This window comes from Cohnella zeiphila, from assembly GCF_014212055.1.
Lineage (GTDB): Bacteria > Bacillota > Bacilli > Paenibacillales > Paenibacillaceae > Cohnella > Cohnella zeiphila.
Window position 1 is genome coordinate 1 of sequence record NZ_JACJVO010000050.1, and the last position, 92,287, is coordinate 92,287.

The 92,287-nt window shown below is 60.9% G+C and carries 96 protein-coding genes; 90 read left to right on the forward strand and 6 right to left on the reverse strand.

The genetic code is table 11. The annotated features are described in order from the left end of the window. Nucleotides 1-123 precede the first annotated feature (123 nt). From H7C18_RS31500 to H7C18_RS31540, 9 genes are all read left to right on the forward strand, one after another. Nucleotides 124-1,374, forward strand: coding sequence for a hypothetical protein (locus H7C18_RS31500; protein ID WP_185133101.1), 1,251 nt, complete (start codon nt 124-126; stop codon nt 1,372-1,374). 161 nt (nt 1,375-1,535) lie between these two features. After that, entirely contained in the window at nt 1,536-1,712 is a 177-nt protein-coding gene (locus H7C18_RS31505) for an IDEAL domain-containing protein (protein ID WP_185133102.1), read from the forward strand. Between the two features lie 309 nt (nt 1,713-2,021). Then, a complete protein-coding gene (locus tag H7C18_RS31510; RefSeq protein WP_185133103.1) occupies nt 2,022-2,984 on the forward strand; it encodes an alpha/beta fold hydrolase in 963 nt (320 codons plus the stop codon). Nucleotides 2,985-3,081: 97 nt separating this feature from the next. Further along, the gene (locus tag H7C18_RS31515) at nt 3,082-3,513 is read left to right on the forward strand and encodes a DUF2487 family protein (protein WP_185133104.1); all 432 of its coding nucleotides are present in this window, start codon (nt 3,082-3,084) and stop codon (nt 3,511-3,513) included. A 237-nt stretch (nt 3,514-3,750) separates the two neighbouring features. Further along, nucleotides 3,751-4,284, forward strand: a complete 534-nt coding sequence (locus tag H7C18_RS31520; protein WP_185133105.1) for a QcrA and Rieske domain-containing protein — start codon at nt 3,751-3,753, stop codon at nt 4,282-4,284. 17 nt (nt 4,285-4,301) lie between these two features. Further along, entirely contained in the window at nt 4,302-4,973 is a 672-nt protein-coding gene (gene qcrB / locus H7C18_RS31525; protein WP_185133106.1) for a menaquinol-cytochrome c reductase cytochrome b subunit, read from the forward strand. Nucleotides 4,974-4,994: 21 nt separating this feature from the next. After that, complete coding sequence (locus tag H7C18_RS31530) at nt 4,995-5,885, forward strand: menaquinol-cytochrome c reductase cytochrome b/c subunit (RefSeq protein ID WP_185133107.1); 891 nt, start codon at nt 4,995-4,997, stop codon at nt 5,883-5,885. Nucleotides 5,886-6,050: 165 nt separating this feature from the next. Continuing rightward, nucleotides 6,051-6,719 carry a DUF1405 domain-containing protein gene (locus tag H7C18_RS31535; protein ID WP_185133108.1) on the forward strand — a complete coding sequence of 223 codons (669 nt, stop codon included), beginning with the start codon at nt 6,051-6,053 and terminating at the stop codon, nt 6,717-6,719. A 52-nt stretch (nt 6,720-6,771) separates the two neighbouring features. Continuing rightward, the gene (locus tag H7C18_RS31540; protein WP_185133109.1) at nt 6,772-7,632 is read left to right on the forward strand and encodes a sporulation protein YpjB; all 861 of its coding nucleotides are present in this window, start codon (nt 6,772-6,774) and stop codon (nt 7,630-7,632) included. Between the two features lie 2 nt (nt 7,633-7,634). Here the strand turns inward: H7C18_RS31540 and H7C18_RS31545 are convergent, their stop codons facing one another. Further along, nucleotides 7,635-8,504, reverse strand: coding sequence for a YitT family protein (locus tag H7C18_RS31545; protein WP_185133110.1), 870 nt, complete (start codon nt 8,502-8,504; stop codon nt 7,635-7,637). A gap of 116 nt (nt 8,505-8,620) precedes the next feature. Here H7C18_RS31545 and H7C18_RS31550 point away from each other — a divergent pair, with 116 nt between their 5' ends. From H7C18_RS31550 to pduL, 54 genes are all read left to right on the forward strand, one after another. Then, nucleotides 8,621-8,989, forward strand: coding sequence for a nucleotide pyrophosphohydrolase (locus H7C18_RS31550; protein ID WP_185133111.1), 369 nt, complete (start codon nt 8,621-8,623; stop codon nt 8,987-8,989). 46 nt (nt 8,990-9,035) lie between these two features. Continuing rightward, nucleotides 9,036-9,584: a tetratricopeptide repeat protein gene (locus H7C18_RS31555; protein ID WP_185133112.1), complete on the forward strand. Its 549-nt coding sequence runs from the start codon at nt 9,036-9,038 to the stop codon at nt 9,582-9,584. A 7-nt stretch (nt 9,585-9,591) separates the two neighbouring features. Next, nucleotides 9,592-10,395, forward strand: a complete 804-nt coding sequence (gene dapB / locus H7C18_RS31560) for a 4-hydroxy-tetrahydrodipicolinate reductase (protein WP_185133113.1) — start codon at nt 9,592-9,594, stop codon at nt 10,393-10,395. A 30-nt stretch (nt 10,396-10,425) separates the two neighbouring features. Further along, entirely contained in the window at nt 10,426-10,848 is a 423-nt protein-coding gene (gene mgsA, locus H7C18_RS31565; protein WP_185133114.1) for a methylglyoxal synthase, read from the forward strand. Continuing rightward, nucleotides 10,845-11,555 carry a bacillithiol biosynthesis deacetylase BshB1 gene (bshB1, locus tag H7C18_RS31570; RefSeq protein ID WP_185133115.1) on the forward strand — a complete coding sequence of 237 codons (711 nt, stop codon included), beginning with the start codon at nt 10,845-10,847 and terminating at the stop codon, nt 11,553-11,555. The genes mgsA and bshB1 overlap by 4 nt, the downstream gene beginning before the upstream one ends. 74 nt (nt 11,556-11,629) lie before the next feature. Continuing rightward, on the forward strand, nt 11,630-12,793 hold the full coding sequence (bshA, locus tag H7C18_RS31575; RefSeq protein ID WP_185133116.1) for an N-acetyl-alpha-D-glucosaminyl L-malate synthase BshA: 1,164 nt from the start codon (nt 11,630-11,632) through the stop codon (nt 12,791-12,793). A gap of 46 nt (nt 12,794-12,839) precedes the next feature. Then, the gene (locus tag H7C18_RS31580; protein WP_238358098.1) at nt 12,840-14,147 is read left to right on the forward strand and encodes a CCA tRNA nucleotidyltransferase; all 1,308 of its coding nucleotides are present in this window, start codon (nt 12,840-12,842) and stop codon (nt 14,145-14,147) included. Between the two features lie 46 nt (nt 14,148-14,193). After that, a complete protein-coding gene (locus tag H7C18_RS31585) occupies nt 14,194-15,165 on the forward strand; it encodes a biotin--[acetyl-CoA-carboxylase] ligase (protein ID WP_185133117.1) in 972 nt (323 codons plus the stop codon). Nucleotides 15,166-15,489: 324 nt separating this feature from the next. After that, nucleotides 15,490-16,353, forward strand: a complete 864-nt coding sequence (panB, locus tag H7C18_RS31590) for a 3-methyl-2-oxobutanoate hydroxymethyltransferase (RefSeq protein WP_185133118.1) — start codon at nt 15,490-15,492, stop codon at nt 16,351-16,353. After that, a complete protein-coding gene (gene panC, locus H7C18_RS31595; RefSeq protein ID WP_185133119.1) occupies nt 16,350-17,252 on the forward strand; it encodes a pantoate--beta-alanine ligase in 903 nt (300 codons plus the stop codon). Before panB ends, panC begins: the two co-directional genes overlap by 4 nt. A gap of 16 nt (nt 17,253-17,268) precedes the next feature. Then, nucleotides 17,269-17,652, forward strand: coding sequence for an aspartate 1-decarboxylase (panD, locus tag H7C18_RS31600; protein WP_185133120.1), 384 nt, complete (start codon nt 17,269-17,271; stop codon nt 17,650-17,652). A gap of 67 nt (nt 17,653-17,719) precedes the next feature. Next, nucleotides 17,720-18,370 carry a tetratricopeptide repeat protein gene (locus tag H7C18_RS31605; protein WP_185133121.1) on the forward strand — a complete coding sequence of 217 codons (651 nt, stop codon included), beginning with the start codon at nt 17,720-17,722 and terminating at the stop codon, nt 18,368-18,370. A 61-nt stretch (nt 18,371-18,431) separates the two neighbouring features. Next, on the forward strand, nt 18,432-21,344 hold the full coding sequence (dinG, locus tag H7C18_RS31610) for an ATP-dependent DNA helicase DinG (protein ID WP_185133122.1): 2,913 nt from the start codon (nt 18,432-18,434) through the stop codon (nt 21,342-21,344). Further along, entirely contained in the window at nt 21,341-22,000 is a 660-nt protein-coding gene (locus tag H7C18_RS31615) for a redox-sensing transcriptional repressor Rex (RefSeq protein ID WP_185133123.1), read from the forward strand. Before dinG ends, H7C18_RS31615 begins: the two co-directional genes overlap by 4 nt. After that, nucleotides 21,997-23,304, forward strand: coding sequence for an amidohydrolase (locus H7C18_RS31620; protein WP_185133124.1), 1,308 nt, complete (start codon nt 21,997-21,999; stop codon nt 23,302-23,304). The genes H7C18_RS31615 and H7C18_RS31620 overlap by 4 nt, the downstream gene beginning before the upstream one ends. Continuing rightward, complete coding sequence (locus H7C18_RS31625) at nt 23,301-23,831, forward strand: cell wall elongation regulator TseB-like domain-containing protein (RefSeq protein ID WP_185133125.1); 531 nt, start codon at nt 23,301-23,303, stop codon at nt 23,829-23,831. Before H7C18_RS31620 ends, H7C18_RS31625 begins: the two co-directional genes overlap by 4 nt. Nucleotides 23,832-24,047: 216 nt before the next feature. Further along, entirely contained in the window at nt 24,048-24,581 is a 534-nt protein-coding gene (locus H7C18_RS31630; RefSeq protein ID WP_185133126.1) for a hypothetical protein, read from the forward strand. Between the two features lies 1 nt (nt 24,582). Beyond that, complete coding sequence (locus tag H7C18_RS31635; RefSeq protein WP_185133188.1) at nt 24,583-26,070, forward strand: AAA family ATPase; 1,488 nt, start codon at nt 24,583-24,585, stop codon at nt 26,068-26,070. 254 nt (nt 26,071-26,324) lie between these two features. Then, nucleotides 26,325-26,888, forward strand: coding sequence for a sigma-70 family RNA polymerase sigma factor (locus H7C18_RS31640; RefSeq protein ID WP_238358099.1), 564 nt, complete (start codon nt 26,325-26,327; stop codon nt 26,886-26,888). After that, entirely contained in the window at nt 26,872-28,170 is a 1,299-nt protein-coding gene (locus tag H7C18_RS31645; RefSeq protein ID WP_185133127.1) for a hypothetical protein, read from the forward strand. Before H7C18_RS31640 ends, H7C18_RS31645 begins: the two co-directional genes overlap by 17 nt. A 641-nt stretch (nt 28,171-28,811) precedes the next feature. Further along, nucleotides 28,812-29,924 carry a histidinol-phosphate transaminase gene (hisC, locus tag H7C18_RS31650; RefSeq protein WP_185133128.1) on the forward strand — a complete coding sequence of 371 codons (1,113 nt, stop codon included), beginning with the start codon at nt 28,812-28,814 and terminating at the stop codon, nt 29,922-29,924. 98 nt (nt 29,925-30,022) lie between these two features. Next, nucleotides 30,023-30,895, forward strand: a complete 873-nt coding sequence (locus tag H7C18_RS31655) for a 3-hydroxyacyl-CoA dehydrogenase family protein (RefSeq protein WP_185133129.1) — start codon at nt 30,023-30,025, stop codon at nt 30,893-30,895. Continuing rightward, the gene (locus tag H7C18_RS31660; protein WP_185133130.1) at nt 30,892-32,106 is read left to right on the forward strand and encodes an acetate kinase; all 1,215 of its coding nucleotides are present in this window, start codon (nt 30,892-30,894) and stop codon (nt 32,104-32,106) included. The genes H7C18_RS31655 and H7C18_RS31660 overlap by 4 nt, the downstream gene beginning before the upstream one ends. Nucleotides 32,107-32,141: 35 nt before the next feature. Then, nucleotides 32,142-33,443 (forward strand): asparagine--tRNA ligase, encoded by a 1,302-nt coding sequence (gene asnS / locus H7C18_RS31665; protein WP_185133131.1) that lies wholly within the window; start codon nt 32,142-32,144, stop codon nt 33,441-33,443. Nucleotides 33,444-33,473: 30 nt separating this feature from the next. Further along, a complete protein-coding gene (locus H7C18_RS31670; RefSeq protein WP_238358100.1) occupies nt 33,474-34,190 on the forward strand; it encodes a DnaD domain-containing protein in 717 nt (238 codons plus the stop codon). Nucleotides 34,191-34,354: 164 nt separating this feature from the next. Then, nucleotides 34,355-35,254 carry a dipicolinate synthase subunit DpsA gene (gene dpsA, locus H7C18_RS31675; protein WP_185133132.1) on the forward strand — a complete coding sequence of 300 codons (900 nt, stop codon included), beginning with the start codon at nt 34,355-34,357 and terminating at the stop codon, nt 35,252-35,254. After that, nucleotides 35,251-35,847: a dipicolinate synthase subunit B gene (locus tag H7C18_RS31680; RefSeq protein ID WP_185133133.1), complete on the forward strand. Its 597-nt coding sequence runs from the start codon at nt 35,251-35,253 to the stop codon at nt 35,845-35,847. The genes dpsA and H7C18_RS31680 overlap by 4 nt, the downstream gene beginning before the upstream one ends. 120 nt (nt 35,848-35,967) lie before the next feature. Continuing rightward, nucleotides 35,968-37,188, forward strand: coding sequence for an aspartate kinase (gene dapG, locus H7C18_RS31685; RefSeq protein WP_185133191.1), 1,221 nt, complete (start codon nt 35,968-35,970; stop codon nt 37,186-37,188). Between the two features lie 86 nt (nt 37,189-37,274). Continuing rightward, nucleotides 37,275-38,150 (forward strand): 4-hydroxy-tetrahydrodipicolinate synthase, encoded by an 876-nt coding sequence (dapA, locus tag H7C18_RS31690; protein ID WP_185133134.1) that lies wholly within the window; start codon nt 37,275-37,277, stop codon nt 38,148-38,150. Nucleotides 38,151-38,399: 249 nt separating this feature from the next. Next, entirely contained in the window at nt 38,400-40,079 is a 1,680-nt protein-coding gene (locus H7C18_RS31695; protein WP_185133135.1) for a ribonuclease J, read from the forward strand. A 379-nt stretch (nt 40,080-40,458) separates the two neighbouring features. Beyond that, nucleotides 40,459-41,205, forward strand: coding sequence for a ClpP family protease (locus H7C18_RS31700; protein WP_238358101.1), 747 nt, complete (start codon nt 40,459-40,461; stop codon nt 41,203-41,205). Beyond that, nucleotides 41,202-41,468 carry a YlzJ-like family protein gene (locus H7C18_RS31705; RefSeq protein WP_185133137.1) on the forward strand — a complete coding sequence of 89 codons (267 nt, stop codon included), beginning with the start codon at nt 41,202-41,204 and terminating at the stop codon, nt 41,466-41,468. The genes H7C18_RS31700 and H7C18_RS31705 overlap by 4 nt, the downstream gene beginning before the upstream one ends. Before the next feature lie 21 nt (nt 41,469-41,489). Then, a complete protein-coding gene (locus H7C18_RS31710) occupies nt 41,490-44,186 on the forward strand; it encodes a DNA translocase FtsK (protein WP_185133138.1) in 2,697 nt (898 codons plus the stop codon). A 255-nt stretch (nt 44,187-44,441) separates the two neighbouring features. Further along, on the forward strand, nt 44,442-45,224 hold the full coding sequence (sleB, locus tag H7C18_RS31715; RefSeq protein WP_185133139.1) for a spore cortex-lytic enzyme: 783 nt from the start codon (nt 44,442-44,444) through the stop codon (nt 45,222-45,224). A gap of 88 nt (nt 45,225-45,312) precedes the next feature. Continuing rightward, nucleotides 45,313-46,596 carry an EF-P 5-aminopentanol modification-associated protein YfmF gene (gene yfmF / locus H7C18_RS31720; RefSeq protein ID WP_238358102.1) on the forward strand — a complete coding sequence of 428 codons (1,284 nt, stop codon included), beginning with the start codon at nt 45,313-45,315 and terminating at the stop codon, nt 46,594-46,596. 1 nt (nt 46,597) lies between these two features. Further along, complete coding sequence (gene yfmH, locus H7C18_RS31725; protein ID WP_185133140.1) at nt 46,598-47,890, forward strand: EF-P 5-aminopentanol modification-associated protein YfmH; 1,293 nt, start codon at nt 46,598-46,600, stop codon at nt 47,888-47,890. After that, the gene (ymfI, locus tag H7C18_RS31730) at nt 47,887-48,636 is read left to right on the forward strand and encodes an elongation factor P 5-aminopentanone reductase (RefSeq protein WP_185133141.1); all 750 of its coding nucleotides are present in this window, start codon (nt 47,887-47,889) and stop codon (nt 48,634-48,636) included. Before yfmH ends, ymfI begins: the two co-directional genes overlap by 4 nt. Nucleotides 48,637-48,736: 100 nt before the next feature. Then, complete coding sequence (locus H7C18_RS31735) at nt 48,737-48,988, forward strand: DUF3243 domain-containing protein (RefSeq protein WP_185133142.1); 252 nt, start codon at nt 48,737-48,739, stop codon at nt 48,986-48,988. Nucleotides 48,989-49,232: 244 nt separating this feature from the next. Continuing rightward, a complete protein-coding gene (locus tag H7C18_RS31740) occupies nt 49,233-50,003 on the forward strand; it encodes a DUF3388 domain-containing protein (RefSeq protein WP_185133143.1) in 771 nt (256 codons plus the stop codon). Nucleotides 50,004-50,055: 52 nt separating this feature from the next. After that, nucleotides 50,056-50,913, forward strand: a complete 858-nt coding sequence (locus tag H7C18_RS31745; RefSeq protein ID WP_185133144.1) for a helix-turn-helix domain-containing protein — start codon at nt 50,056-50,058, stop codon at nt 50,911-50,913. A gap of 73 nt (nt 50,914-50,986) precedes the next feature. Further along, complete coding sequence (locus H7C18_RS31750; RefSeq protein ID WP_185133145.1) at nt 50,987-51,148, forward strand: hypothetical protein; 162 nt, start codon at nt 50,987-50,989, stop codon at nt 51,146-51,148. A 151-nt stretch (nt 51,149-51,299) separates the two neighbouring features. Next, complete coding sequence (locus tag H7C18_RS31755) at nt 51,300-51,791, forward strand: YajQ family cyclic di-GMP-binding protein (RefSeq protein ID WP_185133146.1); 492 nt, start codon at nt 51,300-51,302, stop codon at nt 51,789-51,791. A 258-nt stretch (nt 51,792-52,049) separates the two neighbouring features. Next, nucleotides 52,050-52,709 (forward strand): CDP-diacylglycerol--glycerol-3-phosphate 3-phosphatidyltransferase, encoded by a 660-nt coding sequence (pgsA, locus tag H7C18_RS31760; RefSeq protein ID WP_337913987.1) that lies wholly within the window; start codon nt 52,050-52,052, stop codon nt 52,707-52,709. After that, nucleotides 52,706-53,959: a competence/damage-inducible protein A gene (locus H7C18_RS31765; protein WP_185133147.1), complete on the forward strand. Its 1,254-nt coding sequence runs from the start codon at nt 52,706-52,708 to the stop codon at nt 53,957-53,959. The genes pgsA and H7C18_RS31765 overlap by 4 nt, the downstream gene beginning before the upstream one ends. A 521-nt stretch (nt 53,960-54,480) precedes the next feature. Next, nucleotides 54,481-55,545 carry a recombinase RecA gene (recA, locus tag H7C18_RS31770; protein WP_185133148.1) on the forward strand — a complete coding sequence of 355 codons (1,065 nt, stop codon included), beginning with the start codon at nt 54,481-54,483 and terminating at the stop codon, nt 55,543-55,545. Between the two features lie 78 nt (nt 55,546-55,623). After that, on the forward strand, nt 55,624-56,364 hold the full coding sequence (locus H7C18_RS31775) for a regulatory protein RecX (RefSeq protein WP_185133149.1): 741 nt from the start codon (nt 55,624-55,626) through the stop codon (nt 56,362-56,364). Nucleotides 56,365-56,654: 290 nt separating this feature from the next. Beyond that, nucleotides 56,655-58,193, forward strand: a complete 1,539-nt coding sequence (gene rny, locus H7C18_RS31780; RefSeq protein ID WP_185133150.1) for a ribonuclease Y — start codon at nt 56,655-56,657, stop codon at nt 58,191-58,193. A gap of 94 nt (nt 58,194-58,287) precedes the next feature. Beyond that, entirely contained in the window at nt 58,288-59,082 is a 795-nt protein-coding gene (locus H7C18_RS31785; protein WP_185133151.1) for a TIGR00282 family metallophosphoesterase, read from the forward strand. Nucleotides 59,083-59,331: 249 nt separating this feature from the next. Then, nucleotides 59,332-59,592, forward strand: coding sequence for a stage V sporulation protein S (locus tag H7C18_RS31790; RefSeq protein ID WP_006211249.1), 261 nt, complete (start codon nt 59,332-59,334; stop codon nt 59,590-59,592). A gap of 342 nt (nt 59,593-59,934) precedes the next feature. Beyond that, nucleotides 59,935-60,876: a dipeptidase gene (locus H7C18_RS31795; RefSeq protein WP_185133152.1), complete on the forward strand. Its 942-nt coding sequence runs from the start codon at nt 59,935-59,937 to the stop codon at nt 60,874-60,876. 161 nt (nt 60,877-61,037) lie between these two features. Further along, entirely contained in the window at nt 61,038-62,774 is a 1,737-nt protein-coding gene (locus H7C18_RS31800; protein WP_185133153.1) for a 2-oxoacid:acceptor oxidoreductase subunit alpha, read from the forward strand. A 4-nt stretch (nt 62,775-62,778) separates the two neighbouring features. After that, nucleotides 62,779-63,645, forward strand: coding sequence for a 2-oxoacid:ferredoxin oxidoreductase subunit beta (locus H7C18_RS31805; protein WP_185133154.1), 867 nt, complete (start codon nt 62,779-62,781; stop codon nt 63,643-63,645). Between the two features lie 731 nt (nt 63,646-64,376). Next, nucleotides 64,377-64,538, forward strand: a complete 162-nt coding sequence (locus H7C18_RS36150) for a hypothetical protein (RefSeq protein ID WP_185133155.1) — start codon at nt 64,377-64,379, stop codon at nt 64,536-64,538. 154 nt (nt 64,539-64,692) lie between these two features. Continuing rightward, on the forward strand, nt 64,693-65,271 hold the full coding sequence (pduL, locus tag H7C18_RS31815) for a phosphate propanoyltransferase (protein WP_185133156.1): 579 nt from the start codon (nt 64,693-64,695) through the stop codon (nt 65,269-65,271). Between the two features lie 143 nt (nt 65,272-65,414). Here the strand turns inward: pduL and H7C18_RS31820 are convergent, their stop codons facing one another. Next, nucleotides 65,415-66,746: an alpha-L-fucosidase gene (locus tag H7C18_RS31820; protein WP_185133157.1), complete on the reverse strand. Its 1,332-nt coding sequence runs from the start codon at nt 66,744-66,746 to the stop codon at nt 65,415-65,417. Nucleotides 66,747-66,872: 126 nt separating this feature from the next. Between H7C18_RS31820 and H7C18_RS31825 the strand changes: the two genes are divergently transcribed. The 6 genes from H7C18_RS31825 (at nt 66,873) to H7C18_RS31850 (ending at nt 69,970) form a co-directional block, all read left to right on the forward strand. Continuing rightward, the gene (locus tag H7C18_RS31825) at nt 66,873-67,706 is read left to right on the forward strand and encodes an AraC family transcriptional regulator (protein ID WP_185133158.1); all 834 of its coding nucleotides are present in this window, start codon (nt 66,873-66,875) and stop codon (nt 67,704-67,706) included. Nucleotides 67,707-67,825: 119 nt separating this feature from the next. Further along, entirely contained in the window at nt 67,826-68,215 is a 390-nt protein-coding gene (locus H7C18_RS31830; protein ID WP_185133159.1) for a RidA family protein, read from the forward strand. A 20-nt stretch (nt 68,216-68,235) separates the two neighbouring features. Further along, nucleotides 68,236-68,496, forward strand: coding sequence for a hypothetical protein (locus tag H7C18_RS31835; protein WP_185133160.1), 261 nt, complete (start codon nt 68,236-68,238; stop codon nt 68,494-68,496). A gap of 6 nt (nt 68,497-68,502) precedes the next feature. Next, the gene (locus H7C18_RS31840; protein ID WP_185133161.1) at nt 68,503-68,955 is read left to right on the forward strand and encodes a GNAT family N-acetyltransferase; all 453 of its coding nucleotides are present in this window, start codon (nt 68,503-68,505) and stop codon (nt 68,953-68,955) included. Nucleotides 68,956-69,103: 148 nt separating this feature from the next. After that, the gene (locus tag H7C18_RS31845) at nt 69,104-69,601 is read left to right on the forward strand and encodes a hypothetical protein (RefSeq protein WP_185133162.1); all 498 of its coding nucleotides are present in this window, start codon (nt 69,104-69,106) and stop codon (nt 69,599-69,601) included. Between the two features lie 45 nt (nt 69,602-69,646). Continuing rightward, nucleotides 69,647-69,970 carry a hypothetical protein gene (locus tag H7C18_RS31850; RefSeq protein ID WP_185133163.1) on the forward strand — a complete coding sequence of 108 codons (324 nt, stop codon included), beginning with the start codon at nt 69,647-69,649 and terminating at the stop codon, nt 69,968-69,970. Between the two features lie 270 nt (nt 69,971-70,240). Here H7C18_RS31850 and yjcZ read toward each other — a convergent pair whose 3' ends face one another. After that, a complete protein-coding gene (gene yjcZ, locus H7C18_RS31855; protein WP_185133164.1) occupies nt 70,241-70,339 on the reverse strand; it encodes a sporulation protein YjcZ in 99 nt (32 codons plus the stop codon). Between the two features lie 175 nt (nt 70,340-70,514). Here yjcZ and H7C18_RS31860 point away from each other — a divergent pair, with 175 nt between their 5' ends. From H7C18_RS31860 to H7C18_RS31880, 5 genes are all read left to right on the forward strand, one after another. Beyond that, nucleotides 70,515-70,715 carry a hypothetical protein gene (locus H7C18_RS31860; RefSeq protein WP_185133165.1) on the forward strand — a complete coding sequence of 67 codons (201 nt, stop codon included), beginning with the start codon at nt 70,515-70,517 and terminating at the stop codon, nt 70,713-70,715. Then, the gene (locus tag H7C18_RS31865; protein ID WP_185133166.1) at nt 70,705-71,964 is read left to right on the forward strand and encodes a DNA polymerase IV; all 1,260 of its coding nucleotides are present in this window, start codon (nt 70,705-70,707) and stop codon (nt 71,962-71,964) included. The genes H7C18_RS31860 and H7C18_RS31865 overlap by 11 nt, the downstream gene beginning before the upstream one ends. Further along, a complete protein-coding gene (locus H7C18_RS31870; protein ID WP_185133167.1) occupies nt 71,961-72,482 on the forward strand; it encodes a YhjD family protein in 522 nt (173 codons plus the stop codon). The genes H7C18_RS31865 and H7C18_RS31870 overlap by 4 nt, the downstream gene beginning before the upstream one ends. 93 nt (nt 72,483-72,575) lie before the next feature. Then, nucleotides 72,576-72,920: a hypothetical protein gene (locus H7C18_RS31875; RefSeq protein WP_185133168.1), complete on the forward strand. Its 345-nt coding sequence runs from the start codon at nt 72,576-72,578 to the stop codon at nt 72,918-72,920. Nucleotides 72,921-73,034: 114 nt separating this feature from the next. Beyond that, nucleotides 73,035-73,241, forward strand: coding sequence for a hypothetical protein (locus H7C18_RS31880; protein WP_185133169.1), 207 nt, complete (start codon nt 73,035-73,037; stop codon nt 73,239-73,241). 19 nt (nt 73,242-73,260) lie between these two features. On the opposite strand, the gene H7C18_RS31885 is transcribed toward H7C18_RS31880, so the two are convergent. Further along, complete coding sequence (locus H7C18_RS31885) at nt 73,261-73,419, reverse strand: hypothetical protein (RefSeq protein ID WP_185133170.1); 159 nt, start codon at nt 73,417-73,419, stop codon at nt 73,261-73,263. Nucleotides 73,420-73,822: 403 nt separating this feature from the next. Here H7C18_RS31885 and rsmD point away from each other — a divergent pair, with 403 nt between their 5' ends. Both rsmD and coaD read left to right on the forward strand, forming a co-directional pair. Beyond that, complete coding sequence (rsmD, locus tag H7C18_RS31890) at nt 73,823-74,395, forward strand: 16S rRNA (guanine(966)-N(2))-methyltransferase RsmD (RefSeq protein WP_185133171.1); 573 nt, start codon at nt 73,823-73,825, stop codon at nt 74,393-74,395. Further along, nucleotides 74,385-74,903 carry a pantetheine-phosphate adenylyltransferase gene (gene coaD, locus H7C18_RS31895; RefSeq protein ID WP_185133172.1) on the forward strand — a complete coding sequence of 173 codons (519 nt, stop codon included), beginning with the start codon at nt 74,385-74,387 and terminating at the stop codon, nt 74,901-74,903. The genes rsmD and coaD overlap by 11 nt, the downstream gene beginning before the upstream one ends. Before the next feature lie 107 nt (nt 74,904-75,010). On the opposite strand, the gene H7C18_RS31900 is transcribed toward coaD, so the two are convergent. Together H7C18_RS31900 and H7C18_RS31905 are read right to left on the reverse strand one after the other, a co-directional pair. After that, on the reverse strand, nt 75,011-76,237 hold the full coding sequence (locus tag H7C18_RS31900; protein WP_185133173.1) for a nucleoside recognition domain-containing protein: 1,227 nt from the start codon (nt 76,235-76,237) through the stop codon (nt 75,011-75,013). 136 nt (nt 76,238-76,373) lie between these two features. Next, nucleotides 76,374-77,609, reverse strand: a complete 1,236-nt coding sequence (locus tag H7C18_RS31905) for a nucleotidyltransferase (protein WP_185133174.1) — start codon at nt 77,607-77,609, stop codon at nt 76,374-76,376. Nucleotides 77,610-77,784: 175 nt separating this feature from the next. Here H7C18_RS31905 and H7C18_RS31910 point away from each other — a divergent pair, with 175 nt between their 5' ends. The 14 genes from H7C18_RS31910 to H7C18_RS31975 all read left to right on the forward strand — a co-directional run. Further along, nucleotides 77,785-78,303 (forward strand): YceD family protein, encoded by a 519-nt coding sequence (locus H7C18_RS31910; protein WP_185133175.1) that lies wholly within the window; start codon nt 77,785-77,787, stop codon nt 78,301-78,303. Nucleotides 78,304-78,426: 123 nt separating this feature from the next. Further along, on the forward strand, nt 78,427-78,600 hold the full coding sequence (rpmF, locus tag H7C18_RS31915; RefSeq protein ID WP_185133176.1) for a 50S ribosomal protein L32: 174 nt from the start codon (nt 78,427-78,429) through the stop codon (nt 78,598-78,600). 108 nt (nt 78,601-78,708) lie between these two features. Then, the gene (gene fapR, locus H7C18_RS31920) at nt 78,709-79,305 is read left to right on the forward strand and encodes a transcription factor FapR (RefSeq protein ID WP_185133193.1); all 597 of its coding nucleotides are present in this window, start codon (nt 78,709-78,711) and stop codon (nt 79,303-79,305) included. After that, on the forward strand, nt 79,289-80,278 hold the full coding sequence (gene plsX / locus H7C18_RS31925) for a phosphate acyltransferase PlsX (RefSeq protein WP_185133177.1): 990 nt from the start codon (nt 79,289-79,291) through the stop codon (nt 80,276-80,278). The genes fapR and plsX overlap by 17 nt, the downstream gene beginning before the upstream one ends. A gap of 10 nt (nt 80,279-80,288) precedes the next feature. Then, entirely contained in the window at nt 80,289-81,275 is a 987-nt protein-coding gene (locus H7C18_RS31930) for a beta-ketoacyl-ACP synthase III (protein ID WP_202887709.1), read from the forward strand. 52 nt (nt 81,276-81,327) lie between these two features. Continuing rightward, nucleotides 81,328-82,257 carry an ACP S-malonyltransferase gene (gene fabD / locus H7C18_RS31935; RefSeq protein WP_185133178.1) on the forward strand — a complete coding sequence of 310 codons (930 nt, stop codon included), beginning with the start codon at nt 81,328-81,330 and terminating at the stop codon, nt 82,255-82,257. A gap of 44 nt (nt 82,258-82,301) precedes the next feature. Beyond that, nucleotides 82,302-83,054, forward strand: a complete 753-nt coding sequence (gene fabG, locus H7C18_RS31940) for a 3-oxoacyl-[acyl-carrier-protein] reductase (RefSeq protein ID WP_185133179.1) — start codon at nt 82,302-82,304, stop codon at nt 83,052-83,054. Nucleotides 83,055-83,140: 86 nt separating this feature from the next. Beyond that, nucleotides 83,141-83,374 carry an acyl carrier protein gene (gene acpP / locus H7C18_RS31945; protein ID WP_185133180.1) on the forward strand — a complete coding sequence of 78 codons (234 nt, stop codon included), beginning with the start codon at nt 83,141-83,143 and terminating at the stop codon, nt 83,372-83,374. A gap of 277 nt (nt 83,375-83,651) precedes the next feature. Then, entirely contained in the window at nt 83,652-84,893 is a 1,242-nt protein-coding gene (gene fabF / locus H7C18_RS31950) for a beta-ketoacyl-ACP synthase II (protein ID WP_185133181.1), read from the forward strand. Between the two features lie 139 nt (nt 84,894-85,032). Further along, the gene (rnc, locus tag H7C18_RS31955; RefSeq protein ID WP_185133182.1) at nt 85,033-85,752 is read left to right on the forward strand and encodes a ribonuclease III; all 720 of its coding nucleotides are present in this window, start codon (nt 85,033-85,035) and stop codon (nt 85,750-85,752) included. A 10-nt stretch (nt 85,753-85,762) separates the two neighbouring features. Then, a complete protein-coding gene (gene smc / locus H7C18_RS31960) occupies nt 85,763-89,332 on the forward strand; it encodes a chromosome segregation protein SMC (RefSeq protein ID WP_185133183.1) in 3,570 nt (1,189 codons plus the stop codon). A 69-nt stretch (nt 89,333-89,401) separates the two neighbouring features. Then, nucleotides 89,402-90,400, forward strand: coding sequence for a signal recognition particle-docking protein FtsY (gene ftsY, locus H7C18_RS31965; protein ID WP_185133184.1), 999 nt, complete (start codon nt 89,402-89,404; stop codon nt 90,398-90,400). 182 nt (nt 90,401-90,582) lie between these two features. Then, the gene (locus H7C18_RS31970) at nt 90,583-91,032 is read left to right on the forward strand and encodes a MarR family winged helix-turn-helix transcriptional regulator (RefSeq protein WP_185133185.1); all 450 of its coding nucleotides are present in this window, start codon (nt 90,583-90,585) and stop codon (nt 91,030-91,032) included. A gap of 35 nt (nt 91,033-91,067) precedes the next feature. Beyond that, nucleotides 91,068-92,287 (forward strand): DHA2 family efflux MFS transporter permease subunit (locus H7C18_RS31975; RefSeq protein ID WP_238358104.1); only part of this gene is annotated, 1,220 nt, incomplete at its 3' end.

Here is a 92,287-nt window from a genome sequence, read left to right on the forward strand (position 1 = left end):
TGTATTAGCTGGTTTTTTTGTCTTTGCGCTTTTACGGTCGCCGGCCGTCGCCGGTCCGACGTTTAAACCGCGGCAAACCGGCCGATACTGGGGATAAAATGTCCGGAAACGGGGAATGCCGGTATGAATCTGGCCGATATGCTCTGCTACGCCGATATCGATCAACTGACCCGAATCGCCGACACCTATCGCTGCGAGTGCAGCAGCCACTCCAAGAACGAGCTGATCCAGACCATTTTGATGACGGTGCAGCGGCGCGACGTGCTCGAGTCCAGGGTCGACGACATGAGCGAGAACGATTTGCGCTTTCTGAATTCGCTGCTCTTCGAGAGAAGGGCGGCCTACAGTCTCGAAGAGCTTACCGCCCGGGCGCAAACGGCTGCGCCCGAAGGGGAAGAGGCGAAAGGGACGGAGGCGCGGACGGAACCGGATAAGCCGAAGGGCCGCAAACGGGCGGCCCGCAAACAGCCTGAGCCGCCGCCGCAGCCGGAAAGCTCCGCCCGCAGCGCCATAGCCAGGTTCAAACGATTCGGCTGGCTGTTCAACGGTTTCTCGCACCAAACACGATTCCTCTACCATGTGCCGGAAGACGTGAAACGAAGGCTGTGCGACGCATTGGACCAGCGCTACCGAATGTTGCTCGATATCCGGGAGGAACCGCCGGTTTACCGGGACGAGAGGGGACTCGCGGCATCGGATCTGAAGGAATTTCTTCGGTTCGTGCAGCGGAACGACGTACCGCTCACGACCGAACAGGCCATGTACAAACGGCAGATTCAGCAAGTGCTCGAGCTGATGTCGGTCTCGGAGCAGCTTCCGGGCAAAAGCGGCTGGCGCTTCGGCTATGGCCGCCGTTTCCGAGATTATCCGGACCGGTTCTCCCTCCTTTACGATTACGGCTGCTACGCCGGATGGATCGCGGAGCTTCCGGAACGGCTGGAGCTGACGGAGGAAGGAGCGAAGAGGGCGGCAGGCGAACGGCCGGTCGATCCGCTGGATCTGTACCGTTTCTGGCTCCGGCTTTACAAAGGCCCGGTTCCGAATCTGATCTCGCTCGTTCACTGGATATCCCGGCTTGCCGGAGAGTGGACGACGGTGTCATCGCTTGGGCAAATCTTGCTTCCGCTGATTCGTCCCTTCTATTATGATACGCCGGAAGACGTGCTGCGAAGCCGGGTGCTCGCGATGATGATGCATCTCGGCCTGCTCTCGTGGGGAGAGACGGCGGAAGGGGAGGCGGTCGTACGGATGACGCCGCAAGGAAGGCAGATGGTTACCGGAAGCGAAGTCGGCTTCGAAGATCGCCTTCCGTGGGCCGACGCGATGGCCGGAGAGCCTTCCGCGGTCTTCGGCGGTTTTCCGCCCGGCTCTTAAGGGCGGCAAAACGCCGACAGATATACCGCTGCTTGAGGAATTCGCTGTTTGGGCAAGGGTACATTGATCGGCATGGGGGGTTAAACGTCCCGAACGGGGCCGACATCGTTGAATATGCTTGTAGAGTGAACCCTTTACGCCGGAATTTGGAGGTGCAACCGATGGACATGAAAGTCGCCTATGAGACGTTGCTGGGGCTGGCGGCGGAAATGGTTCTTGACGAGGCGCTGCGCAAACACCGGACGGAAAAAATATACGAGGCGATCGACGTGGCGCTGGCCGAGGGAGACGCGGACACCTTCCGCCGATTGACCGACGAGCTGAAGACGATCCAGTAGCTGCGGCGGGAAGGCACGGCCGTCAAGGCGGGAAGCGGCAACGCTTCCGCCTTGACGGCTCTTTTTACTGTTTAGGAAATGATGCGAATAAATTTCTGTGGATTACAGGGGGCTCCCCCAAAAGTAATCGGAATTAACTTCAGAGCCTCGCTTCACTTTTGGGGGATTTGTTCTGGCATCTTCCGGGCGGCACCCGAAGGGAATTGCTCGCCAAAAGTCGCGAAAGGGCTTTCGCGGCCGTCCTTTTTGCAGTAGGATGATAGTGAACTCCTACTTAACTAAAGGCGAGAGGGAAAGGAAGGATTGGCCGTGCCGTTGGTGGACATGCCGCTTGAGAAATTGAAAGCTTATCAGGGAATCAGCCCGAAGCCGGACGACTTCGACGCTTACTGGGACCGGGCGATCGCCGAGATGAAGGCGGTTGACCCGCAGATCGAGATGAAGCCGGCCGATTTTCAGGTGCCGTTCGCGGAATGCTACGATTTGACCTTTACGGGCGTGAGGGGAGCGAGAATCTACGCCAAGTACGTCAAACCCAAAAACGTGGCCGAACCGCATCCTGCCGTCGTGCAGTTCCACGGTTATTCGGGTCATTCGGGCGATTGGACGTCGAAGCTCGGCTATGCCGCGCTCGGGTTTTCGGTTTTGGCGATGGACGTCCGCGGACAAGGAGGCAAGTCGGAAGATACCGGCGGCGTTAAGGGCAACACGCTGCGGGGACATATCATTCGCGGCGCGGACGACCATCCCGACAACCTGCTGTTCCGCCATATTTTCCTCGACACTGCGCAGCTGGCCGGCATCGCGATGGAGCTTCCGGAAGTCGATCCGAGCCGGGTCGCCGCGATCGGCGGGTCCCAAGGCGGAGCGCTGACGCTCGCCTGTGCCGCATTGGAGCCGCGCGTCTCCAGGCTCGTGCCTGTCTATCCGTTCCTGAGCGATTACCGCAGAGTATGGGAGATGGACCTGGCCAAGGACGCTTACGAGGAACTTCGCATCTATTTTCGCTTGTTCGATCCGATGCACGAACGGGAAGAGGCGTTTTTCCGCACGCTCGGCTATATCGACGTTCAATTCCTGGCGCCGCGCATCCGGGGGGACGTGCTCATGGGCACCGGCTTGATGGATACGGTCACGCCTCCGTCCACGCAGTTTGCGGCGTACAACAAAATTACGTCCCCCAAGAAGCTGGCCGTTTACCCGGACTACGGGCATGAAGGGCTGCCCGGAATGGACGAGAAGACGATGACATTCCTGAAGGAACTGCTTTAGAATACCGGAAAAACGCGCGTCGACGCCAGGATCCGAAGCGGTTTGTTTGGCGCCGGCTCTCCCGGAACGGGTTCCGGAACCTGAAAGGAAGCTATGGATGAAGTTTAGCGAATTCAATAAGGAAGAAGAATGGGCGGATTTGGCCCCTTATCTTGATACATGCCTGCTCCCCGTCACCGGCCTGACGGGCGAAGAGACGCCTCCGGAAGCGGCGGACAAAGCGGCGGAGGCAGGGAAGTGGCTCCAACCGCTCGAGCTTGCATTCCGGGGCCGGACCGTCACTCTGCCGGCCTATCACTACGCCGACGTCTCGGACGAAGGAGAGAGGGAACGGCTCGTCCGCTATTGCGAGCGTGTCAAGCGATCCGCCTACCGTTATCTGATCGTGGTGACCGGCGAGGCAGGATGGACGGCGCAAACGATACCCCCTGCCGACCTGATTGCCGGGCCGGCGGAAGCGGGCGAAGAACCCGATCCGGAAGCGCTGAAACGGGCGGTCGCCGCCTTGTGGAAAGGGATTCGGGATTAGAGGCGGGGCATGCATAAGATGAGAGGATCGGAGCAAACAATAAGCGGGCAACCGCCACAGGTGAATTGTGACAAATTGATAACATTTTGGCCGGTCGATTTCCGTCGGCCCCCCAAACGGGACTGGCAATTCTTGACGCCCCCATAAGCCTGGGCTATTATTATTTATGTCTTTGTGAACAAAAAGTGAAGAAGTCCGTAAAGGACGCGATATTGGTGGGCAAAGGGGGTTGAACATATGAACCACAACGAGCAGCATGAAACCGCGCACAAGCCTGTCAAGCGCAAAGAGATGACGAGACGGCAATTTTTGTCCTATACGCTGGGCGGCGCGACGGCCTTCATGTCGATGGGAGCCGTTCTGCCGATGCTGCGATTCGCCGTCGATCCGCTTCTCGAGAAGAAGCAAACCGGCGCGTTCGTCAAGGTAATCGAAGAGGGCAAAGTGACCTCGGAGCCTCAGCAGGTGGATTTCAAGGTGCACCAGGTCGACGGCTGGTACGAGAGCGACCCGAAGATGCAAGCTTATATCGCCAAGGGCGACGACGGCAAGGTCTTCGCCTTGTCTCCGATTTGCAAGCATCTGGGCTGCACGATCAGCTGGAGCGGACCGGAGGCGCCGAACTTGTATCACTGCCCGTGCCACGGCGCGAGATATACGAAGGACGGCAAAAATCTGAAGGTGGCGCCGAAGCCGCTGGATGAATACGAAGTGAAGGTCGACAACGGTTGGGTTTACCTCGGACCGCTTGAACCGAACACACGGGTATAAGGAGGGCGTTTCGTCCCATGTTTAAAGGCATGTACAATTGGATCGACGAACGTCTGGACGTTACGCCGATGTGGAGAGATATCGCGGACCACGAGGTGCCCGAGCACGTCAACCCGGCGCATCACTTCTCCGCTTTCGTCTACTGTTTCGGCGGCCTGACGTTTTTCATTACCGTCATCCAGATCCTCTCGGGGATGTTCCTGACGATGTATTACGTGCCCGACATCATCAACGCCTATTACAGCGTTGACTATCTCCAGCACCAGGTAGCGTTCGGCGTCATCGTGCGCGGCATGCACCATTGGGGCGCGAGTCTCGTTATCGTGATGATGTTCTTACATACGCTGCGCGTTTTCTTCACCGGCTCCTACAAGGCGCCGCGCGAGATGAACTGGGTCGTCGGGATGCTCATTTTCTTCGTTATGCTGGGGCTCGGATTTACGGGCTACCTGCTTCCGTGGGACAACAAGGCGTACTTCGCCACGAAGGTCGGCTTGGAGATCGCCGGTTCCGTTCCTTGGATCGGCGGATACATCAAGGAGTTGCTGAACGGAGGATCCATCGTCGGCGCGCAGACGCTTACACGCTTCTTCGCGATCCACGTGTTCTTCCTGCCCGGCGTGCTGCTGACGCTGCTTGCCGCGCACTTCTTCATGATTCGAAAACAGGGCATTTCCGGGCCGCTGTAAGAGAGAGGGGAGTGGCAAGTTTTGGCACACGGACACGGACACAATCCGAATGAGAAAGTCGTCTACGTCGGCGACTCCCGCATTCGCAAACCAAGCAGCGTCAAGCCTGCGCCTCCGGACTATACCTCCTTCCCGGGTAAGTCGGAAGCGTTTATCCCGAACTTCCTGCTGAAAGAATGGATGGCGGGCGTCGTCATGCTGGTCGGCTTTCTCGTCCTGACGATCGCCGAGCCGGCACCGCTCGGATATCCGGCGGATCCGCTCAACTCGTCTTTCATTCCGATGCCGGACTGGTACTTCCTGTTTATTTACCAACTGCTGAAGTACCCGTACACGTCCGACCAGTACATCGTGCTGGGGACGGTGTTGATTCCGGGGATCGCGTTCGGCGCATTGCTGCTCGCACCGTTCCTCGATACCGGCAAGGAGCGCCGCTTCTACAGACGGCCGATCGCGTCTTCGCTGATGTTTCTGTCGCTGATCGCGGCCTGCTACTTGACCTGGGTATCCTGGAATACGTACCAAGGCGAGCTCGAGAAGAACGGCGTCGTGCCGGAACAGATCGAGCGCGCGGAGAAATCGAAGGAATCGATCGAGCAAGGCAAGGGACGGTACATCTATGGGCGCGAGAAGGAAGTCGCGCTCGTCAAGGCGGACGATCCGGCGTTCTCGATCATGCAGAAAGCGCAATGTATCGCGTGCCACGGCACCGAGCTCGAAGGCGGAGCCGGACCGTCTCTGCGCGGCATCGGCGATACGCTGCAGAAGGACCAGATCGTCGATACGATCACGAACGGCCGCAACAACGGCGCGATGCCTTCCTTCAAGGATAAGCTGACATCGGCGGAGATCGACCAAGTCGCCACCTGGCTGTCCGAGCAGAAGGCGGATGCCGCCGGATCCTCGGAATAACCGATACGAAGAAGAGACCTGACCGCTTGCGGCCAGGTCTCTTTCGCCAAACGGAACGCCTGGTCGGCTTGGATGGGCAATTGTCCTCTTAAGGAATCGGCATCGAAGCGTCGCTGCAATCTCGGGGGTTTGTTCACTTATTAAGGAAATGAGGGATTGGACCATATGGATTGGAAGTACTTCGGATCGAGATCGTTCCTGCTGCACCCGATGACGCTAGCCTTGCTTCTTCTGTTCTACGTGCCGGGAACCGTCTACGGTTATATCTGGTATGAAGGTCAGTTGATCGATACGTGGCAGGATCATCCCCACTGGCAGATTCCGTTCGTACCCGACAGTCCGACCGCTTCGCTGTTCTTTACGCTGGCGATCGTTTGGCGCTGGATTCAGCCGGATAAGCCCCGCTCGGCTTGGGCGGCCGGCATTCGGGGCGTCTTGGAGGCGCTGGCCGTCGTTACTTCCATTAAATACGGCATCTGGGCGGGCGCGATCATTTTCATAGGGGCGGCCCAAGGCGACGTTCTCGTCTGGCAGCATTGGATGCTCGTCGTTTCCCATGGCGCGATGGCCATCTGCGCGCTGCTATACGCTCGCTTCTTCTATTTCGGCCCGATGGCTCTGGCCATCGGAGCGGCGTGGACGTTCCTCAACGATTCCATCGATTACGGCTTCGGGGTTTACCCGTACTTGCCGTCCGAGCTCGACGACAATGTGGCCGGCATCGCCTGGTTCACGTTCTCGCTGACGGCCTGCAGCGTGCTGGCCGCCGCGATCGCGCGCCGTTACCCGGTTTCCTCTCGGGCAGCCCGACGATTGATGCCGAAGCCGGACTGATCGGTTCTAAGCTCCCCTTGTCCCACATATTTTGGTGGGGGAGGGGATGTCCATGTCAGTTTCCGAGGGAAAAAGATTTCGGCCTGGACGGATGGGCGGAGCCGTTCTGGCGATCGTGCTGGCGGCGTTGTTCATTTGTGCCGCGACGGCCCGGGCGGCGGCGCCGGCCGCCGGATCCGGCGATGCCGTGAGCGCATTCCGTTCGGCGGCCGATTCGTTATATGACGCATTGACGAAAGGGAACCGGCTGGAAGCAAGCCGGCAGCTGACGGCGGCCGAGAAGGCGTTCCGAGCGCTGCCGATGACGGCGATTCCGACGGCGGAAGGCGTCGAGGCGCTCGCGGGGAGCGTCACGGAAATGAAGCGGGCGTTGGCGTCGCTTCAGCCGGATGATGAGCGGCTGCAGCGGGCGGCCGGCGCGCTGAGACTCGCCGCGGATGTACTGACTCGGCCCGAGGAGCCGTTGTGGCTGCAGTATAAGCCGCTGCTGCTGGAGGATGCCGACAAACTGGACGCCGCCCTGGCGGACAAAGGCAAGGACGGGGCGCCGGGCGGACAAGCACTTGCGGCGCTGGAGCGGATTCAGACGCGGTATGCGCTCATTCGGACGGCCGTGCTGATGACCAGGGAAGAGCCGTCCGCCGTCGTACGGACGGATTCGGTGCTTCGTTACGCGGAGCGGGTGCTCAAGGCCGACCGGCCGGATTCTTCGCTGCTCGGAGGCTTGGCCGAGCCGGTTCGGGAGGCGCTGGCGGGACTGTTCCCGGATAGCGGCGAGCCGCAGACGGCCGTGCCGGCATTGATGCCGCCGACGTGGGGGTTCGCCGCGACGGTCGGATCCTTCATCGTCACGATCCTGTCCTGGGCCGGCTGGCGGCGATACCGTTACGATCGGGCGCACCCGAAGAGATAAGCTCACTCCTCTTTGAACCCTTCTCCAAGCACGTCATGCACGTCGTTGATGACAATAAAAGCCTGTCTGTCGTGCCGACGGACCAGGCTTTTTAATTTGCGGATTTCGTAGCGGCTGACGACGCAGTAAAGCATCATCCGGTTTTCGCCCGAGAAGCCGCCGACGGCGTGCAGCAGCGTCACGCCGCGGTCCAGCTCGCGGGTAATCGCGGCGGAGAGCTCTTCGGGCGAGCGGCAGATGATCGAGAATGCCTTGGCGGCGTAGGCGCCCTCCTGAATGAAGTCGATGACGCGCGAAGAGATGAAGACGCTGACGATCGTATACAGCACTTTCTCTTTCGGGATGAAAAGCAGAGACAGGCCGAGCACGACGACATCCATCGTCAGGATGATCTGGCCGATGCTCCAGCCTCGATGACGATTGACGATGCGGGCGATGATATCGACGCCGCCGGTCGTGCCGCCGGAACGGAAGACGAGCCCAAGTCCGGTGCCGAGCGTTACGCCGGCGTACAGCACGACGAGAATGAAATCCTGCTCCGTCGTAAACGGCCGAATCCAGCCGTGCGAGATCACCCGCTCCCACGCCCATAGAAAAACCGACAGCAGCACCGTTCCGGTGATCGTATACATCATCGACTCCTTGCCAAGCTGGCGCCATCCGACGATGAACAAAGGGATGTTGATCGCCAGCGTCGTCGCGGCCGTCGGCAGATCGGCGGCATATTGAAGGAGAACGGCAATTCCGGTGGCGCCGCCTTCCATCAGCCGGTTGGGGAGAATGAAGTATTCGATGCCGAAGGCGTAAACGGCCGTACCGAGAGCGAGCACCAGCCCCGTCCGGATCGCTTCCTGCGCTTTGTTGCCGTTCATTTTCCCACGCTCCTCGTCGCAATTTTGCATTTGTCTTTACGGGCATCTTAGGCTAACATAGGGTTGATACCGCAGGCGCGGTCCCGCGCCGCCTCTTTATGGAAAGGAAGCTGTGAATGGCAGAATCGAAGATCGCGGGCAAGCCGCTCGAAGAGCGAACGCTCGCTGACATTCAACGAGAGGTCGATGCTTATATTTCCCAATTCAAGGAAGGTTATTTCTCGCCGCTGGCACTGCTTGCCCGTCTGACGGAAGAAGCGGGAGAGCTGGCCCGGGAAGTCAACCACCGCTACGGGGAAAAACCGAAAAAACCGGACGAAGCCGACAATTCGGTCGAGATGGAGCTGGGAGACGTGCTGTTCATCGCCGTCTGCTTCGCGAATTCGCTCGGCATCGACCTGACCGAAGCGTTCGGCCGAGTGATGCATAAGTTCAACACGCGCGACGCCGGCCGGTGGACGAAGAAAAACACCGACCCTGCCTGACTTACATATGCTGTACCATCCGGAACGGAAGGGAGGATGGTCGGTATTGGAAGGGGAAAGCTGCGTTCAAGCCGCATACGAAGCGCTTCTGCAAGGAGATTTCGAAGCCGCGGCGATCTGGTTTGTGCGCGCGGTCGAGGCTGAGCCCGACAATCCTTCCTATTATTTTCGGGGCTCGGTCACCTTGGCGAGGAGCGGCAAGCTGGGTCAGGCGCTTCGGTACGCGAAGCGGGCCGTCGAGCTGGCGCCGGAGGAGACGTCGTACGCGCTTCAGCTCCGCCTGCTTCAGGCGCGCGAGAAGATCGCCGAAGCCGAACGGCTGCTGGCGCTGACGCCGCCCAAGCCGGAGCCCGCCATCGAGCTGCTGGCGGAAGCATTCCGCCTCGATCCGCTGGCGGCGAAGGCCAAGCTTCTGCTCGGCATCGCGCACCGGATGTCCGGCGACGAGCGCAGGGCGAGGGAAGCTCTGCGGGAAGCGCTGGCGCTCAATCCGCAATATGAAGAAGCGAACAAGCTTCTTCGGGAATGGCAAGCCGAACAGCGCTGGCTGTTCGAATGGAAACGCGATCCAACGAATCGAACAAGGGACAGGTGAATGCAGGATGTCGCAGAAAATCTCCGTAGCCGTAGCCGGAGCCACCGGCCGCATGGGCCGGGAAGTCGTGAAAATGGTGCTGGAGGATCCCGAGTTGGCCTTGGCGGCCGCAGTGGCCCGGTCGGCCGAGCCGGCGGACGCCGGGTCGCTTGTGGGCAAGCCGAATACCGGCGTGATTCTATCCGCCGATCTGGAAGAGGCGCTTGCGCGGACGAAGCCCGATGTGCTCGTCGATTTCACGAGCCCGAAGGCGGCCATGCCGAATTCGGAGCTATCGATCCGCTTGGGCGTCCGTCCGGTTGTCGGCACGACGGGGTTTACGCCCGAACAGATCGTCGAATTGGACAAGCAGTGCAAGGAAAAGGGAATCGGCGGCCTGATCGCGCCGAACTTCTCGATCGGCGCCATCCTGATGATGAAATTCGCCGCGACGGCGGCAAAATATATGCCCCACGTAGAGATCATCGAGTATCACGGCGACCAGAAGCTGGACGCGCCGTCCGGCACCTCGATTAAAACGGCGGAATGGATCGCCGAGACGCGCCGGGAGCTGAGGCAGGGCAACCCGGACGAAGAAGAAGTGATCGAAGGGGCGCGGGGCGGTTATTACAACGGATTCCGCATACATAGCGTTCGGCTGCCGGGCGTTTTCGCCCAGCAGGAAGTCGTCTTCGGCGGCCATGGCCAGACGCTGAAAATCCGGCACGATTCCTATGAACGGGCCGGCTACATGCCGGGCGTCAACACCGCGATCAAGAAGGTGATGGCGGCGACGGGAATGGTGTACGGATTCGAGCATTTTCTCGACTAAAGATCGCAGTCACAAGGGAGAGATGACGCCATGATGAAGATCGCGCTTATCGCGCACGACAGAAAAAAAGAAGAGATCGTCAACTTCGCCGTCGCCTATGAACACGTCCTGAAGCCGTATCAGCTATACGCGACGGGGACGACCGGGGCCCGAATCATGGAGAGCACGTCGCTGTCCGTTCACCGGTTCATGTCCGGCCCGCTCGGCGGCGACCAGCAGATCGGCGCGCTCGTCGCCCAGAACGAGCTGGACCTCCTGATCTTCCTGCGCGACCCGCTGATGGCGCAGCCGCATGAGCCGGACATTATCGCCCTGCTGCGCCTCTGCGACGTTCAGGGGATTCCGGTCGCGACGAACGTCGCCACGGCCGAACTGCTTGTCAAATGTCTGGAGCGGGGCGACTTCGCCTGGCGCGAGCTGGTCCACAAGTACAAGCCGGGGATCGAGGAATGAGCGCGCAAGATAAGTTCGATCTCGACCTGCTCGTCTTCGCGGCTCACCCCGACGATGCCGAGATCGGCATGGGCGGCACGATGGCCAAGGCGGTACGAGCCGGGCAGCGGGTCGGCTTGATCGATCTGACGTTCGCCGAGATGTCGTCGAACGGCGACGTCGAGACGCGGCAGCGCGAAGCGCAGGCGGCGACCGGCATTCTCGGCCTGACGGTCCGCGAGAACCTTGGGCTGCCCGACCGCGGCCTGGCCGCCGTTCCGGATCAATCGGACAAGCTGGTGTCGGCCATTCGCCGCTACCGGCCCCGTGTCGTGTTCGCGCCGTATTTCGTCGACCGGCATCCCGATCACGTCCAATGCAGCCGGATGGCCGAAGAGGCTTTTTTTAACGCGAAGCTGCGGAAATACAAGCCGGACGAGCCGGCCTGGACGGCCGAACAGCTTGTTTTCTACTTTATCAACGACGTTCACCCGCCGCAGATCGTCGTCGATGTGACGGACGTTCACGAGAGGAAAATGGACGCGCTTCGGGCGTACCGTTCCCAATTCGAGCCTGCCGGGGATCTGACGGATTGGGTCCAGACGCCGTTGACGCAAGGATATCTGGACAATGTCGCCGCCAGGGACCGGCTGTTCGGCGCTCCGCGCAAGTTCGCTTTCGCCGAAGGGTTCGTGCCCAAGGGGGCTTTCGCGGTTGAACGATTTTAATAGCCGAAGCTTGCGGGTTTCGAACGGAAGGAAGCAAGCTTTTGGGGAATAAGATAGAGAAGGGAGGAGTGCGAATGAACCGACCGCTTAAAATCGGGATCACCTGCTATCCGTCGCTGGGAGGCTCCGGCGTCGTGGCGACGGAACTCGGCAAGCTGCTGGCGGAGAAAGGGCACGAGATTCATTTTATTACCCACAGCATGCCGTTTCGGTTGGGGAAGTTTCATCGCAACGTTTATTATCACGAAGTCGAAGTTTCGGACTATTACGTCTTCCGGTATCCGCCGTACGATCTGTCGCTTGCAAGCAAAATGCACCAGGTCGCCGAGCTGCAGCAGCTCGATCTGCTGCACGTGCACTACGCGGTTCCGCATGCGATCTGCGCCTATCTCGCCAAGCAGATGTCGGGCGACCGGCTGAAAGTGGTGACGACGCTGCACGGCACGGACATCACCGTCCTGGCGCAAGACGAATCGCTGAAGGATATCATTCGGCTCGGCATCCGATCCAGCGACGCGGTAACGGCCGTCAGCGCGGATCTCATCCGCGAGACGTGCGACCTCCTCGATATTCGGGAGCCGATTCATCTGACTTACAATTTCGTCGACAAGCGCGTGTATTATCCGCGGGACTGCTCCGATCTCCGGGGCGACTTTGCGGAACCGCGCGAGAAAGTGCTCATGCATATCTCGAACTTCCGGCCGGTCAAGCGCACATGCGACGTTGTCGAGATATTCGCCAAAGTGAACGCCAAGGTGCCGAGCAAGCTGCTGCTCGTCGGAGAAGGGCCGGACCTGCCGAAGATTCAAGCCAAGATCAACGCGATGGGACTCAGCCACCGGGTTCATTATTTAGGCAAGCAGGACGATGTGGCGCAGGTGATCTCGCTGGCCGACCTGATGCTGCTGCCGTCGGAGAAGGAGAGCTTCGGCCTCGTCGCGCTGGAGGCGATGGCATGCGGCGTGCCGACGATCGGCTCGCTGGCCGGCGGCATTCCCGAACTCGTCGTGAACGGGAGCACGGGCTTCCTGTCGCCGATCGGGGACACGGACAGCATGGCGGCGAGCGCGGTGCGGCTTCTTACGGACGATGCGCTGTACGCGAACTTCCGCGAGGCTTGTCTGATCCGGGCGCGCACGGAGTTTTGCAATGACCGCATCACCGCCCAGTACGAGAAAATCTATTACGATGTCCTGGGAATCGAGCAGGAAGTTCCCGTTCCGCTGTGCGAAGCTTGATTGCGAGAGTTCCGGGAGCGTTTAAGAACCGAAGAAGGTGAAGCGGATGACGGAGCTTGACGGAGAGGCGTTGTGGCGAAAAGGAATGAAACTGATCGCCTCGATAGAAGAGGCCGGGTTCGCGGCGTACCTGGTCGGCGGCTGCGTGCGGGACCGGCTGCTCGGGCGGGCGCTCCGCGACATCGACATCGCCACGTCCGCCTTTCCGGAGCAAGTGACGGCCATCTTCGGCAAAGTCGTCCCGACCGGCTTGAAGCACGGAACGGTGACCGTCCTGGAGGACGGATGCCCGTTCGAAGTGACGACGTTCCGCCGGGAAACGGCATACAGCGACGGAAGGCATCCGGACGAAGTCGCTTTCGTCCCCGATCTCCGTACCGATCTGTCGAGAAGGGATTTCACGTTTAACGCCATGGCCGTCGGCAGCGACGGATGCCTGGTCGATCCCTTCGAGGGCGAGGCGGATTTGCGCCGGCGCGTCGTCCGCTGCGTGGGAGACGCCCGGGAGCGGTTCGGCGAGGACGCGCTGCGCATGCTTCGGGCGATCCGTTTCGCGGCGGAGCTGCGCTTCGAGCTGGACGAAGAGCTGCGCAGCGGTCTGCGGGCGCAGCGCGAGCGCCTCGCGCTGGTCGCCATGGAGCGGATCGGCGCGGAATTGGACAAGATGGCGGGCGGGGCCGATCCGGGCCGCGCCTTCGCTTTGCTTGCCGACAGCGGCTTGACGCGGCATGCGAAGGAAACTGTCGCGGCGGCGCTGCCCGGACGGGCAGAGCTTCCGCCGGACGCACGCTGGAGCGAGCTGGACGACGAGAATGCGCGCTGGGCCGTTCTGCTGCTGGCGGCGGGAATGGATGCGGCAGGTGCAGGGGAGCTTGCGCGGAGTCTGCGTTTTAACGGCAAGCGGGCGGCGAGGCTTGCAGCCGCGCTTCGGGTGGATGGCGATCTGCGGGAAGCCGGATTCTGGGAAGCGACGGACGAGGCCGGGCGGCGGCGAATCTGGATTCGGACGGCGCTCGCCTGCGGGACCGAGGCGGCCGGCTTGTGGCTGCAGGCGATGCGAGCCGCGCCCTCGCTTGCGGCTCGCCGTGCGGCCGGCGGCTGCGCCTATTGGCAGCCGGAGCGGCTGGCGGCCTGGCTGCGCGAGATGCCGGCGGCCTCCGTCTCCGGGCTCGCGGTCCGCGGAGACGAGCTCGTTCGCTTGACCGGACGCAAGCCCGGTCCGTGGGTGGCGGCGGCCTTGGCGTCGCTTCTCGAGCGCGTCGCGCTTGGAGAGCTTCCGAACGAAGCGGGTCCGCTGCTGCAAGCGGCCTCTTCCTTTACGGGCGAACGGGAAGGCGAAGCAGGCAGAATCTAAACAGAGAAGAGGCCGGACCGATCCGCGCCTCGGAAGCAGGTGACTCATGGAATCGCAAGCGTTGTTGTCGTTGTTGGAGGAGCGGAGCGGCGAATTCGTGTCCGGCGAGGAGATCAGCCGGAAGTTCGGCGTCAGCCGGACGGCGATCTGGAAGCATATTCGCAAGCTGGAGGCGGAAGGTTACAAGATCGAAGCGGCAACGCGGAACGGCTATCGGCTGATCGGCCGTCCGTCTCGCTTGTCCGTATCCGAACTGCTGGGCAAGCTGCAGACACGGTCGTTCGGCCGAAAGCTACAGGTGTTGGACGCGGTGCCGTCTACGCAGGATATCGCGCGGCAATTGGCTGAAGAGGGAGCGCCGGAAGGCACGCTCGTCATTGCCGAGCAGCAGACGCAGGGACGGGGCCGGATGGGGCGCGCTTGGGTATCGCCGGCCGGCAAAGGCGTCTGGATGAGCCTGCTGCTTCGTCCCCGCGTGCCGCTGCCGCAGGCTCCGCAGCTGACGCTGCTGGCCGCCGTGGCGCTGAGCCGCGGCATCGGCAAAGAGGCGCCGCTTCCGATCGGCATCAAGTGGCCGAACGACTTGCTGGTGGACGGGCGCAAAATCAGCGGCATCCTGCTGGAATCGGCAGCCGAGGACGAACGGCTGAAGTACGTCGTCGTCGGCATGGGCATCTCCGTCAATCTCGAAGCCGAAGATTTCCCGCCCGAGGTGCTGGAGAAGGCGATCTCGCTGCGAATGGCGTCCGGCAAGCCGCTCGACAGAGCCGAGGTGATCGCTTCGGTGCTGGAAGAGTTCGAGTCTCTGTACGAGCTGTACGGAGAACAAGGCTTCGAGCCGATCCGCGCCCTTTGGGAGGCCAGGTCGGTGACGCTCGGCCGGTCCGTCACGCTCTCGACGCCGCAGGGAACGGTAGAAGGAACGGCCGAAGAATTGGACGGGCTCGGCGGCCTTCGCGTCCGTCAAGCGGACGGAACGCTGCGGACGGTTTACACGGGCGAACTCGGCGGGCGTTGATGAGGGAATAAGAGAGCCGGCGGATCGTCGTGAAAGGCGATGGACGCCGCTGCCAATCGGTGCTATAATGGAGCACGCAAGGCGGTATCGATTCGTCGAATTGCACTTGCGAAGGCTCCTTTTTTTTTTCTTTTACGACGATTGCAAGATCTTAAGACCACAACCGAATACCGTGATGATTCGCGGCGGATTCTGCTCTGAGCCGAAGGGACCGAGACAGAAGGACGTGAAGCGCTCCTGCTGAATGGAAACCTTTTTTTGCTCATGGGCAAAAAGCAAGGTTTTTTCTGTTTTTATCCGCCATTCCGAAGGAGGCGCCAACCGATGAAACAACCGATGACTTTGCCTCGTTTAAAGACGCTTAAGGCGCAAGGCACGCCGATCGCCATGCTGACGGCTTACGATTTCCCGACGGCGCAGCTGGCGGAAGAAGCCGGTGTCGACATTATTCTTGTCGGCGATTCCCTTGGCAATGTCGTCCTTGGATACGATACGACCGTCCCGGTTACGCTGGACGATATGATCCACCACACCCGGGCGGTCGTCCGGGGGGCTCCGGGCACGATGGTGGTGACCGACATGCCGTTCGCCACTTATCGGCTCGGACCGGAAGCGACGCTGCGCAATGCGGCGCGCATCATGCAGGAAGGCGGCGCCCACGCCGTCAAGCTGGAGGGCGGCGCCGAGCTGGCCGAGGAAGTGAAGCGGCTGACGTCCGCCGGCATTCCCGTGCTCGCCCATCTCGGGCTGACGCCGCAGTCGGTGCTTCAGATCGGCGGCTACAAGGTGCAAGGGAAGCAAGAGAAGGAAGCGGAGAAGCTTCTGGAAGACGCCAAAGCGCTGGAGCAAGCCGGAGCCTTCGGCGTCGTGCTCGAATTGGTGACCGAACCGGTCGCCGCGGCCGTAACCCGTTCCGTGCAAATTCCGACGATCGGGATCGGGGCCGGAAGAGGCTGCGACGGGCAAGTGCTCGTGTTTCACGATCTGATCCAATACGGCTCGGGCATCCGGGCGAAGCGGTTCGTCAAAACGTACGCGGATATCGGAGCGACCATCCGGACCGCGATCTCGGAATATGTGGAAGATGTGAAAAAACGGAGCTTTCCGGAGGAGCGGCACGCCTTCGCGGCCGACGAAGGGAAAGCGCCCGAAGCGACCGAACGCTTATATGGAGGCGAAGCCAAATGACCGCTTTGACCCGTACCGGGCCCCGGATCGTCCGCACGATCGCGGACGTCCGCGCCGCCGTGAACGAATACCGCGCGGCGGCGGGCGCCGGAGCGACCGTCGGACTGGTGCCGACGATGGGCTATCTGCATGAAGGCCACGCCAGCTTGATGCGCCGATCCGCCTCCGAGAACGGCTTGACCGTGCTCAGCGTGTTCGTCAACCCGCTGCAATTCGGTCCGAACGAGGACTTTGACCGTTATCCCCGCGACGAAGAACGGGATCGGGCCGTCGCCGCCGAGGCGGGCGCCGATGTGCTGTTCATGCCTTCGGTCGGCGAGATGTATCCGCGCAAGCCGCTGACCTCGGTGCTCGTCAGCGAGGTCACCTCAAGGCTGTGCGGCGCGAGCCGCCCCGGTCACTTCGACGGCGTCGGAACGGTCGTGTCGAAGCTGTTCAACATCGTCGGACCGGACCGCGCTTATTTCGGAATGAAGGACGCCCAGCAGGTTGCCGTCGTGACGCGCATGGCGGAAGACCTGAACGTACCGGTCGAGATCGTTCCCTGTCCGATCGTCCGCGACCCGGACGGGCTGGCGATGAGCTCCCGCAACGTTTATCTGACCGCCGAAGAGCGCGAGCAGGCGCTCGTGCTGTCCCGGACGCTTGCGCAAGTGCCCGGATGGTTGGCCGACGACGCGGGTCTAACGTCCGACTTGCTGAAGCAGCGTATGGAACAGCTCGTCCGCCGAATGCCGCTCGCCGATATCGAATACGCCGAAGTGCTGACGTATCCCGACTTGCTGCCTCCGGGCGAAGCTCCGCTGCGGGAGGCCGCCGCCAAGGAACGGCTGCTTGTCGCGCTGGCCGTCCGCTTCGGGCGAACTCGTCTGATCGACAATATTTTGCTGACTCCCTAAAGAAGAGGTGGTTCCCATGCTGCGCCAAATGATGAAGTCCAAATTGCACCGGGCGACGGTGACGGAAGCGAATTTGCAATATGTCGGAAGCGTCACGATCGACCGGGATTTGATGGACGCGGTCGATCTGCTGCCCGACGAGAAAGTCCAGATCGTGAACAACAACAACGGCGAACGGTTCGAGACATACGTCATTCCCGGTCCGCGCGGATCCGGCGTCATTTGCCTGAACGGCGCGGCGGCGCGTCTCGTCCAGCCGGGCGACATCGTCATTATTATCGGTTACGGCTACGTCACCGATGAGGAAGCGCGGCGCCACGTTCCGAAGGTGGCGATTCTGGACGACCGGAACCGCGTGTCCCGATTGCTGGCGGAAGAGCCGCATTCGACCGTCCTGTAAGGCGTATGAAACCCCCTCCGGCAACGCAGAATGACCATACAGCCGAAAGCGCCAAGGGGGAAACTTCATGATCGATCAATGGTTCGGTGCTTTGAACGACACGCTTGACGATCTTCTCCGCCGTTACCCGACTGCCTCCACCAAAGAAAAAGACGAACTGGAACAACAATGGAACGTGTTAAAAACGATCAGTGATGATATTATTGAAGCATGGCTTCAATTCGAAGACAAAATGGCGCTGTACCGGAACCTCAAGCAGGAGAACGTTCCGAGCTTCAAGGCGCTGGCGGGCGAGGATTTCATGGGTCCTTATTTGAAGGGCCAAGGTTATTTCAAGCTGCATATGTTCGCGGAGGGCGCCGATTGCTTCGAGCGGACGCTCTCCCTGGAACCCGAATTGAACGTGGCTCGGCTGCTGCTCGCCATGTGCCGCATGCATCTCCAGCAATTCGCCGAAGCGCAGCGCCATTTCCAATTGATCGCCGAATGGACGGACGAGCCGAAGCTGAAGGCGATCGCCTTCAACGCGCTCGGCTGCGTGCAGGCGGTATTCGCCAACTTGAAGCAAGCCCAGCTTTATTTTCAGAAAGCGGTGGAAGCCGACCCGGATTTCGAAGATCCGCGCCGGAATTTGGAATCCTGCCGCAACCGCGGTTCGAGCGGCCGGCTCCAGCTTCAATTCGGCAGCGCGGAGCTGTCCGCGATGATGCTGGCCTAAAGCCGAACCGAATCGAAAGCCCGAACGCTTGTTTTCGGGTCGCCAGGAAAGGACGTCAGGCATGAAATTCGCCGTGCTCGATCTGGAGACGACGGGAACGTCGTCCGAACAAGACGAAATCATTCAAGCCGGCCTTGCTTTGATCGACGAGACGGGAGCCGTCACCGACGTGTTCGCGTCTTTCGTCAAGCCGGAGAAGCCGATTCCCGAATGGATCACTCAGCTGACCGGCATCGCCGGCGAGGACGTGGAAGGGGCTCCCGGTCTGGAGGAAATGCTGGCCGGCCTCGTGCCTCGTCTTCAGGATGCGGTGCTGGTCGCTCACAACGTCGGGTTCGATGCCGCTTTTTTGCAGGCCGCCCTGGACCGGTGCGGCTATTTGCCTTTTACGGGCCGAATGCTCGATACGGTGGAGCTGGCGCGTCTCCTGTATCCTTCGATGCCCTCCTATCAGCTTTCTTCGCTGACCCACAGCCTCGGCATCGAGCATGAAAGAGCTCACCGCGCCGACAGCGACGCGCTGGCAACCGCCGAACTGTTCGCCCGCTGCATGGACCGGCTTAGACGTCTTCCGATGCTCACGCTGCAGCGGCTGGCGTACCTGTTCGATCCCGAGCGCAACGATCTGGGCTGGCTCGTTGCCGATACGCTGGCGCAAAGGGAGATGCTCTCGCTACCCGACGAAGAAGAATACCAATATTACCGTCAGTTCGCTTTGAAAGTAACGGACTGGACGGAAGAATCGCCCGACGCGGAGCCGGCGGCGGAGACGGACGGCGAACCCGAACGCGGATTATCGGAGACAGCCTTTCCCGACTTCGTCGGCTCCGTCCGCGAACGGCTGCAGGAACTGCTGCCTTCCTTCGAACCGAGACCGGGACAGGAGATCATGTACGGCGAAGTGCTGGAAGCGCTGAGCGGCGACTCCCACCTGCTCGTCGAGGCGGGAACCGGAACCGGCAAGTCGCTCGGTTATTTGCTTCCCTCCCTCTATTATGGTTTGAAGGAATCGAAAAAAATCGTCGTCAGCACCCATACGATCCAACTGCAGGAGCAGCTTCGCCAGCGGGATTTGCCGCTGCTTCAGCAGGTGATGCAGGTGCCTTTCAAGGCGGCGGTGTTTAAAGGCAGAAGCAATTATTTATGCTTGCGCAAGTTCGAGAGCCAGCTTCAAATGCCCGAGATCGCGCTGAGCCGCGAAGAAGCCGTCACGAGAGGGCAAATGACGGTCTGGCTTTCCGAGACGGAACGCGGGGAAGCGGAGGAGCTCAATCTGGGCAGCCGTTCCCGCGACGAATGGAACGCGGTGGCGAGCGATGCGGATTCCTGCCTGAACCGGCAATGTCCGTGGTTCCGCAAGTGCTTCTACCATCGCGCCCGCCAGGATGCGAACAAAGCGGACTTGATCATCACGAACCATGCCATGGTATTCACCGACATGCGGGCCGAGAACCGGCTGCTGCCTTCCTACGACCGCCTGATCGTGGACGAGGCCCATCATCTCGAAGAGATCGCCAGCCAGCATCTGGGGCAGCGAACCGGGTACTCCTCGCTGATGGGTGCGCTGGTTCGACTCTGGAAAGACGCCCGCACCGGGCAGCTTCCGCGCCTGATGAGCGCATTGGAGAGCTCCGGCGAATCCCAAGCGGCGGCATGGATCGAGAAGCTGGAGGCGGCATCCTCCAAGGTCCACGAGATGCGCGAAGCATGGGATCGCTGGATGGACGGTCTGTTCGCCTTGCTGGCGTCGGAGTCGGCGGCCGACGAGAGCGGCAGCTTGACGCTGCGGCTGAAGCCCGAGCAGCTGCCCGCCGGTTGGGAACCGCTGCAGGTGGACGGCCACAACGCGATTCAACTGCTTAGCGATCTGATTCGTCCGCTCGACAAGCTGCTGCCGGAGATAAGGGAGACGACCGACGAGCTGTCGCTTCAGGCGCTGATTACCGACCTGAACGGCAGCCTGAAGGATCTGACGACGACCCGCTCCGAGCTGCAATCGTTCGTGACGCTCGGCAATCCGGACTTCGTGTATTGGCTCGAAGGCCATACGCAATACCGCAGCCGGTCGGTGTGGATGTTCGGCGTTCCCGCCGACGTCAGCAAGCTGCTCAAGGAAGGCATGTTCGACCGGAAGTCGAGCGTGGTGCTGACTTCGGCCACGCTTACCGTGGACAAGACGTTTCAATACGTCAAGGAACAGCTGGGACTGGACGCCGCCGAAGCGGAAGGGAAGCTGCGAACGGCTCAGCTGCCGTCGCCGTTCAACTATCGCGAGCAGGCGCTGGTGCTCATTCCGCGCGATTTTCCGGGAATCCGGGGCCGGGACGGCGAAGCTCTGTTCGTTCAGGAGCTGACCAAATCACTGGCGAACGTGGCCAAGGAGACGGGCGGCCGAATGCTCGTGCTGTTCACGTCCTACCGAATGCTGAAGCAGGTTTACGCCCCGCTGAAGGAACAGCTGACGACGGAAGGAATCGACGTGATGGGGCAAGGGGTGGACGGCGGAAGCCGCAGCAGGCTGACGCGGCAGTTCATGGAGCGGCCCGCCTCGGTGCTTCTCGGCACGAGCAGCTTCTGGGAAGGGGTCGACCTGCCGGGCGACGCGCTGACTTGCCTGGCCATCGTTCGACTGCCGTTTCAGCCGCCGAACCATCCGGTCGTGGAAGCCAAATCGGAACGGCTGCAGGCGGAGAGAAAAAATCCGTTCATGAAGCTGTCGCTGCCGCAGGCCATCATCCGCTTCAAGCAAGGCTTCGGTCGCCTGGTGCGGACGGCGAGCGACCGCGGAATCGTGATCGTCTACGACACGAGAGTGCTGGAGACGAGCTACGGCAAGCACTTCCTGTATTCGCTGCCGGGACCGAAGATGGAGCATCTGCCGAACGCGCGGCTGGTCGATCGAGTAAGGGAATGGCTTCCCGGCCCCGCCGTGGAGGCCGGACCGATTGCGGAACAAGGGGGGCGGGACGGATGACGAAGCAGCTGAAAATATCGGAGGCGGTCGTGCGCCGGCTTCCGATCTACTTGCGGTATTTGAACGAATTGAGCTTAAGCGAAGTCCAGACCGTATCTTCCCAGGACCTCGGGGAGAAGCTGGACCTCAATCCGGCCCAGATTCGCAAGGATCTTGCTTACTTCGGCGATTTCGGCCGCAAGGGAGTGGGCTACAACGTAAGCTATCTGATCGAGAAAATCCGCCAGATCCTGAAGCTGGACCGGCCGCTGCATGTGGCGCTCGTCGGAACCGGCAACCTGGGCCGCGCGCTTTGCAACTATAATACTTATCTGAAAGACAATATGAAAATCATCGCCGTATTCGACGCGGATCCGTCCAAGGTCGGCCTCGTCATCAACCACCTGACCGTTCAGCCGACTTCCGAGCTGAAGCGGACGGTCGCCGAACGCGATATTTCCGTCGGCATTATCACGGTGCCGGCCGCCGAGGCGCAGAACGTGGCGGACCAATTCATCGGGGCCGGCATCCGGGGCATTCTCAACTTCGCTCCGACGGTGCTTCGCGCGCCGGGGCACGTGCGAATCCATCAGACCGATTTTACGGCCGATTTGTTAAGCTTGGCTTATTATTTGAACAGCGAAGACGAGGAAATGGCGAGGGGAACGGACGGATGAAAAACAGATGGTTGATCGAGAACGGAACGTTCATTACGATGGATCCGCAGCAGCCGGTCGTGGAAGGTTGGCTGGCCGTCGAAAACGACCGGATTGCCGGGCTGGGTACAGGCCAAGCGCCGGATGAGGAGCGGAAGCTCGGGGCAGAACTCGTGGACGGCCGGGGCAAATTGTACCTTCCCGGGCTGATCAATACGCACGGCCATGCGGCGATGTCGCTGCTGCGCGGATTGGCGGACGATCTGAGGCTTCAGGACTGGCTCGAAAATCATATGTGGCCGATGGAAGCGAAATTTACGGGCGATGACGTCTACTGGGGCACGTCGATTGCCGCCGCCGAGATGATCTTGAGCGGGACCACCACCTTTCTCGACATGTACGACCACATGGACCGCGTGGCGGAAGTCGTGGAACAATCCGGCCTGAGAGCGGTGCTGACGCGCGGCGTCATCGGCCTTTGCCCGCCCGACGTGCAGACGGCCAAGCTGAACGATGCGATAGGCTTCGCCAAAAGCTGGCACGGACAGGCCGGCGGCCGCATCCGGGTGATGATGTCTCCCCATGCGCCTTATACGTGTCCGCCCGACTACATCGAACGGATCGTGGCCGCCGCCCGGGAGCTCGGCTTGCCGCTTCATACGCACATGTCCGAGACGGCGGCGGAAGTAGCCCAGAACGTCAAGGACTACGGCGTTCGTCCGGTGGAGCATCTGGACCGTCTCGGCTTGTTCTCCGGCCCCTCGCTCGTTGCCCACGCCGTGCATTTGACCGACGAGGAGATTGCCCTGCTCGCCGAGCGCGGCGTCGCCGTGTCGCATAATCCCGTCAGCAATTTGAAGCTGGCGAGCGGCGTAGCCCGGGTTCCGGAGCTGCTGAAGGCGGGGGTTACCGTCTCGCTCGGCACCGACAGCGCGGCCAGCAACAACAATCTCGACCTGTTCGAGGAGATCCGGCTGGCGGCGCTCCTCCACAAAGGCGTTACGGGAGATCCGACCGCGGTCCCCGCGCCCGAGGCGCTCCGAATGGGAACCGTCTACGGCGCCAAGTCGCTCGGTCTGGAAGGCGAGACGGGCGTCCTTCAGCCGGGTCTCAAAGCGGACCTGATCTCGGTGCGGACGAACAAGCCGCATTTCGTTCCGGCAACCGATTACGTCTCTCATCTCGTTTATGCGGCTTCCGGCGCCGACGTGGCCGACGTCTGGGTGGACGGCAAGCAGCTTCTGCGCGAGCGGCAGCTGCTCACGCTTGACGCCGAACGCATCCGCTTCGAAGCCCAGCGGGCGTTCGACAGGCTGCGGGCATGAGTCTCAGCCGCAGCGAGAACCGGCGCCGGTCGTCCGGAGTCCCGGTCGGGCGATGGATCATCGTCGGCGTTCTGTTCGTGGTGCTCGTCTGCATCTCGTTCGTGCTTTACATCCGATCGGCCGAAGCCGATTACCGGGCGGAAGCGAACCAGGCCATCCGGACGGCCAAGCAGGAAGCCGGTCTGAAGAAGACGGACGAAGCCATCAAGCACGTATGGGACGATACCGTCTGGGTCGTCACCGGCAAAGATGCCGACGGAAACGACATTTTCGTCTGGGAGCTGCCGGACGGTACCGTCACGAAGGAGAAAGCCGCGGACGGGCTCGCCAAGAGCCAAGCCGTCTCTCGCTTCCGCGAGGAGAACGGCAACCTGCAGATCGTCCGCATCATCCCCGGCTGGTTCCAGGGACAGCCGGTGTGGGAGATCCGGTACGAGAGCGATCCGTCGACGGATCGCGAGACGATCGTCTTTTATTCGTTCAAGGACGGCGCCAAGCTCAAAACCTACGATCTTCCGGGCAAATAACGTTATCGCGAACGGCTCCGCCTTTTCTCGACGAGAGGAAAAGGCGGAGCCGTTTCGTGTTGTTCAAGCGCGTCTCGGCCAGCCCGATGATCCGTCCGATGGTCGGACTGCCAACCATTAGATGACGATTTATCTATCAAAATATGATATACTCTCTTTTGTAACCATTTGATATACGAATTCAAATTCGCATACCATAAAGGAGGGCATAACGGCATGAAACTGCGAATCGTGCCTATGGCGGTAACGGCCGCTCTGTCGGCAGCTTTGCTGTTCGGAGGCTGGTATGCCTACGGACATTACGGCGTGGAGAAGCCGCTGGACCGGATCGCACAGGCGGTGCCCGGAGTCGAAACGGCGCAGACGAGCCGCTCGGCGAGCGAAGTGAAGCTTAACGTCAGCCTGTCGCCGGACGCGGATCTCGCTTCGGTTTACCGGCAGATCGAACAGAACGGCGCGCAGTCGATCGGCGGCAAGAAGCTGGAGCTCGCGGTGAACGCTCCGTCCGATCCGACTCTGGAGAAAATGTGGGGACAAGCACTGTTTAACGTGGCCGAGGCGATGGACCATCGGACCTATTCCGGCATTCAGGACGCCATGACGGAACTCGAGCAGAAGCATCCCGGACTGACGACGGCGACCGAAATGGACGACACCAACGTATACGTCACCTTGAAGTACCAAGACGCGGTGAAATACGTCATTCTGCCTCGCGAACCGCAGAAACTGGAGGTGTGGCCGAATGCGTAAGCTGAAGGAATACCGGAAGGAGATCGCGATCGGCTTCATTCCCGTTCTCCTCGCGTTTCTGATCTTCGCCGGTTTTCCCGCGATCCCGCTGCTGCTGGGCGTCTTCCTGGTCGCCGGCCTGCTTCTGTTCGCGAAGTCGCGGGGCGGAGTGGCGGTGTCGGCGGCGGGCCGGAAGCGTCCGTCCCGAGCGCCGCAGGAGCTATCCTTCGAAGATATCGGCGGACAGGAACAAGCCAAGCGCGAATTGACGGAGGCGCTCGAATTTCTCGTCAAGCGCGAACAGCTGTCGAAGCTGGGCATCCGCCCGCTCAAGGGCATTCTGCTGACCGGGCCTCCGGGCACCGGCAAGACGCTGCTGGCCAAAGCGGCGGCGCACTACACGAACTCGATTTTCATCGCCGCTTCGGGCAGCGAATTCGTCGAGATGTACGTCGGCGTCGGCGCGAGCCGCATCCGCGAGCTGTTCCAGGAAGCGCGCCGCCAGGCGGCGCGCCAGAAGAAGGACAGCGCGATCGTCTTCATCGACGAGATCGACGGCATCGGGGGCAAGCGCGACGGCGGACAGCATCGCGAATACGACCAGACGCTGAACCAGCTTCTGACCGAGATGGACGGCATCCAGGGCGACGAGCATCCGCGCGTGCTCCTGATCGCCGCGACCAACCGCAAGGACACGCTCGATCCCGCGCTGCTGCGCCCCGGCCGGTTCGACCGCAACATTCAGGTCGATCTGCCGGACAAGACGGGCCGCGAGCATATCCTGAAGCTGCATGCGCGCAACAAGCCACTGGCGGAAGGAGCTTCGCTGTCGAAGGTGGCCGACGAGACGTTCGGCTTCTCGGGCGCGCAGCTCGAGAGCGTGATGAACGAGGCGGCCATCTACGCGATGCGGGAAGAGTGCGACGAGATTCGCACCGAGCATCTGTCGCGCGCCATCGACAAGGTGATGATGGGCGAGCGGATGGACCGCGAGACGACCCGCGAGGAACGGGAGCGGGTCGCGATCCACGAGCTCGGCCATGCGATCGTCGCCGAGACGGTCCGTCCGGGCAGCGTCGCGCAGGTGTCGCTGACGCCCCGGGGCCAAGCGCTCGGCTATGTCAGGCACAATCCGAGCGAGGATCGTTATTTGTACACCAAGACGGTGCTGGAAGAGCAAATCATGATCGCCCTCGGCGGAGCGATCGCGGAGGAACTGAATTACGGCGGCCGGAGCACCGGTTCCCGCAACGACTTCGAGCAAGCGACGAACATCGTGCGCATGATGATCGAAGCCGGCTTGTCGGGTCTCGGCATCGTCCACCCGCAGGCGCTCACGACGGAGCAGTGGTCGCAGGAGAACGCGAATATCCTGGGCGATCTGACCGAGCGGACGCGCGATCTGCTGGGCGTTCACCTGGAGACGTTCCGCCGCATGCTGGACATCCTGATCCGCGAGGAGACGCTGTCCGGCGAAGAGCTGCGCAAGCAGCTGCAAGCTGTTGCCTGATTCGATTCCATCCGAGCGCTTTCGGGTCTCTCGGGACCCGGAGGCGCTGTTTGCGTTTCGGATTTTTTGACGGAATACCGATCCTTTTGCGCGAAATTTCCCGAAAGTCTTAAGGAATCTTTAAAGGAAATTCGATGCCAATTGTGATAGCATGAGAAGGAGGTTCTTCGAGCCGGAGCTTCGTTTTGGCGAAATTCCGGTTTTTGTTTGAACCGTCTTGGCGGTACGTTCGTCAAATGAAGAGGTGAACGGTTTTGGAATCCGAGGCTAATTTCGATTATTTAAAATATATGACCGATCATGAGGACAAAAAAGCCCTGCTGGGCGAACTGATGACGGTTTACGGCAAAGAAGTTTGGAATTATGCTTATAGTATTACCCGCAAGTGGGATTTGGCGGACGATATCTCGCAAGAGGTATTCATCAAAGTGTACAAGAACCTGCACGGCTTTCGCCGCGACGCCTCGGTCAAAACCTGGCTGCTCACCATTACGCGCAATACCGCGATCGATTTCCAGCGATCCGCCTTTTTGCGGAAGGTGACGTTGACCGACTGGATCGGCGAAACCGGCGAACGCAGATCCGTGGAGCACGACGTGATCGAGAACCAGACGGTGAACGACATGTGGAGCCTCGTTCTGCAGCTGCCGGTCAAATATCGGGAGGTACTCATTCTATACGCTCATAACCAACTATCGCTCAAAGAGATCGCGGACATTCTCGAAGTGACGGAAGGCACGGTCAAGTCGCGAATGTTCCATGCGCGCAAGAAATTACAGAAAATGAAGGAGCGGATGGATCATGGATCCGACCGATAAGGAACTGAAGGAGCAGCTGGCATCGGGCCCCTTCGCCCGGGACGGCTTCGACGATCGGCTTCGCCGCCGCATCGAGATGAACCTCGACCGGCCGGAGCAGCGCCGCTCGGGTTCCCGGAGGCGCCGCAGCCGGGCGGCCGGGGCTCTCGCGGCTGCGGCGGTCCTGGCGCTGATCTTCGCCGTTTGGCAATGGGGGCCGGCCGGGCTGGGCGGCCATGCGGGCGAGCGGGCTTCGAAGCTTAATAATCTGCAGAGCGCGACGGTGCCGGGCCTAACGGAGGCTTACGACGAAACGATCCGTTCCGCCGTTCTCATCGGCCTGCGCAAGGACGTCACCGCTCCGGACGGCCGAACGGTCAGCTCCTATCGGACCGTGCTCGTAGCTCCGCAGAACAACAAGCTGGAGGTCGCGGCGGAAGGCTCCGGCATCGTCATGCCGTACAAGCAGACGTTCTGGAAGATCGAGACGACGGCGGACGACGGCCATTCCGATTCCCAGAGCCTGATCGCCTACCAGGCTTACGGGAGCAAGGCGCTGACCGAGAAGCCGGCTTCCGTCGTGGCGACGCCCAGGCCGAATCTCGTCTCCGAGCGGCTGCTGTTCGTCGGGAACGAATACGTGGCCGTTGCGCAGGACGCCGCGGGAGGCGGCGACGGCGCGGCTCCCGAGTACCTTTATGTGAAGAACATCAAGCAGCTCGCCTCTTCGGCCGGCACCGACTACGATCCGTCGACCGAGCCTCATACGGCGTTCGAAGACGCCGTGGCGGAGCAGCCGGGCAGCTCGACGGCAGCGAAGGCGGAAGATGCTGCGGCAGTCGGCGCTTCCGCGGACGGCGGCAAGACGGAGCAATGGTCCATCGCCCGCAAGACGGGCCGCTGGACTGGCGTCTCCTACGGCGCCGATTCCGTAACGGCGCCGGTAGACTTGAATGCGGAGCGGGAGATTCCGACGGAGCTGCCGGAACGGGTCGCGCCGAACGATTCGCTCCAATGGACCTGGGATCAAATCCGGCAGGTCGAGCCGACCGCCACCGACGCATTCTCGTACAACGACTTGCTGGCGACCGTCGTCGACCGGGAGATCAAGGTGTACGCGTACAAACAGAAGGACGGCCTGTCCCACCCGCTGCCGATCGAGCTGGAGCCGAACGAATCGATCATTATGGTGTTGTGGGCGCTGAACCAGTCGGAGTCGAAAAACTACGCCGACCAATGGAAAAAGAAAGTCGCGGAAATTCTCGACTACAAGCCGCAGGCCTTGCCGTCGGCTAAATCCTGAACCGACTAAGAATCGAACCTGGCTTCCCGCCCTCGTCTATCGCGACGAGGGCTTTTTTCGATTGGAGAGCGCGGAGGTTTGGTTACCGGTGCGCTTGAGGAGCACAGTTAATTTGAAATCAGATTAACTCGAAGTGGGGAGCTGCTCGAGAACCGAAGTTAGTCTGAAAGCAGACGAAATCCACTCGCAATGGCTCGTGAGCGGCGGATTTGGTTTGATAACAGAATAATTCAGCCTTGGGGAGCGCGGGAGGACCGAAATTAGTTTGAAATCAGATTAACTCAGTGGGGGGAGTTGCTTGAAGACCTAAGTTAGTTTGAATTCAGATTAACTCGAGGTGGGGGGCTGCTCGAAAGTTTAGGTTAGTCTGAAATCAGACGAAATCCGCTCGCAAAGGCGCGTGAGCGGCGGATTTGGTCTGAAATCAGATGAACGCAGCCGTGGGGAGTGCGTGAGGACCGAAGATAGTTTGAAATCAGATTAACTTAGAAGCGGGGAGCGGCGTGAGGTCCCGAAATTTTTTGAAACCGGCCGGGCCAAACGAAAAACGGAAAACTTTGTCTTTTCTATTGACTTTAACAAATTAAAGCGTTAATTTATTATCATATTACTATAATAAAGCGAAATAGGAGTTGACCCCCATGGAATCGAACGATCTCCGAGTATCTCCGCGCCGCGTGTTGGCGGACATGACGCCTTATACGGCGGGCAAGCCGATCTGGGAAGTCCAGCGGGAGTACGGGCTGGACCGGGTCGTGAAGCTGGCGTCGAACGAGAACCCGCTCGGCCCGTCGCCGAAGGCGCTGGAAGCGATACAGTCGCTGCTCCCGGACCTCCACCGATACCCCGACGAGCGCGCGTTCGGCCTGCTTCGGGCGCTGTCGGAGCGCTTGCGCCTGCCGGAGGAATGCCTGATCGTCACGAACGGAGGAGACGAGCTGATCACGCTGCTTTCAGAGGCTTATTTGGAACCGGGCGACGAGGTCGTCGTGCCTTCTCCCACGTTCAGCGAATACGCCTTCGGCGCCCGTCTCATGAACGCGACGCCGGTCCCGGTCCCGCTCCGCGAGGGGTATCGCTTTTCTACGGACGATTTGCTCGCCGCCGTAACGGAGCGGACGAAGCTCGTTTATCTGTGCACGCCGAACAACCCGACCGGCACCTATCTGCCCGGGCCGGAGATGCGCAGGCTGCTCGATTCTTTGCCGCGCCGCGTGCTCGTCGTCATCGACTCGGCTTACGCCCACTTCGCGACCGCTCCGGACTATGATGACGGTATGGCATACGTACGGGAAGGCCGGCCGGTCGTCGTGCTGCAGACCTTTTCCAAAATATACGGCTTGGCCGGCATCCGCGTCGGCTACGGCGCGGCGCCGGCGGAGATCGTGCGCTCCCTGCTCCAGGTCAAGGAGCCGTTCAACGTGAACGCGCTCGCCCAAGCCGCCGCCGCTGCGGCGCTCGCCGACGACGCGCATCTGGAAGCGTCGCGCCGGGTCAACGAAGAGGGCCGCAAGCAGCTGTACGACGGGTTGACCGCGCTCGGTATCCCCTATATCGAGAGCATGAGCAATTTCATTCTGGCCGAGCCGGGCGAACGGGCGGCCGGCATGTTCGAGGCGCTTATGGCGAAAGGCGTGATCCTCCGCTCCGGCAAAGGGTGGAATCTCCCGCGCCACGTTCGCATCTCGGTCGGAACCCGCGAGGAGAATAAGCTGCTTCTCTCCGAGCTCGCCGCGTTCATGAAATCCTCTTAATTTCGCCATCGATTCGTCCGTTTCAAGGGCGAGAACGGTTGTGGTAAGATGAGAGGGACAACGGTGACGATCGCATTCAGACGGTGGGGGGAAGGCGGATGTTTCGCAAGATTGGAGTTGTGGGAGCGGGCACGATGGGGCAAGGAATCGCCGAGATGCTCGCAGCGAAAGGGCTGGACGTCCATCTGACGGAGAAGACGCCGGAGAAGCTGCAGCGGGGCGTGGAAGCGATCGAGCTGAGCCTGGACCGGCAGATCGAACGATGGGCGATCACGCAGGCGGAGAAGAAGCTGATCCAGAACCGCATTCATCCCGAGCCCTCTCTGGAGCATTTGTCTTCATGCGAGCTGGTGATCGAGACGATCAGCGAGGAGCTGGACAGCAAGCTGGCCGTCTTCGGGCAGCTTGGGGCGATTTTGCCGGAGACGACGATCATCGCGAGCAATACGTCCACGCTCAGCTTGACCGAGCTGGCCGGCGCGGCCCGGAGGCCGGAGCGGGTCATCGGCATGCACTTCGTGTATCCCGCGATCCGCATCGACGTCGTCGAGATTATCCGCGGCCTGCAAACCTCGGAGGAGACGTTCCGGGATACGAAGGAGTTCGTCGAGCAGGTGCTCGGCAAAAAAGGCGTCATGGTATTCGAGTCGCCCGGATTCGTCACGACGCGGCTCAGCTGCCTGCTGATCAACGAGGCGCTGCATCTGCTCGAGGAAGGGGTGGCGTCCGCCGAGGACATCGATTCGTCGATGCGCGTCGGCTACCGGTTCCAGCACGGCCCGCTCGAGATGGCGGACCGGTTCGGTCTCGATTCGGTGCTGGCCGCGCTGGAGCGGATGTTCCGCGAATACGGCGAGCTTAAGTACCGGCCTTCGATTCTGCTGAAGAAAAAAGTGCGGGCCGGGCAGCTCGGCGCCAAGACGGGCGTCGGATTTTTCTCGTACGACAAGGACGGTGACCGGATCGGATGAACGTACTCGTGATCAATGCGGGAAGCTCCTCGCTCAAGTACCAGCTGTACGACATGACGAACGAGACGGTGCTCGCCAAGGGGCGGGTCGAACGGATCGGCATGGAATCGTCCATTCTGACCCATGAAGTCGAAGGGGAGCCGGATGTCCGGGAAGTGAGCGAGATCCTGGAGCATACGGCCGCCGTACGAAAAGTGCTCGACATGCTGACCCATCCGAAGTTCGGCGTTCTCCGGGCGATCGGCGACATTCAGGCGGTCGGCCATCGCGTCGTGCACGGTGGCGAGTCGTTTCACGAATCGGTGCTGATCGACGCCGACGTGAAGGCGGAAATCCGCCGTCTGTTCGACCTGGCTCCGCTGCACAATCCGGCGCACATGATGGGAATCCTGGCCGTGGAAGCGAATCTGCCGGACGTTCCGCAGGCGGTCGTGTTCGACACCGCGTTCCATCAGACGATGCCGCCGGCTTCCTACTTGTACGCGATTCCGACGGTGCTGTACCGCAAGCACAAGATCCGGCGCTACGGGTTTCACGGAACGAGCCACGATTACGTGAGCAAGCAGGCGGCCGCCTTCCTCGGAAAAGCGCCGGAAGCGCTGAAGATCGTCAGCTGCCATATCGGCAACGGCGCGAGCTGCGCGGCCATCCTGCACGGCAAGTCGTACGACACGAGCATGGGCATGACGCCGCTCGAAGGGCTGATGATGGGAACGCGCAGCGGCGATCTCGATCCCGCGATCGTTCCGTTCGCGATGAACAAGGAAGAGCTGACGCTTAGCGAAGTGAATTCGATGCTGAACAAGCACAGCGGACTGCTCGCGATCTCCGGCCTCAGCAGCGACATGCGCGAAGTGGTGCAGGCGATGGAGGAAGGCAGCGAGCCGGCGAAGCTTGCGTTCGAGATGTACGCCTACCGCATCCGCAAATATATCGGCGCATACGCGGCGGCCATGAACGGCATCGATGTGCTGCTGTTCACCGCAGGCGTGGGCGAAAATTCCGTTCCGCTGCGCAAGCGCGTCTGCGAAGGGCTGACGTTCCTGGGGCTCGAACTGGACGATGCCCGCAACGAAGTACGGAGCGGCGAGACGCGGCGGGTCTCCGCCGACGGATCGCAGGTCGACGTTCTGGTCGTGCCGACGAACGAAGAGCTGCTGATCGCCCGCGATACCTACCGTTTGGCGATCGGCCCGAAGGGCAAGAGGTAACAGAACGGGATACAGGAACGAAAGGGGAAAAGGCCATGACGGCAAGCGTCCAAACGACGATTTCGGAAGCGGGCTCCCATGTGGGCCGGCAGGTCCGCATCGGCTGCTGGCTGACGCGGAGACGCTCCAGCGGCAAGATCCAATTTCTCCAGCTGCGGGACGGTACGGGGTTTATTCAGGCGGTGCTTGTCAAGGAGGAGACGCCGGCCGACGCGTGGCAGGCCGCTTCCGAGCTGACGCAGGAAAGCTCGCTTTACGTTACCGGCGTCGTCCGCGAGGAGCCTCGCAGCCCATCAGGCTACGAATTGGCCGCGACCGGCATCGAGGTCATCCAGATCGCGCAGGATTACCCGATTACGCCGAAGGAGCACGGCGTCGACTTCCTGATGGACCACCGCCATCTGTGGCTTCGCGCGCCGCGGCAGCGCGCCATTCTGCGCATTCGGGCCGAGATCGTGTCGGCGATCCAGCATTTTTTCGACGAACGGGGCTTTACGCAGGTCGATCCGCCGATCCTGACGCCATCATCCGCCGAAGGGACGACGAATCTGTTCCATACGAAATATTTCGACGAGGACGCCTACCTCACCCAGAGCGGTCAGCTGTATATGGAAGCGGCGGCGATGGCGCTCGGAAAAGTTTATTCGTTCGGGCCGACGTTCCGGGCGGAGAAATCCAAGACCCGGCGGCATCTGATCGAATTCTGGATGATCGAGCCGGAGATGGCGTTCGTCGATCACGAACAAAATTTGCGCGTTCAGGAGCAGTTCGTCTCCTTCGTCGTCTCGCGGGTGCTGGACCGGTGCCGGCAGGAGCTGGAGACGCTTGGGCGGGACACGTCGGCGCTGGAGCGGGTGCAGGCTCCGTTTCCGCGGATCACGTACGACGAAGCGCTCGAACTGTTGAAGGAAGACGACATGGCGCTGCCGTGGGGCGAGGATTTCGGCGCTCCGCACGAGACGGCGATCGCCCGGCGGTTCGACCGGCCGGTGTTCATTACTCACTACCCGGCTTCGTTCAAGGCTTTCTATATGAAGCCGGACCCGAACCGGCCGGAGGTCGTGCTGTGCGCGGACCTTATCGCTCCGGAAGGGTACGGCGAGATCATCGGCGGCTCGCAGCGGATCGACGACCCGGCGCTGCTCGAAGCCCGCTTCGCCGAGCACGGGCTGGCGCCGGAAGCGTATGGTTGGTACCTGGATCTGCGCAAATACGGCACGGTGCCGCATTCCGGCTTCGGTCTCGGGCTGGAGCGTACGGTCGCCTGGATTTGCGGCCTGGACCACGTGCGGGAGACGATTCCGTTCCCGCGCATGCTTTACCGGCTGTACCCGTAAGGTTCGGCCGGAAGGGGAGGAGAAAATAGGATGCTCGATCGCAACGCGCTCGCGCGGGGGCTTGCGGAAGCTTATATGGACGGAGCGGTCAGTCTGCCGTACGCCCTGCTGCGCAGTTACCGCGCGCTGAAGCTGACCGATACGGAATGCATGATCGTCATCCAGCTGCTGGCGTTCCGTCAGCTGGAGCAGAACGAATTCCCGACGATGGAACAGCTCCAGCAGCGGCTCGGCGCATCGCAGACGGCGGTCGGGCAGGCGATGCAGAAGCTTGTCAAGCACGGCTTCGTCGGCATTGACGAAGTGTACGACCCGGCAACGGGCGTTCAATCGGAACGGTACAACCTGACCGGCCTGTTCCGGAAGATCGCCGCGCTGCTGGCGGCCGAGGAGCTGCCGCTGCGCGGCGGCGCGGCGGATCTCGGCGCCGAAGGCCCGGACGATACGGCCTCCTTGCGGAAGCCGCTTCGCCCGGCCTCGGACGAAGCGGCGCCGACGAACCTGCTGACCGTATTCGAGCAGGAGTTCGGCCGGCCGCTTACGCCGATGGAGTGCGAGACGATCACGGGCTGGCTGGATTCGGACGGCTATGCCGAAGAGCTTGTGCTGTTCGCGCTCAAGGAGTCCGTATTCGCGGGCAAGCTGCATTTTCGCTATATCGATCGCATTCTGCTGGAATGGAGCCGCAACCGCGTCGGCAGCGTCGAAGACGCACGCGCGCACGTTCAGAAGTTCCGCAGCCGCTGACGGCGCGGATTCCGGACCGCCGGGGAACGAATTCCCCGGCGGTTTTTCGCGTCCGGATTTTCCGGCGGCGAGGCGCCTCCTTCCCGCCTTTCCGTCCACGCACCGGACGCTAGGCGGCTGCATAAGATGTGCTAGGCTGCTCGCAGCAGAAGGGAGGGATTGTCATGCTCACCGGCGTGCAAGTCGTGCTCGCAGGGGGAGACGCAAGGCAGCTAGAAGTGATCCGCCGGCTCACGGAGCTGGACGCGGCGGTCGTCGTCGCGGGATTCGACCGGCTCGATACGCCGCTGCCCGGCGTTGTGAGGACGGAATGGTCGCCCGAAGCGCTCATCAAAGCGGATGCGCTGGTGCTTCCGCCGGTCGGAACGGAGGACGACGGCAGCATCTCGGCCGTCTTCACGGAGAAAGACATGAAGCTGTCCGACGAGCATCTGGCGGCGCTGCCGAAGACGAGCAGGATTTATTGCGGCATGGCCAAACCTTATCTGCGCCGCTTGTGCGAGAAACATCGGATCGGACTGGTTGAGCTGTTCGAACGGGACGACGTTGCGATCTACAACTCCATCCCGACGGCGGAAGGCGCCGTGATGATGGCCATTCAAAATACCGACATCACGATTCACGGCTCCACCTGCATGGTGCTCGGACTCGGCAGAACCGGTCTCACGCTGGCGCGGACGCTTCAGGGATTGGGAGCGACGGTCAAGGCCGGCGTGCGTCGGGAGGAGTCGTTCGCACGGGCTTACGAGATGGGGTTCGAGCCTTTCTACATGCCGGATTTGGCGCGTCAGACGGGGAATATCGACTTGCTTTTTAATACAATTCCTAATATGATAGTCACAGCGCAAGTGATCGCCGGACTCCCCCTGCGCGCCGTTATTATCGACCTGGCTTCGAAGCCGGGCGGAACCGATTTTCGCTTCGCCGAGAAGCGCGGAATCAAGGCTCTGCTCGCTCCCGGACTCCCGGGAATCGTCGCTCCGAAGACCGCCGGTCGGATTATCGCCAACGGCCTCATCCAGATGATTCTGGAAGACGGGCGACAACGGGGGAATGCGACATGAATTGGCAAGGAACGACGGTCGGCTACGCTTTGACCGGTTCTCACTGCACGCTGGCGGAAGTGATGCCCCAGATCAAGAGATTCGTCGATGCCGGGGCGAACGTCGTGCCGATCGTGAGTCAAACGATCATGACGACGGATACGCGGTTTGGAACGAGCGAGCATTGGCAGGAGCAGCTTCGCGAGCTGACCGGCAACGAGCTGATCAGCACGATTCCGGAAGCCGAACCGCTCGGCCCCTCGAAGAAGCTCGACGTGCTGGCGATCTCGCCGTGCACGGGCAATACGACGAGCCGGCTTGCCAACGCGATCACCGACAGTCCGGTATTGATGGCGGCCAAGGCGCAGATGCGCAACGGCCGGCCGATCGTGCTGGCCATCTCGACCAACGACGGCCTCGGGCTGAACGCCGCCAATATCGCCAAGTTGCTGGTGGCGAAGAACATTTACTTCGTTCCGTTCGGCCAGGATAATCCCGAAGCGAAGCCGAATTCGCTCGTGGCGAGAATGGACCTGGTCATGGAGACGTGCGAGGCCGCATTGCAAGGCAAACAGCTTCAGCCCATGCTGATTGAACGATTTTTATACGCCTGACGGGATTTGTTTTCTTTATTTTACGATGCAGCATTTTACATCGGATTCATCGCACCCGGGATCGGACCCCCGACGCCTTGTCGTTCATCCGCTTTTCATCAAGGATGAAGGAAGGAACGAATCATGATCACGGTGCAGAAGTTTGGAGGGACGTCGCTGTCCGACGAACGAGGTCGGCGGCACGTCCTCCGTCATATTTCGCGCGAACGCGCGACCGGCGCCGGTCTCGTCGTGGTCGTCTCGGCCATGGGCCGGCGCGGCGAGCCTTATGCGACCGATACGCTGCTGGACTGGATCGACCGCAACGGCCGATCCCTTCCGGATCGCGAGAAGGACATGCTTCTCAGCTGCGGAGAACTGATCTCCGCGGCGACGCTGTGCAGCTTGCTGAATCGCGAAGGCATTCCGAGCGTGGCCTTGACCGGCGGCCAGGCGGGCATCGTCACCGACGGCCGTTTCGGTTCGGCTCGCATCGCGAAGGTGAATCCCGCCAAGATCGCCGAGCATCTCGCCGACGACAAAGTCGTGATCGTAGCCGGGTTCCAGGGCATGACCGAGGACGGGGAGATCACGACGCTCGGGCGAGGCGGAAGCGATACGTCGGCCGCCGCGCTCGGCGCGGCGCTGGAAGCTTCCGTCGTCGACATCTACACCGACGTCGAAGGCATTCTGACGGCCGATCCCCGGCTGGTCGGCGAAGCGCGGCCGCTGGCGGTCGTCAGCTACGAAGAGATTTGCAACATGGCCTACAACGGAGCCAAGGTCATTCATCCGCGCGCCGTGGAGATCGCCATGCGGGCCGGGGTGCCGATCCGGGTGCGTTCCACGTTCTCGGATAGCGAAGGCACTTTGGTGACCCGCGCGGACCTTGCCCGCGAGAAAAGCGGCTGGATGGACCGCGCCGTCACCGGTCTCGCCCACGTCGGCGGGGTAACCCAGCTGGCGGTCGGCACGCCGGAGGGGCCGTCGGACCTGCAATTACGAGTCTTTCGGGCCATGGCGATAAACGGCATCAGCGTCGACTTCATCAACGTGACGCCGGCCGGCATTCTGTATACGGTCGGCGAACCCGACGCGGACCTGGCGATCGCGCTTCTGCGCGAGATGGGCTTCGAGCCCCGTTCCCGGGCCGGATGCGCCAAAGTGGCGGTCATCGGCGGCGGAATGAACGGAGAGCCCGGCGTTATGGCCCGAATCGTGGAAGCGTTGACGGAGAGCAACATCCCCATTTTGCAATCGGCAGACTCCAACGCCACCATCTGGGTGCTGGTGTCTGAAGAAGATATGGCGCCCGCCATGCGGGCTCTTCATTCTGCGTTCAGCTTGCACCTGACTCCCTGAACGGGGAGGACGGCGCAAGCGGACGCCCCGGTCCTTGCGGACCGGCGCAACGCCCTTTCGCGCACATTTCGGAGGAGGAAACGAAGATGAGTTTTGGTCGCTTGATTACGGCGATGGTCACCCCGTTCAACGAGCAGCTGGAGATCGACTGGGAAGTAACGGGCCGGCTTGTCGATTACCTGATCGAGGAGCAGAAATCGGACAGCCTCGTCGTTAGCGGCACGACCGGGGAATCCCCCACGCTGACGGACGACGAGAAGGAAGCCCTGTTCCGCTTCACCGTCCAACGCGCCGCCGGCCGCTGCAAGATTATCGCCGGCACGGGAAGCAACGACACCGCTCATTCGATCCATCTGACGCGGATCGCGGAGCAGGCCGGCGTCGACGGCATTCTGCTCGTCACCCCTTATTACAACAAGCCGAACCAGGAAGGAATGTACCGCCACTTCAAGGCGATCGCCGAATCGACTTCTCTTCCGGTTATCCTCTATAACGTGCCCGGACGCACCGGAGTCAACCTTTCGGCCGCCACTACGCTGCGGCTCGCCGAGCTGCCCAACGTGGCGGCCACGAAGGAATGCTCCACGCTCGACCAGATGACGGAGATCATTAAGGATGCGCCGGAAGGCTTTCTGCTGTACTGCGGCGACGATGCCGTCAATCTGCCCGTGCTCTCGATCGGGGGCTACGGACTGATCAGCGTGGCCAGCCACGTGATCGGAGCCGAGATGAAGGAGCTGATCGCGGCTGCGCTGGAGGGTCGAAGAGAGGATGCGGTCCGGCTCAACAACCGCTGCTTCCCGGTATTCAAAGGCTTGTTCCAATGTCCGCATCCGGTGCCGAATCCCGTCGCCGTCAAATATGCCCTTACCCTGAAGGGGCTTCCCGTCGGCGACGTCCGCCCGCCGCTCGCGGGACCGTCGGAAGAGGAAGCGGCATTTATCCGCAAACTGCTCGGCTAAAGGCGCTTCTTAAGAGTCGGAAGCTTCCGCTCCGTAAAGCCGATGCCTGACGCAGGCATCGGTTTTGTCGTATAAGGAGACGCTATAGGGGAAAAGGATCTGGCTGAAAGCCGCGGCGCGCCAGGTTGAATTCGGTCTTTTGCTTCATGTATAATGAAGTGGAGTGATTGGGTGCGGCTAAAATTTCATTGCAACTTGACAATTCCATAGGAGCGGGATCGTCGGATCCAAATGTAGGAGGTACTAGACTTGTCCAAAAAGAACAACCAAGACAAATTACTCATTTTCGCACTGGGTGGCGTCGGCGAGATCGGCAAAAACATGTACGTCATCCAATACGGGAACGACATCGTCGTCGTGGATTCCGGTTTGAAATTCCCGGAAGAGGAAATGCTCGGCATCGACGTCGTCATTCCCGACATCACGTACTTGCTCGAGAATCGCGACAAAGTACGGGGCATTCTGATCACGCACGGTCACGAGGACCACATCGGCGGATTGCCTTACGTGCTTAAGCAGCTGAACGTACCTGTCTACGCGACGAGACTGACGCTCGGCCTGATCGAGAACAAACTGAAGGAAGCGGGCCTGCTCGGCGAGACGAAGCGGATTCTGATCAACGCCGACTCGGAAGTTCAGATGGGCTCGATCCGGGCGAGCTTTTTCCGTACGAACCATAGTATTCCGGATTCGGTCGGGGTCTGCCTGGACACGCCGGAAGGCGCCGTGGTCCATACGGGGGACTTCAAATTCGACCATACTCCGGTCAACGATCAGTTCGCGGATCTGCAGCGGATCGCCGAGATCGGCAAGCGCGGCGTGCTTGCGCTGCTGTCGGACAGCACCAATGCCGAACGTCCCGGTTTTACGCCTTCGGAGAGCAATATCGGCAAGGAATTGGTCGATATTTTCCGCAGCGCGCGCCAGCGCGTCGTCATCGCGACGTTCGCGTCGAACGTGCACCGGATTCAGCAGATCATCGACGCGGCCGCGGAGACGCGCCGCAAGATGACGGTCATCGGCCGCAGCATGGTCAATATCGTCAGCATCGCCTCGGAGCTCGGCTATCTTCACATTCCGGAAGGAATGCTGATCGAGCCTGAAGAGGTAAACAAGCTGCCGGCGGACCGCGTCGTCATTCTGTCCACGGGCAGCCAGGGCGAACCGATGTCCGCGCTGACGCGGATGGCCCGGTCGACCCATCGCAAGGTGGACATTCTTCCCGGAGACACCGTCGTCATCTCGGCGACGCCGATTCCGGGGAACGAGCGGTATGTCGGACGCACGGTCGACGAACTGATGCGGCTCGGCGCTTACGTCATCTACGGACCGGGTTCGGTCACCGGGGTGCACGTATCCGGCCACGGCAGCCAGGAAGAGCTGAAGCTGATGCTGAACCTGGTACGGCCGAAGTTCTTCCTGCCGATTCACGGCGAGTACCGGATGCTTCGCCATCATGCAATGCTGGCCGAGGCGGTAGGGATCGACAAGGAGAACATCTTCCTGCTGGACAACGGCGACACGGTCGAGTTCCAGAACGGCACCGCGCGCAAGGCGGGCAAGCTCCCGGCGGGCAACGTGCTGATCGACGGACTCGGCGTCGGCGACGTCGGCAACATCGTGCTGCGCGATCGCAAGCTGCTGTCGCAGGACGGCATTCTGGTGGTCGTGGTTACGCTGAGCAAACAGGACGGAACCATCATGTCCGGTCCGGACATCATCTCCCGGGGCTTCGTGTACGTTCGCGAATCCGAGGGGCTGCTGGAAGAAGCGAACCGGATCGTGTCGGGCACGCTGCAGAAGCTGATGAGCGAGAACGTCAACGAATGGGCTTCGCTCAAGACGAACGTCAAAGATGCGCTCGGCCGGTTCTTATTCGAACAAACCAGAAGAAGACCGATGATCCTGCCGATCATTATGGAAGTATAATCGCAAGACAAGCATCAGCAACATCCCACACTCACAAGCCATGAATGCCGCCTCTCTTCTTCACGGAAGAGCGGGCGGCTTTTTCGTTGTTTAGGAAATGATGCGATTAAACTTCCTGTGGATAACCGGGGACTCCCCCAAAAGGAATCGGAATTAACTTCAGAGCATCACTTCACTTTTGGGGGATTCTTATCGGGGGTTCCCCAAAAGTAATCGGATTTAACTTCAGAGCATCGCTTCACTTTTGGGGGAATTGTTCTGTTCTCAGGAAGCTTTTTCCGGCCTTCGCTGACGTCGTCGCGGAATGGCGGGACGAACGGACGCCCATACTATGTCAATCCCCGCCGCCCTTGCGGCGGAAGCGAGGAGGGCGAACCGCTTGAACGAAACACCCAAGCCTCAGATCCAGCCGGAGCCGGCGCCGCCGGTGGATGACGAGCGCAAATCCGCCGTAACCGACAACATCGTCCAACTGGGACAGGCGGCGGTTCCCGCCGCCGAATCGAACATCTTCTGCCTGACGATCATCGGACAGGTGGAAGGACATATGATGCTGCCGCCGCAGAACAAAACGACCAAATACGAGCACGTCATCCCGCAGCTGGTCGCGGCCGAGCAAAATCCGAAGGTCGAAGGCTTGCTCCTCGTGCTCAACACGGTGGGCGGCGATGTCGAAGCGGGTCTTGCGATCGCGGAGATGGTCGCATCGCTGTCGAAACCCAAAGTGGCGGTCGTGCTCGGCGGCGGCCATTCGATCGGAGTGCCGATCGCGGTGTCGGCCGATTACACGTTTATCGCCGAGACCGCGACGATGACCATTCATCCGATCCGGCTCAACGGGCTGATCATCGGCGTTCCGCAAACGTTCGAATATTTGGAGAAAATGCAGGAGAGGGTCGTCCGCTTCGTCACCGGCCACTCCAATATTAGCGAGGCATTGTTCAAGGATCTGATGTTCCGGACGGGCGAGCTGACGCGGGATATCGGCACGAACGTCATCGGCATGGAAGCGGTCCGGCACGGCTTGATCGATGCCGTCGGCGGCATTGGCGAAGCGATTCGGGAACTCAATCGCCGGATCGCGGAGAAGAAGGCCGAACGCCCCGAAGGGGTGGGAGCCGTATGACGCTGTATACCTGCATGCCTCTCGAGCTGGTGCTGGACGGCATGCATGAGGGGCCCGGGCCGCTCGTGGAGGTGGGACGGGAAGGACTGACGATGCTGGTGGCGCCGACGGCGCCCGGCGTCGGACGTATCGTCCGTTTGCTCGTCGCGCCTCTTGAGTACTATCTGAAGCCGGAGTACGCACCTGGTTCTATCGTCTTATACGGCGGCGCCGGCCTGGAGGAGAAGACGGCGCCGCCGCAGTTAGAGCCGCCCCTCATGTAAACCCGGTTCGACTATGGTATAATGTTGAACCGGGAGGTGGCAAACTTGGCCAAACGGAAACGCAAGAAGGCCTCGTTGGGAGCAAGCCTGAAATTCGAAATTTACGGCATCCTGTTGATCACGCTCTCGGTCATTGCGATATACGGCGAAGCGGCGGGCGGAAGGTCGCTGTCCAAGCTGTTCGGATATCTGCTCGGCAATTTTTATTTCCTGCTGCCGATCGGCGGCATCTGGCTCGGGTTGCATGCGATGATCAAGAGATCCTGGCCGCGAGGCTGGACGTCGCGAAGAAGCGGCTTCGTTCTGATCGGATGCGGTCTGACGCTATGGAGCGCCATGGGCTTCATCGACGGCCGTCTCGATCCGCTGAACGCGGTCACGCCTTCGACCATCTTTTCGCAAACGCTTCATCAATTGTATGAGCAAATCTGGGGCGGACCGGTCGAAGCGGAGTTCAGCATTCACGACAAGGACATCGGCGGCGGCCTGCTCGGAGCGCTGCAATATTCGCTGCTGTTCTGGCTGTTCGGGTACGCCGGTTCCCGATTCGTACTGATCATCGAATTCGCGATCGCGCTGATGCTGGTGACGAACCGATCTTACGTCGATATGGTCAGAGCCCTTAGATTGGGTCTAAAGCGTTTCGGCTCGGTCTTCTTCTCCCGCCTGACGACGGGGCGCAAGCAAATCGCGGCCAAGGCGGTTCCGGTCAAAGGCAAAGGAGCCTCCCGCGCGAAGGCGGTTCCGGCGCCGGTGCTGGACGACGACCCCGAGGAGGAAGCGCCGCTCGCGCCGGCCGCGCGCAAGAAACCGGTTTTTTTCCAGCTGTTCCACGGCAAGCCGGAGTCGGACCGTGAAGATCGCGGGGCCCCCGATTGGGAAGAGGACGGGGAGCCGATTCTGTATCCGGCCGCGGAAGGGCCGAAAGTACATATCCATTCCTCGGGGAAGAAAGACCGGGCTGCGGAACCGGTCAGCAGCCTGTTCGGCCAGCGACATGAAGCGCCTGCGCCGGTGGCGGAAGAGCCTCCGGCGTCGCCCTCCTGGCCGGAGGAAGAGGGCCGCGAGGCGTCCTTTGCCTCGTTCGGAGAGCCGCCCGAGGAGGAAGAGTGGGCCGGGGCGGATGAGATGCAGGACGGCGAATGGGACGACGACGAGCCGCATGAAGGAGCGGAGCCGGCAGAAGGCGCGGAGCCGGGGACGCCCGCGGCGGAAGCGGAAAGCTCCGGCGAAGCGGGCGAAGGCGCCCGCCTGGCCAAGCCGGCAGCGAAGCCGAGGCGGCCTTACCGGATGCCGCCGCTTCACCTGCTCGGCAAGCCCCAGGGGGCCGGCCGCGGCGGCTCGGCGGCGGACAACCGCGAGACGGCCCGCAAGCTGGAGGCGACGTTGGAGAGCTTCGGCGTGCGCGCGAAAGTGCTGGACGTCGCCAGAGGCCCGGCGGTGACACGGTACGAGCTGCAGCCGGATACCGGCGTGAAGGTGAGCCGGATCGTGAGCCTGACCGACGATATCGCGCTCGCGCTGGCGGCGAAGGATATCCGGATGGAGGCGCCGATTCCGGGCAAGTCGGCGATCGGGATCGAGGTGCCGAACTCCGAAGTGAGCGTCGTAACGCTTCGGGAAGTGCTGGAGACGCAAGCGTTCCAAGAAGCGCAGTCCAGGCTGTCGATCGCGTTCGGCCGAGACATCTCCGGCCAGCCGATCGTCGGCAACCTGGCGCGCATGCCGCACCTTCTCGTCGCCGGGGCGACCGGTTCGGGCAAGTCGGTATGCATCAACGGCATTATCGCCAGCATCCTGTACAAAGCCAAGCCGGACGAAGTGAAGTTTCTGATGATCGACCCGAAGATGGTCGAGCTTAACGTCTATAACGGCATTCCGCACCTGCTCGCTCCCGTCGTGACCGACCCTCGCCGCGCCGCTCTGGCGCTGAAGAAGGTCGTTGTGGAAATGGAGAAGCGGTACGAGAAATTTTCCAAGTCGGGCACGCGCAACATCGAAGGTTACAACACGTTGATGCTGAGCGGCGACAACCCCGACGCCGTGCTTCCTTATTACGTCGTCATCGTGGACGAGCTGGCGGACCTGATGATGGTAGCGGCGGGAGACGTCGAAGACGCGATTATGCGGCTGGCGCAGATGGCCCGGGCGGCCGGCATTCATCTGATCATCGCCACGCAGCGCCCGTCGGTCGACGTCATCACCGGCGTGATCAAGGCGAACATTCCCAGCCGGATCGCCTTCGGCGTCTCGTCCCAGGTCGATTCGCGCACGATTCTCGACATGGTCGGCGCCGAGAAGCTGCTCGGCCGCGGCGATATGCTCTTCCTGCCGATGGGCTCCTCCAAGCCGATCCGGGTTCAGGGCGCGTTCCTGTCCGACAACGAAGTGGAGGCGGTCGTCTCCCACGTGCGGGGACAGGCGGAGGCGAGCTACGACGAGGAACTCGTGCCGGAAGTCGGCGAAGAGGCGGAATCCGAGAGCGACGAAATTCTCGACGAACTGTTCGACCAAGCCGTCGGCATCGTCCTGGAAGCGAAGCAGGCTTCGGTGTCGCTGCTTCAGCGCCGCATGAGGATCGGCTATACCCGTGCCGCGCGGCTTATCGACTCGATGGAAGCAAGGGGAATCGTCGGCCCCTACGAAGGAAGCAAGCCGCGCGAAGTGTTGATGACGCTGGAGCAGTTTCAGACGGGCGGGAACCGGATCTCTTCCTAGGGACCCGGGCCGGGCACGGCCATCCAACGGAAATCATGAGCAGACGACCGCTCCTCGGAGCGGTTTTTTTGCTGTTTCGGGAGCAAACGCCGAGCCGTTCGCCGTCAAACCGCAGCCTTCCCGAACCCGTACCGCGCCGAGTTCGCCGCTTCCCGCACGGATGCGAATAAGTCAGCCAATCCTTCCTCATACTAACATCCATCAATGTGGCCGTTACGGCCAGCCAAAAATGACTGGGAAAGGCGTGACTCGTCCGTGAGATATCGTCTGGTAATCCTTGCGGTTTGTTTGGTAATGGGAGTGTTGGGGCTCTATACGCTGGGGCATTCCAACCATGCGAAATCGACCTTCAGCGAAGCGATCATTCAGCAAGGCGCGTCCGGCCAAGATGTGTATGAGCTTCAAGGCCGGCTCAAGGCGCTCGGATATTACAACGGGAAAGTGGACGGCAGCTTCGGGGCCGACACGCTGAACTCGGTCAAGTGGTTCCAGTGGAAGTTCGGCATGAAGGCGGACGGCGTCGTCGGCGCCAAAACGAAGCTGATGCTCTGGAAAGCGACGAAGGATTGGAGACCGACGGCCGAGGAGGCTCCCTCCAACAATACGGCCGGCACGACCGGGGGCGGCACTTCCGGCGGCGGCGCGGGTACCGCGGATCTTCCCGCATCGAATCATGCCGGCATCTCGGCCAACGACATGAAGCTGATGGCCAACGCGGTTTACGGCGAATCGCGGGGCGAGCCCTATGAAGGACAAGTCGCGGTGGCGGCGGTCATTCTGAACCGGGTCAAGTCGTCCGAGTTTCCGAATACCGTCTCCGGCGTCATCTTCCAGCCCGGAGCGTTTACCGCCGTGGCCGACGGCCAGATCTGGCTGACGCCGAACGCGACGGCGGCCAAGGCGGTCAAGGATGCGCTGAGCGGTTGGGACCCGAGCGAAGGCTGCCTCTACTACTTCAATCCGGAGACCGCCACTTCGAAATGGATCTGGTCGCGGCCCCAGTACAAGACGATCGGAAAGCATATTTTCTGCCGGTAAAATATTTATTGCGTTTTGATTTGCTTCGGGCATGGCCATCGGGTAGAATGGGGCTGAATTGGAAAAGAAATCTAAGGGGTTTGATGCCTTGAAAACAGAACAATTCGAGCGCGGATCCGTTGGGCGGATGCGCGTCCACGTGCTTCCGACGGAGCGTTTTAAAACGTATGCCCTGTCTCTGTTCATCGGTATCCCGCTCTCCGAATCCCGGGTGACGCCTGTCGCGCTCACCCCGTTCGTGCTTCGGCGGGGAACGGCCTCCTACCCGGAGACGATCTCTTTCCGCGAGCGGCTCGACCACCTGTACGGAGCCGGCTTCGGCTTCGATCTTTACAAGCGCGGCGATTATCAGATCGTCCAGATGCGGCTCGACATCATCAACGACCGTTTCGTTTCTTCCGATGAATCTCTGCTTAAGGAAGCGATCCGCTTCCTCGGCGAAGCGCTGACCGCTCCCGCGCTGGAGGACGGTCATTTCCGGACCCGCTACGTCGAAGCGGAGAAAACGACGGTCGAACGCCGGATCGAGGCGATCGTCAACGACAAGATCCGGTACGCCGCCGAGCGGTGCGTGGCGGAGATGTGCAAGGACGAACCGTATCGCCTGCTGGCGCTCGGCCGGAAGGAAGATCTGCCGGGGCTGGATGCGGCAAAGCTTCACAAGCAATATGAGGAATGGCTCGGAAGCGCCGTTCTCGATCTTTATGTCTCCGGCGACACGTCGCTCGCCGAGGTCGTTCCGCTGGTCGAGAACGCCTTCCGGCTGCCGGCGGGCTCCCCGGACCGTTACGCCCCTCCGGAACTCAGGAAGCCCCGTTCGGAGCCGCAGACGGTGGTAGAGCGGCTGGAAGTCGGCCAAGGCAAGCTGAACATGGGCTTGCGCACGGCATCGACCTACGGCGACGCCCATTACCCCGCGCTGCTCGTGTACAACGGTATACTCGGCGCGTTCCCGCACTCCAAGCTGTTCATCAACGTTCGCGAGAAGGCGAGCCTTGCTTACTATGCTTCTTCCCGTCTTGACGGCCACAAGGGTCTGCTGACGATCCAGTCGGGCATCGAGATCGAAAATTTCGAGCGCGCGCTCGGCATCATCCGAGAGCAGCTTGCCGCCATCCAGGCGGGCCAGATCTCCGTAGAAGAGATGGAGCGCACGAAGGCGATGCTGGCCAACCAGCTCCGGGAGCTGCAGGATTCCGCCTACGAGCGGATCTCGTTCGATTTCAACAACGTGCTGTCCGCGACGGAGCGCACGGGCGAGAGTCTGCTGGCCGAAGTCGAAGCGGTAACGCCCGAGCAGGTGACCGAAGCGGCGCGCGGCGTGGGGCTCGACACGATCTATTTCCTGCGGGACCGGAAGGGGGAGGGGTAAGATGACGGTTCGGAATTATCCGAAGCTGCAGGAGACGCTGCTCGTGGCGAAGCTTGACAACGGCCTGGAAGTGTTCATCCTGCCGAAGCCGGGCTTTACGAAGACTTACGCCACGTTTACGACGCGTTACGGCTCCGTCGACAACCGCTTCCGGGCCGCGGGCCATGAAGAGCGGCGCGTCCCCGACGGCATCGCCCATTTTCTCGAGCACAAGATGTTCGAAGAGCCGGAAGGAGACGTATTCGCCCGGTTTGCTTCGCAAGGCGCTTCCGCCAACGCGTTTACGAGCTTCGACCGCACGGTCTATCTGTTCTCGGCGACCGGAGCGGTGGAAGCGAACGTGGACACGCTGCTCGATTTCGTCCAGAACCCTTACTTCACCGACGAGAACGTGGAGAAGGAGAAGGGCATCATCGTGCAGGAGATCAACATGTACCGGGACAATGCGGACTGGCGCGTCTACTTCGGCTTGATCGAGGCGCTGTACCGGAACCACCCTGTGCACATCGACATCGCGGGAACGCCGGATTCGGTCCGTTCGATCACGAAGGAGATGCTGTACGACTGCTATCGCACGTTCTACCATCCGTCGAATATGACGCTGTTTATCGTCGGCGGAGTCGATGCCGATGCGATGCTGGAGAGAATCAAGGCGAACCAGGCGCGCAAAACGTTCGAGCCGGCCGGACCGATCGAGCGTTTCTTCCCGGAAGAGTCGGCCGAAGTCCGTACGCCCCGGAAGGAAGCGACGCTGCCGGTTTCGCTTCCGAAATGCATCTTCGGCTATAAAGAAGAGCCGGGCCCGCAATCCGGCGATGCCGCGATTCGCCGCGAGCTGACGACCAAGCTGATGCTCGATGCGCTGCTCGGCGCGAGCTCGCCGTTGTACCAGGAGCTGTACGACGACAATCTCATCTCCGACAGCTTCGGCCACGAGTACAACACCGGTCCCGGCTACGCTTTCTCCGCCATCGGCGGCGACACCCGCGATCCGGACGCGCTGCTCGCCAAGGTCGGGCAGGCGTTCGCCCAGGCGGCGGAGCGGGGAATCGAAGAAGCGGTATTCGAGCGTACCCGTCGCAAGCGGATCGGCGCTTACCTGCGGATGCTCAACAGTCCGGAGGCGATCGCCGGGGAGTATACCCGTTACTATCTCAAGGGCGGCGACCTGTTCAAGGTCGTGGAGCTGTATGAGAGCATGACCGTGGGCGAGATCAACGAGCGGCTGCGCGAGCACGCCGATCCGTCGCGTCTGGCCGTTTCCATCGTCCGCGGGGGAGAAGGTTCGGCTTGAGCCGGAACGGGCGGCCGGTCGCGCTCGTGACCGGGGCCTCGGGCGGCATCGGCGCGGCGGTAGCCCGCCGGCTGGCGAAAGACGGAGCCGATCTGATCGTCCATTACGGTTCCTCGCGGGAGCGGGCGGAAGAGACGGCTTCCGCCTGCCTTCTCGCAGGTTCGGCCCGCGCCGAAGCCGTGCGGGCCGATCTGCGTTCCGGCGGGGACTTGGAGGCGCTTAAGGCGGAGCTGGAAGTTAGGGGGCTGACGCCGAACGTCGTCGTCCACTGCGCCGGCTTTACCCGCTATGAGCTGCTGCAGGACACTCCCGAAGAAGCGTGGGACGAGCTGTTTCAGGTTCATCTCAAGTCGGCGTACCGGCTGGCCAGACTGTTCGGACCGGCCATGAGCTGGAATCGCTGGGGGCGGATCGTGCATTTGTCCAGCGTATGGGGGCTTGTCGGCGCGGCGGGGGAGGTAGCTTATGCCGCCGCCAAAGGAGGCTTGAACAGCTTTACCAAGGGGCTGGCCAAGGAGATGGCTTCTGCCGGCGTGACGGTCAATGCGGTCGCGCCCGGCGCGGTGGATACGGACATGCTGAGCGAGCTGGGCGACGACGAGCGGCGGGAACTGATCGCCGATATTCCGCTCGGCCGTTTCGCGAAGCCGGAGGAAGTGGCGGAACTGGTCGCTTTTCTGGCGTCGGACCGGGCCGGTTACATAACGGGACAGGTGCTTGCGCTGACGGGCGGATGGCAAGCGTAGAAGGTTGGCGCCTTGAAACTTTGGACGAATACCGAAGGGGCGCTTCGGATATATTATCGGTTGTAGCACCAATCCAACATGGCAGGAGGCTGCTCAATCGATGTCGACCGTGCTGAACAATTTCGAATCGTGGAAGCATTTCTTGGGAGACCGGGTGGACGCCGCGAAACAAATGGGGATCAACGAAGAGGCCATCTCCAAGCTGGCTTTTGAGATCGGAGATTTTCTGAGCAACAAAGTCGATCCGAAGAACGAAGAGCAGCGCATCCTGAAGGATCTCTGGGACGTCGGCGACGAATCGGAACGTCAAACGATGGCTCGCCTGATGGTCAAGCTGGCGGATCGTCATTAATTTTTTATCAGAAACGAACCGAGCGTCATTTTGAATCGTCATAAACCATAAGACGAGCGTTCCTATGCGAACGGCTCCGCCCAAGACGGTGCGGGGCCGTTTGGGCATGAGAAGCTTTTCTGGGACTTTGGGAGGAATCTTCCCGAAACTTTTGCAGGAGTTTGACGAGTTTTGTAGAATGGATTAAAGGGCCGATGAATCGTTAGGCGACGCATCGAATTGCTGCCCCCAAGAGGTGCCGGGAATGGAAAAAAAGCAATGGTACATGGAATACAAAATTCATAAAAACCGCCCCGGCTTGCTGGGAGATCTGGCTTCTCTGCTCGGGATGCTGGAAGTGAACATCATTACGATCAACGGGGTCGAGGACCGGACGCGCGGACTGCTGCTGCAGACCGACGACGACGAGAAGATCGAACTGCTCGGAAAGATGCTATCCAAAGTCGAGAACATCTCCTTGATTACGCTTCGTCCCCCCAGGCTGACCGATATTCTGGCGATTCGCCACGGGACTTACATCGAACGGGATTCCTCCGACGGCAAGACGTTTCGTTTCACGCGGGACGAACTCGGTTTGCTGGTCGATTTTTTGGGTGAATTGTTTAAAAAAGAAGGGAACCAGACGATCGGCCTACGGGGCATGCCGCGGGTCGGCAAGACGGAATCGATCATCGCGGGCAGCGTATGCGCCAACAAGCGCTGGGCGTTCGTCTCTTCGACGCTGCTGAGGCAGACGGTCCGCAGCCAGCTTTCGGAAGAAGAGATGAATCCGAACAACGTCTTCATTATCGACGGCATCGTCAGCACGATCCGGTCCAACGAGAAGCATTACGGCTTGCTGCAGGACATTATGGCGATGCCTTCGACGAAGGTGATCGAGCATCCCGATATTTTCGTTCGGGAATCGGAGTTCGATTACGACTTGTTCGATTGCATCATCGAACTCCGCAATACGCCGGAGGAAGAAATTACATACGAGAATTTCACGACGGCCGGGTTGGACGACGGCTTCTAATGCAAGCTAAGCTTACCGCCCTCATAAACGATCAGATACGGAGGTGAGACTGATGTCGGATTTGGGACTCTTGCTTCGCAAGGCCAGGGAACAGAAAGGCTATTCTCTGGATGATGTCCAGGAAGCGACCAAGATCCGAAAAAGATATTTGGAAGCGATCGAGCAGGGCGATTATAAAGTGCTGCCCGGCTCTTTCTACGTGCGTGCCTTCGTGAAAACGTATGCGGAAACGGTCGGTCTCGACGCCGAAGAGGTGCTCCGTCTCTACCATAAGGAGCTGCCTCGCCCGGCGACGCCGGAGACGGTGACGCAGGAGGCGATGATCAAGCCGCGAAGCCGCAGCGTGCAGCATAGCGACCGGTGGGGCAAGCTGGTCGTCAATCTGGTACTGTGGATGTTCGTGGTGCTGATCGTCGTCGTCATCTATATTTATTTCGAAAAAAATACCGGCTCGAAGGCCAAACAGTCGGATCAGGACACGCAAATTACGAACGAGACCGCCACGCCTTCCGTTACGCCTTCGTCATCTCCGTCGGCGTCGGTCACTCCTCCGCCGGTCGAGTCCAGCACGCCGCCGCCGGCGACGGTCACCCTGACGGTCACGAAGACCTCGGGCAACACGACGACCTACGACTTATCGCCGGCCGGGACACACGAACTGCAGATCGTATCGCCGAACAGTTGGGTCGGAGTGAAGCAGGACAGCAGTTCCGGTAAGTATCTTATTAACAAGACGCCCTCGGACGAAACACCAATCGTGGTTCAAATCGACGGCCCGTTCTACGTTAACATCGCCCATGCCAAGACCGCGACTATTACGATCGACGGAACGCCGGTCGACGACGGAGACGTGAGCGGGTCGAAGAAGTTCCAGTTCAATCCGACGGACGGTTCTTCGCCTACGCCGTAACGGAATAACGGGCCATCGCCATGGAGACAATGAGGAGGCTTTCTCATTTTTCCGTTTGGTGGAGGGGATGGCCATGGCGACAAGCTGGATCGTTGCGGCAATCGGCATCGTTGTCACGCTGTTCGGCTGGTATTTGACGCCGACCGCCTGGGGGTACGGGATTCTCGGATTCGGGCTGGCGTGGATCGTACTCGGCATTCTGGATATGTTCCGGGCTCCGACTCGCGCGCGTTGACAATCGATACGGGTACGGGAAGCCCTCTGCCGGAGGGCTTCCGTTTTTTTCGCAGGCTGCGAAATGGCTCGAAGTCATGGTTTGGCTTGGCGGGCGCCTCTGTTATAATAGAAGAAAATCATGGCGATACCGGAAAGGAAGACCTTGAATCATGGCATCCGAATATTCGTTCGACATCGTCTCCAAAGTGGATATGCAGGAAGTGAATAATGCGGTAACCCAGGCGCTCAAGGAGATCGAGACGCGCTTCGACTTCAAAGGCAGCAAGAGCAGCATCAAGCTGGAAGGAGAGACGCTCGTCGTCGGATCGGACGATGAATACAAGCTGAAGAACGTGCTCGACATTCTTCAGACCAAGCTGATCAAGCGCGGCGTCCCGATTCTGAATCTCGATTACGGCAAAGTGGAGCCGGCGTCCGGGCAAACGGTCCGGCAGCAGATCAAGATGAAGCAAGGAATCGACCAGGAAGCGGCCAAGAAGATCAATATCCTCATCCGCGATTCCAAGCTGAAAGTCAAAAGCCAGATCCAAGGAGACCAACTGCGCGTGACCGGCAAGAGCAAGGATGACCTTCAGGCCGTCATGCAGCTGCTTCGCGGCGCGGATCTGAAGCTGGAGTTGCAATTCATCAATTACCGGTAAGAAGCCGCTTCCGGAATGTCGGGCGGCAAGCCGAAAAAAGCCTGAATTTCCGGCCGATTGCGGCATTTTGACACGTCTTTGGGCTTCGTTTATACTGATTTCAGTTAAAAGCGGAAAGTCCCGGGGACTTGGGTGGGGGAAGACAGCGATGGATCAGATGCAACGGGCAGCGAGCAAGCGCCGCCCGGCGACTTACGAAGTTTTCTCGTCCGACGGCGCACGTTTGGACGGCAGCGAGCGGAACAAGGAGGGAATTTCGTGAACTTGGCCAATCGCATTACGCTGGCCCGGATTTTTCTCGTTCCGATCGTGGCGTTTTTTCTGCTGGTGAAGCTGGATGTCGGTCCGCTTACGCTGGGAAGCTACACGCTGTCTTACAATCAGATTTTCGCGCTGCTGCTGTTCATTATCGCCGCCAGCACCGACGGCTTGGACGGGTATATCGCGCGCAAGCGGAAGATCGTTACGAATCTGGGCAAGCTGCTGGATCCATTGGCGGATAAGCTGCTCGTGGCGGCCGTCCTGATCTCGCTCGTCGAGATGGGCAAGCTGGACGCCTGGGTCGCCATCGTCATTATCAGCCGGGAATGGGCGGTGACGGGCCTCCGGCAGATCGCGCTGCTGGAAGGCGTCGTGCTCGCCGCCAGCAAATGGGGCAAGTGGAAAACGGCGATACAGATCGCGATGATCGTCGTGCTGCTGCTCAACAACTTGCCCTTCGAGTACATTCACGTGCCGGTCGACGTCGTGGTCGTATGGGCGGCTGCGCTCATCACGGTGTACTCGGGCATCGATTATTTCGTGAAGAACAAGTCTTTGTTTGTCAACGCCGCTCAGCCTTCGAATCCTACGAATCCTACGAACCCTTCGAATTCTTCGCCGAAACCGGTGGCCAAAGAGGTGCGTCGCAACGTATGAGAGCGGAGATTATCGCGGTCGGGACGGAGCTTCTGCTCGGCCAAATCGTCAACACCAACGCCCAGTTTCTGTCGCAAGCCCTGGCAGAGCTGGGCATTGACGTTTATTATCAGACCGTCGTGGGAGACAACGAATCGCGCATTCGCCAAGCGATCGAGACGGCGCGAGGCCGGGCGGAGCTGCTCGTGTTCACGGGCGGGCTCGGGCCGACGCTGGACGATCTGACCCGCGACGCGCTGGCCGCTTATCTGGGCCGCGAGCAGCGGATCCACGAGCCTACGATGCGCAAGATCGAGGAGCGTTTCGGCGGCCGCGGGGCGACCTTTGTCGAGAGCAACCGCAGGCAAGCGCTGCTGATCGACGGGGCGGAGCCGCTGCGCAACGACGCCGGGCTCGCCGTCGGCAACGCCTTGTCCGCGGACGGGACGCATTACTTGCTCCTGCCCGGTCCGCCGCGCGAGATGCGCCCGATGTTCCTAAGCGACGGCTCGGCGTGGCTGCGGGGGCTGATGGGCCCGGCGGCGTCGCTTCATTCGGTTATGCTCCGGTTCAGCGGGATCGGCGAATCGGCGTTGGAGGATCTGCTGATCGACCTGATCCGCGAACAGACCGATCCGACCATCGCTCCTTATGCGAAGGAAGGCGAAGTCGCGATCCGGGTGTCGACGAAGGCGGCCGGAGCGGAAGAGGCGGCTCGGCGGCTGGAGCCTGCGCTGCAAGCGATTCGGGCCCGGGCGGAGCGGTACCTGTACGCCGAGGAGGATATTCCGCTCGAGGAAGCCGTCATCCGCCAATTGGCGCAGAAGCGTCTGACGCTGGCGCTGGCCGAGAGCTGCACGGGCGGCATGATCGCGACCGCGTTGACGGCCGTGCCGGGCAGCGCGGACGTTTTTCTCGGCGGCGTCGTCAGTTATTGCAACGCGGTAAAGAAAAGGCTGCTCGGCGTGCCGCCCGAGCTGCTGGAGGGCCCCGGCGCGCCCGGCGCCGTCAGCGCGGAGACGGCGGCGGTGATGGCCGAAGGCGCGCGGGCGGCGGCGGATGCCGACCTCGCGCTGTCGGTTACCGGCGTGGCGGGGCCCGCCGGTTCGGAAGGCAAGCCGGTCGGCCTCGTGTACGTCGGCCTCGCGGAACGCGGCAAGCCCGCGCGGACGGACAAGCTGGAGCTCTCCGGGGACCGCGAGGGCATTCGCATTCGCGCCACGAAGCGGTCGCTTCACCTGCTCTGGCTGAGCCTGACCGGGCGCGGCTGAGCCCTGAGTGCCTCCCCCGACAGGCGCTTGCCGCGGGAAGAGGCGGCAGCGGCGGGTTAACGTCAGCATCGCCGCGCTCCATATACCGAATTCCGGTGGATGTGGGTAATCTGATTACTTTCTTTCGAGTAATACGCCGGATTTCTGCCGATGTGGGTAATCTGATTACCTTCTTTCGAACAATATGCCGGATTTCTGCCGATGTGGGTAATCTGATTGCTTCTTTCGCGCAATATGCCGGATTAATGCCGATATAGGCCTCCCTCAAACGGCAATAACCGGATATTCCCGGCGATTATGTGACAAAAATTCGTCTTTTCCGACGAAATCCATAAAAAGGCTTGAACAAATGTCAGCGTTATGTTAAAGTTTCCTATGAAAGTTGCGGAAGAACCGTAGCGAAGATTACTTTGCTGCGGTTTTTTTACGGAAATAAATCGAACGAATGTTCGCAAAAAGCTTGGCAAACGAAGCAAAAGAAGGTATGATTACACTATCAAATGATAAGGGATGTGGGTGTGTTGTCCGATCGTCGCGCCGCATTGGAGATGGCACTGCGCCAAATTGAGAAGCAGTTCGGCAAAGGTTCGATCATGAAGTTAGGGGAGAGCGCTCAGCTGCAGGTCGAGACTAGCTCGAGCGGCGCCCTTGCCTTGGATATCGCGCTTGGAATCGGCGGATTCCCGCGCGGACGGATTATCGAAGTTTATGGACCGGAATCTTCGGGTAAGACGACGGTCGCCCTGCATGCGATCGCGGAGGTGCAGCGTGCCGGCGGACAAGCTGCCTTCATCGACGCCGAACACGCGCTCGATCCGGTGTACGCCCGCAACCTGGGCGTCAATATCGACGAGCTGCTGCTCAGCCAGCCGGATACCGGCGAGCAGGCGCTCGAGATCGCGGAAGCGCTCGTCCGCAGCGGAGCGGTCGACATTGTCGTCGTAGACTCGGTAGCGGCTCTGGTGCCGAAGGCGGAGATCGAGGGGGATATGGGAGATTCCTTCGTCGGCCTTCAGGCCCGGCTTATGTCGCAGGCGATGCGGAAGCTGTCGGGAGCGATCAGCAAATCCAAAGCCATCGCGATCTTCATCAATCAGTTGCGGGAGAAAGTCGGCGTCATGTTCGGCAATCCCGAGACGACCCCGGGCGGCCGCGCGCTCAAATTCTATGCCAGCGTCCGTCTCGACGTGCGCCGCATCGAGTCCATCAAGCAGGGCAACGACGTCGTCGGCAACCGGACTCGCATCAAGGTCGTGAAGAACAAGGTGGCGCCCCCGTTCAAGCAGGCGGAAGTCGACATCATGTACGGACAAGGGATTTCGAAAGAAGGCAGCATCATCGATATCGGCACCGAGCTGGATATTGTCCAGAAGAGCGGCGCCTGGTTTTCTTTCAATAGCGAGCGGCTCGGTCAAGGCCGGGAGAACGCGAAGCAGTTCCTGAAGGACCATCCGGAATTGTCGGATCAGATCGAGCGGCAGATCCGCGAGGCGACGCTCAGCGTGGATGCAATCAACCGTTCGGCCTCGGCGGCGTCGGTATCGGACGACGATGAAGACGACAGCGAATTCGCCGAGATGGAATAATCGAATCGAAGAGAGCGGACAAGAGGGCATCTGCGCCGTGCGGATGCCCTCTTGGTCGTAGGAAGGAGCGACGTTGAGATGGAGAAGGAGGAGCATGACGGGCTTGCGTTCGTGCCGGGCGCTGCCGTCGTGACGGCAGTAGAGCCGGACCCGAGACGCAAAGGCATGTACCGCGTCTCCGTCCTTGCCCCTGGCGGCGGAGAGCCGGTACTGCTGTCGGTGCACGAAGATACGCTGGTCGGCTGGCGGCTGCTGAAGGGACGGAGCCTCTCGGGCGACGAATGGAGCGGGCTGCGCAAGTCGGAGGAGACGGAGCAGGCATACCGGTCGGCGCTCGCGATGCTGGACCGCAAAGCCCGCACCCGGAAGGAGTTGGAGCGGGCGCTGAAGCGCAAAGAGCATTCGGCTGAAGCAATTGCCGCTTGTTTGGATAGACTAATAGCCCATCGTCTGTTGGACGATGCGGCGTTCGCCCAGCGCTTCGCGGAACAGAAAGTATCCGCCCAGAGCAAGGGAAGGCGGCTGGTGCGGCAGGAACTGCTGCAGCGGGGCGTGGCCAAGAGCGACGTGGAGCAGGCGATCTCCTCGCTGGACGGGGAAGCGGAACGGGAGTCGGCCTTGGCGCTGGCCCGGAAGCGCTGGCCGTCGGTCAAAGGGGCGAGCCGCCGAGAACGTCTGTACAAGCTGGCCGCGATGCTGCAGCGACGTGGATTCCCGGGCGGGCTGGCGATGGAAGCGGCGCGGCGCGCGGCCGATGACGAGGCGGAGCAGGCGGAAGAGACGGAATGGAGCGAAACGGAAGAGGGTTGGGATACATAGCGGCATTGGCCGGAGACGCGGGGGCGGTGGTCGGGTGCTCCTAAAAGGAAGCTTCGGCGGGCAAGTAACCGCTTTTGCGGTTGCTTGACAATCCATTTTCATAAAAGATACAATGAATTTGTATTCCATTACCCTTTTCCGAACCCTTTTTCCTTCCAAAAAACGATTCGGAAACCTTTTTTTCGACTTTTTGACCGACAGACGAAATGAAACGGTTTGAAAAACCGGCCAACAATTTCATAAGTATCCCAAGCGGAGCCTTGGTGATGCAACGAGGAGGTGAAGACCAAATGGTTTGGATTTGGGTCTTGATCGTCATCGTTGTTGGCGCGCTGTTCTTTGGGATCGGTTATGTGGTGCGCAAAACCATTGCGGAAGCCAAAATTTCCAGTGCCGAGCAAGCGGCCCTTCAGATTATCGAGAACGCCAAGAAGGAAGCCGACGCTGCCCGCAAGGAGACGGTGCTGGAAGCCAAAGACGAGGTGCACAAGCTCCGCAACGAAGCCGAACGCGACATCCGCGAGCGGCGAAACGAAATTCAACGCCAAGAACGTCGTTTGGTGCAGAAGGAAGAATCGCTGGATCGCAAGATGGAAGCTTTGGAGCGCAAAGAGGAGCAGGTCGCCAACAAGGAGAAACGAATCGAAGGCATTCAAGAGCAGATCGAATCGCTTTATAAGCAGCAAATCAGCGAGTTGGAGAGAATCTCCAACCTGACGATGGAAGACGCGAAGCAGCTTATCCTGACCACGGTGGAGCAGGAAGTTCGCCACGAGTCGGCCCAGCTGATCAAGGATATCGAACAGCAGGCGAAGGAAGAGGCAGACAAGCGCGCGAGAGATATCATCTCCCTGGCGATACAGCGCTGCGCCGCGGATCATGTGGCGGAGACGACGGTATCGGTCGTATCGCTTCCGAACGAAGAGATGAAGGGACGGATCATCGGCCGCGAAGGCCGCAACATCCGCGCGCTGGAGACGTTGACGGGGATCGACCTGATCATCGACGACACGCCGGAAGCGGTGATCCTGTCCGGCTTCGATCCGATTCGCCGCGAGATCGCGCGTACCGCGCTGGAGAAACTGGTGGCGGACGGACGCATCCATCCGGCCCGAATCGAAGAGATGGTCGAGAAGTCCCGCAAGGAAGTGGACGAGAGAATCCGGGAATACGGGGAGCAGGCGACGTTCGAAGTGGGCGTGCACGGCATCCATCCGGACCTGATCAAAATTCTCGGACGTTTGAAATTCCGGACGAGCTACGGCCAAAACGTGCTGAAGCACTCGATGGAAGTGGCGTATTTGACGGGACTGATGGCGGCGGAGCTCGGAGAAGACGTTTCTCTCGCCAAACGCGCCGGCTTGCTGCATGATATCGGCAAGGCGCTCGACCACGAAGTGGAAGGTTCGCACGTCGAGATCGGCGTTGAATTGGCGAAGAAATACAAGGAGCATCCGGTTGTCATCAACAGCATCGCGTCGCACCACGGAGACGTGGAAGCGACGTCGGTCATCGCGATGCTCGTCGGAGCGGCGGACGCGCTCAGCGCGGCCCGACCGGGAGCCCGTCGCGAGACGCTCGAGACGTACATCAAGCGTCTCGAGAAGCTGGAGGAGATCTCCGAATCGTTCGAAGGCGTCGAGAAGTCGTACGCCATCCAGGCCGGACGCGAAGTTCGGGTCATGGTTCAGCCCGAGAAGATCGACGACGCGGAGGCGTTCCGCCTTGCCCGCGACATCACGAAGAAGATCGAAGGCGAGCTGGACTACCCGGGTCATATCAAAGTCACGGTCATCCGCGAGACCCGCGCGGTGGAGTACGCGAAATAACAAACGGGAAGGCTTCAGAAGTGGTTGCGGAGCAAGCTCGCAGCCGCTTCTTCCCTTTTTTTAAGGGAGCTTCGGATCGGAAAGGAGCGCTCGGATGAAAGTAGTGTTTATCGGGGATATCGTCGGCAACGTGGGCCGGGATGCGGTGAAGCGGCTGCTTCCTTGGCTGAAGGATAAATACCAGCCCCATATCGTCATCGCCAACGGCGAGAACGCTGCCGGAGGACGGGGCATCAACGCGGCGATTACGCGCGAGCTGTTCGAATGGGGCGTGCACGGCATCACGATGGGCAACCACACGTGGGATAATCGGGACATCTTCGAGTTTATTGACAGCGAGCCTCGGATGGTAAGGCCTGCGAACTTGCCGCCCGGAACGCCGGGAACGGGCAGCGCGGTCATCAAGGTCGGGAACAAGGAACTGGCGATCGTCAATCTGATCGGCCGCACGTTCCTGCCGCCCGCCGATTGCCCGTTCCGGACGGCGGACGACCTCTTGGACGAGCTGCGGCGCAAGCATAAATGCATTCTGGTCGATTTTCACGCGGAGGCGACGAGCGAGAAAATCGCCATGGGCTGGCATCTGGACGGAAAAGCTTCGCTCGTGGTCGGCACCCATACGCACGTGCAGACCAACGACGAACGGATTTTGCCGGAAGGGACCGCCTACGTGACCGACGCGGGAATGACCGGCCCTCGCGATGGCGTGCTCGGCATGGATCGGACGACGGTCATCCGGAAGTTCATCACCGGCTTGCCCGCGCGCTTCCAAGTGGCGGAGACCAAATGGATTCTGAGCGGCGTGTTCGTCGACATCGACGAAGCAACCGGCAAGGCGGTCAAAGTTCAGACGATCCGGGTCGACGAGGACTCCTGGATTCCCAGTTGAAGCTTCGCGGTTAATCCCCGACGCAGCGCGCCCGAACGAGGGCGGCTGCGTTTTCCCATTCTGAGGAATGTTTTCCATCCTTTCGGTCCCGAATATCCCGCCAGAGCGGTCCGCTATCGCAGAATTCAGAATTTTTCGCATTTTAACGTGTCACGGCCGTTGATACGGCAGGAATTATTGGCCTTCTCACCGAATAAATATCCCTTAGTGGACCCAACCTTTGATCCCTGAGCCGAGGAGGAAATGGTCATGGAAGTTTTAAAGGTATCCGCAAAGTCCAATCCAAATTCTGTCGCAGGCGCTTTGGCAGGCGTGCTTCGCGAACGCGGGGGAGCGGAACTGCAAGCGATCGGGGCAGGAGCGCTCAACCAGGCGATCAAGGCAGTCGCAATCGCACGCGGGTTCGTGGCTCCCAGCGGGGTGGATCTGATTTGCATCCCGGCTTTTACGGATATCGTAATCGACGGAGAAGACAGAACGGCGATCAAGCTCATCGTAGAGCCCAGATAATCGATCGGCCATCGGCCGTCCAGCCTGTTCACGAAGAATCGGATCCGGGAGATCTCGCTTAGACCTTCTTCCCCGGAGGATTCGGCGGACAGGTTTTTTGTTGTTCGGCGGTTTAATACGGGGGGTCAATAAATTCGGGGGCTCCCCCAAAAGTAATCGGAATAAACTTCGAAGCTTTACGTCACTTTTGGGGGTTTGATATCGGGGGCTCCCCCAAAAGGAATCGGAATAAACTTCGAAGCTTTACGTCACTTTTGGGGGTTTGATATCGGGGGCTCCCCCAAAAGGAATGGGAATAAACTTCACGTCACTTTTAGGGGACCAAATTAAGGAGGAATGCTCATGTTGCCGGTAGCGGACTTGCACTGCGACGTGCTGTGCAAAATGGCAAGAAATCCGGACCTCGCGCTGGAAGCAAGCGAGGAAACAAGCGAGCTCGACGTGACGAAGGCGAGGCTTGCGGCGGGCGGAGTCGGATTGCAGGTATTCGCCATCTACATTCCGGCGGAGCTGCCGATGCGGCCGGAGACCGCGCTGCGGGAAGCGGAACTGTTCTGGTCGAAGGTCGCCGCCGTGCCCGGCATGCGCCCGGTCCGCCGGGCCGCCGATCTGGAAGAAGCGGCTCGGAACGGTCAGACGGCGGCGCTGCTCTCGCTGGAGGGAGTGGACAGCCTGCAGGGCCAGTGGTGGGCGCTGCAGCTGCTGCACCGACTCGGCGTCCGGCTGCTCGGCATTGCTTGGAACAACGCCAACTGGGCGTGCGACGGCGCGACGGAACCGAGGGGAGCAGGCCTCACCCGCGACGGCAGGCGCCTCGTTCGGGAGTGCGAGAACCTGGGCATTCTGATCGACGTATCTCATCTCTCCGAGCGGGGCTTCTGGGACGTGGCCGAACTGGCCGGCCGCCCGTTCTTCGCTTCCCATTCCAACGCCAGGGCCATCCGGGACCACCCCCGCAACTTGACGGACGATCAGCTCAAAGCGATTCTGGCCGTGGACGGGCTGGTCGGGATCACGTTCGTCCCGTGGTTTCTGACCGACCGGGAGCCGGCGACCATCGACGACGTGCTGCGGCACGTCGAGCATGTCTGCGAGCTCGGCGGGGAGAACCATCTGGCGTTCGGCTCGGACTTCGACGGCATCGACCGGTACGTGAACGGGCTGGCGCATCCCGGCCAGTATCCGGCGCTGGCCGAGGCGCTGCTCGCCCGGTATCCGGAGCCGCTCGTCAGCGGATTTCTGGGAGGCAATGCCAGACGGTTTCTATCTCGAAATTTGCGGTAAACGATGGCGGCGAAAGCTTGATTCATACCGGGATCGCAACGGTTCCATCAGAAAGAGCTATTATTCCTTTTGGACGGAAAAGCTTGCATTTTACACTACGCAATCATAGAATTTATTTGACAATACGTCATTGAACTCGCGTTCAAGAGGAGATGGACACTGTGATCAGTCAATTGTCTTGGAAAATTGGCGGGCAGCAGGGCGAGGGCGTGGAAAGTACGGATCGTATTTTCTCCACGGCGCTCAACCGGCTGGGGTACTATTTGTACGGCTACCGTCATTTTTCCTCGCGCATCAAAGGCGGGCATACGAATAACAAGATCAGAATCAGCACGAAGCCGATTCGTGCGATCTCGGACGATCTGGATATTCTGGTCGCTTTCGATCAGGAAAGCATCGACCTGAACGCCGGCGAGCTGCGTGCCGGAGGCGTCGTGGTGGCGGACGCGAAATTTTCGCCCACGATTCCGGAGGGCATCGAAGCTCGACTGTTCGCGGTACCGATTACAGCGATCGCCGAGGAGCTCGGCACCTCCCTTATGAAAAATATGGTGGCTTCGGGCGCGTCCTGGGCACTGCTGGGCCTTCCGCTCGAAGTATTCAATAAAGCGGTGGAAGAGGAGTTCGGGCGCAAGGGCCCGGCCGTCGTCGAGAAGAACGTCCAGGCGGTCAAGCGCGGCGCGGAGTTCGTGCTGGAGCAGGCCGGCGGACCGCTGGAGCAATTCAAGCTGGAATCGGCGGACGGCAAGCAGAAGCTGTTCATGATCGGCAACGAAGCGCTCGGCCTTGGCGCCATCGCCGCAGGCTGCCGTCTCATGTCCGCTTATCCGATTACGCCGGCTTCGGAGATTATGGAATATCTGATCAAGAAGCTTCCCAAGTTCGGCGGCACCGTCGTGCAGACGGAAGACGAGATCGCGGCGGCGACGATGGCGATCGGCGCCAACTATGCGGGCGTACGCACGATGACGGCTTCGGCAGGTCCGGGCTTGTCTCTCATGATGGAGTCGATCGGCCTGTCCGGAATGACCGAGACTCCGCTCGTCATCGTCGACACGCAGCGCGGCGGCCCGTCGACCGGCCTGCCGACGAAGCAGGAGCAGTCCGACATCAACGCGCTCATTTACGGAACGCACGGCGAGATTCCAAAGGTGGTGCTTGCGCCGAGCACGATCGAAGAATGCTTTTACGATATGGTTGAAGCGTTTAACGTGGCCGAAGTGTACCAAGTTCCGGTCATCGTCGCGACCGATCTTCAATTGTCGCTCGGCAAGCAATCGTGCGAGCCGCTCGACTACGGCCGCATCCGGATCGAACGCGGCAAGCTGCAGACGGGCGAACTGCCGGAACGGGAGCCGAACAAGCTGTTCCCGCGTTATGAGTTTTCCGAAGACGGCATCTCCCCGCGCGTGCTGCCGGGGGCGATGAACGGCATTCACCATGTGACGGGCGTCGAGCACGATCAGGAGGGCAAGCCGTCGGAGAGCGCGGACAACCGCCGGAAAATGATGGAGAAACGCATGGGCAAGCTGGATTCGCTGCGGATCACCGACGCCGTCAAAGCGGACGCTCCGCACGAAGCGCCGGATCTCGTCGTCGTGGCGATGGGTTCGACCGGCGGCACGGTCGACGAAGCGCGGCTTCGCCTCGCTCAAGAAGGCATGGCGATCAACCACGTGACCGTGCGTCAGCTGCACCCGTTCCCGTCCGATCTGCTGGAGCCGCATCTGCGCAAGGCAAAGAAGGTGGTCGTGTTGGAGAACAACGCGACCGGCCAGTTGGCCAACCTGATCAAGATGAACGTCGGCTGCCACGACAAGATCGAGAGCCTGCTCAAGTACGACGGCACGCCGTTCCTCCCCTCCGAAATCGAAAAAGCTTGCAGGGAGATGAGATAAAAACATGGCAACGTTCAAAGAGTTCCGCAACAACGTCAAGCCGAACTGGTGTCCGGGCTGCGGCGACTTCTCCGTGCAGGCTTCGATTCAGCGGGCGGCGGCGAACATCGGCCTCGAGCCGCACCAGCTGGCCGTCATCTCAGGCATCGGCTGCTCCGGCCGGATCTCCGGCTATATTAACGCCTACGGCCTGCACGGCATTCATGGCCGCGCGCTGCCGATCGCCCAGGGCGTCAAGCTCGCCAACCGCGAGCTGACCGTCATCGCATCGGGCGGCGACGGCGACGGCTTCGCTATCGGCATGGGCCACACGGTTCATGCGATCCGGCGCAACCTGGACATTACGTACATCGTCATGGACAACCAGATTTACGGCCTGACGAAGGGCCAGACGTCGCCTCGCAGCGCGGAAGGCTTCAAGACGAAGTCGACGCCCGAAGGCTCGATCGAGAGCACGCTGTCGCCGCTGGAGATCGCCTTGTCCGCAGGCGCGACGTTCGTCGCCCAATCGTTCTCGAGCGACCTGAAACAGCTGACTTCGCTGATCGAAGCCGGCATGCAGCACAAAGGGTTCTCGCTGATCAACGTGTTCAGCCCGTGCGTCACCTTCAACAAGGTGAATACGTACGACTGGTTCAAGGAGCATATCGTCAATCTGGAGCAGTTCCCCGAATACGATCCGTCCAACCGTATCGCGGCCATGAACAAGATCATGGAGACGGGCGGCATGCTGACGGGCCTGATCTACCAGGACAAAAACCGCAAGTCGTACGAGGATATGGCGGTCGGCTTCGGGCAGGAAGCGCTGGCGAAGCAGGATCTTAGCCTGTCGCGCGAGCAGTTCGACAAGCTGGTGGCGGAGTTCAAATAAGGGCAGCGCGAAAAATAGGGTCAAAACTTCATAGCTTGCGTAGCGGGTATGTACGACAGATAATAGCGTAGTTACCCCGTTACGCAAGCGTACTAACTACAACGCTTATCAAATTAATCCATTGGAGGGATTGATATTGGATAAGCGTTCTTTGTCGTCATTTAAAGTCCAAGGGCTTAACAGCTTGCAGCTTTGATTTCGATATTGTAGTGGTCAAGTAAGACAACGGGACAATCGACGTAGAATGAATGGGCTTGGTTGAGTTGTTTTTCAAGAAAGTAAAAATAAAGAGAGCAGTAAGGTTGTAACCTCACTGCTCTCCAATTTTCTTTTCAACCTAAACCGCAAAGGATGGCTCAGGGGTAATAATTCTTCTTCTGATCAGTTCGGATTTTGCAGCATCATCTGCAGGTAAATAGCCTCTTTCCAACAGTAACTTGCTGTATCTGGAATTATACGTCCAGCAGGCTACCCAGTAATAAATACTCAATGTTATTATGCCTAAGAGCCAAATACGCAATAGATTGCGAAAATCCCCACGGAATATGGGAACCCATAGCCCAAAGAAAAACAGTGTCCATGAAAACCCAAGTTTTATTCTTTTTGTGACTCCAGACGAATGCCTTAGTGTAATCTTCACCATATCACCATTAATATATCCCCATCGGCTGAGGTATTTGCTCCTACATGTTCGACATAATTATATATCAAAAGTCCTATTTTGGCTATATATGTCATCATGGGTCAGCCTATGCTTCACCTTCAATAAGGTGAACACGTACGACTGGTTCAAGAAGCATATCGACAATCTGGAGCAATTCCCCGATTGGCGGAGTTCAATTAAAATGGGCGGGCGTCGGTCGCGGAAGCGGGGCCGGCGCCTTTTTGAATAGTACCGGTCGCAGGCCTTTTTTTGACAATTGCCCGACAATCGGGAAAATAGCGGTTCCAAAGAGGGGGGGAGCGGTCCGGCCGCGGGCCTCTCTTTTTCATTTGCGCTATAATAAAGGAACAGGCATAGATGATCCAGTGAGAGGCGGAGGACGTATGAGCGAAGCGAAAAAAGTTCCCGTTGGCGTCTCGGCGCGCCATGTTCACCTGACGCAGGAGCACATTGAAATTTTGTTCGGCCCGGGGGCGAAGCTGACGGAGTTCAAGCCGCTGTCCCAGCCGGGGCAGTTCGCCGCGAACGAGACGGTGGCGGTGCACGGTCCGAAGGGTTCGTTCGCCAAGGTGCGCATTCTCGGTCCGGCGCGCAGGGCGACGCAGGTGGAAGTGTCGCGGACGGATGCGTTCGCGCTGGGCTTGAACCCGCCGGTGCGCGAATCCGGGAACATCGAAGGGACGCCGGGCGTCCGCATCGTCGGTCCCGCCGGCGAGGTGACGATCGAGAAGGGCGTGATCGTGGCGGCGCGGCACATTCATTTTCACACGTCGGACGCGGCAAAGTTCGGTATCGCGGACAAGCAGCTGCTGAAAGTGCGGGTCGGCGGAGAGCGCGGCGTCGTGTTCGAGAACGTCATCGCGCGGGTGTCGGACCAGTTCGCGCTCGACATGCACATCGACACGGACGAAGGGAACGCGGCAGGCGCCTCGACGGGCGACGAAGGGGAAATCATCGGGTAACGAGGGGAAAGGAGCAAGATAGCAAGCCGACATCGGCAATTCGCCGGCGTCGGCTTGCTTCGTTTCGGAGCATCGCGTCACTTTTGGGGTCTATATCCGGGGGCTCCCCCAAAAGTATTCGGATTAATCATCGAAGCATCACGTCACTTTTGGGGGTTTATTAGTTCCAGTTCCAGGACGGTATCGCGGGCGTCGGGAAGCGGGTACGTTTGATGCTCCGGCCGGGCGAAGTTCACGAACGCGTCGTCCGGATACATGGACGCGTTCCAGGGGCGCGACAGGAACAGCTCGGAGCCGTCGGCCAGGAGGCGCGCTTTTTTCACTTTGCCCGCCAGACCCAGCAGGTTGATCGGGCCGACGTTCTCCTCCAGCAAGTGCGCGTACAGCTTGTTCCCCTTCTGCGTGAAACGTCCCCATTCCGGCTTCGGAAATTCCGCCTGGCCGCAGCCGTAGACGCTGTCGCCGTTCCGGCTCATCCATTCGCCGACTTCGGCCAGAATGTCGAGCGACTCCCGCGGGATTCGCCCTGTGGCGTCGGGACCGACGTTCAGCAGCAGGTTGCCGTTCTTGCTGACGCATTCGACCAGCTTGCGGATGACGGTCGCCGCGCTTTTGTACGTGCGGTCGGCGGCCGCGTAGCCCCAGTTGTTGTTCAGCGTAATGCACGATTCCCACGGGATCGGGCGGCCGCTATCGTCGGTTACGCCAGCCGGCGGGATGATCTGCTCCGGCGAAGCGAAGTCGCCGGCGTACGGGAGAGGCTCGCTCGTATAGATGCTGCCGCCGCCTTCTCCGCCCGCTTCCAGCCGGTTGTCGATAAGAAGATGGGGCTGAAGGGAACGGATCGTCTTGATGAGCTCGGCCGCTTTCCACGTTTCCCCCGCCATTTTCCCGTAAGAGAAGTCGAACCACATGATATCGAGCTTGCCGTAATTCGTCAGCAGCTCGCGCACTTGCCCGTGCATGTACTCGAGATAGCGGTCGAACGTCGCCGGATCGCGCCGGTACCGCTCGTCGTCGCGCATCGGATGGTGCAAGTCCCCGTAGGCCGGATAGTCTTCGTGGTGCCAGTCGATAAGCGAATAGTAGAGGCCGACTTTGAGCCCTTCCGCGCGGAACGCTTCGAGGAATTCGGCAACGAGATCGCGCCGGGCCTTCGTGTTCGTCGACTTGTACTCGGTCAGCTTGCTGTCGAACAGACAGAACCCGTCGTGATGCTTGGCGGTCAGCACCGCGTATTTCATGCCGGCCTGCTTGGCGGCGCGCGCCCACTCCTTCGGGTCGTAGAAGACGGGATCGAATTCTTCGAAGTAGGGCCGGTAATCTTCCACGGTAATCCGCTCGCTGTTGCGGACCCATTCTCCTCTCGCCGGAATGGCGTAAAGTCCCCAATGAATGAACATTCCGAAACGGTCTTGCAGGAACCAGCGGGTGCGCTCCGTTCGGGCGGCGATCTCCGGGTTCGTATCGGTCATGGCGCAAGCACCTCCAAAAGGAATCATTGCCCTCTCAGTTTATCCGCCGTTTGCTATAATGGACAGGGACGGTCTTTATCCGAACCGGGATCTAATTAACCTTCTTGTAAATAGGGGTAACCTGCCATGCATACACCGAAGCCCGACGCGCTGAAAGCGCTGCACGATATGCTTCCGAACCTGCAGATCGACCTGATCGAAGCGCATCTGACGCAATGCCGGCCGGATTGGCGGGAGCTGGACTACGTTCCCGCTTATAGCAAGCTGTACTTCATTTGCGAGGGGGAAGGCTGGCTCAAGATCGGAGATCGGGAACACCGGCCGAAGCCGGGCCAGCTTTGCCTGATGCCGGCCCATATTCGCCAATCCTTCTCGGCGATCGACGGTCTCCCCCCGTTCCGGAAATATTGGTGCCACTTTACGGCAGACGTCGGTTCGACCGGTCTTTTCCAGTGGCTGGAGACGCCGGGCTGCCTGGACGTAGCCGAGCCGGAGCGGGTGACCGAGCTGTTCGAGGCGCTGATCGCCTGCCAACGCGAGCGCTCTCTGTCCGCCCGCCTTCGGGAGAAGGCGGCGCTGCTGGAGCTGCTGGCCGTCGTCGCGGAGCGCGCGGCCGTCCGTGCCGGCGGCCGGCAAGCCGAGGATGCCGAGCGGCTGTCCCGGATCGCGGCGTACATCGAGGAGCGGCTGCACGGACCGGTCACGCTGGAGGAGATCGCAAAGCAGGTGCATCTGCATCCGAATTACTTGATCCGCTATTTCAAAAAGCACTTCGGCATGACGCCGCTCCGATACCTCAACCGCAAGCGCATGGAAAAAGCGAGGTTCCTGCTCCGTGCCACGCCTTTCAGCATCAAGGAGATCGCGGCTCGGACCGGGTTTGACGACGCCAATCATTTCGCCAAGGCGTTCCGCCGGGAGAGCGGCTCCAGCCCGTCCGCTTTTCGGGCCAAGATGTAATCTGTCGAGTTGACTGAGGAATGGGTTTCCAATAAAGGAAACGATTCCTTCACTCGACGGGAGATGATATACTAAATTTCCGAGGAAAACCGATTTCGGACGGGAGAGAGGTGCGAAGCATGGCGGAACGAGTCAGGGTGTTCACCGGATCGCCTTGGGAACCGGTCGTCGGATATTGCCGGGCCGTCCGCGTCGGCAATATCGTGGAAGTGGCGGGTACGACGGCAGTGAGGAACGGCGAAGTCGTCGCCAAGGGGGACGCCTACGGGCAGGCCAAGGCCGTGCTGGAAATGATCGAGGCCGCCCTGAGAGAGGCCGGAGCCGCGCTTCAAGACGTCGTCCGGACCCGCATGTTCGTGACGGATATCTCCCAGTGGGAAGCGATCGGGAAGGCGCATGGGGAATTTTTCCGGGACATCTGCCCGGTTGCGACCATGGTCGAGGTCAAGGCGCTGATCGATCCGGACTTGCTCGTGGAAATCGAAGCGCAGGCGATTATCCGAGATTAGACATCGGAGGAGTGGGTTCGATGGGCGGCATCATTGTCGTCTGGCTGATCGGATTGATGGTGTTTTTCTTTATTTTGCACAGCGTGATCCGGTCGGCGATCGACAGTTCGAAGCTGGCCGCGAACATCCGGGAGATTCGGGATTTCCTGCAGGGGCAGAGCGCGGCTTCCTCGGCGCCGCCGGGGCCGGAGAAGCCCGGAGAGACCTGTCCGGGGTGCGGGAGCAAGGTGCGGCAGGAGGACAAATATTGTTCGGAGTGCAGCTTGAAACTCCAGGGTTAGGGGGAGATGGGCATCAGGCATTCGGCCAGACGAATCGAGCCTCGGGAGCTTGAGGCGCTGTTGACGCTGTATCGCTATCTTCATAAGGACGATCCCGAGCTGACCCCGGACGACCGGCTTCGGGAGCTCTGGTCGGAAATATTGGACGATCCTTACATGGATATCGTCGTGGTCGAACATGACGGTCAAGTGGTCTCTTCGTGCGTGCTCGCCATTCATAAAAACTTGATCCGGGGCGCGCGGCCTTACGCACTGATCGAGAACGTCGACACGCATCCTGGCTTCCGGCGAAGCGGCTTCGCCCGTATGGCGCTGAAATACGCTGCGGAACTGGCCGCGCAGCGCAGCTGTTACAAGATCATGCTGCTCACCGGTTCCAAGCGGGAGGAAGTCCACCGTTTCTATGAGAAATGCGGCTTTCGCCAAGGGATCAAAACGGGTTTTGTCATGGAGCTTTAAAATCGGCGGCGGACGAAGGGAGGGGGACGCGATCAAATCGGGAATAGTCCGCTGCGGTCCGCTGCCTCTCGCCGGCTGCTCTTTGTTTATATATTTGCTTTGGCGTTTTTTGGAGTGGCCGATCCGTGCGCGGTTTCGTCATTACGAGATGATCCGGGATCTGCTGGGGATCGAACTGCTGCTGCTTGCCGCCGGCTGCGCGGGACTGCTTCTGTATCGGCGTCCGGCGGCCCGCCGCGGCCGGTTAGCCGCCGCCCTTGCGGTCAGTCTGCTCGCGTTCCCGCTTGCCAGGGAGCTCCCTTGGGGCCGCTGGTCGTTGGATCTCGACTACCATTGGAATCTTTCCGAGCGGGAGGCCGTCGTGGCGGCGGTCGCGGCCGGCGATATTTCGTACGATTCGCTCCATCATTGGGGGATTATTCCGCTCGAGCGCGATTTTCCGGCTGACGCTCACGGCGTCCGGGAGGTCATGGTTTGGCGGGAAGGCCCTGCACCGGACGTATACTTTCCCGTTGACCGCGGCAGCGTCGACGGCTTGACGGGTTTCTATTATCATGGCGGCGGCGGGCCTTTGCAACCGCCGGGGGTTCTTCCGTTTCTCGTCGTCAAGCCATACGGAGAACACTGGTATTGGGTCGAAGGCTAATTCGGCGGGGCAACCCCGGCGACTAACCGAAAAGGGAGTAATCTTATGCACAAAAGAACGGCAGGCATGCTTTTCGTTTGCATTGCCGCTTTTCTGTACGGCGTCCGCTATTTGAGCGCGGCGATTTACGGCTCGGGCGCACAAAGCTGGAGCCGGCCGTTCTTTCAAGATCTGCTCCGAGATGTCGGCCCGGAGCTGCGGGTTCTTAGCCTGATCGCGCTCGCGCTAGGCGCCGGTTACTTGATCGCGGCGGAATTCGGCATCCCGTTCAAAGGCGCTTTTCGCGACATCAGGACCAACTGGCGCGAGTTCGATACGCGGCCGCAGCCGGAAGAACCGGAGAGCCGGGACCGGGGCGGCGTTCTCTAAAATCAGTCTCGGCCCCGCCATCGTTTTGCAAGCCTTTACCCTCGATCGGCCCGTTTATGACGGGAACTTCTTTGACGGCGACGTAAGCAAGGAATAGCGCCGGAGAAGGCACCGCTCCCCTCTCTTCCTTTCACATTCCATTTACAGATGCTGCAATCCTTCGCGAAGTTCCGATCCGCCGGGCAGCGGGCTTGTCCGACGAAGAGAGCCCGCCGGACCGGCTGGCCGCGGCGGGGATAGATAACTATTTTCCTGCCGATTGGAAGTCGCTTAATAAATGCCGAAACCGGTCCGCAGGATGATGACCAGAAGAATAAACAATACCAGCACGAAAGCGGCACCGCTGCCACCGCCTACAACTCCGCTCATATCAAACACCTCCGAATGTTCATTGCGGCTTTTTGCCACACCTCACTATATGCGGAGATTCCGTTTTGGACAGAGCGTATGCCCATTTCTCGAAACGGAATAAATTGTTTCTTGAAAGGGAACAATTGTTCGTATTAAAATAAGGGAACAAACGTTCTTGCGGAGGGTGAGCGAGATGTCCATCGATAAGTATGTCGGCCGTTTGGTTTGTATCGTTTACATGGACGGCAGGCAGCGGTTCAGCCGGCGCAAGATCCGGATCGTTCAGGTCGAAGGAGGCACGGTCCGGGCGTTCGATGTGGATAAGGGGCAGCCGAGAAGCTTCCGGGCGGATCGGATTTTGGCCGTGGAGCCGGTGATGCCCCATGCCTCCTGAGCGAACGATTTTTTTGGTGGACGGCCAATCGTTTTACGCGTCCATCGAGAAGGCGGCCCATCCCGAATACGAGGGCCGGCCGATCGCGGTAGGCGATCCGGCGCGCAAGTCGGGAATCATTCTGGCGGCCTGTCCGGACGCCAAAGCGCGGGGGGTGACGACCGCCGAACGGGTTGGAGAAGCGCGGGCCAAATGCCCGGACCTCGTCGTCATCCGGCCGCGAATGCAGCGCTACATCACCATCTCGCTGCTGATCACCGAGATTTTCGAATCGGTGACGGACCTGGTGGAACCGTATTCGATCGACGAGCAATTCCTCGACGTAACCGGACTCGACTCCTCGTTCGGATCCGCCGAGGAACTCGCCGGTTATTTGCAAACCCAAATCCGGCTGTCCACGGGCGTCTGGTCCCGGGTCGGTATCGGTCCGAGCAAAATTTTGGCCAAGATGGCGACCGACAATTTCGCCAAGCGCCGGCCGGACGGCATTTTCAGACTGGGACCGGAAAATATCGAAAGCGACCTTTGGCCACTGCCGGTGAACAAGATGTTTATGGTGGCCGGCCGCATGACCCGGCATTTTATCCGGATGGGGCTGCCGACGATCGGGGACATCGCGCGTCTGGAGCTCGGCGAATTCAAGCGAAGGATGCGCCGGGAGATGGGGAAGCAGTCGGACATTCAGGCCGAATACTACTGGCAGACGGCGCGGGGAATCGATCCGAGCCCGGTCGAGGCGAGCATTCGCGGCAACCTCAAGTCGATCAGCCACGGCAAGGCGCTGCGCAGCAGCTTGTACCGGCGCCTGGAAGATATCGAGGTCGTGCTGCTCGAGCTCGTGGTCGAGGTGTGCCAGCGGGCGCGGCGCTTGGGCCGTCAGGGGCGCGTTGTCAGCGTCGGCGCCATGGGAGAGGACGGAGAGCGGAAAACGTGGTTCGGCCGCCAGTTGACGCTGTCGCAGCCGACGGCGCTGACCCATGAGGTTGCGGCCGCCGCCCGCAAGCTCTTCGTCGCGCATTGGAGCGGGGAGGCCGTAGGCCGGCTGTTCGTGGCGCTGACGGAGCTGTCCGACGACCGGATCGATCAGTTGACGCTGTTCGAGGACCGGATTACGGCATACGCGCTGGAGAGAACGTCCGATGCCATCAAGGAACGGTACGGCAGCGCCGCGCTGCTGCGGGCTTCGTCGCTGTTGTCGTCCGGAGTGGCGCTGGAGAGAGCGGAGCAGATCGGAGGTCATTACAAATGAGCAAGCTGGCCGGCAACGGACGCTGGGAATCCAAGATGCTGCTGACCGAACATCAAGAACAATACGACAAGAGAAAAGAAAGCAAGCCATCCGGAAGACCGACGACCGAAGAGCTTGAGATGATCCGGGACTTGATCATGCTGCCCTATATGCTCACCGTCAGCGAAAAAGGCCTCCAGGACGTACGAAGCACTTCCAACACATTCCGGGGCATGTTCGAACGTCTCGTTCAGTGGATGATGGATCGGATCAGCCGCGAGCTGTCGCTTCTTCGGCGGGAGTTATCCCGGCGGAACATCAAAGTGTTCAGCGACGAAACGTACGACGGCGTCATCTACCACCGGTACGTATGTCGGGGCTACGAGGACAAATTCGGCATTGTTCGGGAGACGCTCCGCTCCGAAATGATCGCGCGGTTGAACCGGTACGGAGCGGAGTTTTTCCGGTCTCGCGAGTGGACGGCGGAGGAGACGAAAGAGAAGGAATCCAAGGAGAAGGATGGGAAACCGAAGGAATAAGGCGGCATGCCCGAAAACCGGCCCGGGGGCTTCGGCTTTCGGGCTATTTTTGTTTTCAACGCCGAATATTATTGCTAGCAACAGAACAATCCGATGTTCGATCCGGATTCGTCGGGGGCTTTGTCATATCTCAAAATAGAAAAAGCCCATCACGCCGGTTATCGTGATGGGCAAAAGGGAGACTTGCGGAAAAGTGGTTTAGAAGGCGATCGTGGCCAGTATGATGACCAGGAGGATAAAGAGGACGAGCACAAAAGCAGCCCCGCCTCCAGCACAGCTGCCTACGCCAACACCACCTACAGGATAACCCAAAGTTATCACCACCACTTTTGTATTGAGGCTTATGCCACTACTTATATATATTATCAAGTATCATTATGGTCAGTACGCTTGCCCATTTTACTAAGATTTTTGCCCGGGGCTTCGACTCCGGAATAAGGGCCAAGATTTGCGCGGCCGTCCCCTGACGACTTCGGATTCGGCTTTTTATTTTGCAGGGTTTCGCAATACGGCGTCGAATGAATAACATCGGAAATGATGGGAGGCGTCGATGTGGCAAACAAATATCCACTTAAGGACGAGCCGGGCCGGACCATGTTTGTCTTTGAACGCGGCGGGAAGATCATCGGGAACATCGTAAAGGACCGGACCGCTAAAGAGCCGGCAAAGCTGGTTTTTGAAACGGCGAGATACAACAGTTTAGAGGAGCTGCAGGCAGATTATCCGGCGGCAGACGAAAAGAAAGAGCAGGAGGCTTAAACCTCGCTGCTCTTTTTTGTTATTCATTATCCTCCAAAAAACTCTCCGTATAGGGCCCGGGACTAGCTTTAGGCGGATCGATTTGCGCCGGTTCTTTCGCTGTCCTGGTTTCATGCTGATTGGTGACGCCCATTTGCTCGGTCTTTAAGTCCCTAAGCTCTTTGCTTTTCTTTGTCATGGTCGACTCCTTTTTTTGCTTAGTTTTGGTTTAAGGGAATGAAACAATTCATCATGCATAAGTTCGCCTTTTGATAGGAAAGGGTTATGAGGACGGAGAGACAAAAAATCGACCCCCGTCTCGCGACGAGGGTCTTCATGGGAGAGGAGAAACCGGACGAAGAGCTTATGGGGAAACGTAAGTCTTCTCCGCGGTTGTCCCCGGCGTTTCTTAGGCGCCGGTAGTACCAGTGTGGCCCGATGCCCAAATTTTATACATCGCCAGTCGAAAATTTTGGAGGCCGTCTCCGGGGCGGCCCGCGAATTCGCTTTTGCCCCGTGTCGGAATATGGTAACATAGCACCGATGGAAGCTGCGAAGGCGACAGGCTGCGGCGGAAAGGCACAAAGCAGGAGTGAATGTCAGTGAGAGTCATATCGGGAGAAGCGAGAGGGCGGCCGCTGAAAGCCGTGCCGGGGCAGACGACCCGTCCGACGACGGACAAGGTGAAGGAAGCGCTGTTCAGCATCATCGGCCCGTACTTCGACGGGGAGCGGGTGCTGGATTTGTTCGCCGGAACCGGCGGGCTCGGCATCGAGGCGCTGAGCCGCGGCGCGGGACATGCGGTGTTCGTCGATGCGAACCCGCGCAGCGTGGAGGTCGTGCGGCGCAACCTGGAAGCGACGGGGCTGGCGAGTCGAGCCGAAGTTTATCGCAACGACGCCCGAAAAGCGATCAAGCATCTGGAGCGCAAGGAAGAACGGTTCGAGCTCGTTTTTCTCGATCCGCCGTATGCCATGAAAGATTGCGACGAGCTTCTCGGGGAGCTGGCGGAGCGAAGCCTGCTGGCCGATCGGGCCGTGGCCGTCGTCGAGCACGACGCCGGCTTCGATTACGGCGAGCGGTTCGGGCCGTTCGGGCGCATTCGGCATGCCGTCTACGGAGAAACGGCTTTATCCATATATCGATACGAAGGAGAAAACGATCATGACCGGTAAAGCGGCCCGGCAGGAAGGCGAGCACCGGATTGCGGTATATCCGGGAAGCTTCGATCCGGTGACATTCGGCCATCTGGATATTATCCGCAGAGCGGCGAAACAGTTCGACAAGCTGATCGTCGCGGTTCTCAACAACACATCGAAAAATCCGTTGTTCTCGGTCGAAGAGCGGACCGATCTGCTTCGGGAAGTGACCAAAGACCTTTCCAACGTCGAGATCGACAGCTTCCGGGATTTGCTGGTCCGCTACATGCGCTCTCGCAACGCCCAGGTCAGCGTGCGGGGCATCCGCTCCGTCACCGACTTCGAATACGAGCTGCAGATGGCTTCGACGAACCGTCAGTTGGACGAGGGGATCGAGACGATTTTTATGATGACGAACCCGAAGTATTCCTATTTAAGTTCCAGCATCGTGAAAGAAATCGCCAAGTTCGGCGGGCCGGTGCAGGATCTCGTTCCTCCTGCGGTCGAGGCCGCCCTGCGCCGCAAATACGGCAACGAGGCTTAACCCGAAAGCTCCCTCGAACGGGAGAAAAAGAAACCGCCCGGCACGCCATGCCGGGCGGTTCGGCATCTAGCGGGCGGACGGAGGAACGGAGCCGGGCGGGGCCGGCGTCATTTGCGCGGCCTCCGCTTGGAGGGCCGGATGATCGCGGCGAGCAGAGCGAGCAGGAGGAAGACGGCGATCGAAGCGGCCGAAGCTAGCGTCGTCTCCGAGAGGGCGGTCCATCCCGACGGCAGCGGCAGCGCCCCGGCGGCCCGGTCCGCGAGCGGCCATTCGGGCAAGCCGAAGGCGGGCAGCGCGGCGGAGAGCCAACCGTTCTGGACGGCGCGGGCCAGGGGGAACGTCAGCGGCACCGCCAGCGCGGCTTGCAGCAGGCGGCCGGCGATGAACCGGCCCCACGGGAAGCCGGGGCCGGGGCCGAAAGCGGCCCGCGCCTGCAGCAGGCCGCTCCAGCCGGTCCAGGCGAGCACGGCCGCGAGGAGCGAGACCGCATGGACGGGAGACGCTTCGAACAGCGGCGAGCGGCTGGCATCGTAGGCGCCGAGGTGCAGCTCGTACAGGCCCGGAACGGCCAGCCAGGCGTCCGACTGCGGCCAGGCGATCTGAATCATGCGCAGCAGCACCGAGCTGATCATCATCAAGCCGCCGATCGCCATGAGCATTCCGACCGCGCGGGTGACGGCGTCGGAGATTTGCCGGCCGAACGGGCGCCCGTCCTCTTCGCGGGCGCGGCGAACGGCCGCTCCGGGCCGAACGGGCGTCGCGCGCGAATTCGCGTGGTCTGCGTCCGGCTTGGCGCTTCTGGGCAAGCGGGCCCACACCGCTCCGGCGATCAGGGCCGACAGCCAAAGTCCGGCGACGAGAGCCCAGCCGTAAGCGGGCGCTTGCAGGAAGCCGCTTCCGACCACGAGGATGACGACGAACGGGTTGGGCTGATGGGCAAGCAGCAGCAGCGTGTCCAAGTCGCGGTTGCGGACGAGCCCTTCATCCCGCAATCGCGCCGCTTCGCGCGCGCCGGTCGGCAGGCCGGAGATCCAGCCGTAGAAGACGGCCCATCCGGCGGCTCCCGGCAGCCGGAACAGCCGCCGGGTTACCGGCTCGCAGATCGCGGACAAGCCGTGCAGCAGGCCGGAAGCGGCCAGCAGCTCGGCCAGCATCAGGGGCGGCAGCAAGCCGGGAAAGACGGTCTGCCACCACACTTGCAGGCCGGCCAGGGAAGCGCGGAACGCTTCCCCCGGGGATCGGACGATGGCCAGCACGAGCAGCAGCGCGCAGGCGCCGGACAGGATGGACAGCAGCACCGCTCTCCTGCGGGGAGCGGGACGGGCATCGGACATGGGGCGTCATTCCTTCCCGGGAACGCGGCACGGGCCGCGACGCCGCATGGACGGTACGGCGGCGTTTATACCCAATGTACGCGCCGTCCGGCGGCGTTAGACCACTTGTCCGCGGCACGGAGCATCGCCCGGGGCGTCAGAGGCGTACGGGAGGAAGCGTAAAGTCCCGAAGGGCGAGCCTGGGGTCCGGATCGCGAAAAGCGAGCGAGTAGGCTGCCGAAGCCCGGGCGTCCATGGCAAGGTAGGGTGAATCGTTGTCCGCGGCGGACTGCACGACGGGGAGCGCCGCCCGCTTTTTCATCCGGCGAAGCAGTTCCCGGCCGCGATCGGTGAAGCCGAGCACGCGGAGGCAGCGGAGCCCGGACGCAAGGGAACCGGCCGACAGCTCCTCCTTGCGGTGGCCGAGCAGAATGCGCAGCAGCGTCCTCTGCAGCTTCGTCCTCGTATAGCGTTTCGTCTTGAGCGCCGCCAGCAGCGCTTCGACGGTAGGGGCCGGCAGCTGCCCGAGCGCGCGGCGAATGCGATGCTGGAGCCCTTCCGCGACTTCGGAATATTCGGCCAGCCGCTCCTCGTCCTCGGTCCACAGCCGATGGAACAGCGGCCGCGCGAAGCTCTCCCACGTTACGGGAGCCCGGCCGGCCCGGTATTCTCGCTCCAGCACGTCCAGCGTGGACGCCGGCACGTAAGGGGCGAGCTCCGCCAGGCTGCCCGACTCCGCCAGCAGCCGACGCAGCGCCGTCGCGCTGGCGATCGCCGCGTCGGTGATCGTCGACTGGCCGTATTCGGAGCGTTCGCGGCGGATCGAGTACGGCGCGATCGGGCTTCCGAGCCGGCGCAGCGCGAGCAGATAATGGAGGCCGAGCGTATGGTTCGGCTGGTCGAGACGGTACTCGGCCTCCGCTTCCAGGCCCTCGCGGCGCAGAAAGCGCCGGACCGCCTCCGCGTAGGCCGTCGGGTACGGCAGCCCTTCCTTCAGCAGCCGCGCCAGCTCGCCGCCGACGGCCGCGGGCTCGTCGGCCAGCCGGTCCGCGATCCGCCCGAGCGTCCCGGCGTCGCCGCTTTCGCTGCCGAAGCAGAGCGCGTCGACGACGCCGGTCGCGTGCAGCACGGCGACGGAGCCGTAGGCGAACCATTGGGCCGGCTGCGAGCTGTAGGCGACCGGCAGCTCCAGCACCAGATCGCAGCCCGCCCGCAGCGCCATCTCGGTCCGGGCCCATTTGTCGGCGATCGCGGGCTCCCCCCGCTGCAGGAAATGGCCGCTCATGACGGCGACGACGGCTTCCGCCTCCGTTATTTTCCGGGACTGCCGGATATGATAGAGATGTCCGTTGTGCAGCGGATTGTACTCGACGATAATACCGACGGTGCGCATAGCAGTCTCCTTTGCGGCATAGGGGTAAATGTTCTGCTATCAATATAACACGAGGCCGGGCGCGGGGAAAAAGCGGGGCGAAGCCCGCCGGAAGCGCGTTTGTCCTGCCGGCGGATTGTTGACAAATGCCTTCCGCGACGGATATAATTACTTTTGTTTGTTTGGAGTGATCATGATGCTTCTCAACGTTCAAGAGCTGGCTCAGAGCAAGGAGCCGGCCCGCTTAGAAGAATCGTTCGACGCTTCGGATGCGTTCGCGAGCATTCGCGACGCGGTTCCGATCAGTCCCGTCTCGGCCAAGCTGACCGCTTCTTACGCGGACGGCGTAATCGAAGTGACGGGCACCGTCAGCTGCAAGATCCGGCTTTCGTGCTCGCGCTGCCTGGAGCCGACGGCGGAAGAGCTCCGCATTCCGTTCGAGGAGACCTTCAAGGTCGTATCGAAGGAGACGCGGGAGCCGTCCGAGCCGGACGACGACCTCTTCGTGCCGATCGAAGGCGAACGCCTCGAGCTGCGGCCGTACGTCCTGGAAGAGCTGATCGTTCAGCTGCCGCTGGCGCCGCTGTGCCGGGAGGACTGCAAGGGGCTCTGCCCCGAGTGCGGGACCAACCGCAACGTAGCGGAATGCGGCTGCTCCGCGGACAAGGTCGATCCGAGGCTGGAGGCTCTCAAGAGCTGGTTCAGCCCGGAATAACCGTAAGCAAGGCTATGAACGCCGATAAAGGCACAATTGGCAGGGGCTCCCCCAAGAGCGATCGGTTTCGGACGATCGGGACCTTCTTGGAGGATCCGTTCATTTGGATAAGGAGGTGGGAACATGGCAGTCCCTTTTGGCAAAACATCGAAATCCCGCAAGAACAAGCGCCGCACGCACTTTAAGCTGGTCGTGCCGGGCATGGTCAGATGCGATCAATGCGGCGAGCTGAAGCTGGCGCACCGCGTTTGCAAAGTTTGCGGAACCTACAAATCTCGCGAAATCATCAAGCAATAAGAAGACAACGCGTCTCGGCGTGACTTGCGTCCCGGCGCGTTTTTCTTTACCGGTCATTGGCACCAGGTATCAATATGAACCTACAAGGCGGTGGCGGTTATGGAACGGCTGCCCAAACGTCAGCGTCACCAGCAGCTCAGCCGGTTGATCGAGGAAAATCCGTTTCTCACCGACCGCGAGCTTACCCGGCTGCTGAAGGTCAGCATCCAGACGATCCGGCTGGACCGGCTGGAGCTGGCCATTCCCGAGCTGCGGGAGCGGCTCAAAATGATGGCGGAGCGTTCGTACGATTCGGTGCGGTCGCTTCCCCTGCACGAAGTCATCGGCGATATCGTCGACCTGCAGCTCGACAAGAGCGGCATTTCGCTGTTCGAGATTCGCGACGAGCACGTTTTTTCCCGCACCGGCATCGCGCGTGGCCACCACGTATTCGCGCAGGCGAACTCGCTGGCGGTGGCGGTCATCAACGACGAAGTCGCGCTCACCGCGTCGGCGGACATTCGCTTTATTCGTCCGGCCCGGCTCGGGGAGAAGTGCATCGCCAAAGCTTACGTGCGGTCGAGCGGCTCGCAGAAGGGAAAGGCGAAAGTGGAAGTGTTCACGTACGTCGGAGACGAGATGGTGTTTCAGGGGAACTTCGTGATCTACCGATCGGCGGGCGTTACGGAAGCTGGAGGGGGAGAAGCGCATGAGAATCGCCATTGACGCGATGGGCGGCGATCTCGCGCCGCAGGCTCCGGTCGAAGGAGCTTTGGCGGCGGCAAAGGAGTGGCCGGACACCGAGTTACTGCTCGTAGGCAAGCCGGATGCGATAAATCCGTTCTTGGGGAGCGGCAAACCGTCCAACGTGACGATCGTGGAAGCGTCGGACAAGATCGAATCGGACGACGAGCCGGTACGGGCGGTTCGCCGCAAGCCGAACGCTTCGATGGTGGTCGCCGGACGGATGGTCAAGGAAGGCGGCGCGGACGCGATGATCTCGGCCGGCAACACCGGCGCGCTGATGGCCGTCGGCCTGCTCGTGCTGGGCCGGATGAAAGGCATCGAGCGCCCGGGGCTGACGTCCGTTCTTCCTTCGGTGGACAAGGCGGGCGTGCTGGCGCTCGACCTCGGCGCCAACATGGACGCGAAGCCCGAGCACCTGCTGAACTATGCGCTGATGGGGAGCATGTACCGGCAGAAAGTGCACGGCATGGCGAAGCCGCGCGTCGGCCTGCTCAACGTGGGCACGGAAGCGGCCAAAGGCAATGAGCTGAGCAAGGCGGCGTTCGAGCTGCTGTCGGCGGCGCCGATTCAGTTTATCGGCAACGTAGAGGCCCGGGACGTGCTGGAGCGCCGCTGCGACGTGCTCGTCTGCGACGGCTTCGCGGGCAACATCCTGCTCAAGGCGATGGAAGGAGCCGCGGAGACGCTGTTCAACGTTCTGAGGACGGAGCTGACTTCTTCGCTTCGCTCCAAGCTGGCGGCGGCGGCGCTTCGGCCCAACTTCCGCCGGGTCAGGCTGATGATGGACTACAAGGAGCACAACGGGGCTCCGCTGCTCGGCGTGAACGGCTTGGTCGTCAAAAGCCACGGCTCTTCCGACGCGGCCTCGACGAGGCATGCCATTCGCCAGGCGCGGATGGCGATCAACAACGGACTTATACCGGCATTGGCCGAAGAATTCGACGGAAAGTGAGGCAGGGCGCATGAATGGAATTCCCGTCGGTGTTCTCGGCTCCGGCAAGTATAGCCCCGAACGCCGTTTGACGAACCAGGAACTGGAGACGATGGTAGAGACGAACGACGAGTGGATTGTCACCCGCACCGGCATTCGGGAGCGGCGCATCGCGACCCCGGAGCAAGCGACGTCCGATTTGGCGTACGAAGCGGCCGTCCGGGCGCTTGCGGCCGCCGGCATTACGGCGGACCAGCTCGATCTGATCATCGTCTCCACCGTTACGCCGGACATGTTCTTCCCGTCGACGGCATGCATCGTCCAGGAGAAGCTGGGCGCCAAGAACGCGGCGGCGTTCGATCTGTCCGCGGCTTGCACCGGCTTTATTTACGGACTGGCCAACGCTTCCGGCCTCATCGCAACGGGGATGTACCGGTACGCGCTCGTGATCGGGGCGGAGACGCTGTCCCGCATTACCGATTACACCGATCGCAACACGTGCATCCTGTTCGGCGACGGGGCCGGCGCGGTCGTGCTCGGTCAAGTGCCGGAAGGTCGCGGCTTCCGCTCGTTCAAGCTGGGAGCGGACGGCGGCGGCAGCGAGCTGCTCGCCCTGCGCGCAGGCGGTTCGCGGCTGCCGGCTTCGGAGACGACCGTCGCCGAGAAGCAGCACTTCCTGTACATGAACGGCCGCGACGTGTTCAAGTTTGCGGTTCGCATCATGGGCAGCGCGGCTGAAGAAGCGCTGGAGCTGGCCGGCATGGGCAAAGAGGATATCGATCTGCTCATTCCGCATCAGGCGAACATCCGCATCATCCAATCGGCGCTGGAGCGGCTCGAGCTGCCCGAGGAGAAGTGCATGATCAACGTCGACAGGTACGGCAACATGTCCGCGGCGTCCATCCCGGTCGCCCTGGCCGAAGCGGTGGAAGAGGGCCGGGTCAAGGAAGGAGACCGGCTGCTCATGGTCGGCTTCGGAGGCGGCCTCACCTGGGGCGCGTCGATGCTGGTCTGGTAACGGACCCGCGCGGACGAATACGTGATTGAAAACGCGGGAGGAGCGCATAACGATGGGTAAAATCGCATTCGTATTTCCGGGACAAGGTGCGCAAGCGGTCGGCATGGGGCAGGACGCTTGCGAGCGGTTCGAGGAATCGCGGGCGATCTTCGAACGCGCGGACGCGGCGCTCGGCTTCCCGCTGTCCGAATTGATTTTTCAAGGACCGGACGAGCAGCTGCGCCAGACCGCCAATACGCAGCCGGCGCTGCTGACGACGAGCGTGGCGCTGCTCGAGGCGTTCAAGCGCCGCGGGGTCAAGCCCGACTATGTCGCCGGCCACAGCCTCGGCGAGTACAGCGCGCTCGTCGCCGCCGGCTCGCTCGGGTTCGAAGACGCGGTGCGGCTCGTCCGCTCTCGCGGCTTGTTCATGGAGCAGGCCGTGCCGAGCGGACAAGGCGCGATGGCGGCGACGCTGGGCGCCGAGCGCGAGGCGCTCGAAGCGCTCTGCCGCGACATCTCGGCTTCCGTGGGTCTCGTCGAGCTGGCCAACGTCAACTGCCCCGGACAGATCGTCGTGTCCGGATCGGCGGAAGGAGTCGCGGCCGTGGCCGAACGGGGCAAGGAAGCGGGAGCCAAACGGGTCGTTCCGCTGGACGTCAGCGGGCCGTTCCACTCCTCGCTGATGCAGCCCGCCGCCGACAAGCTGGCTGACGAGCTGGCCAAAGTCTCGTTCGCCGATGCGGCGGTGCCGGTCATCGCCAACGTCGACGCGAGCCCGTTCACGTCGGGCGCGCGGCTGCGGGAGCTGCTCGTGCGCCAAGTCGTCTCCCCCGTCCAGTGGGAGGACTCGGTGAAGCGGTTGATCGCGGAGGGCGTCGACACGTTCGTGGAGATCGGATCCGGCACGGTGCTGGCCGGCCTGATCAAGAAGATCGACCGTTCGGTCAAGGTCGTCTCCGTGAACGGCGCTTCGGCCGTGCTCGAGGCCGAACTCGGCTGATCGCGGCGAGGAAATCCGATATCGTTGAAAGGGGAGATGATGACATGGCACGACTCGATCTGACGGGCAAGACGGCACTGGTTACCGGCGCTTCGCGCGGCATCGGCCGGGCGATCGCGATCGCGCTGGCGGAAGCGGGAGCGGACGTCGCGGTCAATTACTCGGGCAGCGAAGCGGCCGCCGCGGAGACGGCGCAGGCGATCGAAGCGCTCGGACGGCGGGCGATCGTCGTCCGGGCGAACGTGGGCAAAGCGGCCGAGTTCGACGCGATGGTGCAGCAGACGCTCGAGACGTTCGGCAAGCTGGACGTTCTGGTGAATAATGCCGGCATCACCCGTGACAATCTAATCATGCGGATGAAGGAAGAAGAGTTCGACGACGTCATCGAGACGAACCTCAAAGGCGTGTTCAACGGCATCAAGGCGGTGACCCGCCCGATGATGAAGCAGCGCTCGGGGCGGATCATCAACATCTCTTCCGTCGTCGGCATTCTCGGCAATGCAGGCCAGGCCAACTACGTCGCCGCCAAAGCCGGCGTCATCGGCCTGACCAAGTCGGCTTCGCGCGAACTCGCTTCCCGCGGCATCACGGTCAACGCGGTGGCGCCCGGTTATATCGAGACCGATATGACGGGCAAGCTGCCGAAGGAAGTCCAGGACGGCATCATGGCGCAGATCCCGCTTGGCCGGATGGGCAAGCCGGAAGACGTCGCCGCCGTCGTCGTCTACCTGGCTTCGGACGCGGCCGCGTACATGACCGGACAGACGCTGCACGTCGACGGCGGCATGTACATGTAGCGATCGCCCGCGCGCCGCGGGGAAACGTTTACGCTATGGCTTTTTGTCCATGATTCACGTATAATACGTTAAGGGAGGTGAACCGGATGTCCGATGTATATGAACGCGTGAAGCGCATCGTAGTCGAACGCCTGGGGGTTGAAGAGGCGGAGGTTACGAGCGAAGCGAACTTCAAAGATGACTTGGGCGCTGACTCTCTCGATGTCGTCGAACTCGTGATGGAACTTGAAGACGAATTCGATCTGGAGATCTCCGATGAGGATGCGGAGAAGATCACGACGGTGGGAGAAGTCGTAAATTACATACAATCTCATGCCTAAATGATCTGCCGGGTCCCGTTCGTGCAACGGGACTTCTCCACAATTACGAGCTTTTTCGCACGGGCGATTCGCGGGGGATCCGGGATTCGGAGGGGAACTCCCTTTCGCAGCCCGGATTTCCTCCGTTCCCGGATCGTTTCCGTTCAGCGCTTCCGGGCAGAGGGAGCGGCGCGGCCCTGGGGAGAGGTTATCGCGAATGACGCGATGGAGACTCCCGCAGCCGAAACGCGGCGGGCTTCAAGGGCCGCTTTAACTTGGCGCAAGAGGTGAAGTCGTTTTGAAACAACGTGTCGTCGTTACCGGCATGGGCGTCGTCTCTTCGCTCGGTACGGACTTGAATACGTTCTGGAACGCGCTGCTCGCCGGCAAGTCCGGCGTCAGCCTGGTCGAAGCCTTCGATATGACGGAATATCCGACGAAGATCGCGGCCGAGGTCAAAAATTTCAATCCCGAAGATTACGGAATCGATAAGAAAGACGCCCGCAAGATGGACCGCTTCGTGCAGTTCGGGCTGGTCGCTTCCTTAAGCGCAATCAAGGACGCCGATCTTCGCATCGGCGAGAACGCGGATCCCGAACGGGTCGGCGTCAGCGTCGGCTCCGGCATCGGCGGCCTGGGGACGTGGGAGGACCAGCATACCATTCTGATGGAAAAAGGTCCGCGCCGCGTCAGTCCGTTCTTTATTCCGATGATGATCGCCAATATGGCCAGCGGCCAAATCTCCATCGCCACCGGCGCCAAAGGGCCGAACACGACGACCGTGACCGCCTGCGCGACCGGTACCCATTCGATCGGGGACTCGTTCAAGCTGATCCAGCGCGGAGACGCGGAAGTGATGATCTGCGGCGGCGCGGAAGCGACGATCCGACCGATCGCGATGGCCGGCTTCAGCAACATGCGGGCGATGAGCACGCGCAATGACGAGCCCGAGAAGGCAAGCCGCCCGTTCGATATCGATCGCGACGGCTTCGTTATGGGCGAAGGCGCGGGCGTGCTCGTGCTGGAATCGCTGGAGCATGCGCAGAATCGCGGAGCGCGGATTTACGCCGAAGTAATCGGCTACGGCATGAGCGGCGACGCGCACCACATGACCGAGCCGGATCCGGACGGGGCGGCCCGCTGCATGAAGCGCGCGGTCAAGGACGCCGGCATCGAACCGGAAGCGATCGAATACATTAACGCGCACGGCACGTCCACGCCGGTCGGCGACAAGTCGGAGACGACCGCCATCAAGGAGACGTTCGGCGACCACGCTTACAAGCTGGCGGTCAGCTCGACCAAGTCGATGACGGGCCATATGCTGGGCGCCGCCGGCGGCGTCGAGGCGGTCATCCTCGGCCTGGCTCTGCAGAACGGCATTTTGCCGCCGACGATCAACCTGGATCGTCAGGATCCGGAGTGCGATCTCGACTATGTGCCGAACGAACCGCGCCGGGCCGACATATCGGTCGCGCTGTCGAATTCCTTCGGCTTCGGCGGCCATAACGCCACGATCATTATGCGCAAATACGAAGCCTGAACGAAGGGCGCGAACGCGCGAAGCAGGCGGCGCTTATGCCGCCTGCTTTTTAAGTTCCGGGGGTCCCCGCAAAGTGCTTGATTATGATTAGAAGCAAATCGTCACGCTGCGGGGTTATTTAACGGGAGGTGTCCAAGAGATGAGCGAACCCTTGAAGCTGCTGCAGGAGAGGTTGAACTTGCGGTTCCGGAACGGCGCCCTGCTGCGCCAGGCTTTCACCCATACGTCCTACGTGAACGAGCAGCGCGGCGCCCGCGTCGAGCATAACGAGCGGCTCGAATTTCTCGGCGATGCCGTTCTGCAGCTGACCGTATCCGAAGCGCTGTACCGGATGTACCCGGACCGTCCGGAAGGGGAATTGACCCGTCTGAGGGCCGGCATCGTATGCGAACCTTCGCTTGTCCGTTTTGCCGAGGCGCTCGATTTCGGGCAGGTCGTGCTGCTCGGCAAAGGGGAGGAGCAGACCGGGGGAAGAAGCCGCCCTTCCTTGCTGGCGGACGCGTTCGAGGCGTTCGTGGGAGCGTTGTATTTGGACCAGGGGCTGGAAGCCGTGCGCGCTTTTTTGGATGCGCACCTGTTCGCGCATTTGCCCAAGGAGAGCCGGCTGCCGCTCAAAGACCACAAGACCGAACTGCAGGAGAAGGTGCAGCAGTGGAACCTCGGCTCGCTCGAATACCGCACGGTCGAAGAGAGAGGGCCGGCCCACGATCGGGAGTTCGTCGTGGTCGTCGCGGTCGGGGAGCGGACGCTCGGCGAAGGGGTCGGCCGCTCGAAGAAGGAGGCGGAGCAGCGGGCCGCGTCGCGTGCGCTGCGCCTGCTGCAGGACGGCGGGGGTTTCTCCAAAGAACGAGAAAGGTGAGGGATAGCCGATGTATTTGAAAGGAATCGAACTCGCCGGTTTCAAATCGTTCGCGGACCGCACGGCGCTTGAATTCGGCCGCGGCATCACCGCAGTCGTCGGACCGAACGGCAGCGGCAAGAGCAACATCTCCGACGGCATCCGCTGGGTGCTCGGCGAGCAGAGCGCGAAGAGCCTGCGCGGCGGCAACATGCAGGATGTCATCTTCGCCGGCAGCGATGCGCGCAAGGCGGTCAATTTCGGCGAAGTGTCCATCACGTTCGACAACGGCGACAAATCGCTGCCGCTCGACTTCAGCGAGGTAACCGTCACGCGGCGGGTGCATCGCAGCGGCGACAGCGAGTATTTGATCAACAAGCAGCCGTGCCGGCTGAAGGACATTACCGAGCTGTTCATGGACACCGGCATCGGCAAGGAAGCTTACTCGATTATCGGACAAGGCCGGATCGAGGAAATTCTCAGCACGCGGTCGGAAGACCGGCGGGGCATTTTCGAAGAGGCGTCAGGCATCGTCAAATACAAGGCGCGCAAAAAGGAAGCCCAGAAGAAGCTCGAGGACACGGAAGCGAACCTGCTGCGGATCAACGACCTTGTGGTCGAATTGGAAGGGCAGGTCGGCCCGCTGCGCGAGCAGGCGGAGAAAGCGGAGAAGTTCAAAGCGCTCAAAGAGGAACTGAAAGCCAAGGAGATCGCGCTTTACGTCCACCAGATCGAGAGCGTACACGCTTCCTGGGCGGAGACGAACGAGAAGCTGACGAAGCTGAAGGAAGAGGAACTCGCTCTCTCGACGGAAGTCAGCCGCCACGACGCCATGCTGGAAGAAGACCGCCAGTCGCTGCTTCGCTTGGAAGAATCGCTCGAGAAGCTGCAGGACGGACTGCTGCGGGCGAGCGAGGAGACGGAGAAAAGCGAAGGCTACGGCGAACTGCTCGGCGAGCGGCGGACGAATCTGGAACGCAACCGCGAAGGGCTGACGGAGTCGCTTGCCCAGGCGGAGCGGCGGATGGCGGAGGCCGTCGCGGAAGGCGAGACGCTGGCGGCGAGAAGATCGCAGGTCGAGGCGGAGCTCTCCGGTCTCTCCGAGCGGCACGAGGCCGAAGCGGCGAGGCTGTCGATCGCCGACGGCAGCTCGGACGCCGAGGAGCGGCTGAAGGCGGAGCTGTTCGATACGATGAACGCCATGGCCCAGGCGCGCAACGACATTCGCTACTGCGAGTCGCAGCGCGAGGTGCTGGAGAAGCGGCTCGGGCGCACGGCCGAGGAGCGGGCGAAGTGGCAGGCGCAGCAGAGCGAGCTGGCGCAGCGCCGGGCGGAGCTGGAAGCGAAGCTGGCCGCCTGCACGGCTGCGGTCGGGGAAGCGCGCGACCGCTACGTGGCGGAAGGGGCGCGCTCGGCGGAGCTGACGCGCAAGCTGGAGGACGCGCAGGCGGAAGCGCGGCGGTCCGAGCAGAAGCGGGAAGCGCTCGTCTCCCGCCGCGATACGATCAAGGAGCTGCAAAACGATTACGACGGCTTCCAGCACGGCGTTCGGGAAGTGCTGCGCGCTTCGAAGCGCGGGCAGCTGCACGGCGTCCACGGGGCCGTAGCCGAACTGATCGGCGTCCCCGCGAATCTCGAGACGGCGATCGAGACGGCGCTCGGGGCCGCGCTGCAGAATATCGTCATGGAGAACGAATCGACTTCCCGCGCCGCAATTGCTTACCTTAAGCAGCGGCAGTCGGGCCGGGCCACGTTCCTGCCGCTGGACGTCATCAAGCCGCGGACGATCGGAGAAGGAGACCGGCGCGCGGCCGCCGGCGCCGAAGGATTCGTCGGAGTCGCCGCGGAACTCGTGAAGGCGGAAGACCGCTACGCGGGCATCGTCGGCAGCTTGCTCGGCAACGTGCTGATCGCGGAGAAGCTGGAGCAGGCGAACCGAATCGCTTCCCGGCTGCAATATCGCTACCGGGTCGTCACCCTCGAGGGCGACGTCGTCAATCCGGGCGGTTCCATGACGGGGGGCAGCCTGCAGAAAAAATCGTCCAGCCTGCTGGGGCGCCAGCGGCAGCTTGAGGAGCTGGAGCGCGACATCGGCGCGGCCGAGCAGGCGCGGACGCAAGCGCGAGCGCTGGTGGACGACTGCAAGAAGGAGCTGGCGATCGTCCAGCAGAACATCGAGCAGCTTCGCGAGCTGGGCGAGCGGGAGCGGATGAACGAGCAGCAAGCTTCCGCCGAGCTGCAGCAGCTGCAGAACGAGGAGCGGCAGCACGGCGAGCTGCAGGCCATGCTCGACGGCGAGAGCGAGATTCTCGGCGGGGAAGCCGCCGAGCTGGAAGCTTCCCGGACGGAAGCGGAGCAGCGGCTGGCGGGACTGGCCGAGGAAGAGCGGCAGCTGCAGGAGAAAATCCGCGAAGCCGAGGAGCTGCGCAAGCGGAGCCAGACGGCGAAGGAAGAACTGCAGGCTGCGCTGACCGAGCTGAAGGTTGCGATGGCGAGGCTGGAGCAGGACCGCCAGGCCATCGGCGAGCAAACGGCCCGCCATCGCGCGGAGTCGGCGAGGCTTGAAGCCGAGCTTGCGCAGCTGCGGGAGGCGCTCGCCGCCAACGCGGCCGAGCGCGAACGCACCGAGCAGGAGCTGGTCGCCCAGCGCGAGCGTCTGAACGAGCTGCGGCTGCAGAAGCGCGAGTTCACGGAAGGCATCGAATTCCGGCGCTCCGACCGGTCGGAGCGGCAGAAGCAGCTGGAGCAGAAGGAGAACGAGACGAAGGAACAGCGCGCCCGGCTGAAGCAGGTCGAAGATCAGCTTCGCCAAGCGGAGATTTCGACGAACCGGATGGACGTCGAGCTGGATAACTTGCTCCGCAAGCTGAGCGAGGAGTACGAGATCGGCTTCGAATGGGCGAAGCAGAAATATCCCGTTCCGGAAGACGTGGCGGAGACGCAGAACGAGGTCCGTGAGCTGAAGCGGAAGATCACCCTGCTCGGCGAAGTGAACCTGGGCGCGATCGAGGAGTTCCGGCGCGTCAGCGAGCGCTACGAGTTCCTGTCGGCGCAGAAGGACGACCTGATCGACGCGAAGTCGAAGCTGCACGCGATTATCCGCGAGATGGACGACGAGATGTCCAAGCGGTTCCGCACGACGTTCGACGAGATCCGCAAGCACTTCGTCATCGTCTTCTCCCGCCTGTTCGGCGGCGGACGCGCGGATCTCATCCTGAGCGAGCCGGACAAGCCGCTGGAGACCGGCATCGACATCGTCGCGCAGCCGCCCGGCAAGAAGCTGCAAAACCTGCAGCTGCTGTCCGGGGGGGAGCGGGCGCTGACGGCGATCGCGCTGCTGTTCGCGATTCTGAACGTAAAACCCGTACCTTTCTGCGTGCTGGACGAAGTCGAAGCCGCCTTGGACGAAGCGAACGTGGCGCGGTATGCTCATTACATGCGGGAATTTTCCGAGCTTACGCAGTTTATCGTCGTTACCCACCGTAAAGGTACGATGGAAGAGGCCGACCGGTTGTACGGCGTTACAATGGAGGAAGGCGGCGTGTCCAAGCTTGTGTCCGTGCGGCTGGAGGAAGGCGAAGAGATGATCGCCACGGCCTAATCGCCCGAATCGGGCGGGTTGACTTATAGAACGACGGGGCCGGAAGGTTCCCCGGTTGGAGGATGGAAGATGAGTTTTTTTAAGAAGCTGCGAGAGAGCATCGCCAGCAAGGCGGAGGCGGTCACGAGCAAGTTCCGCGACGGCCTGGCCAAGACGCGCGACGCTTTCGTGGGACAGGTCGCCGATCTGTTCTCCCGCCGGAAGAAGATCGACGAAGCTTTTTTCGAGGAACTGGAAGAAATTCTGATCGGCGCGGACGTCGGCGTGAACACGGTCATGGAACTGATCGACGAACTGCGCGCGGAAGTGAAGAAGCGCAAGATCGAAGAACCGTCCGAGCTGCAGCCGATCTTGTCGGAGAAGCTGGTCGCGCTGCTTAAAGGATCGGAAGAATCGCCCAAGCTGAACGTGCAGCCGAGCGGGATTACCGTCATTCTGTTCGTCGGGGTCAACGGCGTCGGCAAGACGACGACGATCGGCAAGCTGGCGTGGCGCTTCAAACAGCAGGGCAAATCCGTGCTGATGGCGGCGGGCGACACGTTCCGGGCCGGCGCGATCGAGCAGCTGGAAGTGTGGGGGCAGCGCGTCGGCGTGGACGTCATCCGGCAGAACGCCGGCTCCGACCCGGCCGCGGTTATGTACGATGCGGTTCAAGCGGCGAAGCAGCGGGGCGTGGACGTGCTGTTGTGCGACACCGCCGGCCGGCTGCAGAACAAAGCGAATCTCATGGAAGAGCTGTCCAAAATTTATCGCGTCATCCAACGGGAAATTCCGGGCGCTCCCCACGAGACGCTGCTCGTTCTCGACGCGACGACCGGTCAGAACGCGCTGCAGCAGGCGAAGCTCTTCGGCGAGAAAAGCGGTGTCTCCGGTCTCGTGCTGACGAAGCTGGACGGAACGGCCAAAGGCGGTATTGTGATCGCGATTCGCCATGAATTGGCGCTGCCGGTCAAGCTGGTCGGACTCGGCGAGAAGATGGACGACCTGCAGGAGTTCGACGCCGAGCAATTCGTTCATGCGTTGTTCGCCGGTCCGGCCGCCGGGGAAGAGAGCGAAAACGAGCAATAAAAACGGCCTTAAAAGATAAGATAAGCTAGCGAGAACTAACAGGCATCGACTCGAAAAATAAAGCCTATTCTAACGGATAAGCTTTATTTTTTTTGTTGACATTTATTTTCCTTAGTTATAATATACTTCGTATGCAAAATGTTTGTTAGCAACTTATTTAGTTGCAAAGGATGGAGGGTAGGATGGAAGACAACGAAAAGGTCAGCGAGATCTTCAAGTCGTTTCGCGAAGTCAACCAGGCCTTTCATCACGCGATCTGGAAGCGACTGGAGAACTGCGGATTAACGCCGATTCAACTGTTCGTCCTGAAGACGCTCAGCCAGTGCCCGCGAATCAGCCTGTCCGAGCTTGCCGACAACATTCATATCGGCAGCAGCGCGGCCAGCGGAATCGTGGACCGCATGGTAAAGATGGGAGCGGTCATGCGCGAACGGCTGGAGAGCGACCGGCGATCCGTAGCGTTGGTCTTGACCCCGAAAGGAGAGGAATTGCTGGAGCAAGCCAACGAAATCTCGGTAAGGAATTTGTACCCGTTGTTGGATATGTCCGACCGGGAAGTCGAGGATTTGCTGCAGTTACATCAACTTATCGTCAAGAAAATTACAGAAAGTGGAGAGGGGCATAAAAAATGAGCCAGGCTGTAGCTCAAATTAAAAGAGGCCCTATTATGGCCGCCATCATCATCGGCGCCTTCGTTACGATCCTGAACCAGACGCTGCTCAACGTGGCGCTTCCAAAGATCATGGCCGATCTGGACATCACGACGAATACCGCGCAGTGGCTGACGACCGGCTTCATGCTGGTAAACGGGGTGTTGATCCCGCTAAGCGCGTTTTTGGTCGGCAGATTTTCAACTCGGCAATTGTTCATTACCGCCATGAGTTTGTTTTTCGTCGGAACGGTCTTATGCGCCTTTGCGGACAGCTTTAGCGTTCTGATGGCAGGCCGGGTCGTGCAGGCAGCCGGCGCCGGCATTATGCTTCCGCTGATGTCCATCGTGGTCCTGACGATCTTTAAGGTCGAGGAACGGGGCAAAGCGATGGGAACGATGGGGATTGCGATGATCTTCGCTCCGGCCGTCGGACCGACGCTGTCCGGCTGGATCGTCGAGCATCATTCCTGGCACGTCCTGTTCTACATTATCGGGCCGTTCGCTCTGATCGCGCTTGTTATCGGCCTTATCTTCATGCGGAACGTCGGGCAGCTGACGAACCCGAAGTTCAACTTGCTCGGCGTCATTCTGTCTACGCTCGGTTTCGGCGGATTGCTGTTCGGGTTCAGTGAAGCCGGCAACGACGGCTGGAACAGCTCAACGGTTATCGTCAGCCTGATCGTCGGCGGGGTCTGCCTGATTCTGTTCGTCCTCAAGGAATTGGCGAGCAAAGGAAAACCGCTGCTGGAGTTCCGCGTCTTCCGGTATAACATGTATTCCCTGACGACGGTCATCAACATTCTCATTACGATGGCGATGTACGCCGGCATGATCCTGACTCCGATCTACATGCAGAACATTCTGGGACTGACCCCGATCAAGTCCGGTCTGGCCTTGCTCCCCGGCGCGATTCTGATGGGCATTATGTCCCCGATCACGGGAGCGATCTTCGACAAGGTCGGCGCCCGCTGGCTGGCCGTCGCCGGTCTGGTGATCACGGCCATTACCACGTGGGAGTTCGGCCAACTGACGATCGATACGACTTACACACATATGGTCGTCATCTATACAATTCGGATGTTCGGCATGTCGATGCTGCTGATGCCGATTCAGACAGCAGGCCTAAACCAGCTGCCGCAGCGCTTGAACCCCGACGGCTCGGCGATGTCGCAGACGCTTCGTACGGTCGGCGGCGCTCTCGGAACGGCATGGCTCGTCTCCGTTATGTCGAACAA

Bases quoted from the DNA above. Each gene is read 5' to 3' on its own strand.
- H7C18_RS31580 (WP_238358098.1), top strand. From the start codon at position 12,840: ATGACGGAGCTTGACGGAGAGGCGTTGTGGCGAAAAGGAATGAAACTG.
- ftsY (WP_185133184.1), top strand. From the start codon at position 89,402: ATGAGTTTTTTTAAGAAGCTGCGAGAGAGCATCGCCAGCAAGGCGGAG.
- H7C18_RS31605 (WP_185133121.1), top strand. From the start codon at position 17,720: ATGATCGATCAATGGTTCGGTGCTTTGAACGACACGCTTGACGATCTT.
- H7C18_RS31500 (WP_185133101.1), top strand. From the start codon at position 124: ATGAATCTGGCCGATATGCTCTGCTACGCCGATATCGATCAACTGACC.
- H7C18_RS31910 (WP_185133175.1), top strand. From the start codon at position 77,785: ATGCTTCTCAACGTTCAAGAGCTGGCTCAGAGCAAGGAGCCGGCCCGC.
- H7C18_RS31670 (WP_238358100.1), top strand. From the start codon at position 33,474: ATGCTCGATCGCAACGCGCTCGCGCGGGGGCTTGCGGAAGCTTATATG.
- mgsA (WP_185133114.1), top strand. From the start codon at position 10,426: ATGATGAAGATCGCGCTTATCGCGCACGACAGAAAAAAAGAAGAGATC.
- H7C18_RS31515 (WP_185133104.1), top strand. From the start codon at position 3,082: ATGAAGTTTAGCGAATTCAATAAGGAAGAAGAATGGGCGGATTTGGCC.
- H7C18_RS31750 (WP_185133145.1), top strand. From the start codon at position 50,987: ATGGCGACAAGCTGGATCGTTGCGGCAATCGGCATCGTTGTCACGCTG.
- H7C18_RS31630 (WP_185133126.1), top strand. From the start codon at position 24,048: ATGAAACTGCGAATCGTGCCTATGGCGGTAACGGCCGCTCTGTCGGCA.
- coaD (WP_185133172.1), top strand. From the start codon at position 74,385: ATGACCGGTAAAGCGGCCCGGCAGGAAGGCGAGCACCGGATTGCGGTA.
- dapA (WP_185133134.1), top strand. From the start codon at position 37,275: ATGAGTTTTGGTCGCTTGATTACGGCGATGGTCACCCCGTTCAACGAG.
- H7C18_RS31620 (WP_185133124.1), top strand. From the start codon at position 21,997: ATGAAAAACAGATGGTTGATCGAGAACGGAACGTTCATTACGATGGAT.
- smc (WP_185133183.1), top strand. From the start codon at position 85,763: ATGTATTTGAAAGGAATCGAACTCGCCGGTTTCAAATCGTTCGCGGAC.
- H7C18_RS31615 (WP_185133123.1), top strand. From the start codon at position 21,341: ATGACGAAGCAGCTGAAAATATCGGAGGCGGTCGTGCGCCGGCTTCCG.
- H7C18_RS31820 (WP_185133157.1), bottom strand. From the start codon at position 66,746: ATGACCGATACGAACCCGGAGATCGCCGCCCGAACGGAGCGCACCCGC.
- H7C18_RS31550 (WP_185133111.1), top strand. From the start codon at position 8,621: ATGGCAGAATCGAAGATCGCGGGCAAGCCGCTCGAAGAGCGAACGCTC.
- pduL (WP_185133156.1), top strand. From the start codon at position 64,693: ATGAGCGAAGCGAAAAAAGTTCCCGTTGGCGTCTCGGCGCGCCATGTT.
- H7C18_RS31795 (WP_185133152.1), top strand. From the start codon at position 59,935: ATGTTGCCGGTAGCGGACTTGCACTGCGACGTGCTGTGCAAAATGGCA.
- H7C18_RS31930 (WP_202887709.1), top strand. From the start codon at position 80,289: ATGAATGGAATTCCCGTCGGTGTTCTCGGCTCCGGCAAGTATAGCCCC.
- H7C18_RS31790 (WP_006211249.1), top strand. From the start codon at position 59,332: ATGGAAGTTTTAAAGGTATCCGCAAAGTCCAATCCAAATTCTGTCGCA.
- H7C18_RS31625 (WP_185133125.1), top strand. From the start codon at position 23,301: ATGAGTCTCAGCCGCAGCGAGAACCGGCGCCGGTCGTCCGGAGTCCCG.
- H7C18_RS31710 (WP_185133138.1), top strand. From the start codon at position 41,490: ATGTTGAACCGGGAGGTGGCAAACTTGGCCAAACGGAAACGCAAGAAG.
- H7C18_RS31740 (WP_185133143.1), top strand. From the start codon at position 49,233: ATGGAAAAAAAGCAATGGTACATGGAATACAAAATTCATAAAAACCGC.
- H7C18_RS31735 (WP_185133142.1), top strand. From the start codon at position 48,737: ATGTCGACCGTGCTGAACAATTTCGAATCGTGGAAGCATTTCTTGGGA.
- dinG (WP_185133122.1), top strand. From the start codon at position 18,432: ATGAAATTCGCCGTGCTCGATCTGGAGACGACGGGAACGTCGTCCGAA.
- panD (WP_185133120.1), top strand. From the start codon at position 17,269: ATGCTGCGCCAAATGATGAAGTCCAAATTGCACCGGGCGACGGTGACG.
- H7C18_RS31775 (WP_185133149.1), top strand. From the start codon at position 55,624: ATGGAGAAGGAGGAGCATGACGGGCTTGCGTTCGTGCCGGGCGCTGCC.
- H7C18_RS31905 (WP_185133174.1), bottom strand. From the start codon at position 77,609: ATGCGCACCGTCGGTATTATCGTCGAGTACAATCCGCTGCACAACGGA.
- H7C18_RS31885 (WP_185133170.1), bottom strand. From the start codon at position 73,419: ATGACAAAGAAAAGCAAAGAGCTTAGGGACTTAAAGACCGAGCAAATG.
- H7C18_RS31840 (WP_185133161.1), top strand. From the start codon at position 68,503: ATGGGCATCAGGCATTCGGCCAGACGAATCGAGCCTCGGGAGCTTGAG.
- H7C18_RS31825 (WP_185133158.1), top strand. From the start codon at position 66,873: ATGCATACACCGAAGCCCGACGCGCTGAAAGCGCTGCACGATATGCTT.
- H7C18_RS31645 (WP_185133127.1), top strand. From the start codon at position 26,872: ATGGATCCGACCGATAAGGAACTGAAGGAGCAGCTGGCATCGGGCCCC.
- H7C18_RS31875 (WP_185133168.1), top strand. From the start codon at position 72,576: ATGTTCGATCCGGATTCGTCGGGGGCTTTGTCATATCTCAAAATAGAA.
- H7C18_RS31655 (WP_185133129.1), top strand. From the start codon at position 30,023: ATGTTTCGCAAGATTGGAGTTGTGGGAGCGGGCACGATGGGGCAAGGA.
- hisC (WP_185133128.1), top strand. From the start codon at position 28,812: ATGGAATCGAACGATCTCCGAGTATCTCCGCGCCGCGTGTTGGCGGAC.
- asnS (WP_185133131.1), top strand. From the start codon at position 32,142: ATGACGGCAAGCGTCCAAACGACGATTTCGGAAGCGGGCTCCCATGTG.
- dapB (WP_185133113.1), top strand. From the start codon at position 9,592: ATGTCGCAGAAAATCTCCGTAGCCGTAGCCGGAGCCACCGGCCGCATG.
- H7C18_RS31660 (WP_185133130.1), top strand. From the start codon at position 30,892: ATGAACGTACTCGTGATCAATGCGGGAAGCTCCTCGCTCAAGTACCAG.
- H7C18_RS31835 (WP_185133160.1), top strand. From the start codon at position 68,236: ATGGGCGGCATCATTGTCGTCTGGCTGATCGGATTGATGGTGTTTTTC.
- H7C18_RS31870 (WP_185133167.1), top strand. From the start codon at position 71,961: ATGAGCAAGCTGGCCGGCAACGGACGCTGGGAATCCAAGATGCTGCTG.
- panB (WP_185133118.1), top strand. From the start codon at position 15,490: ATGAAACAACCGATGACTTTGCCTCGTTTAAAGACGCTTAAGGCGCAA.
- H7C18_RS31765 (WP_185133147.1), top strand. From the start codon at position 52,706: ATGAGAGCGGAGATTATCGCGGTCGGGACGGAGCTTCTGCTCGGCCAA.
- H7C18_RS31745 (WP_185133144.1), top strand. From the start codon at position 50,056: ATGTCGGATTTGGGACTCTTGCTTCGCAAGGCCAGGGAACAGAAAGGC.
- rpmF (WP_185133176.1), top strand. From the start codon at position 78,427: ATGGCAGTCCCTTTTGGCAAAACATCGAAATCCCGCAAGAACAAGCGC.
- yfmH (WP_185133140.1), top strand. From the start codon at position 46,598: ATGACGGTTCGGAATTATCCGAAGCTGCAGGAGACGCTGCTCGTGGCG.
- rny (WP_185133150.1), top strand. From the start codon at position 56,655: ATGGTTTGGATTTGGGTCTTGATCGTCATCGTTGTTGGCGCGCTGTTC.
- H7C18_RS31755 (WP_185133146.1), top strand. From the start codon at position 51,300: ATGGCATCCGAATATTCGTTCGACATCGTCTCCAAAGTGGATATGCAG.
- H7C18_RS31860 (WP_185133165.1), top strand. From the start codon at position 70,515: ATGTCCATCGATAAGTATGTCGGCCGTTTGGTTTGTATCGTTTACATG.
- H7C18_RS31545 (WP_185133110.1), bottom strand. From the start codon at position 8,504: ATGAACGGCAACAAAGCGCAGGAAGCGATCCGGACGGGGCTGGTGCTC.
- rnc (WP_185133182.1), top strand. From the start codon at position 85,033: ATGAGCGAACCCTTGAAGCTGCTGCAGGAGAGGTTGAACTTGCGGTTC.
- fabD (WP_185133178.1), top strand. From the start codon at position 81,328: ATGGGTAAAATCGCATTCGTATTTCCGGGACAAGGTGCGCAAGCGGTC.
- H7C18_RS31705 (WP_185133137.1), top strand. From the start codon at position 41,202: ATGACGCTGTATACCTGCATGCCTCTCGAGCTGGTGCTGGACGGCATG.
- fabG (WP_185133179.1), top strand. From the start codon at position 82,302: ATGGCACGACTCGATCTGACGGGCAAGACGGCACTGGTTACCGGCGCT.
- H7C18_RS31900 (WP_185133173.1), bottom strand. From the start codon at position 76,237: ATGTCCGATGCCCGTCCCGCTCCCCGCAGGAGAGCGGTGCTGCTGTCC.
- qcrB (WP_185133106.1), top strand. From the start codon at position 4,302: ATGTTTAAAGGCATGTACAATTGGATCGACGAACGTCTGGACGTTACG.
- plsX (WP_185133177.1), top strand. From the start codon at position 79,289: ATGAGAATCGCCATTGACGCGATGGGCGGCGATCTCGCGCCGCAGGCT.
- H7C18_RS31535 (WP_185133108.1), top strand. From the start codon at position 6,051: ATGGATTGGAAGTACTTCGGATCGAGATCGTTCCTGCTGCACCCGATG.
- yjcZ (WP_185133164.1), bottom strand. From the start codon at position 70,339: ATGAGCGGAGTTGTAGGCGGTGGCAGCGGTGCCGCTTTCGTGCTGGTA.
- H7C18_RS31865 (WP_185133166.1), top strand. From the start codon at position 70,705: ATGCCTCCTGAGCGAACGATTTTTTTGGTGGACGGCCAATCGTTTTAC.
- bshB1 (WP_185133115.1), top strand. From the start codon at position 10,845: ATGAGCGCGCAAGATAAGTTCGATCTCGACCTGCTCGTCTTCGCGGCT.
- H7C18_RS31805 (WP_185133154.1), top strand. From the start codon at position 62,779: ATGGCAACGTTCAAAGAGTTCCGCAACAACGTCAAGCCGAACTGGTGT.
- H7C18_RS31680 (WP_185133133.1), top strand. From the start codon at position 35,251: ATGAATTGGCAAGGAACGACGGTCGGCTACGCTTTGACCGGTTCTCAC.
- H7C18_RS31585 (WP_185133117.1), top strand. From the start codon at position 14,194: ATGGAATCGCAAGCGTTGTTGTCGTTGTTGGAGGAGCGGAGCGGCGAA.
- H7C18_RS31785 (WP_185133151.1), top strand. From the start codon at position 58,288: ATGAAAGTAGTGTTTATCGGGGATATCGTCGGCAACGTGGGCCGGGAT.
- H7C18_RS31845 (WP_185133162.1), top strand. From the start codon at position 69,104: ATGATCCGGGATCTGCTGGGGATCGAACTGCTGCTGCTTGCCGCCGGC.
- H7C18_RS31505 (WP_185133102.1), top strand. From the start codon at position 1,536: ATGGACATGAAAGTCGCCTATGAGACGTTGCTGGGGCTGGCGGCGGAA.
- bshA (WP_185133116.1), top strand. From the start codon at position 11,630: ATGAACCGACCGCTTAAAATCGGGATCACCTGCTATCCGTCGCTGGGA.
- dpsA (WP_185133132.1), top strand. From the start codon at position 34,355: ATGCTCACCGGCGTGCAAGTCGTGCTCGCAGGGGGAGACGCAAGGCAG.
- H7C18_RS31540 (WP_185133109.1), top strand. From the start codon at position 6,772: ATGTCAGTTTCCGAGGGAAAAAGATTTCGGCCTGGACGGATGGGCGGA.
- H7C18_RS31970 (WP_185133185.1), top strand. From the start codon at position 90,583: ATGGAAGACAACGAAAAGGTCAGCGAGATCTTCAAGTCGTTTCGCGAA.
- acpP (WP_185133180.1), top strand. From the start codon at position 83,141: ATGTCCGATGTATATGAACGCGTGAAGCGCATCGTAGTCGAACGCCTG.
- panC (WP_185133119.1), top strand. From the start codon at position 16,350: ATGACCGCTTTGACCCGTACCGGGCCCCGGATCGTCCGCACGATCGCG.
- H7C18_RS31830 (WP_185133159.1), top strand. From the start codon at position 67,826: ATGGCGGAACGAGTCAGGGTGTTCACCGGATCGCCTTGGGAACCGGTC.
- H7C18_RS31850 (WP_185133163.1), top strand. From the start codon at position 69,647: ATGCACAAAAGAACGGCAGGCATGCTTTTCGTTTGCATTGCCGCTTTT.
- H7C18_RS31520 (WP_185133105.1), top strand. From the start codon at position 3,751: ATGAACCACAACGAGCAGCATGAAACCGCGCACAAGCCTGTCAAGCGC.
- H7C18_RS36150 (WP_185133155.1), top strand. From the start codon at position 64,377: ATGTCATCATGGGTCAGCCTATGCTTCACCTTCAATAAGGTGAACACG.